Origin of the sequence: Pedobacter hartonius (assembly GCF_900107535.1) — a bacterium.
GTDB classification, from domain to species: domain Bacteria; phylum Bacteroidota; class Bacteroidia; order Sphingobacteriales; family Sphingobacteriaceae; genus Pedobacter; species Pedobacter hartonius.
This window is the reverse complement of record NZ_FNRA01000005.1, coordinates 288,358-391,998: the sequence shown is the minus strand read 5'-3', so window position 1 is coordinate 391,998 and position 103,641 is coordinate 288,358. Positions and strand designations below refer to the sequence as shown.

Below are 103,641 nucleotides of genomic sequence, written 5' to 3'. Positions count from 1 at the left end.
TTACCTATCAGCATATTCTGTACAGTAACGGACAATAGTAAACAAATAGCAGTAACAAACTGTAAAGCTTTTCCTGTATAAGACCAACTGTAAAGCGAAACCCTGACCAGATCTCTTGAACTTATTCTGGTTGGATAGTTCGTGTATTGCTTTATGTTGCCGGGACCTTGCCTCGTCGTTGGAATATCCCTGACAGGGGGTTGGAAGGAAAAAAATGCCAGCAAGCCACAACCAGGAACCTCTGATTCAGCCTACAAAATCCTGTCAGGATAAAGCAGTATATGAACATGCTACAATTACAGTAACTCATTTCATGAATTCAAATGAGACAACCTATTTCCGAGAAAGTCCTTTAAACTGATAACAGTCATACCATTTACGGTATCATAAGTATCACTTTGAGGAGTAATAATGAATTTATATTTGGGATTAAGGTCCTGTACACAACTGACAAACCCTTTAGACACTACAGGAGAATTAGATAACTTGATTTCAATACAAGCAACAGGTGTTACTCCCTGTACAAGTATAAGATCACACTCTGCCCCTGCCTGTGTGCGGTAAAAGAACAGTTCAGTATAATTTGGCTTACACATGTATATCTGTTCAATAACATATCCCTCCCATGATCCCCCTGCTACAGGATGCCCAAATATGTCGTCCAGTGAAGGTATATTTAGTAATCTGTGTAGTATTCCCGTATCTCTGATATAGGTTTTGGGAGATTTCACCAATCTCTTTTTAGCATTGACGAACCAGGGCTGCAGTCTTCTCACCATATACCCACCTTCTAAAAAGTCAAGATATTTTACCACCGTCGTCGCGCTCACTCCCAATGAACGTGCAAATACCTCAAAATTCAAAAGATTTCCATTTGAATGTGCCAACATACTCCAGAAATTACGTAAAATAACCGCTGAAAGGTTTACTCCAAACAAGAGCGCTAAATCACGCTCTACATAACTTCTGATGAAATCGTCAAGCCATTCTTTAGCATCTTCATCACTCGTTGCCAATAGTGCTTCAGGAAACCCGCCCCTAAACCAGTGTCCCTTATAGTGAATATTCTCAGGCAATTCAGTTATACCAATTGGAGTGAGTTCGTTATAAGCAATACGTCCCGCCAGGGTTTCTGACACCCCTTTTACCAGTAAAGGCGAAGCCGAGCCTAAAAGTATAAATCTGCCGGGTGTACGTTTTGCATCAATTAATGGCCTGAGTACCGAAAATAGCATGGGTATCAGTTGAATTTCATCTATGATCACAGTACTATTTTCAAATCCCGTTAAATAAGTATACGAATCCTGAAGTTTGGCCTGGTCTACAGGATTTTCCATGTCCAGATAAACAATTTCTCGATTAGGCATCTGCAATTGTTTGGCCAGAGTTGTCTTACCAACCTGGCGCGGACCCAAAATTGCGATTGCAGGAGACTTATTTAGTTTTCGCTGAATTTCTGATTGAAGATTTCTCTTTAACATAATCAAATATAAGCTATCAACCTAGTAAATCCAAACTTAAAGTTTGGATTTACTAGGTTGATAGCTGTTTAAATTCAATTCAGAAGAGCAGACTTATTTCCAACGTGCTTTAACACCACCGCTTTCGCGGGATGAAAACCCAGGTCTTCCGGCCAGATTCAGGCATAGCAATCCCCCTGAATTAAATCCCTGTTTTTAATATTCGAATTTAACTTATTTTTGCCACTGAGACATACTAACGATACTTACATCAGCAACCACATATTTATGGAAAGAGAACACAATTACAAATTATCTTTAAAATGGAACGGCAATACAGGTAACGGAACATCGGACTACAGGGCTTATGAAAGGGCATATTCAATACACATAACAAACAAACCTGACCTGGACGGTTCCTCCGATCCTACATTCCGCGGAGATAAAACCAAACACAATCCGGAAGATATGCTGATAGCCGCACTGAGTTCATGCCATATGTTATCTTATTTACATGTTTGTGCAACCGGAGGCGTAATTGTGGTTGACTATTCAGATCACGCAACCGGCCTGATGGTTACCACATCAGATGGTGCAGGCCATTTTACAGAAGTTGTTCTGAACCCAATTGTAATTGTGGCCGATGCTTCAATGATTGAAAAAGCAAATGAATACCATAAAAAAGCCAGTGAGCTGTGTTTTATTGCTAATTCAGTTAATTTTCCTGTTAAACACAACCCGGTTACCCTTCCCCCTCCATCGTCTGCCGGTTGATCAGAATAACAGCATCATCAAGCTCCTTTGAAGAAACCGCCAGAAGCGCTATCAACTGACGGACGTCATCCTCCTGAACGGAAGAATCCCTGATCAGGTTAATTAAACCAAGTATATTACTCAGCGGACGCCTTACCTGGTGGGAGTTTATCCAGGCTATTTCCTTCAGCTGTTCATTCTGGCTCAGCAGCTGCTGTTCAAACCTCTTCTGTTTATCGATATCCTGCATCGCTCCAATCATTCTCGCCGGCTCTCCCGCAACATTAAAGATCACATAACCCCTGTCCCTGATATATTTTACAGAACCATCCGCACAGATATACCTGTATTCTGCAGACCACTCTTTTCTTTTATCAGCAAGAAGGCTCTTAAATGCTTCCTGCACATATTTACGGTCATCAGGATGTATCTTTTGCATTGCCCAAAAAGAATTCTGGGTGGATTCACCGCTGTAACCAAAGATTTCAAAATATCCCGGCATCCAGGTCAGTTCATCCGTCAGGATATTATAATCCCAGATCACATCATTGGTTGCCTTGTTGACCGTCTCATATAAATTCAGCAGGTCATTTATTCTTTTTTCGTCATTGATAGATTTATCAATATCGGTGATCATTACCAGGTAAGCTCCCTCCCCTATCAGGGGCACATAGTGAAATGTAATCTGCACATAGAAACAATCACCATTCTTCTTCTGATGCAGCCACCTGCCGGATTCATTTGTCAGCTCCCCAAACTCATCAAGAAAAACCTTTATGCGGTTTCGCTCCTCCCTGGGCCGGATGTCAAATGCATTCATCCGCAGAAATTCGCTTTCGGTAAATCCGTAGAGCTTAACCATAGCTTCATTTACAGCAAGAAACTTTAGGGTACCTTTAGTCATCACATACATTGGAAGCGGACTCCCATTAAAAAGCTGCTGATAATTGAGCTCATTAGTCAGATGAATTTTCTTATAAAAGCCCACGGAAAAGTAGATGATCATTGCCGCAACAACCAGAAATGACAAGTCTTTATACAAGGAAAGCTTTCTGATTCCGGTGTCTGCTGAAGCTATAGCAGACAACTCAATAATGCTTTCAATAATCAGCAGGGCAGTAATCCCAAGCATCAAATAAAAAACAGTTATTTTAAATAAGGATAAGTTTTTCATCTGTTTATATCGCTTTTACAGGTATGAAGTTATCATCACTCGATAACATACACTTTACTGGCTGTGATATCAGGATCAGCATATTCAGTCAATATTTGGTTTATATACTACGATGATAAATTGAAAAAATGCCGTTAATAAATAATTAACAGAGAAGAACCGGAACTGCAAACATACTTAAAAGATACGGCAGTTAGGATAGTTCAATCAAACGAAACTATCGTACGCAGCAGCTCCAGCGAAAGTAAAGAAAGAAAGAAACGCTCCTTACCGAAGTAAAAGCATCATGGGGAACTTCTTTGTCATTCTATATGATGACCTCTAATACTGGCCCGTTGCCAGTAAAACCAATGTACAGGCATTCAGGGTTTCGATACCGTTTTCATTCAGAAACTTCTCCAGTTTATCGTTTTCAGTTCCCGGGTTAAATACCACACGCCTGGGTTTGGTTTTCAGCAGGTAATCGAAATAATCCGATTGTAATGCAGGACCGATATACATGGTAACAGTATCGATATCGTCATGGATCTCTCCGGGCTTTTCGATAGCAACACCCGCAACTTCACCGTTTTTAATACCCACATTCACTATAGAATGCCCTTTCGATTTTAGCATTTGTGCCGCACGATAAGCATATCTTGCAGGGTTCGGGGTCGCGCCGATGATCAGGGTGTGTTTCATCTGGATAGTATTATAGTTATCGAGTAAATAACAGCCGCAATACTTAAATGTTTAATTAAATTTAAGCACGGCATTGGCACAATTTACACCATCAATCGCAGCAGAAACAATTCCTCCGGCATATCCGGCACCTTCCGCGCATGGATACAGACCCGCTACTTCAGGATGCTGAAATGTTTCCCTGTCCCTCGGAATACGGACAGGTGATGAACTTCTGCTTTCTACACCAACCAGTATAGCTTCATTGGTATAATAACCTTTCATTTTCTTTCCAAAAACAGGAAGGGCGCTTTTCAGGCTTGATGCGATGAAATCCGGCAATGTTTCTTTGAGCATCACACTCCTTGTTCCCGGCAGGTATGAATTCCTGGGCAGATCTGCGGAGACCCTGCCTTCAACAAAATCTACCATCCGCTGCCCCGGGGCAACCAGATTACCGCCTCCTAAAGCAAAGGCCGTTTTTTCGATCTCCGACTGAAAGTTCATCATCCGTAACGGATCATCTCCCGGGACATCTTCGAGCGTCACCTGAACTACTGTTCCTGAATTGGCAAACGGATTATTTCTTTTGGAGGGCGACCAGCCGTTGACCACAATCTCATTTTCATAGGTGGCACAGGGAGCAATGATCCCACCCGGGCACATACAAAATGAAAATACGCCCCTGCTTCCCACCTGCTCTACCAGGCTATAATATGCAGGCGGCAAAAACTCGCTTCGTACCGCACAATGGTACTGCGCCGCATCAATAATTTCCTGCGGATGTTCAATGCGTACACCCAGTGCGAAGGGCTTAGCCTCCACAAGGATGCCTTTTTTATTTAACAGGGTATAAATATCACGGGCAGAATGGCCTGTGGCTAAGATCACTGCCTCTGCGTCAAGCTTTTCCTCATCATTGACCACAACACCTTTGATCTTTCCGGATTCAATCAGAAAATCTGTTACCTTCTGGCCGAAATGAACTTCGCCACCGGCATTTAAAATAGTTTCCCTGATCGCAGTGATGATATGCGGAAGCTTGTTCGTCCCGATATGCGGACGTGCATCTACCAGAATATCATCCGTCGCACCATGCTGAACGAAGATCTGCAGCACTTTGTTGATGTCTCCCCGTTTATTGGAACGGGTATATAATTTTCCATCGGAGTAAGTTCCTGCACCACCTTCCCCGTAGCAATAGTTCGACTCAGTGTTTACAATCCCCTCTTTGTTGATCAGCGCCAGATCCCTCCTGCGCTGTTTTACATCTTTGCCACGTTCCAGCACAATAGGTTTCATACCGTTCTCAATGCACTGCAACGCGGCAAACAGACCTGCCGGACCAGCACCTACAATGATCACCCGCTTTTTATCGGCCACATTTTGGTAATTGAGCGTAAAAACATCGGCAACCTGCGGTTCGTCTATGAATACGTTAACCTGCATCCTGAAGATGACCCTGCGGGAGCGTGCATCAATGGACCGTTTTAGAATTTTATATCCCCTGATCTGTGAGAGGACGATCTTTAAAGCAATGGAGAGCTGTTTTATAATTTCCTCTTCACTGCCTGCATCCTCCGGGGCAATAGTGATTTCTATTTCTTTTTGCATATCATTCCGTCAGGTTTTTATCCTGAATAGCGGCAAAGATACAGAAATCTGTACTATTTATTTCTGACACGATAGTTTTCCCTCACAAGACACCCCGACAGTTAACCATAAGAAAACTAAATAGTTAAACCAGCAATCATTCGTGAAAATTACCTGCTTAAAAATATAAAATTACACCAACTGACAGGTATAGCTTCATAAATAAAAATACATTAATCTGTTTATAAAATATTAATTAACAATAGTTTAATAATTTATTTTATCCTAATCACACACCATCATAGTCCCTGACCGGAATTACGAAACAATCTGTTCGCCTGCCCCCTCCGGGCTGCGCATAAAAATGCCTTAAATACACATGAAAAGCAACATACTGCCCTTATTATTGATACACCTGCACCATCCGGCAGCAAAAAAGGGAAACCTCAGACGGTAATCCCGACATATCCCTAACAACGCCATTGTTTATATAAATTAATCAGCAGTTCATATAATATTATAAGTTAAGCAAAAACGTAATGATAGATTCGGTCACCAAAATAAATTAATTAACAACAACGATTGGATTCTGTAATGGAATTTAATCCTAATTATGAACCTATGTCAAATCCTATTAATTTCGTTAAAGGTGAAGGGATCCGTCTGTATACTTCTCAGAATGAAGAATATATCGACGCAGTTTCAGGCACCTTCAATATTTCACTCGGTTACAGCCATCCTGAACTGGTGGAACTGCTTAAAACTCAGGTCGAAGATCTCATACATGTATCTTCGGCATTCACCGCTGAGGCTGCCCAGGACGTGCTCGATGATATCGTAGCCAGCGCCCCGGAATACATTACCCACGGCTGGATGCGCGATATTATCGGCTCTACAGCCAATGAAGGGGCAGTAAAGATCGCCAACAAATACAACGGGAAAAGCGAAGTGATCAGCCTGGCTTTATCACACCACGGACAAACACTGTACACTACAGCCATTTCGGGAAATGCATTCCGCCGGAAATCATTCCCGAATACGGTTTCAGTACAGCATGGCGTGGTACCCGCCCCCTATTGCTACCGCTGCCCTTATTCAGCTAAGGGTGCACCGGAATGCGGCTTTCTTTGTGCTGAGGCGATTTATGACTATGTGCATTACGGCAGTTCTGACAATGTATCCTGCATGATCCTGGAACCGATCCTCGGAAACGGAGGGAACATTATACCACCGGATGGATATTTTGAACGGATCAGAAAGATCTGCGATGAGCTGGAAATCGTACTGATTGCAGATGAGGTGCAAACCGGCATCGGCAGAACAGGTTACATGTTCGCAAGCGAGCACTATGACATCAAACCAGATATCATTACCCTGGCAAAAGGACTGGGCGGCATAGGCATTCCCGCAGCGGCCATACTTTACCGGTCACAGTTTGATGTATTTGAAAAATTTGAACATTCGTATACCTCAGGAGGTAACCTTTTATCCCTGGCAGCTTCAAAAAAGACCGTGGAAATAGTTTCCAGGGAAGGCTTCCTGGAAAACGTCCGCACAAACGGAGACCTGCTGGGCAGCATGCTCCAAAAACTGAAGGAGCACTACGGCCATATCATTGGCGATGTAAGAGGCATAGGCTACATGTGGGGCCTGGAGATCGTTGATAAAAACGGCGATCCCGATCCGGACCTTACCAACCGTATTATCTCCATTGCGCAGGACGACCATCATATGATCCTGAGAGGGTCACGTTACGGATTTGGCAATGTAGTGAAGGTAAGACCCACATTAACAGCCACACCTGAAGACATCCAGGAGATCATTTCAAGACTAGACAAATTATTCAGCCGCTTATAACCATATTCTTTAATTATGAGAGCAATTGTATACCACAACCCATGGAATATCCGGGTTGAAGAAAGGGAAGAACCAACCATTTCTATGCCAGACGAGGTGATCGTGGCCATTCGTGCCACCGGGATCTGCGGTACAGACCTCAGTATAGTTTCGGGAGAATATACAGCGCGTCCGCAGGTAATCATCGGTCATGAATCTGCCGGTGTAGTTGTAGAAACAGGCGGCAGTGCCGGAAAATGGAAAACGGGTGACCGCGTAATTATTGACCCTACCTATTTTTGCGGAGAATGCAGCAACTGCAGAAAAGGCCTGCGCAACCACTGCCTGGAAAAGGCCAGCACCGAGGCCGGCGTATCAATAGATGGCACATTCACCAGGTATTTCAAAACCACCAGCCGCTTTATCTATCCCCTGAATGAAGAAATACCTTTTGAGCAGGGCGCCATGTCTGAACCACTCAGCTGTGTACTGACTGCCGTTAAAAAACTTGCGGTCACACCTTTCATGCGCACCGCTATTCTGGGGGGCGGCCCTATAGGATTACTTTTCTACACCGCCCTCGCACAGCATGGAATAAAAAATGGTGTCATCTATGAAGCTTCAGAAAATCGTATCAAACTGATAGAAAAGCACAATGTTTTAGCTGATAACTGGAACCTGGAACCTGAGTTCATCCCTCAGAAAAACCAGTACGACCTGATCATTGATACCACCGGCAGCCTGCTGGAAAAATCAATGCAGGCAATTGCTGACGGCGGAAAAATATCGATGATGGGACTACGCAATAACCAGCAAACGATCAACCCAAGGGAAATAGCTGACAGGAGCATTTCTATCATCGGCTCTATTGATTCACAGGACACCTTTAAACATGCGGTTGACCTGATCAACAGCGGCTCCCTCGGACTGGAAAAAATCATTACCAACCAATACAGCCTGAACGACTTTGGCATCGCGCTGAAACACCTCGGCTGCGATCTGGAAACACAGCGCAGAAGCAATGATATTTCAAGCCTCAAATCTGTTATCCAAATGTAACCCCAAAAACAAATCAGATGAACCCGGCATGATTAAAATAATGATTACTCTTTGGGCTTAATCATTATTTTAATCATCAAAGGCTCCATCTAACAATTAAAACAATAAACAAATCAGATGAAATATATCATTTTCGACATCGACGGAACTTTAACCGACACAACAGCGATCGACGATCACTGTTACACCCAGGCCATAGAAGAGGTCTTCAACTTCAGGGATTTCAGCACTGAATACGGAGATTATCAGCACACAACCGATTCCGGTATAATAGACCAGCTGTTCAGGGAACGCCTTGGACGTTCCTTTTCCGAAAAAGAACGGGACAGTTTTATTCTTCATTTTTGTAAATTGCTTGAACAGGAGTATAAAAAACAGCCCGGTTGTATCATGGAAATAAATAAAGCAGGCAAGATAGTGGAAGCGTTATGCGGGGAAAAAGATATCAGCGTAGGCTTAGCCACAGGAGGCTGGCGTGAATCAGCACAATTCAAGCTGCGCTGCGCAGGTATTAATATTGAAAGATGCACAGCGGCTTCTTTCGCACAGGATGCCATGGCAAGGCAGGACATCATTGGCCATACCATCAGGAAAATGAATTTGCAGCACGGGCTGGAAATGGATTTATCCAACATTGTTTACATTGGCGACGGCAACTGGGATTACCTCGCCACCAGAGAACTGGGTATTCAATTCATAGGTATTGAAAACAGACGGCTCGAACATCTGACTGATATTATTAAAATCACCGATTATGACGAGCTCCATCAGCACATCGGTCTATATGCAAATAGTATTGGATAACTCAGATCACAAACGGGGCTTCCGTATAGCAACCAGTATCTTCTTTTTTATAGCAGGCCTCACCTATTCCAGCTGGGCCTGCCGTATTCATGAACTGAAGATCCATTTTAGTTTAAATAACGCAGAGCTGGGAAGCATCTTATTTGCACTGCCCATAGGGCTCATGATCAGCCTTCCCGTTTCGGGCTGGATGGTGACCCGCTTTGGCAGCAGAAAAGTACTGATCCTGGCAGGATTAGGCTTCCCGCTCATGCTCTGCGTCATCGGTTTTACTACGCAGATCTGGCAACTGGTGATTGCACTGTTCCTCTTTGGCTTCCTGAATAATGTATTTGAAATAGCAATGAATACACAGGCTGTGGGCATTGAGATCCTGTATAAACGGTCAATCATGGCTTCCTTTCACGGGTTATGGAGCCTTGCGGGGTTTACGGGTATCGCATTGGGCACTCTGGCAATCGCCCTGAATTGCCCCGTACGGTTTCATTTCTCGGTTATCGCAGTGCTGTGCTGGTTACTGGTTACACTGAGCTGGAAATACCTGCTGCCGTCGGACGAGCCTCAGGACGCACAGCCCCTGTTTGCCAGGCCGGACAGGAACATCCTTAAACTGGGCCTGATTGCATTTGCCAGCCTCATCACTGAAGGCACGATGTTCGACTGGAGCGGCGTCTATTTCCAGAAGATCGTTCAGGTACCTGCCGCTTTAACCACGGTAGGATATATCGCTTTTATGGGTACCATGGCTGCCGGACGTTTTGCCGGCGATCACCTGGTTACCCGGTTCGGGATCAAACGCGTACTCCAGTGCAGCGGCATCATCAGCACTTCAGGATTATTGCTCGCAGTGGCCATCCCCCACATCTATACGGCCACGTTCGGCTTTTTGCTGGTAGGCATAGGCGTATCTTCAGTAGTACCTCTTGCACTGGCCCTGGCAGGCAGGTCTAAAACAATGCCGTCCGGGATGGCCATCGCAGCAGTTTCAACTGTGGGCTTCCTCGGTTTCCTGATCGGCCCCCCACTGATCGGCTTTATTGCTGAGGCCACCAACCTTCGCTGGTCTTTCGCCATGATCGCTATTCTCGGTCTTGGTACTACACTATTGGCCTCAAGGATAAAACACTGAAGGGAACCCATAGTTGGTTCGGCCTGCCAAAATTGTAACATTCTGGAATAAAACACGGGGTTTTACATCTATTTCCATACATCTTGTCAGGTTTTTCGCCCGAAACGTAACATAGGTATGGAAATTGTATCTTAATGTGTAAATTAACCCTTGTTAAATCAAAATAGGATAAAAATGAAAAAAGCAATATTAGGAGTTATCGGAGCCTTGTTCTTCACTACCCTGTTCAGCAGTTGTGGCTATAATTCAATGGTTAAGCTTGATGAAGACGTGAAAACAAAATGGAACCAGGTGGAAACACAATACCAGCGCCGTTCTGATCTGATACCTAATTTAGTAAGTACTGTAAAAGGCGCAGCTAAATTTGAGGAAGGTACACTTACCGCTGTTGTCGAAGCACGCGCTAAAGCAAGTCAGATCAAGGTTGACGCCAATGACCTTTCGCCAGAGAAAATTGAAAAATTCCAGGCCGCACAGGGCCAGATAGGCCAGGCCTTAAGCCGCCTGATGGTGCTGACAGAAAATTATCCTGAACTTAAAGCTACGCAACAATTCAGCGACCTTTCTGTACAACTGGAAGGAACGGAAAACAGAATCGCCGTTGCCCGTAAGGATTTTAATGATTCGGTACAGGAATACAACACGAAAGTGAGATCATTCCCCAACAACCTTACCGCCGGCATGTTCGGATTTAAACAACGTGTTGGATTTAAGGCTGACGAAGGTGCCCAAAATGCCCCCAAAGTACAATTTTAATCAACAGGACAACATTTAAGGGTATTGGGTGTTTTTAGTTAAATGCACTCATTACCCTTTATCTGTTTAATACACATCACATATGTCATTTCTGACTGAACAAGAACAAGACCTGGTCACCAGCGCAATCGCCGATGCTGAAAAACTGACTTCAGGCGAAATTAGAATTGCAGTAGAAAAACATTGTAACGGTGAAGCATTTGACAGGGCAACAGCCTATTTCACCAAACTGGGAATGGACAAGACCTCGCTGCACAATGGCGTATTGATCTATCTCGCCTATAATGACCACAAATTTGCGATCATCGGCGACAGGGGGATCAACCGCGTTGTACCTCCCGATTTTTGGGAAACTACGCAGGTGGCCATGAAAGCGCATTTTGCCGGGGATAACATAGTTAACGGCCTCATTGCAGGCATCAGGCTGGCCGGAGAAAAACTCGCTATTCACTTCCCCCATAGAAACGGAGATATCAATGAACTGCCGAACGACATTATTTTTATGGACAAAAAGGAATTTAACTAAGAACAAATGAAGAAATTAATCTTAGCATTATTCCTTGCATTATTGCATACCAGCGGGTTCGCACAGGATTACCCTGCAAAACCTAATACGCTGGTAAATGATTATACAGGTACACTCTCGGAAGTACAAAAACAACAGCTGGAAAGTAAACTGGTCGCATTTGACGATTCGAGCTCTACGCAGATTGCCATAGCGATCATTAAAAGCGCAGGCCAGTATGACATCAATGAATATGCGCTCGGACTCGGCAGGGCATGGGGCGTAGGCGCAGAAAAAAAGAACAATGGCGTAATGATCGTTGTTGCACTGGGCGACCGTAAGATTGCCATGCAAACAGGTTATGGCCTTGAAGGTGCGCTGCCAGACATTATCACCAAAAGAATTATCGACAATGAGATCAAACCTTATTTTAAGGAGGGAGATTATTACAGCGGACTTGATGCCGGCACAACTGCCATTATCAAGTATACCAAAGGAGAATACAAAAATGATAATCCGAAGGCAAAAACATCAAACAATAAGGCCGGCAATGCTATATTTATCATTGTCCTGATCATCATCTTCATCATCATTATCATCAGAAAAGGCGGCGGCGGTAATGGCGGCAGCCAGGTGCTGGGCGGACGCGGTTCAGGCTCAGGCTTTTTAACGGGTATGCTTTTGGGCAACCTGCTTGGCGGCAGAGGCTCCGGCGGAAGCTGGGGCGGCGGTGGCGGCGGAAGCAGCAGTGGCGGAGGCTTTGGTGGCTTCGGCGGTGGAAGTTTTGGTGGCGGAGGCAGTAGCGGCAGCTGGTAGGATATGTACAGACGTGATCTATTAATGGCCGAAATACAAAAGCTTGCACAGGCACTGGCAAAGCTGATGGGGCTCAAACTGGAAGGCAAACTGGAAGAGGCAGACCGTGGAATTGAGGAGATGCTTGAACATGAATTTGGAATTCTTCTGACGGACCTGCTGAATTGCAGCCCTGCGGACTTTGAAGTTTTCCTCCATCAGAAAGATTTTCCTGCGGAAAAACTGGACATGCTTTCACAACTGTTATACCTGAAATTCGATAAAAATCTAACCAGAGAGCATACCTTATTAGCAGAGAAACTTCAGCTCATTTACCAAACCCTGGAAGTTAAACATCATGTTGTAAACATGATCAACCTGGGGCGGCAAAAGAGCATAGCACAATACTTAAACCTTAATTCCTGATGGAGATTTTAAAATGGCAGAAGCTTTCTTCCCGTTACCTGGTGGAGGAAAGATGGGCGACTTTACGTGTAGACACCTGCAAATTACAAAACGGCACGATTAAAGATGATTATTACGTGCTCGAATACCCCGATTGGGCAAATGCAATAGCATTGACAAAAGAGAACAAACTTATCCTGGTACGGCAATACCGTCATGCCGCTGATATCATATCCCTGGAAGTTCCTGGAGGAGTGATTGAAGCGGGTGAAGAACCTGAAATTGGCGTGAGAAGGGAGCTTCTGGAAGAAACGGGATACACCTTCGACAGCTGTGAGCTCATCGCTACGCTTTATCCCAATCCTGCAACGTCTACAAACCGGACGTTTACCTATCTGCTGAAAGGCGGCGTTAAAACGCAGGAACAACATCTGGATGAACATGAGATACTCGATGTAGAAGAATATACGATTGAAGAAGTAAAACAGCTGTTGCTGGATAACAAGATCGAACAGTCATTGCATGCCGCGGCCTTGTTTTATGGATTGCTGAAACTGCAAGCGGTTAAATAAACAGAACTATGATCACGGCTTCCCTCTTTAGTTTGATGTAATGACCGGAGGTTTTGCTATACGCCTGTTTAGATGATCCCTTAGATAATCTTTAAAAAATTTTGATATACTGTATCCGGCCTTGTCGTTCTTTCGCGAAGCGAATTAATGCAGCCGGAATACAGCATACAAAAATTCTTCAGCAGGAGAAGATCCCCAGGACATCGCAATGTTATACTATTAATATGGAATCAGATATAGCAGAACGCGCCATATCAAGCTCAAATTGAGCAACAAAACCTAGCTCATTTTGAGTTTTTTCTGTATATCATGTACGTAACCTTTGAATTTTTTATCCGTATCAATCAGATCTTCTACGGTCTGGCAGGCATAGATTACGGTAGAGTGGTCGCGGCCACCAAAGAAAGCCCCAATGGTCTTCAATGATGACTTGGTATGGCTTTTAGAAAGGTACATGGAAATCTGACGGGCCTGTACGATCTCCCGTTTACGTGTCGGGGATTTCACCATATCGACAGGAACTTCGAAATACTCACATACCAGTTTCTGTATGTATTCCATAGAAATCTCTTTCGTCGTGTTCTTGATAAAGTTCTTTAACATCTGCTTGGCTAAAGAGAGGTCAATATCTTTTTTATTCAGTGTGGACTGCGCCAGCAAGGACACCATCGCCCCTTCCAGCTCCCTTACATTGTTGTCAATGTTATGGGCTACATATTCTACCACTTCCTGCGGAAGCTCAATGCCGTCGGCATACATCTTCTTTCTCAGTATGGCAATACGGGTTTCAAGGTCAGGAATCTGAAGATCAGCAGAAAGCCCCCATTTGAAACGGCTCAGCAAGCGTTCCTCCAATCCAGCCAGATCTTTAGGCGCTTTATCCGAAGTAAGGATCACCTGTTTGCCGGACTGATGTAAATGATTAAAAATATGGAAGAAGATATCCTGTGTTTTTTCTTTACCTGCAAAATTATGCACGTCATCCATGATGATCACATCCATTGCCTGGTAGAAGTTCACAAAGTCGTTGATCGTATTATTCTTCAGTGAGTCTACAAATTGCTGGCAGAATTTTTCGCAGGACACATAGATGACCAGCTTATCCGGCATGGTTCGTTTGATCTCATTGCCGATCGCCTGCGCCAGATGGGTCTTCCCCAGGCCTACACCTCCGTAAACCATTAGCGGATTAAATGAGGTACCACCTGGTTTTGCCGCTACGGCATAACCGGCCGAGCGTGCCAGCCTGTTACAGTCGCCCTCAATATAATTCTCGAATGTATAATTTGAGTTCAGCTGAGGGTCTACATTCAGCTTTTTCAGCCCAGGGATGATAAAAGGATTTTTAATATCCTTGTTTATAGAAACAGGTATCGGCATAGACTGCATTTTAGCTTCTGCCCCGTTACCATTAGAGGGCATATTGGTTGTATATGGTGATCCGCTATTGGAAGATTTATCCACAACAATATTATATTCCAGCCTGCCTTCCTCTCCCAGCTGTTTCTTCACTGTCTTGCGCAACAAACCAACGTAGTGTTCTTCCAGCCATTCATAGAAGAATAAACTAGGTACCTGTATCGTTAAAACTTTGCCATCCAGTTTAAGGGCAGAAATCGGTTCGAACCATGTTTTAAAACTTTGGCTCGGGATATTGTCCTTAATAATCTGCAGACAGTTTTTCCATACTTCGGTACAAGTTTTTTCCATAGGTGTCCTATATATTTGTTGATTTTCGGCAGCAAAAACAGCTTAATGAAAATACTGTTTCGGGAGATCGAAGATTCAAAAAATTATCAACAAAAAAAACTAAAATTTCATTTATTTAGTAAGTACTTAGGCAGCAGAGTTATACCTTGCTTAACCTCAATTTTTTGTGTGGATAACTATTTATTAACATCTTTTCAATACTCTCCGAAAACGCTTCGCAGTACATCTGCGATTTCACCCAGCGTGGCATAAACTTCCACAGCGTGCAAAATAAATGGCATGAGATTATCTGCAGATTCAGCAGCTTTTTTTAAATTATACAGCGCAGAATCCACTTCAAGGCTGTTTCTCTCGCTTTTTAAACATCTTATTTTCTCTATCTGAATCGCCCTGATCGATTCGTCAATCTCTAGTGTATCGGTAACTACTTCCTCTTTCTGTGCAAATCTGTTCACACCAACAATGATCCTGCCAGCTTCTTCAATTTCTAACTGATATTTATAGGCAGCGGCAGCAATTTCATTTTGGATGTACCCGTTTTCAATTGCATTTACCGAACCTCCCATGCTATCAATTTTATCAATGTATAACTGCGCTGCATGCTCAATTTCGTCGGTCAGTGTTTCCACAAAAAAAGACCCCGCGAGGGGATCGGGCGTATCTGCTGCACCACTCTCAAATGCGATCACCTGCTGTGTGCGCAAGGCGATTTTTGCGGCTGCCTCCGTCGGCAGGGAGAGGGCCTCATCATATCCGTTGGTATGCAGGGATTGTGTACCTCCAAGCACGGCTGCCATGGCCTGATTGGTTACCCTGATGATATTGTTCATCGGCTGCTGCGCGGTTAGCGTAGAGCCTCCCGTTTGGGTATGGAAACGCAGCATCTGTGCCTTCTCATCTGTTGCTCCAAGGTCTTTTGTTATTTTTGCCCACATCCTTCTGGCAGCGCGGAATTTGGCTATCTCTTCAAAGAAATTGTTGTGGCAATTGAAAAAGAACGAAAGACGCTTTGCAAAAACATTAATATCAAGTCCTTTTTCCAGTGCGGCGTTTAAATAGGCTTTGCCATTGGCCAGCGTAAAAGCAAGTTCCTGTACCGCCGTAGAACCAGCCTCACGGATATGGTATCCAGAAATGGAGATCGTGTTCCACTTAGGGACTTCCCTGCTGCAAAATTCAAAAATATCAGTGATGATCCGCATCGAAGGCTTCGGAGGATAAATATAGGTTCCCCTGGCAGCATATTCCTTCAGGATATCATTCTGTATGGTTCCGGATATCTGCCGGATATCTGCGCCCTGCTTTTTCGCAAGGGCAATATACATCGCCAGCAAAACAGCAGCTGTGGCATTGATGGTCATCGATGTGGTGATCTTCTCCAGCGCTATCCCTTCAAAGAGTATTTCCATGTCCTTTAAGGAGTCAATAGCCACACCCACCTTACCCACTTCCCCTTCAGCCATTTCATGGTCAGAGTCATATCCGATTTGCGTTGGAAGATCGAAGGCCACCGAGAGTCCCGTTGTGCCCTGCTGCAGCAAGTAATGGTACCGTTTATTGGATTCTTCAGCTGTACTGAAACCCGCGTACTGGCGCATGGTCCACAGACGGCCGCGGTACATGTCTTTCTGGATACCCCTTGTAAAAGGAAATTCCCCGGGTTTTTCCGTTACAGCGGAAGCCTCAGTGTACAATGGCCTGATCTCTATATCAGAACTGGTAAACCTTTTTTTTTCTTCCATATTAAAATAGCTGATGAATATCCTGTTTGATCAGTTTTATGGTGAGTTCATACGGATTCGCGGCAATTCCGGCCATGTGTTCCAAAACTTTTCTGCTCAGATCCTTGCCGCTGGCGTCCTCGGGCAGACCGTTTACCGCATTGTTGACCATCACAATGGTATCATCCTTCAATTTACGCAATACATCCCAGCTTGCAGCATTTATATACAACTGCTGACTTACATTATGCTGGTATTCTGACCTTACTTCATTGAGGATAATTGCCTGCAACCCGGCAGCGGGAATACCCTGCTCATACAGCCTCAAAAACAAGTTTGACGGGTTAAGCCGATCTACAAACACGATCATCCGCTCATAAGCCTGCAGACGAAGCTGAAGCAATCCGGCATCTTCCCCTTTTACGGTTCCTGCAGGCTGAGCCGACATGTATTTCCTGAAATCATTTCTCAGCAGATTCCAGGAAATTACCACTACTCCTACTCCTCCGGCTGTCAGCAAAAGAACTTGCGTAAGGGAATTTATTATAAATTGTGCATTCATTCTATGATTGTTAGTTGCAAACAAAAATGTGTTTTTATTATGAATAATTTTAATTCTTTACGTCAAATTGACCGTGTCCGGATTTTGCGGCATACAGCATCAAACATTTGTTATTATCTTTGTTTAAATTCCGGCTTGGAAATAGAATTAAGACCTAATTAGAAAATCATGAGTACAGTAGATACAGCGTTTGCGCCGGTTTCTTTTACTGAAACGGCTGTAAAAGAACTTTTAAAATTAAAGGACCAGCAGGAAATATCTGACGATTTTGGTTTACGTGTAGGTGTTGAAGGCGGCGGATGTTCAGGAATGAGCTATTTGCTTGGCTTTGACCAGAAGAAGGAGGGGGACCAGGAATTTATAATTGACGGAATTAAGATCTACATGAATAAAGCGCATCAGATGTATTTGCTGGGAATGCAGGTAGACTGGCAGGATGGCCTGAATTCAAGAGGCTTCACATTCAGCAATCCCAATGCAGACAGTACCTGCGGGTGCGGAACAAGCTTTTCCGTTTAAGTTTTTTTACGGATTCAGTGTAACATTTTATGGGTCCCGTTGTCATAACAACGGGACTTTTTAGTTTTGCTCCCAACTCAAATCGATTTCAGGAAATGACCTATACCGAAAATATAAGACTTGCCATGCAGGCGATACAAAGTAACCGGCTGCGCACGATGCTCACGGCATTGATCATCGCCATTGGATTATCGGCACTGGTAGGTATCCTGACCACACTCGATGCGGTAAAAAAAAGTATGACTGAGGCCTTTTCCAATATGGGCGCCAATTCTTTTACCATCCGGAACCGGGGAACCGGGATTCGTATAGGCGGCCCGGGAGAAGGGCCCAAGCCTTTCAAATCTATCCGTTATGAAGATGCCTTTGCTTTAAAGAACAGGCTTGAAGCCCCGGCGACAGTGACGATCAGTGTAACAGCCACACGAGGGGCTACAGCAAAATACAGTAAAGAAAAAACAAATCCCAATATTTCTATACAGGGAATCGACGAAAACGGGCTCAAAGCACAGGGACTGGACCTTGCCTTTGGCAGGAACTTCAGCAGCGCCGAGTCAGAGCTGGGCAATAACCTGTGTATTATCGGGAGCGAGATCGCCACCACGTTATTTAAACATGAGTCAGCCATAGATAAGATCATCACCGCCGGCAACAGCAGGCTGAAAGTGATCGGCGTACTGGCCAGTAAAGGATCAAGCCTGGGTTCCAATACGGACAGGGCCATTTTTATTCCCCTGTACAAAGCAAAGGTCATCAATTCCAGCACCAATCCTTCCTATACGCTTACCATAACAGTGAACAGTAATGACCAGATGGAGACCGTTATCGGGGAAGCTACTGCCGAATTCAGAAAGGTTCGCAAGATCAAGATCACTGACCCCAACAACTTTGAGATCACCAAGAGTGATGCAGTAGCGCAAACCTTATTTGAGAACCTTGCCATGATTGCCGTTGGCGGGATTACGATCGGTGTGATCACGCTTGTCGGGGCTTCCATCGGATTAATGAATATCATGCTGGTCTCGGTAACGGAAAGGACGAGGGAAATCGGTATCAGGAAAGCTATCGGCGCCAATCCGTCTGTGATCCGGAAGCAATTTCTGATCGAAGCAGTAATGATCTGCCTCATGGGGGGTGCAATGGGGATCCTGTTCGGAATACTGCTCGGAAATGCAATTTCACTGGCAATGGGAGGTGCATTCATCATCCCATGGTTGTTTATCATCGGTGGCTTTGCGCTCTGCGTACTTGTTGGCGTGGTTTCAGGCTATTATCCTGCAAGGAAGGCATCAAAGCTCGATCCTGTAGAAGCGCTGCGTTACGAGTAAGCATTTTACGTAGCGGAGGTATTTATATTCTGTTCTCCGTATAATTTATTTATCATTGATAATAGATCATTTCTATAATTGATCTATTATTCTCTATCGCTGAACTATTCTTCGAATGGATTTCTTGTTTTCTAACTGTGATCTCTTGTTTTCTAATTAATTTCTTGTTTTCTAATTGATTTCTTGTTTTCTGAGGGATCTTCTGCTGCTGAAAATTGGTGGTACTATATTCCGGCTGCATTAATTTGCTGCGCAAAAGAACGACCAGGCCGTCATATAGTACCACCAATTTTTTAAAGATTATCCAGGAGATTTTCTAAACAAGCGCTTTAAGCATGATGCCAAACCAACGTATAGTGTCATTCAGCTCAGGAAAGAATCATAAATAAGGGAAGAGCTATTAACCCTCAGACCGGCTTCATGCATAGCCATCCGATCGAGCCGCCATGCCAGGCCATCGTATCAAGCCATCATGCTATTGGATCATCTCAAAAAAAAGGTATCCCTCTTACGATGCCTTCTCTGCTGCGCTTCAGCAGCAGGCAGCATTGAAAGAGGGATACCTTTTTTTTCAGCGAAGCCAGAAAGAACTCTTTTAAACTATAGCAAAGAGCTATGTTTAGAGCAATTCAGGCTATAGCGATGATGATATAGTATGTTAGAAAACCTACCTCGCGCTGTATTGCGTTTCATAGTACTTCTGATAGTTTCCTGAGGTCACATTCGTTAACCACTCTTCATTATCAAGGTACCATTCAACGGTTTTCTCCAGTCCTTCTTCAAACTGCAGGCTCGGCACCCAGTTTAATTTCTCCTGTAATTTTGTAGAATCTATGGCATAACGTAAATCATGTCCTGCACGGTCAGTTACAAAAGTGATCAGGCTGGCAGATTCGCCTTCTTTACGTCCCAGTTTCTTGTCCATGATCTTACACAGCAAATGGATCAGATCAATGTTCTTCCATTCATTGTGCCCACCAATGTTATAGGTCTCCCCTGTTTTAGCTTCATGAAAGATCACATCAATTGCACGTGCGTGGTCTTCAACCCATAACCAGTCGCGGATGTTCTCGCCTTTGCCATATACAGGCACCGGCAGGCTGTTCTTGATGTTATTGATAGCAAGAGGAATCAGCTTTTCAGGAAAATGGTGTGAGCCATAATTATTTGAACAATTAGAGATCACCACATCGATCCCGTATGTGTCATGATATGCCCTTACAAAATGATCTGAGGATGCTTTAGAAGCTGAATAAGGACTATGCGGATCATAACCTGTAGTTTCAGTAAACATACCGGTATCACCTAATGCCCCATAAACCTCATCAGTAGAAACATGATAAAATCTCTTGGTAGCATAATCACCTTTCCAGAATTCCCGTGCTGAATTCAGCAGGTTAACTGTTCCGATCACATTTGTCATCACAAATGCCGTAGGATCGGTGATAGACCTGTCCACATGTGATTCCGCAGCCAGATGGATTACGGCATCAAAATTTTCCTTTTCGAATAAAGCATTGATTTCCGCGGCATCTGTAATATCTGCCTTTACAAATCTATAATTCGGACGCGCTTCAACGTCCGTCAGATTGGCGAGGTTACCTGCATAGGTGAGTTTATCCAGGTTTACTATTTCGTAGTCGGGATATTTATTGACGAATCTCCGCACTACGTGAGATCCAATAAATCCTGCTCCACCAGTTATTAAAATCTTTTTCATTGCTATATATTTGCTTTTCATCGGTGACGAGACCTGCACAGGCGCTTTACTTCTGTAAAGTAAGATCTTATGCAGGTTTCATTGTAATGTTTGTTTTATTCTATTTCTCCAGGCAGTCCGACTTCACGTGCCCCATTACTCAACTGGTGCTGACCCAGTTTCTGCAACAGGATATTGAACTCATCTTTTAAGTCGTACTGTAAATCCTCATGCAGCTTGATATATTTTTTATACAGCGCAAGGGTAGTCCTCAAAAAATACGTTTTTAGCCGCTCATTAAACTTTGCCAGAGGCGAGAAAACGCTTTCATTATATCCCAAAGGTATAATCATTAATAAATGTAAACGAAGCTCCACTTCTGTATTCGGGTCTTTCGTTACCTTATAATGGTGATTTACCCTTCCATTGAGTTTCCTTAGGATAGACAAAGCGTCTTTTGAGGTTGATTTCCTCATTTTCACCAAAGCAGAGACAGCTTCATCAAGCTCCGTGGTCAGTGCTTCCCTCCGCTGTTCCAGGTCGCTTTCATCTTCCAGCAATTTAAAATGAAGGTGCTCAGTGAGCACCTTATCTTTTGCGATCAGACGAAGCAGTAACTTGTCCTTTTCTTTAGGAGGAATTGCCGTTATTGCGGCCTTAAGATCTTTATGATCCTTTAACAACATTTAGAAGGGGTTATCCTTTAGGTATTTTTCCCATTTCCAGGCAGAGCGCATCATCTCGTTTACGTCCAGTTCAGCTTTCCAGCCCAAACCTTCAGCCGACTTGGTTACATCTCCCCAAACCTGTTCAACATCACCGTCCCTTCTTGGCCCTACAGTATAATTTAATTTTTCGCCGGTAGAAGTTTCAAATGCCTGGATGATCTCCAGAACGGATGAACCTTTACCTGTACCCAGATTAAACACTTCGTAGTTGCCCTCAGCCTTTTTAGTTTCCAGGCGTTGAATAGCAGCAACATGCGCTTTGGCAAGATCCACCACATGAATATAATCCCTAACGGCACTTCCGTCCGGCGTATTGTAGTCGCTGCCGAATACAGTGATCGGGCCACGCTTACCTATAGCTGACTGGGTGATGAAAGGAACCAGATTCTGGGGAACGCCAATTGGCAGTTCGCCGATCAGGGCAGACTCATGTGCACCAACGGGATTAAAGTAACGAAGAGAGATCACCCTCAGGTCCGGCGTAACCGCACAGGTATCCGTTAAGATTTCCTCAGCGATCTGCTTGGTATTTCCATAAGGAGATTCTGCTCTTTTTACAGCTGCATCCTCAGTTACGGGCAATTGATCTGGCTGACCATATACCGTGCAGGAAGACGAAAACACCAGCCCTATGTTGCTGTTAAAGGCATTGATCAGGTTGATGAGTGAATAAAAATTATTCCTGTAATACTTTAAGGGAAACCTTACCGATTCTCCCACAGCTTTAAACGCTGCAAAATGGATGACGCCGGTGATATCAGGATGAGCGGCAACAAATTCGGCCACTTTCCGTTCATCACAAAGATCCAGTTCAGTAAAATCAGGCTTTTTACCGGTAATTGTTTCCAGCTGAGTAAGGATCTTTGGGTTTGAGTTGGAGAAGTCGTCCACAAGGACAACTTCATAACCTGCATTGATCAACTCAACAACTGTGTGAGAACCAATAAAACCTGTGCCACCTGTAACTAATATTTTCCCCATTGCTGATTATTTGTTATACGTTGTAAAATCTTTATGTTCCTTATTTACCAGTGCTTCAGCAGGCAGGCTTTTGAAGTACTCATAGGTTATTTTCAGACCTTCAGCGCGGTCAACCTTAGGTTCCCAGTTTAACAGGGCCCTTGCTTTAGTAATATCTGGCTGACGTTGTTTAGGATCATCAACAGGAAGTTCCTTATAAATAACCTTTTGTGTTGTACCAGTTAATTTGATGATCTCCTCGGCGAACTGGCCGATAGTGATCTCATCAGGGTTTCCGATATTTACAGGCTGCGCATAATCGCTCAGCAGCAACCTGTAGATTCCTTCCACAAGATCATCCACATAACAGAAAGAGCGTGTCTGCGAACCATCACCAAAAACGGTAAGGTCTTCACCTCTCAGTGCCTGTCCGATAAACGCAGGTAAAACGCGTCCGTCATTGAGGCGCATCCTTGGTCCGTACGTATTAAAAATACGAACGATACGCGTCTCTAAACCATGGAAAGTATGATAAGCCATTGTGATAGCCTCCTGGAAACGTTTTGCCTCGTCATAAACACCTCTCGGCCCTACCGGGTTCACATTGCCCCAGTATTCTTCCGGCTGAGGATTAACATTCGGATCGCCATATACTTCAGAAGTAGAGGCAATGATCATTCTGGCATTTTTATTTCTAGCCAGGCCCAGCAGGTTATGTGTTCCAAGGGAACCTACTTTCAGGGTCTGAATAGGGATTTTAAGATAATCTATAGGGCTTGCCGGAGAAGCAAAATGAAGGATGTAATCCAGTTTTCCCGGTACATAGACATATTTAGAAACGTCATGGTGCGCAAACTCGAAATTCTCGAGTTCAAAAAGATGCTCAATGTTTTGCAGGTCCCCTGTAATCAGGTTGTCCATCGCAATCACATGATAATCTTCTTTAACAAACCTGTCGCACAAATGTGATCCCAGGAAACCGGCGGCACCGGTTATTAATACTCTTTTACGCTCCATGCTCTACCAATTTACGGCCAATACTGTTATAATAATATCCCAAATCAACCATTTTATCAAGATCATATAAGTTACGTCCGTCGAAAATAACTTTGCTGATCAATTTTTCTTCGATCTTATCGAAATCAGGGTTACGGAATACAGACCACTCAGTAGCGATCAGTAATGCATCTGCACCGGTTAAAGCATCATACTGATTTTCAGCATAAACAACTTTGTCACCAATGATATTTTTTACGTTAGCCATTCCTTCAGGATCGAAAACCGTAACTGTTGCGCCTAATTTGATCAGGTCATCAATGATGTACAAAGCAGGAGCCTCACGGATATCATCTGTTTCAGGCTTAAATGCCAGTCCCCAGATGGCAAAATGTTTGCCTTTAAGGTCGCCTTTGTAATATTTAGACACCTTCTCTACCAATACAGTTTTTTGTTTCTCATTGATGACCATTACAGCTCTCAGGATTGCAAAATCGTATTTGTTCTCTTCGGCCGACTTAGCCAGGGCCTGTACATCCTTCGGAAAGCATGAACCACCATAACCGATACCCGGAAAAAGAAAGCGTTTTCCGATCCTTTCATCAGAACCAATTCCTCTGCGGACAGCATCCACATCAGCACCTACCAGCTCACAAAGATTAGCAACCTCATTCATGAAAGTGATCTTTGTAGCTAAAAATGAATTGGCAGCATATTTAGTCAGTTCCGAAGATTTCTCATCCATGAAAAGAATCGGGTTTCCCTGACGTACATAAGGGCCGTACAATTCACCCATTAATTTTTTAGCACGTTCACTGCGTGTTCCGATCACCACGCGATCAGGTTTCATGAAGTCTTCAACCGCCACACCTTCACGCAGGAATTCAGGGTTTGAAACCACATCAATCTCCACATCAGTGTGTGCAGCGAACACTGCCTGTACTTTATCCGCAGTACCTACAGGCACTGTAGATTTGTTTACGATCACCTTATATTCGGTAACCAGTTTAGAAATGTCTTTGGCAGCACCAAGAATGTAAGACAGATCTGCGGCCCCATCACCACCCGGAGGCGTTGGAAGCGCCATAAAAATAATTTGAGCATCTTTCACAGCTAAAGCAAGATCAGTGGTGAATGTCAATCGTTTCTGCTCAATATTACGCAAGAACAATACATCCAGCCCTGGTTCATAAATGGGTATTTCACCATTCTGCATTTTCAAAACTTTAGCTTCATTAATGTCTACACAAATCACAGTGTTACCTGTTTCTGCAAGACAAGTTCCAGTTACGAGTCCAACATACCCTGTTCCGATTACGGCAATTTTCATATGAATATATTTTTAATAATTAAGTAGCTTACATAAACTTGTATGAAATCATAACGCTATAGCATACCGTATTAGCAGATAATGATTAAATTTTACGAATTAATCAAGTATCTTCGGCTAAGATAATAAATAAACGTACAAAATGCTCTGGCTTTATAATTTTGGTATTTTTTTATATAAAATAGTTCTGCACATCGTTTCAATATTTAATGTTAAAGCGAAATTATTTTTAAAAGGCAGAAACAATATAATACAAACCATAAAAAATAATATAGATATAACAAAAAAGCATATTTGGTTTCACTTTGCTTCTTTAGGAGAATTTGAGCAGGGACGGCCTGTATTGGAACAATTGAGGGAAAAACACCCCGAAAAACGGATTATAATTACTTTCTTTTCGCCTTCAGGATATGAAATCCGAAAAAACTATCCCCTGGCAGACGGCATCTTCTATTTACCGCTCGATACAAAAAAAAATGCGGCTGATTTTATTCATTTAGTCAATCCGGAAATCGCAGTTTTCACCAAATATGAATTCTGGTATCATTATTTTAAAACACTTCATGCACAAAACATTCCACTAATCATTATTTCAGGAATTTTCAGACCGGATCAGGTGTTTTTTAAATGGTATGGGAATTTTTACAGAAAAATACTGGGGTTTGTTACGTATTTTTTTGTTCAGAATGAACAAAGTGTAAACCTCTTAAAAGATTTGAATTTAAAGAACGTAACCCTGAGCGGGGATACAAGATTTGACAGGGTAGCCGAAAACACGATGCGGCCGAAGGTATTGCCGCTGATCCAAAAATTCTGCGGACAGTCTCCTGTTTTTATCGCGGGCAGCACCTGGCTTCCCGATGAACAGCTGCTCAAAGAGCTGATCACGGCGGCTCCCGAATGGAAGTTCATCATTGCTCCCCACGAGATCAATCCGGCGCATTTGCAGGAGATCATGAGGCTTGTGCCCGATGCGGCAAGATATACACAGCTGGAAAAATCTCCGGCAGGTTTTGGCCGGCAGGTTCTGCTCATCGATAACATAGGAATGCTTTCTTCGGTTTACCAGTACGGGCAGATCGCTTATATTGGCGGGGGCTTTGGAACGGGCATCCACAACACACTTGAAGCTGCCGCATTTGGCTTACCGGTAATCTTTGGGCCGAAATATGACAAGTTCCAAGAAGCAAAAGACCTGATTGCATTACAGGCGGCAATCAGTATTAAATCTGCCGCTGAACTTTCTGCAGCTTTTGCGGCACTGCAGAAAGATGAACATGCAGGTGATACTGCAAAAAAATACGTTTTGGACAAAACCGGATCAACGGCACAGATTATTAAATATCTGGAGACGTATACACAGATGAATGCTGGTCTGTAACCATCTTCACAAGCCCTGATATCCATTTCGGGGAATCATTTAAGCTGGGCACCAGCTGTACTTCCTCACCGCCCAGTGCCTTGAATTCCTCACCGTATTCCACAGTAACTTCGTATAGGGTCTCGAGACAGTCGGCCACGAAAGCAGGACAAAACACAAGCAGTCTCTTTTTTCCCCTGGCCGCCAACGCTTTCAGCGTATCAGTCGTATAAGGCTGCACCCAGGGCTCTTTTCCCAGCCTTGACTGGAAACACACGGAATACCTATCTTCAGGTATATTTAACCGCTCTGCAATCAGACGGGCGGTATCATGGCACTGCGCAGAGTAACAGAATTTGTTTACATCCGTTAACGCAGCACAGCAGTTCTCCGTTTTGAGGCAATGGTTTCCGGAGTGATCACATTTTTTCAGCTGCCTCTCGGGGAGGCCGTGAAAGCTGAACAGGATCTGGTCATAAGTTTCAGGCTGGAATTTCCTCGCGTTATCCGCAAAAGTATCGATCATCACCTCGTTGTCGTGAAAGGAATTCACAAAGGATATCGGCGGAATAGTTTGCCATTTGCCAATGATCTCCATCACTTTTTGAATAACAGAACCTGTACTTGCCGAAGCATACTGGGGGAATAAGGGGATGACCTGAATACTTTCTACCAGACCGGCCTTCATATTTGCCAGTGCTGTTTCAATGGAAGGGCTCTGGTAACGCATAGCCAGCTCCACGTGGTAATCCGGTCCAAGCTGTTCCTGAACCAAAGCGGCCTGTATTTTACTGTAATACAATAAGGGCGAGCCGTTCTCATCCCAGATCTCTTTGTATAACTTTGAAGTCTTCGGGCTCCGGAACGGAACAATGATACCTTTAACCAATAATGTTCTGTTGAAAGCATTAATATCGATCACACGCTCATCCATCAGGAACTCATCAAGATATCTTCGTACGTCACTTACCTCCGGACTGTCAGGAGTCCCTAAATTCACTAATAAAACACCCTTTTTTCCCATAAATACAAATAGAAACCAACCTGAATTAAAAATCTCAGACTGATAAAGAAACAAATATACACTCGCTGAATCGGCTACGAAAACGGCCGTTCAATAATTACTTTTTAATGATGAACAAAATTGATTAAAACGACTCCAGCTCTGCTTTTACCTGTTCCATTAGCCACATAGGCGTTGAGGTAGCACCACATATGCCTATTTTGTCATTGGGGTTAAACCAGCTCAGATCGAGTTCATCGCTACTGGAAATGAAATATGAGCTATCATTGTACTTTTTGCATACATCATAAAGCACTTTGCCATTTGATGATTTTTTACCCGATACAAAAATGATTCTGTCATAGTTCAGCACAAATTTTTCAAGATCTTCATACCGGTTTGATACCTGCCTGCAAATCGTATCATTGGCCTTTACTTCATATCCCCTGCTCAGCAGCTGCTCTTTGATATGGTAGAATTTTTCGGTGCTTTTGGTGGTCTGGCTATACAGCGTAAATTTAGCCGGCAGGTCCACATGGTCTAATTCCGCGAGATCCTGAAATACAATGGCATTACCATCAGTTTGTCCCTGAAGGCCAATTACCTCGGCATGGCCATGTTTTCCGAAGATCAGGATCTGCTCCCTGTCGTCATATGAGTTTTTGATCCTGTTCTGCAATTTTAGTACTACCGGACAAGATGCATCTATTAAAATAAGTTGATTTTCAAGGGCCAGCTGATAGGTAGACGGGGCCTCACCATGTGCACGGATCAGCACTTTTTCATTATGAAGCAGAGCAAGCTGTTCATGGTCTATGATTCTTAAGCCCTTGTCAGTTAAACGCCTCACCTCTTCATCATTGTGCACAATATCACCGAGGCAGTATAAATAATCCTCTTCGGCCAGAATATCTTCGGCCATTTCTATCGCATACACCACCCCGAAACAAAAACCTGAAGCTTTATCGATAGTAACGGCCAAATCATATTTCATATCACTTATTTTTTCAATTGCCATTGTCCCATTGCATTTACCAACAAAATTACACAAAAAGAGTTTTATATCATTACATCTTCTCTCTGATGAGCCGAATAAGTTGTGTATAGATCTCAGTGATCAGGGAGCCCATTAAAAACAACATCTGCAGGGGATGGAGCAGAACATTCCACACAGGATTCTGCCCGGATAAAAAGGAGATCATGATCCTGCTGAGAAAAATGAGGCCTACAGGAAGAATGAGGAGGCTGTATTCATAATTTAGCAGCATGACCAGAGGCCCCGCCACCACAAGAACGAGATACAAAAAGGCAGCGAAAATATTATTGCCAAAAGTTTCTAGCAGGTGCTGACCGGTTTTAAGAAACAAACCATTTGTTCTCCGGGTTCCCGGCACAGAAATCAGTTTATACCCGAGCAGGGTTTCTACCTTATAACCTTCCTGTTTTACCGCCCTTACCACTTCCATTGCTTCAGGAGCCTCTCGCCCTACCTTTTGCTGCCAGTTATAGGCCTTATAGATCCCGGCATCAAAAAACATGCATTCGCTGCCACCTGCAGAAAATACAGGGCTCGAAAATAAGCGCACCAGCCTTAAGGGGATCAGGTTGAGCAGTACAAAATCACTGAGGGGAAGCAGTACATAGTTCACAATACCTGAGACAGATTGCGTGGGGATAATATTAAGTAACGCCAGGTTGAACACCTTTGTTCTGTAGATCAGACTGTTGATCAATCCGTTATGCACAAGAACATTTGGTTCCAGGAAAAGAATATAGTCGCCGGTAGTTTCCTCCGCATGAAAAGAACTTTTTTTTCTGAGCTGAAAGCGGGAATCAGCTGCACAAATAGCTTTAACCGCCGCATTTGTTTTATATTGCGCAGGTTGCGAAACAATCACTTCTATATGCTGATAATCCTGTTCCCTTAAAGCATGCAGCATATTGATCAGGGCCTCTGCATCATGTGTACCAGTGATAATTACAGATACCTGATTTGAAAAATGCCTTCCGTACTTCCCCAACTTTGGATTAGATAAAAAATTGAATAAAGTAACCGAAAAGCGAAGTACCAGGAATATAAGGATGATATAGATGAATGCCAGGTTAAGCATAATCAGCTTAAATAAACACCATCCTCCTGCCCTTCAACATCCAGTACCACATCCACATGTTCTTTTAATACGGTAGCCATTTGTAAGCCTACAAAATCCGTCGCCACCGGGAAGATCTTATGACTTCTGTCTACCAGCACTACTGTGCGTATTTTTTTATGGGGAGTGTTGAGGAAAACACCAAAACCATAGGCCAGTGTTTTACCGCTGTTCAATACATCGTCTACCAGGATAATTACCTTGTTCTTCACTTTTCCCGGCTCAGGGTCAGTAACTACAGAAAGGTGGCTTTTATCTTTCTCCAGATCAATTTTAAACATGGTTACTTTCAGATCCGATATTTCAAGCAAGATATTTTTTAAGCGCAGGGCGAGCTTATATCCCCTGTCCCAGATACCTGCAAGCACAATTTCTTTCTCATTTAAATTGTCTTCCAATATCTGGTAAGCCATACGGTTGATCTTTTGCTGGATCTGTTTTTTATCTAAAATAAGTAATCGTGAATCGGCCATTTGTAAATGTTTGTTATCCCGCAAAAAGAAGGATTTTAAGGTTGTAAATCAAATATCAGAAAAATAATTTCAAAACGCTGCAACGTTTGGACTAGTCAGGCGTCTAATTTAGATAATCCTAAATAAAATAATTGATATGAAATCATTATCCTTAATAAAATCGGCATTACTATGCCTGATTACAGTCGCGGTGAGCGGCCTTTCCTTAAAAGCGCAGGAAACCAAAAACGTTTCTGTAAGTAATTTCTCGGAAGTTTCGGTTGCTGCCGGAATAGAACTGCATATCACACAAGGAGCAGCTGAATCTGCAAAAATAGTGGCTAACGACGACGTGATTAACGAAGTGGTTGTAGAAAAAAGCGGAAACCGTGTGAAGGTGGGCTGGAAAGAAAACTGGGGCATGAGTAAAATGTGGAAAAATAAGAGTGCCAAAGTATACATTACGTACAAAAAGCTAAACAGCATATCGGCAAGCAGCGGAAGTTCGCTAAGAACTGAAAACACATTAAAAACTGACCGGCTGAATGCCTCGGTATCTTCAGGAGCCAGTATGGATGCAAAAATATCATGCAGCGACCTGCAACTGCAAACCAGCAGCGGAGCTTCCGCTTCACTGGCAGGATCTGCTACCAATATGCAGATAGAATCCAGCTCAGGAAGTTCTGTAGATGCACTGGGCCTGTCAACCGAGTACGCCAGAGCGAATACCAGTTCCGGTGCCGACATAAAGATCAACGTGATCAAAGGACTGGAGACCCATACCAGCAGCGGAAGCAATATCCGTTATAAGGGTGCGGCAGCTTTAAAGAACAACAGTAATGAGAGGAGTTCAAGCGTATCGAGAATAAACTAGTATAGTGTAATTACCCATAAAATTGCTTTATTTTACGGCTGATATGCCAGCATACTAAACCCTTGTTTTATACATAAACAAGGGTTTATACGTTATCTCATAAGCAGCTCTATTGAAATAAACCATCATATGAAATTACCAGATCTAATTAAACCCGCTTTATCCTTAGTCATGATGTTATGCATTAGCGCTCCGGTGCTGAGAGCGCAAATTCAGCAGTCTAAAGAAGTACCTGTGAGGGATTTTTCGGAAATCCATACTACTACAGGAATTGAACTGATCATCACGCAGGGCGCCGTCGAATCCGCAAAGATAGTTGCGGATGAAACCCTGATCGATGTGGTATTAGTGGAGCAGACAGGAAATAGCCTGAATGTCAAATGGGGATTAGTCAGAAGCAAAAAAAAAAGATGGCTAAACAGAACAGCCAAAGTATTTATCACCTATAAAAACCTGAATGTCATTGAGGCCAGCGATGGAAGCTCAGTAAAAACAGAGAATACGTTAAAAACACCCGGTCTTGACATTTCTGTATCATCAGGTGCCATTGTCACGGCTGCTGTCGAATGTCCGGAATTACATTTAAAAACCAGCAGTGGCGCATCAGCATTGCTAAAAGGAACGGCTGCCCGGATGAAACTGGAAGCCAGCTCTGCCAGCCGGGTAAACGCAATTGAGCTGGCTACAGACTATGCAACGGTAACCGCAAGTTCGGGTGCTGATCTAAAAATAAATGTCAGCAAGGAACTCGAAACTACCTCAAACAGCGGAAGCAATATCCATTACAAAGGCAATCCTTCACTTCAAAACTATTCAGGTGCCAAAAGCGGTACAGTAAAAAAGATGGATTAGTACCAATTTTAAATGCACCGCTACGGATAAACTCTGCAACCTATCGTTTTGCGTGATAAGGATAATAAATAAAATTAGCCCCTTCAGGAACAATTACGAACACGCACATATAGTCTTCTGGTTTTTTATAAGCTTTCAGGAACAATTCCTTGTACTCAGGTTTGATAATTCCCTTTTCCACAAATTCCTCAAACATGGAAGCCTGGATGGTCCAGTTGGTATTTAGCTCCTCCCTGTTCAGGATCATTTCGCCTATAGACACGGTATGCTGATGTGCAACGAATATCGGGTGTTTCGAGATGCCCTCTGCGATGATTTCTACGGCGATCTCATGAATCGATTCCTTATATAGTTCAAGGTCCTTCTCCAGGCTTACCAGCGGGCTAACCTTTTTATCTTTTCCTGCTTCTTCCGGCTGCTGGGGCATTAACTCTTCTATATCCATCTATTACTTATTTTAATGTATAAAACTATTTGATCAGGTTTAATAAAACCACATTTTCCACATGCTGGGTATGCGGAAACATATCAACCGGTCTGATACGGCTTACTTCATATTTCTCTTTTAACAAAGCCAGGTCCCTGGCTTGTGTAGCCGCGTTGCAGCTTACATACACGATCTTTTCAGCTTCCATTTCCAGCAGACGCTGTACCACATCAGCATGCATACCTGCACGCGGGGGGTCCGTGATCACCACGTCAGGTTTACCATGTGTATTAATGAATGCGGTAGTCAGGATGTCTTTCATATCACCGGCATAAAATACAGTATTATCAATACCGTTCAGCTCAGAATTGAATTTTGCATCTTCGATGGCCGTCGGCACATATTCTACCCCAATTACCTTCCTTACACTGCCTGCAATAAAGTTGGCGATGGTACCTGCCCCGGTATAGAGATCATACACCAGTTCATCACCGCTGAACCCTGCAAAGTCTTTCGTGATCTTGTACAATTCATGGGCCTGCAGAGAGTTGGTCTGGTAGAAAGATTTGGCGCCGATTTTAAATTTAAGCCCCTCCATTTCTTCGAAAATATAGTCTCTGCCAGCGTAAGTGATGACGTCCTGGTCAAAAATAGTATCATTCTTTTTCTGATTGATGATATAAAGCAAGGAGGTGATCTCAGGGAAATTTAGCTTCAGGTACTCCATCAGTCCGTCTACCTGTTCCTGTTCCACAAAGGCAAACACTACCACTACCATTACTTCGCCGGTTGAGGAGGTTCTGATAATCAGATTTCTGAGGTTTCCTTCATGGTTACGAAGGTCATAAAAACTCAATCCGGTTCTCAGGGCATAACCACGTACCTGGTTTCTCAATGTATTGGATGGCTCTGCCTGCAGATAGCAGTGCTGAATGTCAAGGATCTTGTCAAAACGCAAGGGCACATGAAACCCGAGGGCATTCATTTCCAGGTCATCCCGATCATCCATGTCATGCTGATTTAGCCAGCGTTTATTAGAAAAAGTGTATTCCAGTTTATTTCTATAGTATTTATTTTCTGCAGAGCCCAGAATAGGTTCCATTGAAGAGATATCTACTTTTGCCAGACGTTGCAATGCAGCTTCCACATTTTTCTGTTTAAAGTGTAACTGTGCATCATACTGCATATGCTGCCATTTACAACCACCACAGGTTCCAAAATGCTGGCAGAACGGATCCGTCCTCAATTCAGAGGCAGTGTGCAACGTTTCAATAACGGCCTCTGCAAAATTCTTTTTCTTTTTTACAATTTTTACATCAACGATATCACCTGGCACGGCTTTATCTACAAACACGACTAACTCGTCTGCTTTCGCTACTCCTTTGCCCTCTTCAGCAATATCAATGATACTCAAGTTGGGAAGGATAGTAACTGTTCCAGCTTTTCTATTTCTACTCATTCTGCTGCAAAGCTAAAGCTTGTATTTAACAGTTCCTATTTTTTAGGCACAGGGATTTTACCGGGATGAGATTTACACCCTTTAATCCTTTATCCAATGTCAGAATTACTTACCAAAAACGCTAAGGATTATCCCCAAAAAGCCTTCTGTAAGGTTAAAGTGCACATCAAATTTTTCGTCTACTAAAATAGAAATTTCTAATACCTCTTTACTCATTTCAAACGACGTTATGGCTAAATATAACTGTTTATATACCAAAAACCAAATCGGTATATAAAGGACAACTACAAATTATCGTTTGGATAATATCTGGGCGTTAAAGGGCGGCTTTCACTAAGAAAGGCAATATCTCCTTTTGGAAACTCACGAAATTTTTGCGGACGTCAGAATCACTGACCGATGTGAATGCGAAGGAAAAAACTATGCTCTTGCTCGCTTTTAGCAGGAACGCAAGCCCCTCTCTTCTGGAAGGATTATTTTTAAAATGATCAAGGCCGAGGTAGGCCGAGAGCAGGAGCGATTCCAGCTGATCTGACAAATGTTTAAGAAATTCCTGGGAGTTTGCATTTTCCCTTACAAAATCCCAGCCAATGAATTCGTTGCATACGGTATAAGTGAGCCTGCAGGTTTTCATGACCAGGGCTTTGAGGTGTTCCTCCTCGTCAACAAACTGAGCTTTATTTTTTAAGATTTCGTGGAGGTTAAGGTCCAGGTAATCCATTAGAATGGCATCCAGTACCTGTTCTTTGCTCTCAAAGTATTTATAGATAGTAGCTTTAGCGATCTTTGCCTTTTTTGCGATCTCATTCACACTTGTCTTGTGATACCCATATTTCCTGAATAACTCCTTAGCAGCTCTAATGATGCTCTCTTTAATCTTTTCTGGTTCCATCAATTAGTTACTTGTATTGTATTACCTGCTACCCTTACACTATATTCCTTTAATGACAATGTAGCCGGTGCCTTGGCCGGACTCCCATCTTCAAGGAGGAATTTAGCTCCTGAACATGGATCACTCACTGTGAAAGCACCCTCATCCAAAACAACTGCACATCTTTTTTCAGGATTTACCGTGCTGCAACGGTCATATGCTACATAGCCGTTTAATATTGTCCTGTACAGCACCAATCCCGAAACGCCATAACCGTTAAGCAGCACTGCCCGCCCTGAGCTGCTCAGATTGATCAGCCTGGGGTCTGTTAAAGGCAGGTTCAAATTTACAGCAACGTTTGGCACCACATTGGTTGTTTTACCGCAGCTACTTAAAATTGACACCAGTAGAATTACCCAGGCTACTCTGATCATGTTCAGATCAATGACGTTTTAAATTGTTTAAGGAAACGAGAGTCATTTTCTGAGAATAAACGTAAGTCCTTTATTACAAATTTAAGATTTGCAATCCTTTCTATTCCCATACCAAAAGCAAAACCGCTATATTTTTTACTGTCAATGCCACAATTTTCCAGTACATTAGGATCTACCATTCCGCAGCCCAGTATTTCTACCCAGCCACTATATTTACAGAACTGGCATCCGGCCCCCTCACAGATCGTACAGGAGATATCCATTTCAGCCGATGGTTCAGTAAACGGAAAATAGGAAGGACGGAAACGCACTTTGGTACCTTCGCCGTAAAGCTCCTGAACAAAATAAAACAGGGTTTGTTTCAGGTCTGCAAATGAGACTTTCTCATCTACATAAAGCCCCTCTACCTGGTGAAAAAAACAATGTGCCCTTGCGGAGATCGCTTCGTTACGGTAAACGCGCCCGGGCATCAATGCCCTGAACGGTGGTTTTCCAGCTTCCATCATTCTTACCTGAACAGAAGAAGTATGTGTCCTTAATGCGATATCGCCCTGTTCACCTCCCTTTTTTATAAAAAAAGTATCCTGCATATCTCTTGCCGGATGTTCTTCAGGGAAATTCAATGCAGAGAAATTGTGCCAGTCGTCTTCAATTTCAGGCCCTTCGGCCACTACAAACCCCAGTTTGCTAAAGATATCAACGATCTCTCTTCTTACCAATGCCAAAGGGTGTCTTGTTCCGACTTCAAAACCTGCGCCCGGAAGTGTTAAGTCCAGCCCGGCATCTTTTCCGGTCAGTTCAGTAGCATCCTGCTCTTTCAGCGTTTGATATTTCGCTTCAGCAAGTTGTTTAAATTCATTTAAAACCTTTCCCAGAGTCCTTTTTTCCTCAGGAGAAACGGCCTTAAATTCATCAAAAATATCTTTTATAATTCCTTTTGTACCAAGGAATTTTATTCTAAATTGTTCTAGTTCATCAGCATTTTCTGTAGAAAATGCATTGATTTCAATCGTATACTGTGTGATCTTATCTTGCAACATAATGCCAAATATACAGCTATTTCATTAATATATTTACACGCCTCCTATACCTTTACACTGCAAGGCCGTCTCCTCTGTGAATAAGGAGACGGCCCGAAGCAGATCTATAAAATAAATCAGGCTCAGATCACTTTCAGCTCTTTACCTATTTTCACGAATGCAGCAATGGCTTTATCAAGATGATGCTGTTCATGTGCGGCAGAAAGCTGTACACGGATGCGCGCTTTCCCCTGAGGAACAACCGGATAATAGAACCCAATTACATAAATGCCTTCATCGAGCATTTTTGCGGCAAATTCCTGTGCAAGTTTAGCATCATATAACATGACAGGTACAATAGGGTGCAGCCCTTCTTTGATATCAAACCCGGCAGCGGTCATCTTCTGGCGGAAGTACATTGTATTTTGTTCCAGCTTATCCCTCAACTCTGTGGTTTCACTTAAAAGATCCAGTACTGCAATAGACGCACCTGCAATAGCCGGTGCCAGTGTATTGGAGAACAGATAAGGCCTTGAACGCTGGCGCAGCATATCAATGATCTCCTTTTTACCGGCAGTAAAACCTCCCGAAGCACCACCTAATGCCTTACCGAGGGTGCCTGTAATAATGTCGATCCGGTCTATTACTCCGCAATGTTCATGTGTGCCCCTGCCCGTTTTGCCCATAAAGCCGGAGCAGTGGGATTCATCAATCATCACCAGGGCATGATATTTATCAGCGAGGTCACAAATTTTGTCCAGTTGTGCAATGGTGCCATCCATGGAGAAAGCACCATCAGTAACAATGATCCTGTGCCTGTTTGCCGATGAAGCTTTTAGCTGTTCTTCAAGATCTCCCATATCATTATGTTTATAGCGGAACCTCTTGGCTTTACATAAACGTACGCCGTCAATAATTGAGGCATGGTTAAGCTCATCCGAAATGATTGCGTCCTGTTCATTAAACAGGGGTTCAAAAACACCGCCGTTTGCATCGAAAGCCGCTGCATAAAGGATTGTATCTTCGGTTCCCAGAAATTCGGATAATTTCTGTTCGAGCTCTTTGTGTACATCTTGTGTTCCACAGATAAACCGGACAGAAGACATTCCGTAACCATATTTATCGATAGCACTTTTGGCTGCCGCAGTTACTCGGGGATCTGAGGAAAGACCCAGGTAATTGTTGGCGCAGAAGTTGACCACTTCCTGACCTGTACTTACTTTGATATCGGCTCCCTGAGGCGTTACAATTACCCGCTCACGTTTATATAGTCCGTCCTTTTCTATTTGTTCCAGTTCCTGTTGCAGCACAGGTTGCAGTGTTTTGTACATAAGGTTTTTAATAATTGATCGGTCAAAGTTATAAAATATCATCTTAAGCAGGTAAAAGTTGGGCGATCTTTCTTTGCGCACAACTTTTGCTCAGGGCAACCAGCCGGGAAACCCGTTTAAACAGCGTCCTGATCAGCGCATCGCCGGCGCAGAAGCCTTCATCAATCAGATCCAGGTTAATCACATGGAACATGATCAGCTCCTCCATCGTGTTGCAGGGAAAGAGCCCATTTAAATCATCCGTTATATTGGTGCTGAATTTCAATAAATCGTTCAGACCTGCCTGTATCTCTGTTCCCCAGTAAGCAGCTATAAAATACCTGATACTAAAAACTGCACTTTCATTCAGAAGAATAAGATTTAACTGCGGGTCATCATATCCATCTTTCAGATTCTTTTCCACCCTGAGCAAACATTGCTGTGAATACTGCAATAAAGTATGAAGTGCCTGTTTCTCGTAATCACTGGTAAAACAAACCGGTGGCAAAGGAGCAGGCAACAGACGAAGTGCATTTTTATTTCCGTGAAGCAGAATGCCATTTCTGAAAATACTGGAAAAGAACCTGCTCTCATTTTTTAGGTTTAAAAGTACATCCTGCATCCTGAATACGATGATATTACCCGCAGTATGGGCAGCGCAGCTGCGTCTTGCAATTTCCAGCACCACACTATCCGGTAAGGTTTCATCGTTATTGATCATTAAGAAAATGTCAAATACCGAGGAGTTACTTTTTCGCACTCCCGAATTTAAAAAAGCGGAACTTTGAAAACTAACGCCGGCCCGGTGCCCGTAACAAATAATAGCCAATGGATTTAAAGCCCTTTTCAGGTCTCTGCTTAAATGATTCAGCTTATTTTGCTGCTCACCATTAAGATTTGAAATTGAGGTTCTCATAACAAGTTGATTTGGTTAAATTAACAACAGTGAATAAAAAATAATTCAAACTACATACATATTCAAATATTTATTTCGTATATTGCAATAAATTATAAAGTAAAGATAATACATCTATGTTATAATAAAGCTATAAATTAATAATTAATTTTCGTAATTAGATAAATGACTGATAATCACAGAGAAAATTTCGGACCTCGATTAAAAGAGATACGGTTGGCGAAGAAAATGACCCTTCAGGAGTTCTACGGAGTGATCGCTAAACATGTAAACAACTTCTCGCCTATAGAAAATGGCGTCAGAAAAATTGGAAAACGACTTTCAGAAGACGTGATCAGACATTACCACATCAATGAAAAATGGCTGGCTACAGGAACCGGGAACATGTTTTCAGATGAGGAACTTCATGAGGTCAATCCCGCCGTCACAGCAGAACCCAATGAAGGAGTTCCGTTTATTAACATCAACCCCTCAGAGATCTCTTCAGGAGAATTTAACCTGTTGCGGGAGAAGCCTGAATATTACGTGAATTTCAGGCCGTTTAATGATTGTGATGCTTACCTTCCGGTATACGGGGACAGCATGTATCCAAAATATGCCAGTGGTGAGATCATCGCCGTAAGGGAAGTGATCAATAAAGAAATTATCCAATGGGGAGAAGCCTATTTAATCATTGCCGATGAATATGCCAATAACATTACCACTGTAAAATTACTTTTTGAACACCATACCAGCAGCAAGATAGTACTACGTGCTTCAAATCCAAATTATAAAGGTGATACGATACTGGACAGGAATGCCATTAAAAGACTATTTATTGTAAAAGGAAAAATAACCAGGAACCAACTTTAGCGTGGCGATGAAACATTGGTTATACAAGAAAGGGATGATCTATCCAGAGTCATCCCTTTTCTAACCAAATATAAACCTGTATGAACGGGTTTTTCTTTTATGATATACTTAATACACCTGCAATTTTCAGCACAAAATTGTATAATGCTAAATTTATCGTCTTAATCTTTTCAATATTGAATATTTCAAACCCAAAGATGATCATTTCAACCATATCCTGCACAATATTAACACTTTTTAACAACTTACCGCGATGCAATATCAAATTTATATCATAAATGCCAAAAAGTTAACTCCAAATCCCATAATTTATTATTGTTAAATAAATAAATTGAAATATCTGAACAAAAAAATGGATATTATTCCTGAAAGCGATACGTTTGAACGATTAAAATAAAATTTTTAGATCCTAACCATCATAAGCAGCAGGTGACTGCATTTAAATTTTTTATCTCAATTCTTCAACCATTGCTTTACCTCATCCGCATAATTGCCACTGATCGGCAGTTCTACTGTGGTTAGTTTTATTTTCCTGTTCTGAACCGACCTGACTTTCTTCACGGAAACTATAAAACTGCGGTGGATTCGCTTAAATTCAGTTGAAGGTAGTTCTCCAGTATTCGTTTCAATGGCATTAATGTAAGTACCGGCGGAAGCCCTTTCAGGTGAATCTTTACATAATCCTCCATACTTTCCAGGTACTCGATATTTTTCAGTACAATTTTCACCATCCTGTATTCAGAATGCACATAAATACTTGCATCATCGTATAGAAGATGTAGATTGTTCTTATAATTATGATAATCTACAGCCTTATGTATGGCCCTGGTAAAACGTTCAAAATCAATTGGCTTTAACAGGTAATCAATCGCCTGAAGTTCGAATCCCTCAAAAGCAAATTGTTTATAGGCAGTAGTAAATATGATCATCAGTTTCTTTTCAAGTGCTCTGGCAAGGTCAATACCAGAAATATCCGGCATATTGATATCCAGGAACAGCAAGTCAACCTCAGTCCTGTTCATATATTCAGCCCCTGAAACGGCATCTTCAAATGTTTGTAAGAGCTCAAAATCAGGAAAACGCGAAATATAGGTGCTGATCAATTCTGCGGCCAGAGGTTCATCGTCTATTGCAAAATATATAAAATGATTAATAACGAAGTACAAGGTCAACAGTAAAAAGTCTTTCAGACTGGTCGATCGCAAGGGTATGTGTGCCCGGATACAGATGTTCCAGTCTTTTCCTGGTATTGGCTATTCCTATTCCTGTTCTTTCAGTATGTCTTTTGCTGTCAAAGATGGTATTTTGGCTATGAAAAATAATGCTGCCTTTTTGTATACGGATACTGATTACAATCAATGCAGGTATATGATTGCTGAGTCCGTATTTAAAAACGTTTTCTATAAAGGTCATCAGCAGCAGAGGACAGATCTGGTAATCGGCAGGCTCCCCTTCTATACTATAATTCAGCGTAACCATTTTTCCAAGACGGAGTTTCTGCAAGTCTATGAAATTACTGATACAAATTAATTCGCTTGAAAGGGGAGCAAAGTCAGCCTCTGCCCGGCCGGTGAAATTCGTCGCCTGGCCCGTAAAACTTATCTCCTTTATTATTCCGGGGTGGTATTCTGCGCATTTCGAAGCCGAAATGATGATCCGGCTGTTCATCAGCCTGTCAAACGGCCTTAAATAAAATACCCCTGCAAAAAGTAGTGCAATACATAAGAAGTATACCGTATATTTTTTGCGGATAAAATAATCAGGAATAAAATAACAGAAGTTGATATAAAAAATTGAGATATAACATAGGCAGAAACACAGGAACGGCAGGGAATACAGAATTCCGTACCAGCAAATTTCTTGGCCGCTGTGCATAAACAACAGCGGCAACATCAAAAATAACAGCCAGCCGGCAATGTGTAAAATGATAGAAAATGCCTTCAGACGTAACATATACAAATTAAACGCTATTCACTGATAAGAGATATTGTTTATCGGTGAATAGTTAATTTATATAGATGAAACTCATCTGACCGTATCATGCTGCAAACGATATTATTTTGTGTTCTTGCTTACTGCAGGTGTTTGGGAAGCCAAAATATGGCCCTTTTTCTTAGCCATTTTGTAAGTACCCAGAACAACCATAGAAGCTGCTACAATTGCGAAAAGGAAATTAAATGATCTCTTATCCATATTATTTGAATTAGTCTTAAATAAACACAAATCTCATGCCTATCTTGAGCATTGCTCTAGATAATTTTATATTCAGAATATAAAATTCCTTATTACAGCAATAAAACGTTAATTATTAATCCTAATTTAAAAGGAATTAATAATAATCACAAATAATTCAATAAGATTTCGAAAATTTATTTTGATGTAAGAGAGGGTTCTTCGGCGTTAATAGCTTTCCATATCATATCCTTCAATTCTGTAATACCTTTTTGCGCAACTGAAGAAATAAAAATTGATGGAATATGGGTTGGAAGATCTTTCTCCATTTCGGAGACCAATTCATCATCAAGCATATCAGATTTGGTAATAGCCAGTAAGTGCGGCTTCTGCATCAATTCAGGATTATATTCAAGCAATTCTGTTTTCAGGATCTCGTATTCAGCTTTGATAGACCGGCCTGTATCGGCAGGAACCATAAATAAAAGCACTGAGTTACGTTCTATATGTCGTAAGAAGCGGTATCCTAACCCTTTTCCTTTTGACGCTCCTTCAATGATACCGGGAATATCAGCCATAACAAACGACTGACTGCCCCGATAAGAAACAATTCCAAGATTTGGTACCAGTGTAGTAAAAGGATAATCAGCAATCTCTGGTTTTGCGGCAGATACTACAGATAACAATGTTGATTTTCCCGCGTTAGGAAAGCCTACCAGACCAACATCTGCCAGCACCTTTAGCTCAAGAACGATCCACTGCTCAATACCGGATTCACCTGGCTGCGCAAAACGGGGAGTTTGTAGAGTGGAAGTCTTAAAATGCCAGTTTCCTAAACCACCCCGCCCGCCCGGAGTTAAGATCTCTGTCTGTCCGTCTTCAGTAATTTCGAAAAGAACTTCGCCGGTTTCAGCATCTTTAGCAATAGTACCGAGAGGCACTTCCAAAAGTTCATCCTTACCAAACTTACCGGAACTGGTAGAGCTTGAACCGGGACCACCGTCAGAAGCAAGAATATGTTTGCGGTATTTCAGGTGCAGGAGTGTCCAGAATTGTGCATTACCCTTTAGGATAACGTGTCCTCCTCTTCCACCATCACCACCATCCGGACCACCGGTAGAAGTCATTTTATCACGGTGCAAATGTGAAGATCCTGCCCCTCCTTTTCCGGAACGGCAGCATATTTTAACGTAATCTACAAAATTTGAACCTTGTGACATAACTCTTTTTTAATATTTATCTACCACTTCACATAATTCAGCAAAGATGTCATCGATCTTGCCAATGCCGTTTACTTTACTCAATTTGTTCTGCGCTTCGTAATAAGGCAAAACATGGATGGTCTTGCTGAAATACTCTTCAATGCGTTTTTGTAATTTGTCTGCCTGGTCATCAACCCTATTGGTTAATTTCTGACGCTCGGCAATTCTTTTTGTGAGTTCTTCCTGATCAACATCCAGCGCAATAACTGCTGCGATCGAACTTCCTTTACTTTCCAGGAATTCATCCAACGCCGCAGCCTGGGCCACAGTTCTTGGAAAACCGTCAAAAATAAATCCTTTAGCTCCGGGATTCTTTTCCACCTCCTCTTCCAGCATTGCAATGGTAATTGCATCAGGAACAAGTTGTCCATCAGCGATCAACGCACTCACTTGTTGTCCAAGCGGGGTCTGGTTGCTGATATGTGCTCTGAAAATGTCACCTGTAGAGATGTGATTTAATTGATAACGCGCTATCAATTTTTCTGATTGGGTGCCTTTACCTGCACCCGGTGGGCCAAAGAGAACAAAATTAAGCATTTGGGTTGTCTTTAAAATTTAAAAAGCCTTCCCGCCACAGGCAGCAAGGCTTTTCTCAGTTGATTGTGCTCCCTGAGGTACAAATCTCGAATCATTTTTAGAGGATCTAATCAAATTAGCCTCAATAAACCGATATTCTGACCTAGAGAATAAATTAATTCCATTTAATAAATCCAATAGTTTTTACCCTTCTAAATCAAATTCTGCGAAACCGCAGAATAAAAAAAGAAAAGGTCTGAAACCTTAAATTATATATAGAGTCGCAGGAAAGCCTATATCCTTTTGACTAAATTTATCCTTATTGATTCTGTGTGGATTGATCGAAAATTTCTAGTCTTTTATCTCTTCAAAAACAAAAGAGATTTTTCAATTCACATATCTGTTGTAAAACTTAACAGACCAAAATCCTTTCAAGGCTGCAAATATAGAATTATTAATCAAGTTCGTTCAATTTTTAGGAAAAAATAGTTTTAGAACCAGTGCTGATAATGTATGGCTGGTTTAAACATGCACTTGTCTTGCGTAACATTTCAATGAACAATGCTAACTATTCTGAACACTACAATAAGCTGCGCCGGACCTACATTTTGCAAGTATAAGCAAGCCAGTGCTCTACTTACCCCTCGTGTTCATAATTTTCACGTTAGTTTTGACGAGGTTCTTAAATAGAACACCTCAAATTTTAGAGATGTTATAAAATTAACATATTGTTTAACAATGACTCATATATAGTTTATTTTAACACTAAAAATGCAAGTATTAAGATATAAGTAAACAATATAGAAAATAAATTATTTATTCAGGTCAGCTAATTAAGACGCTAATGAGGTATCTATGAGTCTTAAAACTAAACTATATATCAGTTTAACACATTGAAAAAAAATTACCGCCATTTCATTACATAAAATAATAATAAATTAACTAAATCCGTTATTATAATAATTATCTGGAGAATTTTCAAGCCAAATCCTGAGCTAATGGTTTACCTGAGGAGGTACTGGCAGTTATGGAACCTGAGACAAATAAAGTGAAAACAGATTGATTTGATTAAAAATAAAGCATGAAAACAATAAATTTGGTAGATCCGGAAATTCTTCCCATGTTGGACGGTTATTCTGAAATTAAATATTCTGATGAAAATATTCAGGATGTTCGTGATAGTGTTAATACTACAATACACGAAATGTCATCAGAAAAGCTCAAAAATGTTGCTATAAGCGAAGAATTTATTGATGCTTCGGACAGTAAAATCAGGCTTGTAATTTACAAACCAGAGAATGCCGTAAATTTAAGAAAAGGCGCATTGCTTCATATACACGGTGGTGGTTATATAATAGGTATGCCCGAAAGTTCTGACGCAAGAAACCAGCTGCTCTGCAATACATTAGGTATAGTGGTGGTGTCTGTTGACTATCGCCTGGCACCAGAAAACCCATTTCCACAGTCAATAGAAGATTGTTATCTGGCTTTGAAGTGGATGATTGAAAATGCAGATGCACTGGAAATTGACAGTAAGAAAATTGGTGTTTACGGAGAAAGTGCCGGTGGAGGATTGGCGGCCGCGCTCGCCATTTTAGCAAGAGACAGAAGAGAAGTACATCTAATTCATCAGTTTCTCATCTATCCCATGATCGACGATCGCACCAGCGTTGATGCGGATCCGAACCCTTATACAGGCGAATTTATCTGGGAACGCCAAAAAAATTATTATGGATGGAAATCTTTGCTGGGTCATGAGCCAGGGATTGACGGCGTTTCTCCTTATGCAGCCGCAGCCAGGGTAAAGGTTATGGAGGAGCTTCCCCCTGCTTCCATATTTGTTGGCGCGCTTGATCTTTTCCTGGATGAAAATATCAGCTATGCGCAACGTTTATTAAGATCTGGCATTCCTACAGAACTGCATGTTTATCCTGGCGCCTTCCATGTATTTGATTTCGTTACCGGTTCGTCAATCAGCAGACAATTTAATATCGATCTGATAAGGGCAATGAAAAAAGCACTGGGAATAAGTGAGAAAGAAAATTAAAACACACTTCCGGTTAGAATTCTTCAGTAACCATATCCTTCATGATCATGGCAGCTGCTACGTTTCCACCAGAGACAGCAACCTTTCTGAAATTTATTTTTGATATAATAATTATTTAACACTTCCCCATAAGATCTGCCTTGTATAAATACTGTTTGAAATGCTGCTGTGGTCTTCTGAAATGAAAGAAATATAAGTTTCAACTGGTTCTTGTTCCGCAAGAACTGGCAGGCTTAAAAACTCATACCCCTGGCTGCGTTTCGCTCCGCTCCTTAAAAACACAGCCTTTGAGCTCCCGGGGAAATAAGCCATCAGCATAACCTGATCGCCAGCCCTTGTTCCATTTTCGAGCCGGGTATGATCCCATGAAAACATCAGTCCTCCATCAACGGCAATGGTTTCGGGTTCTCTTGCTACGGGCATCATCCCTGAAGAGAACAATACTTTGCTGAAATCGATTTGCAGGTCCGGATAAGTTCCGGTGATTGCCTTTCTTGTTACCGATGCGGCCAAATTGTAGGCGCTCATTCCTTCTGATTTTGCCTGGGCAGCAAAACCCATTCTGATGAATTCAGTGACTGGTTTGAGAAAGGCCGTGGTCAGCGACGTTTTTAACCAGGTTTCACGCAAACGGACACTTGGATTCATAAATTTGTGCTCGCCAACGGTACGGAGCCTTTGCTGCCCCTTTTGGTCTATATAACCTATTACATTTCCTAATTTTCCGGAGAAGGGGCCAAAAGGCCCATATTTTTGTATTGCCATCATCCTGGGTTTTAAAGTTTAACCCAAAATAAGCAACAAAAACTTAAAATTAAAGCAAAACCCGCCCGCTGACGGCACATGTCTGCAATTGGCGCAGCGTTCCGGCCGGTATGCCTTTTACGCAACCATCCATTAAACGCCTATTGTTCCTATCTTAACGCTATCGTAAACCTACCCGCTGAGTAGGTCAGGGGTAGGTTTGCAGTAGGATTAATGTAGGTGTGTACCGGGATTACCCAAAACTAAACCCAGGCAGTGCCTTATTTAAAGCTGGAAGCTATGTTAAATATTTTTAAAAATTCATCTTGCCAATAAAAATCACGAAAACCATATTGTATATTCTAGTTATAAGTACAAGCTTAATGTATTCTTTACCGGCTGCAGTTCACCTGTATCAATGATACGTTACGATAAAACGATATAAAAAAAAGCCTGTGTCCATCCGATCACAGGCTTTGAATTACACCTTAAAATGTTCTATCAATAAATTTCCGGTGCTAAATCTGCCTTAAACTTTGTAATCATAGAATCGGCATTTTTTATTTTCTTTTCATCGATCCACATATTATTCTCGCGAATCCCTTTTTGCACTAGATCATAATCATAGCTAGATAGTCCCTGTGCTATAAAATTTTTTCTACTTAAATTAAAGACTTCATGATTTTTTCGACAACAAGATGCTGAGAAACTACCCTTTATAATTTTTTCAGATGCTCCTTTTGTTCGAATGTCCGAAGGCTATCTGGAATTTTCCCCAGATAATTATACTTATTACCCCTGATATCAAGGTAGGTTGTGTCTTTTATTTTTGAGCTTTAAGCATTACTTGTATCGTTTGTACAAGAAACTACAATTAGAAAAACGAATAGAGAATAAGATTTTCATAGGTTTTGTAGTTATGTGAATTGATTATTTGATTTATTTCATATTAAGTGTGCATAGCTTGCCAACTTGCACTACCCCCATTTGTATCAGCGGTTTGAAAAGTGAGTTACTGGCACCATCATTTGCCTGTGCAGGAAAAAAAGAACAGACAAAAAAAGGTGCTAGACCTATTAGATCTAGCACCTTGTCTGGTGCACTTGTAGGGATTCGAACCCCAAACCTTCTCATCCGTAGTGAGATGCTCTATCCAATTGAGCTACAAATGCATTCCGTTCGTTACGGGATTGCAAAAGTAGTATTAGTAATCGGATTTCAAAACTTTTTCTGAAAATAAACTTCCAATCCGTACAAACACCAGTTCAATTATCCTTCAAGAACCTTCTTAATCGCATTAAAGTCAGGAAGATCGCCTGCTGACTCCAAAACTTCAGCATACATAACTTTTCCTTCTTCATCGATCACAAATGCCGCTCTTTTAGAAACTCCTTTCAGGTTATAGGCAAATTCCTTATAAAATGCACCATACGCCGGAGATGCTTCTTTATTAAAATCCGACAGTAAAGGAAACTGATAAAACTGCTCTTCTTTGAATTTTGCCAGGGTAAAAGGAGAATCCACTGAAATTCCTAATACTGCTGCATTCATTCCTTCATAAAAGCCAAAACTATCTCTCATTGTACAAAGCTGAGTGGTACAAGTACCGGTAAAAGCCATTGGAAAAAACTGTATTACTACCTTCTTCCCTTTAAAATCAGCCAGTGTAATTTCTTTCAATTCCGAACTTACCAGTTTAAAATCCGGTGCCTGGTCGCCTATTTGTAATTCCATTTGATATATTATTTTATTAAAGTTCTCTTTCGTGCAGTTGCTTCTCCAATAATTTAAGTCCTTCTTCAAAACTATGCGGCATATACCCAAGTTCACGGACCGCCTTATCTAAGATAAAACCAGTTTTCACTGGACGCCTTGCAGCCTGGTTAAGTGATGCGGAACTGATCTCTCTGATCGGTGTTTTGTCCAGCTTCCAGAAATCAGCAACCTTGGCTACCAGTTCTGAAATACTCATCATTTCATCACCAGAAATATTGTATATGCCGGTTGCATCCCTTTCCGCGATCAGCAGGCAGCCTTCGGCCAGATCTTCGGCCAGTGTAGGCATCCGCCACTGGTCGTTCACCACATTGATGGGTTCTCCTTTTTCCAGCGCTTCCTTTGCCCAGAGCACAATATTGCTTCTGCTTTTTTCAGTTACAATGCCATACACAATAATAGTGCGGACGATAGACCACTTACATTTTGCATTTTTAACGATTTCTTCTGCCCTGAGCTTGGTTTCGCCATAGTAGCTCAGTGGGTTGGGAATACCTTCTTCATCATACGGGCCGGCTGCGCCATCAAAAACAAAATCTGTAGACAAGTGGATCAGCTGTATATGATATTCACTGCAGATCTCAACCAGCGTCCTTACCGCTTCCACGTTCAGCTGACAGGCCAGTTCTTGTTGCTCCTGGCACTTATCCACATTTGTCAGAGCGGCAGTGTGAATGATTGAATCAGGCTTATATTTTTCTATTACCGCTCTCACGTCTGCCGGATCAAGGATATCCATCGAAGCATATTGGTAACCTTTCGTAACCTTATAACGATTCAGTCCCTTTGAGGTAGCGATCAGATTAAATTGCCTGCCAGCCAGCACAGCAGCGGTTATTTTCTGCCCCAGCAGCCCATTGCTGCCAGTAACTAATATCGTTTTCATACCTGCTAAACTATCAATAAAAAAACTGTGGAAAAACTTTTTATTTATATATAAAAAATATATCGGAAAATCTTAGCTTTGCAAACCGAATTGCAGGCTTTAAATGGGTCTTTAACAATTTGATATTTATAATTTTACCAAAAACAATATATGCCTAACATTGGAAAAATAGCGCAGATTATAGGACCGGTAGTAGACGTGAGTTTTGCTGACGATGCTCATTTACCTCAAATCTTCTCTGCATTAGAGATTGAAAAAGAAAACGGACAGAAGATCGTTTTAGAAGTTCAACAACATCTTGGTGAAGACCGTGTACGTACCATTGCGATGGACTCGACTGATGGTCTGGTTCGCGGAATGTCTGTATTAAGCACAGGATCCCCAATCAAAATGCCTGTTGGAGATCAAATCAAAGGTCGTTTATTCAATGTTATAGGTGAAGCAATTGATGGTATCAACGCAGTTGACAAAACTGTTGGAAAATCCATCCACAATGCACCTCCGCGTTTCGACGAACTTTCAACTGAATCAGAAGTACTTTACACAGGTATCAAAGTAATCGATTTATTAGAGCCTTACGTTAAAGGTGGTAAGATCGGTTTATTTGGTGGTGCAGGTGTTGGTAAGACTGTATTGATCATGGAGCTGGTAAACAACATTGCGAAAGCATATGATGGTCTATCGGTATTCGCAGGAGTTGGAGAACGTACACGCGAAGGAAATGACCTTTTACGTGAGTTTATCGAATCTGGTGTAATCAACTATGGCGAGGAATTCCTTCATTCGATGGAAGAAGGCGGATGGGACCTCAGTAAAGTTGATACCGAAAAATTAAAAGAATCTAAAGCAACACTGGTATTCGGTCAGATGAACGAGCCTCCTGGTGCACGTGCACGTGTAGCTTTATCAGGATTAACCGTTGCTGAATATTTCCGTGACGGTGATGGAGAAGGCGCAGGAAAAGATATTCTTTTCTTCGTTGACAACATCTTCCGTTTTACCCAGGCAGGTTCTGAAGTATCGGCACTTTTAGGCCGTATGCCTTCTGCGGTAGGTTACCAGCCAACACTGGCTACGGAAATGGGATTAATGCAGGAACGTATTACCTCAACTAAACGTGGTTCAATTACATCTGTACAGGCTGTTTATGTCCCTGCGGATGATGAGACTGACCCGGCTCCGGCTACTACATTTGCCCACCTTGATGCCACAACATTATTATCACGTAAAATTGCTGAGCTTGGTATTTATCCTGCTGTAGATCCTCTGAACTCTACCTCACGTATCCTTTCTCCCGCTATTTTAGGTGATGAACATTACAATACTGCCCAACGTGTAAAAGAGCTGCTGCAACGTTACAAAGAACTGCAGGATATCATCGCCATCTTAGGTATGGATGAGTTATCTGAAGAAGATAAACTGGTTGTTCACCGCGCACGCCGTGTTCAGCGTTTCTTATCTCAGCCTTTCCACGTAGCTGAACAGTTTACAGGCCTGAAAGGTGTATTGGTGGATATCAAAGAAACGATCAGGGCATTTAACATGATCATGGATGGCGAGGTTGACGAGTATCCTGAGGCTGCATTTAACCTGGTAGGTAGCATTGAAGATGCAGTTGAAAAAGGTAAAAAACTATTAGCTGAAGCAAACGCTTAATCAGGCGTATACACTTAATATATGACATTAGAAATATTAACACCAGATAAAAAAATCTTTGAAGGCGAAGTAACAGCTGTTACAGTACCGGGAACAATGGGATCTTTCCAGATATTAAGAGACCATGCGCCAATTATTTCAACTTTGGAAGATGGTCCGGTAATTATTAAAACTAAAACTGACGAAGAGATCGTTGTGATCAAAGGCGGGGTAGTAGAAGTTTTAAAAAATAAGATTATTGTTTTGGCGGAAGGTGTTGCCTAATATCTAAGTATAAATCAATTAGAAAAAGAGAGCATTCAAAAAATGCTCTCTTTTTTTATGCGTGACAGCATAAATTTACGTACTTTAGAATACTGTAAAACATACATGTAATTTCAACTTCTTACACCGGTTCAGCAATTTTAGGCAGAATTTAGTTAATTACAATGCAAGCATAACATCTATACCGAATACCGAAATCATATTTGGTATAGATGTCTCCACCTATATAAATGTAATTGCACATAAAAACAGAATATTATTCCAAGATAACCACTATAAACTATATAATATTTTTTTTCATTTATTTTCAATCTGCTATTGACAGTTTGTAATGCATAAAGTAAATTGGTTTTATATAAAAACAACAAAAAGACACCGAAATGAACACTTCATTTACAGCAAACCTAAACGTCATTATTAACTTGACTACCCTCCTGATCCTTCAGGACAATAAGGCGCTGTAAATGAATATTTAATAAAATATCTGAAAGCGCCCCCCAAAAGAGGCGCTTTTTTAATGAACTCAAACAAATATACCAGGAACCAAAATGCAATACTACGATTCAAATACAGTGCTTTACCTAAACGGGCAGTTTATCAAATCAGCTGAGACTAAAACAGATTTGTATGGTCAGTCCCTGCACTGTGGTTATGCTGTATTTGAAGGAATAAGAGCGTATAAAACACATAACGGAACGCGGATATTTAAAGCAAAAGAACACTTTGACCGCTTGAAGCGCTCTGCCGAACTGATGCATATCCCCTTTCCGTTTGATACCGAAGAACTGATCAGGCAGACCTACAAATTATTAAAGAAAAATAATCTGAAAGATGCATACATCCGGCCGCTGGTTTACTGCGGACACAATATGTCGCTTAGCCCGGCAACGGAGTCTTCCATCATGATCTGTGCATGGGAATGGGGAATCTACCTCGGTAATGAACAGTTGAAGGTTGGTATATCAAGCTATCAGCGGCCTAATCCCAAATCTACACATGTAGAAGCTAAAGCGAGCGGCCACTGCATCAATTCCATTATGGCAACTACAGAAGCTAAGAAGAACGGTTTTGACGAAGCCATTTTGCTTGATATGCACAACAATATAGCTGAAGCCCCCGAAGCTAATGTTTTTATCGAGAAAAACGGGAAGTTGTACACTCCCCCGCCGGGCAGCATACTACCTGGAATCACCAGGGCAACAGTAATCAGGTTGTGCAAAACCCTGGATATTGAATGTATTGAAAAACACCTTTCGGTTGATGACCTGAAAAATGCAGACAGCGCTTTTTTCTGTGGAACGGCGGCTGAGATCATTGGCATCGCTTCGGTTGATGAAGCGGTATTCCCGGCGATATGGACTGAGACCTTAGGCGCAACGATCCAGAGAACCTATAAAGCATTAGTATTAGAAAAACAAAATTACGAAGTAATCATATAACAAGTAAAAGAAAAAATGTCACAAACACCAGAACTAAACCGCTACAGTAAAGTTTTAACACAAGATCCTACCCAGCCAGGAGCACAAGCCATGTTATATGGAATTGGCCTGACCACTGAGGATATGAAAAAAGCACAGGTAGGGATTGCCAGCATGGGTTATGATGGTAATACCTGCAATATGCACCTGAATGATCTTGCAAAGATCGTCAAAGACGGCGTCTGGAGCAATGATATGGTCGGTTTAACTTTCGGTACAATTGGTGTAAGTGACGGTATGTCTAATGGTACCGATGGCATGCGCTACTCACTGGTATCCAGGGATGTAATTGCAGACTCTATCGAGACTATCTGCGGCGGTCAATATTATGATGGCCTGATCACGATTCCTGGCTGCGATAAAAATATGCCGGGTTCTATTATGGCAATGGGACGCCTGAACAGACCATCAATCATGGTTTACGGAGGGAGTATCCATTCCGGGAAATACAAAGGAAAGTCACTAAATATTGTTTCTGCTTTTGAAGCACTGGGAGAAAAATTAGCAGGTAATTTATCTGAAGAAGACTATCAGGGCGTTATCCGTAATACTTGCCCGGGAGCCGGGGCATGTGGCGGTATGTATACTGCCAATACAATGGCATCGGCCATTGAAGCTATGGGAATGAGTCTTCCCTACAGCTCTTCTCATCCGGCTACAAGTGACGAGAAAAAACAGGAATGTACCGAAGCAGGAAAAGCAATCAGGTTATTACTCGAGAAAAATATCCTTCCTTCAGATATCATGACGGAAAAATCGTTTCACAATGCAATCGTAACCGTAATGGTATTGGGTGGTTCAACCAATGCAGTATTGCACTTGATTGCAATGGCGAAGTCAATAGGATTAAGTCTGACACTGGAAGATTTTCAACGTATCAGTGATCACACTCCTGTTCTGGCCGACTTAAAACCAAGCGGACAATATTTAATGGAAGACGTTCATGAGATAGGTGGTGTTCCCGCGATCTTAAAATATCTTTTGAAAGTAGGATTGGTTCATGGCGACTGTATCACAGTTACCGGTAAAACATTGGCAGAAAATGTGGCTGATGCACGTGACCTTGACTTTGAAGCACAAAAAGTGATCTTCCCTGTTGAACAAGCTTTAAAATCTACAGGCCACCTGCAGATGCTGTATGGTAACCTTGCTGAAAAAGGTGCAGTTGCTAAGATCAGCGGTAAAGAAGGCGAAAAGTTTGAAGGACCTGCCCGTGTGTTTGAAGGTGAGCAAAACCTGATTGCCGGCATCCAAAGCGGAAAAGTACAGCGCGGCGATGTAGTGGTAATTATCCAGGTTGGCCCTAAAGGAGCACCGGGAATGCCGGAAATGCTGAAACCCACATCCGCAATTATCGGAGCAGGTTTAGGTAAATCTGTAGCCTTGATTACTGACGGACGTTTTTCTGGTGGTACCCACGGATTTGTGGTAGGCCATATCACACCGGAAGCATGGGACGGCGGAAATATCGGCCTTGTAAAAGACAATGATATCATCACTATTGATGCCGTTAACAATACCATTCAGCTGAATATTTCTGATGAGGAACTTGCAGCACGCAGAGCAGCGTGGGTTCAATTGCCTCCACCAGTGAAAAGTGGTGTACTCTATAAATATATTAAACAGGTAAGCAATGCCAGTGAAGGGTGTGTAACTGACGCCTACACAGATTAATTAACCAGGACCCCAAATTAAAACTATTAAAATGGAAACAGTACAAGAGGGAGCAACAACATTGGCCGAACCAAAAAAAACAACAATGGTTAGCGGTTCAGTTGCCTTGCTGGAAGGACTAATTGCCGAAGGAACTGAAACGATTTTCGGCTATCCCGGAGGTGCCATCATGCCGATCTATGATGCGATCTACGATTACAAAGAAAAATTAAGCCATATATTAGTCAGGCATGAACAATGCGCTGCACATGCCGCTCAGGGATTTGCACGTGCTTCCGGCAAAGTTGGCGTAGTATTCGCTACCAGCGGCCCCGGTGCCACCAACCTGATTACAGGCCTTGCAGATGCGCAGATTGACAGTACTCCTCTCGTTTGTATTACCGGACAGGTTTTCGCTACCCTTTTAGGTACCGATGCCTTCCAGGAAACGGACGTGATCAATATCAGTGCCCCGGTTACCAAATGGAATTACCAGGTTACCGATGCAAGTGAGATCCCCGCTGCGCTGGCAAAAGCATTTTACATTGCCCGCAGTGGCAGGCCAGGTCCTGTGTTGATTGACATCACCAAAAATGCACAGATACAGCTGTTCGAATATGAAGGATATACACCCTGCAATCATATCCGCAGTTACCGCCCCAAACCTATTGTAAGAAACGAATATATTGAGGAAGCCGCAGCATTGATCAACAGCGCGAAAAAGCCATTCATTTTATTTGGTCAGGGAGTAATTCTGGGCGCTGCAGAACAGGAATTTAAAGCCTTTGTTGAAAAGAGCGGTATTCCTGCGGCATGGACCATCCTTGGTGCTGGCGCCATCCCAACAGATCACCCGCTGAATGTAGGTATGCTGGGAATGCACGGTAACTATGGCCCAAATGTGCAGACCAATTCATGTGATGTAATGATCGCCGTCGGAATGCGTTTTGACGACCGTGTAACGGGTAGACTCGATAAATATGCCAAACAGGCAAAAGTTATACACCTGGATATAGATCCGGCTGAAATTGATAAAAATGTGAAGGCTGACATTCCTGTTTGGGGCGACTGCAAGGAAACCCTTCCATTGTTAACCAGCCTGATCACTGAGAGAACTCATGATTCCTGGTTAGCTGAATTCAAGGCTTTCGAAAAGATAGAAGAGGAACAACTGATCCGGAAAGAGCTGGAACCTCAGTCAGGCGAACTGACTATGGGTGAGGTCATCAACCAGCTGAACATCCTGACCAAAGGAGAAGCCATTATTGTAAGTGATGTTGGTCAGCATCAGATGGTAGCCTGCAGATACGGTAAACTGAACACCAGCCGTTTAAGTGTAACAAGCGGTGGCTTAGGTACGATGGGTTTTGGCTTACCGGCGGCGATAGGTGCTAAATTCGGAGCCCCGGACCGTACCGTGATTGCTGTAATTGGTGATGGCGGATTTCAGATGACCCTGCAGGAACTGGGTACCATCATGCAATTTGGAGTTGATGTAAAGATCCTGATCCTCAACAATCAGTTCCTTGGAATGGTGCGCCAGTGGCAGGAACTGTTCAATGAAAAACGTTACTCGTTCGTGGATATCACCAGTCCTGATTTTGTGAAACTTGCTGAATCTTATTATATCGCCGGGAAGAAGGTTACTGAGCGTGAAAACCTGATCAGTTCCCTGGAGGAAATGCTTAACCAGCCCGGATCATTCCTCTTAGAGGTAATGGTAGCCAAAGAAAACAATGTATTCCCTATGGTTCCCCAGGGCAGTAGTGTAAGTGAAATCAGACTTAAATAATTAATGACCATGAGCGATTCAAAAGATATAGAATTAGCAAATGCTAAACAGGAATTTACCATTACGGTATATACTGAAAACCAGATCGGGATACTTAACCGTATTGCCATCATCTTTTCAAGAAGAAAGATCAACATCGAAAGTCTGAATGTCTCCCCTTCCGAAATTGAACATATCCATCGTTTCAATATTCTGATCACAGAAACGGAAGAGGTTGTACGTAAACTTGCCCGCCAGATAGAAAAGCAGGTAGAGGTACTGAAAGTATATGCAAATACAAACGATGACATTATATGGCAGGAACTTGCGTTATATAAAGTGCCAACGGATGTTGTTGCCGAAAAAGTCTTCGTAGAACGCCTGCTGCGCGAAAATGGTGCCAGGGTGGTAGTGATCCGTAAAGATTATACCGTGTTTGAAACCACAGGGCACCGTTCTGAAACAGATAAGCTGATTGAAGTACTGCAGCCTTATGGACTAATCGAATTCGTGCGCAGTGCAAGAGTTGCCATTATTAAGGACAGTGAAGGATTTAACAGCAAACTGAGAGAGTTTGAAAGACGTGAACCAGGTCAGGAAGTGATAGAAAACGAGTTCCTGGATAAGGAAAAAAATGTATTTACCATGTAATCCATTTAGATACACATCAATAAATAATTAAAAGAACCTTAAAATCAAAAAAACAATAAAACGATGTCAAATTATTTTAACACATTGCCTCTCAGAGAGAAACTAAACCAATTAGGTGTCTGCGATTTCATGGACAGTTCTGAATTTCTGGACGGCGTAAATGCCTTAAAAGGAAAAAAACTGGTAATTGTAGGCTGTGGTGCACAAGGCCTGAACCAGGGTTTAAACTTAAGAGATAGTGGTTTAAATATTGCCTATGCTTTGCGTAAAGAAGCTATTGAAGGCAAAAGAGATTCATGGAAAAATGCCACTGAAAATAACTTCACAGTGGGCACATATGAGGAACTGATCCCTGAGGCTGACCTTGTGATCAATCTTACACCTGACAAGCAGCACACCGCTGTGGTCAATTCAGTAATGCCTTTCATGAAACAAGGTTCTACCCTGCTGTACTCACATGGTTTCAATATTGTGGAAGAAGGATTGCCTGTCCGTAAAGATATCACGGTGATCATGGTAGCTCCGAAAAGTCCGGGAAGTGAAGTGCGGGCAGAATACGTAAGAGGCTTTGGCGTTCCTACTTTAATTGCTGTACACCCTGAGAATGATCCTGAAGGAAAAGGTTTGGTACAGGCAAAAGCTTATTGTGTTGGAACAGGCGGACATCGTGCCGGAGTATTAAAATCATCTTTCGTTGCGGAAGTGAAATCAGATCTGATGGGCGAGCAAACTATACTTTGTGGTTTATTGCAAACAGGTTCTATTCTTTCGTTCGATAAAATGGTTGAAAAGGGAATTGATGCCGGTTATGCATCCAAGCTTGTACAATATGGTGTAGAAGTAATCACTGAAGCTTTAAAACATGGTGGAATCACCGCTATGATGGACAGGTTGAGCAATGTAGCCAAGATTAAAGCGTTTGAGGTTTCAGAAGAATTAAAAACGATCATGCGTCCGTTGTTCCAGAAACACCAGGATGATATTATGAGTGGCGAATTCAGCCGTATCATGATGGAAGACTGGGCTGCAGGTGACAAAAATCTGCTGGCATGGCGTGCAGCTACCGGTGAAACGGCATTTGAAAAAACACCTGCAGGTAATGTACAAATCGGCGAACAGGAATATTTTGATCATGCATTGTTAATGGTTGCTTTTATCAGAGCAGGTGTCGAACTGGCTTTTGAAACTATGGTAGAAGCAGGAATTAAACCTGAATCTGCTTATTATGAGTCACTGCACGAAACTCCGCTGATTGCCAATACCATTGCCCGCAAAAAATTATTTGAAATGAACAGGGTGATCTCTGATACAGCAGAATATGGCTGTTATCTTTTTGATCATGCATGTAAGCCACTATTGGCCGATTTCATGACTAAAGTAGATACTGACCTGATCGGTAAAAACTTTAATGAAGGTAAAGACGGTTCTGTTGATAACAGGACATTGATTTCAGTAAATGAAGTGATCCGTTCTCATGAAGTTGAGACGATCGGCGCTGAGTTGAGAAAAGCAATGACTGCAATGAAATCGATTAAAACGGTATAGTAAACAATAAAAACCTCTCGGGTGAACACCTGAGGGGTTTACAAAACAGTAAACAAGATGTCAAAAACATTAGTAGAAAAAATATGGGACGCTCACGTTGTGAAAAGCGAAGCAGGATTTCCTGATATTCTGTATATTGATACACACCTCATCCACGAGGTTACTTCCCCGCAGGCTTTCGACGGGCTGCGCAAACGGGGATTACCTGTTTTTCGACCGCAACAAACGGTTGCTACTGCTGACCATAATGTACCCACTATTGATCAGCTGCTGCCCATCAAAGAGGAACTTTCCCGTTACCAGGTGGATATGCTGACAAAAAACTGTGCAGAATTCGGTATCGAACTGTATGGCTTAGGGCATCCCTTTCAGGGGATCGTTCATGTCATTGGCCCTGAACTGGGAATTACCCTGCCGGGAAAAACTATGGTTTGCGGCGATAGCCATACCTCTACCCACGGGGCTTTCGGCGCTATTGCCTTTGGTATCGGTACATCGCAGGTGGAGCAGGTTTTCGCAACGCAGTGTTTATTGCAGCAGAAACCTAAGACCATGAAAATTGAGGTTAACGGTACGCTGGGAAAAGGAGTAACTGCTAAAGACATTATTTTATATATCCTCTCTAAAATATCTGCTGCCGGTGGTACAGGTTATTTTATTGAGTATGCAGGTTCGGCAATTGAGGCTTTGAGTATGGAAGCCCGGATGACGATCTGTAACATGAGTATAGAAATGGGTGCCAGAGGCGGATTAATTGCCCCTGATCAGACCACCTTTGATTACATTAAGGGCAGAGAGTTTGCTCCTGCGGGTGCAGAATGGGATAAAGCACTGGCGTACTGGAAAACTTTATACAGTGATGCCGACGCGAAATTCGATAAGGTATTAACTTTCGATGCCGAAGATATTGGCCCTATGATTACCTACGGAACAAACCCGGGTATGGGCATGGGCATTAAGGAACATATTCCTTCCACAAGCTCACAACCTGATAAAGAACAATTGTCTTACCAGAAAGCACTGAACTATATGGGCTTCGATGATGATTCTTCATTGATCGGAAAACCTGTGGATTACGTATTTATTGGTAGCTGCACCAACTCCCGCATTGAAGACCTGCGTGAAGTGGCCGGTTTTGTAAAGGATAAGCAAAAAGCTGAGAGTGTGACAGTATGGATTGTTCCGGGTTCAAAACAAGTGGAACAACAAGCAATAAATGAGGGGCTTGATAAAATATTTGAACAGGCAGGGTTTCAGCTTCGTGAACCGGGATGCAGTGCATGCCTTGGTATGAATGAAGATAAGATCCCCGCAGGTAAGTATTGCGTTTCTACTTCAAACAGGAATTTTGAAGGACGTCAGGGCCCTGATGCAAGAACTTTACTGGTAAGTCCGCTAACCGCTGCCGCTGCTGCGATTACAGGAAAAATTACAGATGTAAGAGAAATGTTGACTGAGTCTTAAGGAAGAACGAAATGAAGAAATTTGAGAAATTAACATCGGCAATTGTGCCTTTAAATATAGAAAATATTGATACCGACCAGATCATTCCGGCAAGGTTCCTGAAGGCTACAACCCGTGAAGGTTTTGGGGAGAACCTGTTCCGTGACTGGCGTTACAATGGTGATCATACTGTTAAACCTGATTTCGTGCTGAATGATCCTGCTTATACCGGCAGGATACTGGTGGCAGGAAAGAACTTTGGCTGTGGCAGTAGCCGCGAACATGCAGCATGGGCTATCCAGGATGCAGGCTTTGATGTAGTGATCAGCAGCTTTTTTGCCGATATCTTTAAAGGAAATGCACTGAACAATGGTTTGCTGCCGATACAGGTAAGTGACGATTTTCTGTCTGCAATTTTTACCGCTGTAAGTAAAGACCATACTGCTAAACTGGCTGTGGATCTGGAAAAACAAACCGTTATTATTGCGGATACCGGTGAAGAGGCAGATTTTGAGATCAATGCCTATAAAAAATCATGCTTAATCAATGGTTATGATGATATCGATTTCATCCTTGCCCAAAAACATTTGATAGAAGAATTCGAACAAGCAAAGTAATGTCAGAGCCTGTCGTACATATCACCAGCCTTACCCTAAAGTACCAGCATACACCGGTACTGCAGGATTTGAACTGGGTCATCAACCGCAATGAGAACTGGTTGTTACGCGGAAGCAGTGGAACTGGAAAAACATCTTTAGCTAAGGCAATTGCAGGACTCGTCAAATTTCAGGGCAGTATTGATATTCATTTCGGCCCGGAAAGCAAATTACCTGCTGTTGCGCATTTTGTAGCAGGATGGTACCAGTTTAAAGACCTCGAAGGCCAGTCTAACTTCTATTACCAGCAGCGCTATAATAAACAAGCAACCGAAACTACGGCTACTGTACAGGCCGAACTTGAAAATTATGGTGAAAAACATCAGCTTCAGTTTAACGAAGTTGAAGAACTTCTGGCCGCATTAGGTTTTTCGGACCTGATCGGCTCCACACTGATCCAGTTATCAAGCGGAGAGCATAAAAAATTACAGTTGGTAAAAGCATTGTGGTTTAAACCACAGCTGTTGATCCTGGACCAGCCCTATAACGGACTGGATAAACTTTCCCGTAAAAATCTGAATAGTTTACTCGAAGAAATCACTGAAGATGGAACGCAGCTGATCATCATCAGCAATGAAGTGGAATTACCTTCCACTATCCATCGTTTTGCTGAGATCAGGGAAGGGCAGCTGATAGAAACCTCAGCTGACGAATATACTGCCGAGGTGTATGAAACGGCCGGAAAAGCAGTTCCTGCATTTTTAAACGAAGCTCCTGTTTCCTCTTCGGAGAGTATCATCAGAATGATTGATGTCAATATCAGCTACGGGGAGAAACAGGTATTGAAAAATATCAACTGGGAAGTTAAAGCAGGAGAAAAATGGCTCCTGCAGGGACATAATGGTTCCGGTAAATCAACTTTACTGAGCCTCATCACCGGCGACCATCCGCAGGCCTATGCCAATAATTTTTACCTGTTTGGCCATAAAAGGGGAAGCGGCGAAAGTATATGGGAAATCAAACAACGTATGGGATTGATCTCTCCTGAGTTACATTGGTATTTTGACCCCACCGCTACGGTACGCCAAAGTGTGATCTCCGGATTTTTTGACAGCTCTGGTTTATTCTGTGACCCCGGATATACCAAAAAAGCCCAGGCGGATGAACTGATCAGCTACTTCGGACTGACCGAATACAGGGATATGCTGATGAACCAGCTTCCTGTTGGTAAACAAAGACTTGTATTACTGGCCCGGACGATCATTAAAAACCCGGAATTGCTGATACTGGACGAACCCTGCCAGGGCTTAGACCAGCAGCAAACACAACATTTTAACAGGCTGGTGGACGAATTGTGTAAGAATGGTACCACACTGATTTACGTTGGCCATTTTGAATCACAACTACCGGATTGTATTGAGAAAAGAATTTTATTAGAAAACGGCGAAGTGAAAACCGTTGAAACGATATTAGAAAGCATTTAACACGATGAAGAAACATATTTTAGTAATTCCCGGTGACGGGATAGGACCGGAAGTGACCACCTGGGGCAAAGCTGTACTGGAACAGATCGCAACAAACTTTAATCACGAATTCACTTTCGATGAAGCCTTAATGGGTCATGCTGCCATTGAAGCTACAGGTAATCCCCTACCCGACGAAACTTTAGAGAAAGCCAGAAAAAGTGATGCGATACTTTTCGGCGCGGTAGGACATGCTTTATATGACAACGATCCTTCTTTAAAAGTACGCCCGGAACAGGGTTTACTAAAGATCCGCAAGGAATTGGGATTGTATGCAAATTTGCGCCCCATCCTATTGTTCGATGAATTGCTGAACGCTTCAAGTATCAAAGCTCATATCCTGAAAGGGACAGATATCTTATTCTTCAGGGAACTTACCGGTGATGTTTACTTCGGTGAGAAAAAGAGATCAGAAGACAGGCATACTGCATCCGACCTGATGATCTACAATAAATACGAAGTAGAAAGAATTGCACATAAAGCTTATGAGGCAGCCCTGCAGCGTGGCAGAAAACTGTGTTCTGTTGATAAGGCAAACGTGCTCGAAAGCTCACGCCTGTGGAGAGAAACCGTTCAGGAGATCGCCAAACTGTATCCTGAAGTGGAAACCCAGCACATGTTTGTTGACAATGCGGCAATGCAGCTGATCAAAGATCCAAAACAGTTTGATGTGGTACTGACAGCCAACCTGTTTGGTGATATCCTGACTGACGAGGCTTCTCAGATTGCAGGCTCAATGGGTATGCTGGCCTCGGCATCTGTTGGTGATGGTACAGGATTCTTTGAACCTATCCACGGCTCAGCTCATGATATTGCAGGTAAGAACCTGGCAAACCCGCTGGCCTCTATCCTCTCGGTAGCATTGATGCTGGAAATCAGTTTCGGATTAAAAGAAGAAGCTGAACTGATTATTTCAACTATCGACCGGGTATTGAAAGAAGGTTTCAGGACGGGTGATATAGCTGATGATACGATCAGCCCGTATAAGGTGCTTGGCACCGAGGAAATGGGTAAGCTCGTTTTAAAATTTATCACACAATAAACTTATATTAATTAACGAACTTAACTAAAACATAATATGTTACACGATCCGAATAGAGTTTACGTTTTTGATACCACGCTTCGTGACGGAGAGCAGGTACCAGGCTGCCAGTTGTCTACACCAGAAAAAATAGAGATTGCAAAAGCACTGGAAGCACTGGGGGTTGATGTAATTGAAGCCGGTTTCCCTATTTCAAGCCCGGGTGATTTCCAAAGTGTAGTGGAACTCTCCAAGGCGGTTAACGATCCCATTATCTGCGCCCTCACCAGGGCCAATAAAGGAGATATTGATGCCGCTGTTGCAGCACTGCAGTATGCAAAACGTCCAAGGATACATACCGGAATAGGATCGTCGGATATGCATATCAAACATAAATTTAACAGCACCCGCGAGGGTATTCTTGAAAGAGCGGTTGAAGCCGTAAAATATGCCAAGCAATTTGTTGAAGATATCGAGTTCTATGCAGAAGATGCGGGCCGTGCAGACAATGCGTTTTTAGCTCAAATGATAGAGGCCGTCATTGCAGCCGGTGCAACAGTAGTTAATATTCCTGACACCAATGGCTACTGCCTTCCTGAACAATATGGCTCCAAGATTCTTTACCTGAAAGAAAATGTAAAAAACATAGACCAGGCAATCATTTCTGTACACTGCCACAATGATTTGGGACTGGCTACAGCAAATACCTTAGCCGGTGTAATTAATGGTGCCAGACAGGTAGAATGTACCATTAACGGCATTGGTGAGCGTGCAGGCAATACCGCATTGGAAGAGATCGTGATGGTACTTAAAACACACCATGCACTTAACTTGACTACCAATATCAATTCAAAACATTTCAGCAGGATCAGCTCGCAGGTAAGCCGCATGATGCGTATGCCTGTACAGCCTAATAAAGCAATCATAGGTCAGAATGCCTTTGCTCATAGCTCCGGCATCCATCAGGACGGGTTTTTGAAACACAGGGAGAACTATGAGATCATCAACCCTGAAGATGTAGGACTTGATGAGGCCGGTATCATCCTAACAGCCCGCAGTGGCCGTCATGCGTTGAAACATCACCTGGAAAGATTGAGTTATGTCATTGACAAGATCAATCTCGACCAGGTATATGAAAAATTCCTGACCATGGCAGACCAGAAAAAAGAAATATCAGACAATGATCTGCTTGCCCTGATGAGTGACGGCGAGGAGGATACTTATAAAAACGGTTATAAACTCAATTCATTACAGGTTGTTTGCGGCGATACGGTAAACCCGACTGCCACCATAAAACTTGAATACGAAGGTGTGGAGCATGAAGCAACAGCTGAAGGTAATGGCCCTGTAAATGCCACCATCAAAGCCATAGGGAATGTAATCGGAAAAGATATTCAGTTAAAAGAACTCACTATACAAGCCATCCATGGTGGCAGTGACGATGTCAGCAAGGTAAATATGAGGGTGTCCTATGAAGATAAATCTTATTTGGGATACGGATTCAGTACTGATATCGTTAAAGCTTCGGCCGATGCCTACCTGGATGCATTGAATAAATTCCTGTAAGATGGCGAACTTAGAAAAAGAGATAGAATTGGATTTTAATGCTGCTGCGGCACGTATTGCAGATACCGTAAAACGTACTCAGCTGGAGTACAACGAAGGCCTTTCATTAAAGTATAATGCAAAGATCTATTTAAAGAGAGAAGATCTTCAGGTAGTGCGTTCCTATAAATTGCGCGGAGCATATAACATGATCAGCACCCTTGATGCCGACCAGCGGAAACAGGGTGTAGTCTGCGCAAGTGCAGGGAACCATGCCCAGGGTGTTGCCTATTCCTGCAAAAAACTGAATATCCGGGGCGTGATCTTTATGCCTGAAATTACACCAAGGCAAAAGATCAAACAAACTGAAATGTTTGGAGGGGATAATATTAAGATCGTTCTGGTGGGCGATACTTTTGACGATTGTATGAAAGAAGCCCTTTCTTATACCGCTATACATCAGATGGTGTTTATTCCGCCTTTTGACAATGCAAAGATCATTGAAGGCCAGGGTACGGTAGGCGTAGAAATTTTCGAAGACCTGCCCGAAACTGACGTGGTGATCATGCCTATCGGCGGCGGTGGATTAGCTTCGGGTGTTGGGAGCTATCTGAAACACATCAAGCCACAAATCAAGCTGATCGGTGTGGAACCTGAAGGTGCCCCTTCCATGAACCAGGCTTTAAAGAACGGCAGCCCGGTGACGCTGGAATATATAGACCGTTTTGTTGATGGTGCAGCTGTGAAAAGAGTGGGAAACCTAACTTTTGAGTACTGCAGTGAGCTGCTGGATCAAATGCTGCTGATTCCTGAAGGCAAGATCTGTACTACGATCTTAAAATTATACAATGAGGATGCTATCGTGGTTGAACCGGCAGGTGCACTGGCTGTTGCCGCCCTTGACCAGCTGAAAGACACTATCGCCGGCAAAACGGTAGTGTGTATCGTTAGCGGTGGAAATAATGATATTGAAAGGATGCAGGAGATCAAAGAAAAATCCCTGCTCTTTGAAGGCCTTAAACACTATTTTATTGTTCGTTTTCCTCAGCGTCCGGGAGCGCTAAAAGCTTTTGTCAACAATGTGCTGGGGCCAAATGATGATATTACAAGATTTGAGTTCATCAAGAAAACAAACCGTGAGAATGGACCTGCACTGGTAGGAATTGAATTGCAGGAGGCATCTGATTATGCATCATTAAAACAGAGAATGAGTGATTTCAAATTCGAGATGATCGAATTGAATAACGATCAGACCTTGTTTGAATACCTGGTATAATATTTTATCATCGACAAAAAAGGGGTTGTATCATGATGATACAGCCCCATTTTTTGTTCCATTCGGATAAACCAGTATAAGTGAAAGCCGATGATTTAAAAGGCTATTTTCCGCTATTTGTTTCGGTAATGATTTTGTGGATAAAAGTTGTTTCATCACTTTTATAGGGAGAACCATCACTATTAAAGATATCATGAAACCATAAATCCGGAGCCGAGTTGTATTTTTTTGTCCAACTGTCCCATGGGTAGATCGTTTGGGATTTTCCGTTGACAAAACCCCAGTTCATCATTCCTACACGATAATGCTGAGCAATTGGCAGAAAAGATTGAAATGTGCTGCCATTAGGCCTGGCCATATATTCGGTACAGATGATGGGCCTGCCGTAACGCTGAAGATATTTTATTCTTTTTTCAAACTCCGCACCGGAATCATAATTGTGAAAGGTGATAATATCGGACTCCCGTATTTGTAGTTGTTCTATCGGTTTTAAGGTTTTTTCAGAAGACCAATCACCAACCCATATTCCTGATGTCAAAGGTTGCTCCGGCTCAACAGAGCGTACCCAGTTGAACGCGCTGCGTAATAGTGGAATGATCAGCTTGACCTTGTCAGGGGTTTCCACTTTCTCATAGGATGGTCCGGTCATATTATCCGGCTCATTCCAGATGTCCCAGCCAAGAATACGGTCATCATGTTTGAAGCGGGAGACAACGGAAACGACATAATTTTGCAGGCGGGGGTGTTGAGTTGAATCTTTCAATGCCAGCTGTCCCGGGCTTTGTACCCATCCTGAGTTGTGGGTAAAAGGTTTGGGAGCAGGTTGTTTACCTGTATGAGGAAAGGGGTCCCAGCATGAATCAAAAAATACCAGCAATGGTTTGATCTGATGTTTTTTTGCAATGGCCAGAAATTTATCTACCCGCATCAGAAAGCCGGTTGAATCTTCCTGGAAGGCCAGATCATGCAGGAATACCCGCATCGTATTCATTTTTAATGAACTTGCAAAACCAAGCTCTTTATCAATAATTTCCGGGTCAAATGTGTCTGCCTGCCACATTTCCAGTTGATTGACGGCATTGCTGGGAATATAGTTGGCGCCAACCAGCCAGCCTTGTTTTTTATACCAGTTATTGGCTTTTGCTTTCGGCCATACCTTCTCATTATCTTTCAGTATCACCGTTTGTGCACTGTTTTTTTGAACACTGATAAACATAAAAAGGACAATAAGGATCAAACATGATGGCTTTCGAAGTTTATACGCGGAGATACCTACTGTGCAGCTGTCTGTTAAGGAATAATTTTCTCGGTTTAATGATTTTTTCATAGATAAGATTTTGATTGTGGATTGATACTTAGAAGTTTCTGATTTACCACCCCGGATTCTGTGTGAGTTTACTGTTCACTGCAGTTTGATTCGCAGGTATGGGTAACAGCAGATATTTGGAGTCGAAAGGAATGACGTTTGTTGCTTCCGTCACACCACCGCCCTGCCAAATATTCGCTGAGTTTTTAGGCAGGCCCGGTGTCAAACTGGGTAGGAATGTACCAAATTGATATTCGTACATCGTGCGGCTATTGTCTTTATAGCGCATCCGCCAAAGATCGAACAGACGGTTAAATTCACCTACAAATTCCAGACCGCGCTCGTCAAAAATCTTCATTCTGAAATCCTCTTTTGAAAGGCCGGAGGTGACATTTGCCGGAACTGTACGCGCAACTCCATTGGCTAATCTCGCCCTTGCTCTTAACGCATTAAAAGCCGCGAGTGCCTCTCCGCTCGGACCGTTCAATTCATTTTCCGCTTCTGCTTTGATCAGGTAAATCTCGGAATATCTCAACAGGTAAAAATCGTTTTCGTGGCCGTAAGAAGATAATCCCGCACCATCCACATATTTTAACAAGTATGCTGATGTTTCCTTTGTATCTGTTGCAACAATTTTTAAAGGATAGGAAACGTGACGTTTAGCACTAGCATCTGTCCAGGTGGAGAGGAAAGTTTTTTCTACCCTATAATCACCCGCATACTCACCCTTTGTATAACGCTCAAAAAACCAGGGCTGTATCCGCATCCAGCCATTTCCGGCATGGGTGGCAGTACCTGTAGAATTTGGGTAACTTGTAGGCAGAAAAGTGCCTGGCAGATACGTGCCCTGCCCGAATAATGAAACGTCAGAACCATCCCGGGTGTGCGGAATAGCAAAGATCACCTCAGCATAATTTGATTTTTCTTTGCCAACGTCCCATAATGCGCCATAGTCATTGATCAGTGTATATTGACCCGATGTAATTATCGCATCTGCGGTTTCTTTGGCTTTTTGATAGTATGCACCTGCCTCTGATGACCGGTGCTGCAGATCAAGGTAATTCGCATAGGTAAGGTAGGCTTTTGCGAGATATCCCTGTGCTGCCCCTTTCGTTGCGCGGTAAAATTCAGTGGCAGGTTGTGCTGTACGTGCAGGCAGCTGAGTTACACCATCCTGGAGATCAGAAAAAATTTGCTTATACACCTCATCCACGGAGTTCCTCGGTTGATAGAAATCTGAACTTGCATTCACAGAAGAAATAGTTAAGGGAACCCCGCCATACAATTGAACCAGATTGAAGTAGCAGAAAGCCCTGAGAAAGTGTGCCTCACTGATACTTTTTGCCTTGAAGGCTGGGTCCAATGATATCTTTTCAACGGCATCAAGTACGCCATTGGCATCTCGGATCGTTAAATACCAGTTTACATAGATGGTATTGACAAACGGCGTGCCTGAGTTGATCGAAGATTTCCGCCCCCAGATACCCTGTTCAAAGGTCACGGTTGAGGATATATCATCCGCATAGGGATGTAGTGCCCATAAAATATCTCTTCCAAATCCTGGAGGCGCTGTGAGGTGAGAATATACCCCGATCATCACATTGTCGATATCAGAAGCTTTTTTTATCGCATTATCGGCTGTTGCTGAATCATATATGGTCTCATCTACCTTGCATGAAGCGAGTGCTGAGATCAATAACATATATAAAATTATAGTCCTTTTCATTTGTTTAAAATTTCAAATTTATACCTGCGGTTAAAGTTCTGTATTGTGGGTAGGTACCGTTGTCTACACCCTGTGTGAGGCCATTTCCATAGTCCGCATTAACCTCCGGATCGAAGCCGGTATAATTGGTAAACGTCAGCAGGTTTGTAGCTGTAAGGAATATCTTTATATCTTTCACCCAGGATATTTTAGCCAATGGAAGACTATAACTCACATTCACATTCTTTAATCTGACGTAACTACCGTCCTCGATCAGGAAATCAGAGAAACGTGAGCTGAAATAGCCCCCACCTGATTTGGCACGGGGATAGTAATTGCTGGTTCCCGGACCTGTCCATCTTCCATCAAAGGCCTCCTGGCTTATATTTGTGGCATTACCGGCCAGCGCATCTAACCGAAAGCGGTTCAGGTTCGCGATTTGGTTACCTATACTGCCCTGTATGAAAAATGAGAAAGTGAACTTTTTATAAGAAAAGCTATTGGTTAATCCAAAAATGTAATCCGGATTGGGGTTTCCTACAATCTGGCGGTCATCGGCATTGATAATATTATCCCCGTTCAAATCTACAAATCTGAAATCACCGGGTTTTGCAGTACCCGCTTCCGGACCGGCAGCTACCTCAGCTGCCGTCTGATAGATACCATTTATACGGTAACCATAAAATGAGCCCACTGGTTGGTTCAGCACTCCAATATGGATAGGCTGATTAAGCAAACTACCGGCACTCAAATAATTCGGGCCAAATATTTTACCATCATCACCTAAAGGGCCCAGGCTAACAAGCTTGTTGCGATTGAAGGAAATATTTCCGCTGACATCCCATTTAAACGCTGATCTGAGAATCTGAGCACTGAGGTCAAGCTCTAAACCTTTGTTTTCAACACTGCCCGCGTTAGACAGATAATTGGTATAGCCGGTATTTGCAGGGATAGGTAAACTGATCAGCAGATCATCAGTACGTTTTTTATAAACGTTAACTTCCAGTTGCAGTTTGTCGTGCATAAAGGAAATATCTGCACCAGCATTGAATTGTTTTGTTTTTTCCCAGCCAAGTACGGGATTCGCAATATTGTTCTGAACATATCCTTTCACAACCTGTCCATTAAGGACGTAAGACATAATGCCGAAGGTTGTCTGAGTGCCGCCGACTGCAATGTTCTGGTTGCCTGACAGCCCATAACTCGCTCTCAACTTAAATGAACTGATGAATTTGACGTTATCTTTGAAAAAATCCTCTTCGCTTACTTTCCAGGCTACTGCGGCTGAAGGAAAGAACGTATACTTATGCCCCTCTGCCAACTTGGTAGATCCATCGGCACGACCGGTCAGGGTCAGCAAATACCTGTTATCGAAAGCGTAATTAAACCTTCCCAGATAGGAAGCCAATGCCCATTGCTGGTGTGCCGTTGTAGTGATCCCGGGCGACTTGGCACTCTGGAAGCTTTCATAAGTTAAGTTGTCATTAGGAAAACCGGAAGCCGAGGTTCCAAGCCCCTTCTGGTCCCACTTTTGCCAGGTATACCCGGCAACAGCATTGATCGAATGCTTATTAATGCTTTTAGCATAATTTAAGGTAAATTCACTTAAGTAGTTGAATCTTGAACTTTCTCCGCGGAACGCATAGCCATTAAGTTGGGAACCAACGTACGTACCTACCGGACTATAGCTCTGGCGCAGGGAACTTGTGTTATACCCCCCAACGTTAGTACGGAATATAAGGTCTTTAGTCAATTTCAGATCAGCCGTTAAATTGCTGGATACCAAATCAAGATTCGTATTGTCCTTTTGCAGATTAAGCACCGTTAAGGGATTATCTGCAATGCTCTGATCTATCTCTCCTACATCATCGACTCCCCTTGTCAGGGGCCTGGATAATAATGCACTGCCGATGACATTACTGGATTGTAAACCTGACTGTGCTGAATTTAATCCCAGCCGCGATGCCGATTTGGTTGCGGTAACATTAAATTTAACAGTAAGTGCCTTATTCACAGTACGATCATAATTGAAACGGATGTTTCCACGGTTGAGGTTTGAGTTGTAAACCGGACCGTTTATTTTCGTGTATTCACCGGAAAGGAAATATTTGTTTTTATCATCTCCACCGGAAACAGATAGCTGGTAGTTGTTGGTGACGCCTGTACGGAAAATCTGGTCCTGCCAGTTATTGTTGATCCCGCCCAACGCTGCAATGGCCGGGGCTTTGTAAATAGAATCTATACCATCATTCAAAGCGCCTTCATTGGAAAATTTGATGAAATCCTGGGTATTGAGGACTGGTAGTTTCTTGCGAATGGTTGCGGCATCCGACCTGAAACTGAAATTAATCTGATCTACTCCTTTTTTGCCGCGTTTTGTAGTAATGATTACTACGCCGTTTGCGCCGCGTGAACCATAAATGGCAGTTGATGATGCGTCTTTAAGGATCTCGATGGATTCGACATCATTGGGATTGAGCGCCGCCAGGGGATTTTGACCCGGCTGATTAGCAACTTCATTGTTTGCGCCCATGGACAAATTGCCGGATCCCAGGTCAATGGGGTAGCCGTCCAGAATGATCAGCGGCTGATTGGAACCCAATGAGTTTCCTCCCCGTACCACAAAGCTTAAGCCCGCACCCGGACTGCCTGAACTGTTTACGATCTGTACACCGGATACCTTCCCCTGAATAGCCTGGTCAATAGATGTTACCGGGTATTGCTCCAGATTATCTGTTTTAAACTTCGCTACAGATCCTGTCAGGTCACTTTTTCTAACTGTGCCATAACCTACAACAACCACATCATTTAATGAAGCGCTGTTACTGATTAGCTGAACGTTAATTACGCGGCGTTTATTGACTGGAACGGATTTTTCGGCCATGCCGACATACGAAAATATCAGGATGCCGTTATCGGGTACGCTGATAGAATACTTGCCATCAATAGCAGTGACTACGCCCATGCTGCTTCCTTTTAATTTGACCGTGGCTCCTGTAAGTGTTTGGCCCAGATCATCAGTAACGGTTCCGCCAACTACCTGTGATTGCGCAAATGATTGCAGCCCGGTCAGGATCAGCAATAGCAGCATAAAAATTGGTGCTGCTCTTCTCATAAAAAGAGAATTGTAATATATATGATTCCATGCGATGTATAGCCGCCTGAAATAAGGTAAAGATTTTCTCATAAATTTATAACTGAAATTGTTAATCAGACTCTGAAACACGGCAATTGACAAAGACTGCCAATCGCGCCAGCCTTTGTCAATTGACCCTGCTGTATTTTAATACTGAATGAATGTATTTGCAACATTACCTGAAAAGATATTTCCGGTAAAGCTTTTATTTGTATTCTGGTAATTGGTGTATCGTTCCAAAATTCCGTAAGCTGTATTATTGGTGAGGTGATTGTTAGATATAACAGCTCCGTCACAGCCACCTATATTATTTTGAAAGGTGATGCCACTTCTGTAATAAGTATTTGAAACGGTGTTTTGATCAACCTTTGATCCATTGGAATCATCAATTCCGATACCTCCCACACCTCTGTTATATTTATTATTTTTGTCAATGGTGTTACCATACACATAACAGTTGTGACTCAGAATATCAATTGTAAGCCCTTCCGCTCCGCTTTCGTAAATATTGTTGTTTTTAATCGTACCACCTGAATGCCCGTTTTGGGATACCCCAACCATGTAATTATAATAGACCGAACATCCTATAACTGAATTGAACGCACAAACCGGGGTTCCGAGGTTATGAATAAGAATTCCAGCTCCCCTGGCTGTTGCATTACCACAATTATGGATCTTGCTGTTGGAGATTGTATTGTGCTGGCCATAAAGGATAATCCCGGCTTCCGGAAGGTCACCACCGTCCAGTTCTATCTGGTCTATCGTATTATAGTTGCCGGTGATCGTGATCGCTGCAACGGGACTGGTGTTCGTTGCTTTCCTGATCACGGCACCTGCTTCTCCTCTGATCACGATACCGTTTTTTCCTGCAGGTAATCTGATGCCGGTAGTTACATAATGACTGCCTGTTCTCAGGATGATCACATCGCCATCTACTGCGCTATTGACAAGCGCCTGGAAGTCTGCACTGTTGCTATTGGCGGCCAGGTAATAGGTGGTTGCCGCATTTACATTAGAAATTGCACTGCCTTTAGCATTAGCAGACAGCATGTCATCAGTTTTGACAGCTGAATCTTTCCGGCAAGCCGAAAGCAGTGTAAATTGGAACAGGAACGCCCCGGCCATCAATAGGCGGGCGACCTTCTTGTAATTTGTTTTCATACGCTATATTGGTTTAAATTTGGTAGCGTAAAATTAACAGACAGACATTAGCATTAGCTCAGTCCGGTAAAGATTGGAACGATTCCGAGAGCAGTTGACACGATTTTTAGAAAAAAATGATAAGACTTGTTGTTTGCCTATGAGCTTTCTGTACTGTTGACATTTTTTTGTTTCATGTACTGCGTTGGGGTAATGCCGTACTGCCTTAGAAAACTTTGTCCGAAATGGGTTTGTGATGAAAAACCAACTTTAGCGGCAATTTCAAAGATTTTTAGTTTACCCTGTTCCAGGAGTTCAGTGGATTTTTTTAACCGCATGAGATTGATCAGTTCATTCGGGAACTGATTGGATAACATTTTGACCCTTCGGTAAAGTGTCGAGCGACTCATATTGAGTAATTCTGCAAGCAGATCCACATCAAGATTTGGATTGCTTAAATTGCTTTGTATGGTCAGATTGATTTTGTAGAGAAACTTCTCATCTTCATCCTTCAGGTCAGATACTGATCTGACAGGGGCAGGGGTTTCGAAGTGAAGCTTTATTTTATTCCGGTTAGATAACAGATTGGCGATCTGTACATGCAGGTGTTCCGGAGAAAAAGGTTTTTCAATATAGGCATCCGCACCAAGTTCCAAACCTGTGATCTTCGCTTTTAATGTGTTTTTAGCCGTGAGCAATATAATAGGGATGTGGCTGTAATTCAGATCAGATTTAATGCGCCTGCACAAACCAAATCCGTCAATTTCAGGCATCATTACATCACTTACGATCAGCTCAATAACATGATGCCTGATAATTTCCAGCGCCTCCCTGCCATTAGCTGCAGTATAGATACTGTAATCTGCCTGCAGGTCATTTTGAAGAAATGTCAGCATATCCTCGTGGTCATCTATCAAAAGTATCTGTGGTTTTTTCATGAGATTCTTGCTTTAACGTTAAATTCAATTTTTTGGTGAATCGGTAGGGTCAGCTGGAAAATATTCATTTGAACCTCATGGGGCAGGAGTATGAGGGTTCCCCGGTGTAATTCTGCCAGCGAGCGCGACAGGGAAAGTCCCAGTCCGGAGCCTACAGCGTTTCGGCTGTTTTGAAGACGATAAAATGCTTCAAAAATTTCTTCGTTTTTGTCTTTTGGAATCGGCAGGCCATCACTTTTTACCTGCACACTGAACGTTTCATTATCTGCACCCGGAGGGTCCAGCTGTATGTCTATTTTACTTTCGGCATATTTAACTGCATTGTCAATCAGGTTACTGATGATTTTCGCAAATATTTCCCGGTCAATATAGGCGATAAAGTTATCTTCAGACAGAAATAACCTGTAATCAAGGCCACGTTCGTTGGCCAGATCGTTGAAACGTATAACAACGCTATTGAGCAGTTCCCTGATATCAGTTCTGACAAAGTTAAGGTCGTAGCCCCTCGCTTCAGTTTTACGGAAATCCAATAATTGGTTAGTCAGTTCCAGGAGATGTTTGGCATTTTTTTCCATAATGGTAAGATTTCCCTGAATGGCGGGCAGGTTTTCAGCAGCTTTGATGACCCGTTCCATAGGAGCGATGATCAGACTGAGCGGAGTACGTATTTCGTGCGCAACATTGGTAAAGAATGCGATCTTGGATTCGTATACCTCTTTTTCCTGCTGCATCTTCAGTACCGAAATCTTTCTCTGATGGCGGTTATTGATCTTTTTGATATAATTCGTTATGGCAAAGTATAGGAGTAAAACTGCCGAGACCAGGTAAAAAGCGAAGGCCCATTTACTCGCCCAGAACGGCGGCGAAATGATGATGGTCAGTGTTTTAGCTTTTTTGCTCCATGCTCCGGTGGAATTTGCAGACATGAAGCTGAATTTGTAAATACCCGGTGATAACCGGGTAAAATATACGCGCCGGTTTCTCTCCAGATTTGTCCAGCGGTTATCCAATCCTTCCATCCGGTACCGGTACTGGGTATTCGGTGCTGAGGTATAACTTAAAGAAGCAAAATCGATGCTGAACGATGATTGCGAATGATTTAATAATAAGGTATCAGTTAATATAATGGACTTTTCAAGTGGCGATCCCAATGCATGTAACTCAACTTCCTGGTTATCAATTTGAAGCCCGGTTATATAATTAGGGGAGGTGTGCTTTTGGGTGTCTAAGAATGGAACAAAACTAATCATGCCTTTCACACTACCCATATAGACACGTCCAGCCGCATCTTCATATAGGGAACGGTAATTGAACTGATCGCTTAGCAATCCGTTTGCTGTGGTAAAGACGCGAAAGTTATTTGTCAGGGGATCTAAACAGACCAGGCCTTTGGAAGTGCTGATCCATAATCTTTGATACTGATCAGGAAAAATACTGTATATGACATCACTTGGGAATCCGGTTTGCGTGTCAAACCTCCTGATATGCTTTTTATCTTTTTCAAATTTAAATAAGCCCCTTTCTGTTCCGAACCAAATAGAATGGCTGGCGTCTTCCAATACCGCGTTGATCCGTTCATCTACCATCATATCTCTATTCTTGTGGATATCCCGGAGCCGTGCCGATTTTTTGCTGACCGTATTGTATATATATACACCATTACGGTAGGTTCCCGCCCAGATATTGTGCTGACTATCCTCATAGAGTTCAATATAAAAAAGGTCGGGTAGTCCCTCGCAGCGATCAAAGTGCTGCTTTGCAAAATTGTAAGTATAAACACCATGACCCGTCGCCAACCAGATTGTGCCATCTTTCGACCGGAAGATCTGGTAAATGAAATTACTTTTTAACCCCGTGGATTTGTCGCCCATGTCAAAATGTTTAAAAACACGACCGGTAGAGATACTAAAAAGATCCAGTCCGTTTTCAAAGGTACCTACCCATATGGTGTCGCCCGTCACCAGTAGCCCATGTATGTTATTGGTGGATATCGCGCCAGGCTTATTTGAAGTCTGGTAACTGGTAAATTTGCCTGCAGGGCTTAATTTGTTTAATCCTCCATCCTCTGTGCCAATCCACATATTTCCAGTGTTGTCCTCCTGAATCTCGCGGACAGCGTTGCCGCTTATCGCATTTTCTCCGGCTTTTGGAAAGTATTTCTTAAAAGTATTGTACTGACTTGCATAGCGGCTGACGCCTCCGAAGTAAGTGCCCACCCAAATGCCCCCTTCTCTATCCCGGCACAATGTATAGGTTGCATTATCTGATAATGAAAAGGGATTGGCATACTGCTTTTTGAGATGCGTATACCGGTTGGAGTGCAGGTTGTAAATGAAAACGCCAGACTCAGAAGCCAACCAGAATTCATCCTTTCCTGAACGGATAATATCCCGTACAAATACCTGTGTCCGGTCCTCGTTGATGACCGGTAGATTCTCATAGGACAAAGTATGCGTATTAAAAAGTTTTACCCCTTTATTTACGGTGCTGACGAGCAGCAGCCCCTTGCCGGCGTCATAGACCCTCTCAATGAATTTGAAGGCTACAGGTTTATCTTTACTGAAAACGGAGGTACTTTTGCTGAATCCTTTTCTTTGTGAATATATTTTGTACAGTTCACCTTTGGCACTTGAAACCCACATCTGACCTCCGGCCAGACATAGTGCGGTCGCATTAAAATATTTATCGGGAGGATATACGGTTAACCGGGCAGTTCGGGGCTCATATTGGTATAACCTCAGGCCGTCAATGAACCACACATTTCCATAGGGATCAATTTTTATGTCCCTGACCTCCTCAATCGGTGCTGCCATTACCCGGCTAAATGTTTCGTTTGCCTGATCAAATATATATAGTCCCCGATCAGTACCAACCCATAGTTTCCCACTATCATCTTCGTGTAAGGCATGGATAAAATTTCCTCCCAAACTCCTTGAATCGCCCTGAACATTTTTGAATATCTTAAACTGATAGCCATTGAAACGGTTTAATCCATCTTTGGTTCCGAACCACATGAAGCCCCTGCTATCCTGCAGGCTACAGATCACAGAGTTGTTTGACAATCCATTTTCGACCTGAAAACTCTTAAAATAGTAAGGCTGGCTATAGAGCTTCCCGCTTAGGAAGACAAAAAAGATCAATAGTAGATGCCTTCTCATTTATGTGTTAAATCAAAATATTCATTGCTAACTTAATTAATGGAGAGATACTGGTTTATAACTTAAGTTAAAATTATCTGAACTATCCATGAGAAAAAAATGAGGCTGACCATTTGTTCCATGACACAGCCTCTTTTTATTGATTTATTTTGAGGCAGCCAGGCTGTTCTTGATCCTGCAGCCCAGTCCTGCGGCCAGTGCATAGGCATATGCAGCCAATGCTTTTGGCTTACTGCTTTCCTGGTTTTTAAAATACCAGACATCTTCCATAAATCCGGGAAAGTTTTTGGCATTGAGCTGATCAAAAGCTACCGAGATCGTTGGGGTAAGTGAATAGGCCGAATGCCATACCCCAAATGGAATGTATAAGGTTTCTCCCGGCCCAACGGTAAAGCTGACAGGAGTTGCATGTTTAAATTTGGGGTGTTTGTCGTAATCCGGTTCAAAGATATTCACCTCTGATCTCCATTGATTTTTTTCAGTAGCATAGAGGAATTCTTCCTGTCCTCTTGGGAACACAGTGAACCGCTTTTCGCCATACAACTGATTGATCCAGGCACTCAGATGGTAATAATCTTTGTGTACATAGGGGAACTTACCTCCCGGCCCGCCGATGAACAACTCGATAATACCGCCCCAGTTTCCGCGTTTAAAAGTCTTATCTTCCAGCCAGTTTGGTTTTGCATAATTCAGACTAAGGGGCTGCAGGAGATCGAGCATTTCAGGGATTTCATGTGAAATATTAAACGTCAGCGGGTATGGGGCAGGTTTTTCAACCGAGCTGTTTTCCACCATGTCCATTACTTCAGTCATTGTATAAGGTTTCCCGGTCAGTTTATCTGTGACGTCGCTTTGTTTATCAGGATAGTTTTCACGAAACCAGTCAGGCGTCAAAAGACCATTCGCCTTCCAGACTTTAGTAGCATCAGTAAATATTAGGGGTATGCCGGGATTATGGTGTTCTTCCATAAATTCCTGGTAACTGATGTTTGATTTTCTTTGTACTTCCATGAGGCATTAATAGAATTGGTTTATAAATATCAATGATATAATCAGTAATACAAATAAAAACGAAAATATTATTCAGGAATAAAATGTTTTAAATTCGGCATTTCATATCTTTAATATATATTACAACACGAAATATGGCTAATGAAATATATCATTGTATATATTTATACTTAATTCATTAGAAAATGGCAGTATAATTGATGCTATATCATAAATAAACCAATATGAAGAAATACCTACTATTATTATTAATTTCCTGCGTAGGCCTTGCTTCCTGCAAAAAGGAAGTACTTGTACAGGATGATACCCTTCCGAATCTGACTGTTTTAAAATATGTTACACCGTCACAATGGATTCCAAGTAACAATGGCTATACACTTTCAGTGGATATACCTGTTGCAGAACTTGATGAAGACACCTTTGAGAATGATGATGTATCTCTGATGATTTCAAGACAAGATGATAATACTTACGAGAAAATCCCTTTTGTTTATGATGGACAGGCTTATAGCTATGAAATCAGGCCGGGATTTGTAACATTGTACATCCAAACATCGGGCGACAACATCCTGACCCCGATTACCCCAACTACAAGAACAAGAGTTAAGATTGTTTTAATTACGTCTTCTCTGTAATCTTATCACATTAAAACTCGAGAAAACGACCGATGTTCGCCTGAACGTGGTCGTTTTTTTTATGCTCTCCCCTGTTCAGCTGTATCGCCCTGATGATCACTCCATTTCTTTCCAGTAAGAGTTCTTCATAAAATCCTTTATAATAGACATCCTGCACCTCATAGCGCTTACTGTTCCAGCCGCTCTTCAGTTCTACCCATTCGGGATAAAAGACAACGGATTCTTTTGCAGAGGAAAGTCCTAATTTTAAGGCATCGGCCGCCCGGAGTACTACAGCATTTCCCAGCAGCTGGGCCGTATAGATATGTTCAGGATGATTATAAACGAAAGAAGGTTCCCCTTCCTGGATCAGACTGCCGTCTTTGATCAGCAGCAATTGATTCCCCAGGAACAGGCCATCCGCAGGATCATGTGATACAATAACCACTGTAACCCCCGTTTCTGCCGCTATCCGCTTAATATCGGCACGCAATTGATTTTTTAGCAGCGCATCTACCTGGCTGAAAGGTTCATCCAGCAACAACAGGCTGGTATCAGTAACTAAAGCCCGTGCAATGGCTACCCGCTGCTGCTCTCCCCCACTCAATTCGGTGATCTTTTTATTTCTCAGGTGTTCAATGTGCAGGTGCTGCATCATTTTTTCGGTCTTTTCCTGTTTAGATCTGACGTCAGTATTTGACAGCACCGAGGCGATATTATCGTAAACTTTTGCGTAAATATTGAGGGAGAAATCCTGGCTGACGATCCTCATCTCCTTATGCCCGGGAATCAGCTGTTCGTTGGGGCCTAAAACCCGTTTACCATTAAATAAAACCTCTCCTTCATCAACCTGCAGTAAACCGAAGATTGATTTTAAGAGTGTAGATTTTCCACTGCCGCTTTCACCAATCACGGCAACGATATCTCCCCGCCTGATGGTAAAGCTGATATTTCTGATACCCGATAATTGCTCAGTTTTATACTGTTTGCTTAAGTTATTTACGCTGATAATATTTTCGTCCACAGCGTAAAGATACATTTCAACAGCAAATATTTAGTGTAATGGCACTGAATAGAAATATTTGACAGAAAAAAACCTCAGAGCGGTTAGCACTGAGGTGGCTTGCATTTGCATCTAACAGATCAGTTGAGACCAAAAGTGAGACCAAAAGAAATATTTTTCAGTCCTTCCTGTGGCACGCTGTCAAACACATCATTAAAGTAATATTTGGTAAACAATCCTATCCAGCCATAGCCGAGACGGACAGTACCGCCTACACGTACCCGCTGAAAATCATAATCATCCCTGAATTTTTGCTTACCGCGTTCATCGCTGATCTGTTTCACCTTACCGTTCAGCAGGAAGCTTACTTCAGGGCCAAAAATAAAGTAGAACCTCTTCCCGTTTTGATTTTCTTTTGTGCGCAGTTCAAAATTAAACGGGAGATGTACATAGCTGCTGGAAAGCCTGTTTTTACTAAAATCGACCGGTTCCTCTACATAAGTAAGGTCAGGAGTATTCTGCTGAATGGTTATATTATTTTTCAGCCTGATCAGCGTCCAGTCGAAACCACCGGCAATATATATCTTAAAATTAGGATTAAAACGGTATCCAAAGTACAGCACGTCAAAAGAGAATGTGCTGGTCTTCGCGTCCTTGTAATCCAGAAACTTATTTTGCGGCGAAAGTGAAAAACTTCCGTTGTCGATCAGTCTTGAAAATCCAATATCTACTCTTGTGAGCGTAAGTCCGCCCATAAAACGGCCTTGGTGTGGTTTTGTAATTTTTACACTGTCATCCTCGTCTCCGAAAGAGAGGCTCGTCTTGTACTTCCAGTTTTTAGCCGTACTGGCTGTAGCGGTGCTAATAGTGGTATCCTCCTGTGCCATCGCTTCCTGAGAAACCACACCAGTTATTCCGCCGATCAGTAAAACGGTGATTAAGAGCTTTTTCATCCTTGATGTATATATTATTTATACGAATTTATTGTTTTATCTTAAACAATTTAAAATCCTGTTTATAGGTTAAGAAGAAGGAACCCTGGAACTGAAGCTGTTCTGTTCTGGATGTTCCCAGGTCAACATGAGGTTCTACGCGTACATCCAGATAAAGATGGGGAAGCAATTCGTGCTGATAAGCATAACGCAGCAACAGGATGCTCCGGTTACTTTCTTTATGGCCTGCATCATACAAAGTAGAAGAAACAGATTCATACAAAGGCATTCCTTTGATGGTCTGAAAGTTATTGCCTTTCCAGTAAGAAGCTACGATGGTACCCCATTTGGTATCCATTCCAGCATTGAACCACAGTCCATAACCGCCCTGATATGCTTGTTCTTTGCTGGAGGAAAAATCCTTGTAGCCAACAACATAGTTATCTGTATATACTTCCTTAATGTTTCCGCCTACTTCTTTATGGAGTTTTAAACCTGTAGCGCCGTTAAACAAAGTCTGCAGTGGAATAGATTTTAAGGTATCGATTTGCCCGCCTTTATGAAAGATGAGAAATTGCGCGGGGATGCTCAGTTTCCATCCATTGTTTTGCCACAATGAACGTTCAGCGGTTAGTCCGCCAACAATTTCTTCTTTTACCGGGGACGGACTGTAGATCTGCTTTTGCCATGCGATCCAGGCATCCAGTTTCCATTTCTCTTTTTCTACGATCAGCTGCGTACCATATTGGATAGGATCAGTGATCTGGCGTTCAAAATCCCAAAGCTGTTCTATATAGCCATGGTGAATTCCCCCTTCAAGGCTACCAAAATTCAGCGTCAGGTCTTTTTTATGATACTTCAGGGTAAACAGCGGTTTGGAATCATGGACCCCGTTATCTCCAAAATCCTTACGGATATATGCACCTGCAATAATCGCCAGGTTGGGATGCGCGTAATAAACCAGCTGGGGCTGCAGTTGTGTACCATATAAGGTATACCCGTCATGAAACTGGTTTGAGTATTCGTAATCCCGTACGTAATTGAAATTGTAGAAATTGAAGTGTACCTCACCTACAGCATTACTGTCGGGGCGAATCCTGTTTTCAATGGCGCTGTTGTTAAATTGTGCCCGACTAAACTGGTACCCTGCAAATATGAAGATTAAAATGAGTAAAGCTTTTTTCATTCGCAAATATTGTTCTTTAATTGTTAGGAGACCTGCATAAATTTATTTTATTACTTTCTGTAAATTAAACTTACGAAGATTTAAGGTGCTTACAGACCGCGTGGTATTACCTTCAGCCTATGGTTTAAGCTCGTTTTTCTTCCTGTAGTTTTTATAAAGTTTTACCGCGATCATGAGCACGATACCCAGGACAAGTAATCCTCCGATACCATATACCCAGTCTATTGCGCTCTTAAGTACAACGGTGAATACAATAGCTACAAGTAATAACGTAGGCAACTCATTCCACAAGCGAAATTGTGTAGAACTCAGTTTAAAAATGCCCCTCCTCATTTGTTTCATGATGCGCTGACAAATGAAATGGTAGATCACCAGTAAAACCACAAATATCAGTTTAATAGGTAGCCAAGGGGCATGAAGTAATCCGGGACGGATAGCCACCATCACTATTCCTGCAAGTAAGGTGAGTACCATTGCGGGAACCGTAATGACATTCCATAACCGTTTCTCCATGATGATATATTGCCGCTGAAGAATATCACGTTCAATCTCCGTACGGTCATTTGCCTCCTGATGATAGACAAACAAACGGACGATATAGAAAAGGCCTGCCATCCAGCAGACCACAAAAATGATATGTAATGCTAAAATATAAAGATAATAAGGCTCCATATCAACACATAAATTTAATGAGCAAATTAATACCGGAACTCCTTGATCAGTTCAATGGCGTATTTCACATTGTCAAAAGGAATATCAGGCATAATACCATGACCCAGATTAAAGATAAATCCGTTTTCGCCGCGCATTCTTTCAATCAGCTGCAGGACTGCTTTTTTAATCGCAGGTTTATCAGCGTACAGGATATGCGGGTCAAGATTTCCCTGAACAGCTATACCTGCAGGCAGGCTTTGTTTAATATTCAGCAGGTCTGCATTCCAGTCCACCGAGATCACGTCCGGCTGTGCAGTAGCCATCATCGGTGCGAAGACTGAACTGCCCTTACAGAAAGAGATCACGGGGATATCTCTCCTGTCGAGGTTAGCGATAATTTCTTTGATATACTGATGTGAAAATTCCGCGTAATCATTCCAGGATAAAGCCATTGCCCAGCTATCGAAGATCTGGATGGCGTTCACCCCTGCAGCAATCTGAAGGTTCAGATAAGCCGCCGTAACTTTCGCGATCTTGGCGAGCAGCTGGTGTGCGATCTCAGGATGATTGTGCATCAGTAATTTCGTCTTTTTAAAATCCTTTGATGATTCTCCCTCTACAAGGTAACTCATTACCGTAAAAGGGGCGCCCGCAAAGCCAATCAGCGGAATACTGCCATTTAAGCGTTGCTGTATCACTTTAATCGCATCTGCAACGTATTCCAGTTTGTCAAGGCAGTCAACGTTCAGGTTTTCCACATCCTTCATGTTACGTACAGGATTTGCAAAACGCGGCCCTATACCTTGTGTAAAACTCAGGTCCCCACCCATTGCTTCTGCAGTAACCAGGATATCACAAAAAAGGATGGCGGCATCAATACCCAACAGGTCAACAGGCAACATCGTTACATCAGCTGCAATTTCAGGTGTTTTACACATTTCCAGGAAAGAATATTTGTTTTTAATTTCCCAGTACTCAGGCATAAAACGACCAGCCTGGCGCATCATCCATACCGGTGGACGTTCTGTTTGTTTTGACCATGCTGCATCTAAAAATAAAGTGTTCATCTGTTTCAATTTGTTGGTAAGTGTTGTGTGTGTTTTTTATGCCAGGCTATTCGCCTCTTTTATTATTTTACTGATAATTTCATTTGTACGTTCCGTACCGGCAAGTTCCTTTGCCTTTTCTGCATAGGCCAATGCCCTTGCGCTGTCCTTCTTGCGCAGTGCAAGATTGGCAAGGTGGATCAAAACAAATGATTTATCATTCTTCGTTCCCAGTGGGAAACGGCTGGAAATCTGAAAGTGATATTCAGCGGCCTGGTAATCTCCGTTTTTAAGCGAGATATTGCCCATCATAAACTCATAGTACCCACGCCTGTTCCTTGCCAGCCTGTCCGGGTTCGGCACCTCCTTTAATAATTTATAGGCCCTTTCGTAATTGCCGTTTTTAAAATATTTGGAGGCCATCAGGATAGAGCTGCTTTTAAAGTGGCTCCAGAGAACAAAGGCAAACATCAGCCCGGCAACAGCTGCCATCTGATGCTCATCATAAAAAAGGCATACTCCCGCTGCGACAGCAAAAATTGCCATCAGGGCATACCTGCCGTTTGCACTAAACATTAGTTATGAATATCCGTGAATTTATAACCTACACCCCTGATAGAGTGAAAATATACCGGATTTTTCTGATCTGGCTCAAAGTATTTACGGAACGTAAGGATAAAGTTATCAATCGTACGTGTAGAAGGATAAACGTCATAATTCCATACAGTTTCCAGGATCTGCTCCCTTGAAACAGCTTCATTCTTTCTCTCGATCAGCAGTTTCAGCAACATCGTTTCCTTTTTGGTCAGGGGAACAATAACGCCATCATCCTGTTTCAGTTCAAAAGAGTTGAAATAGATAGTTTTTTCGCCGATCTTATAAGAATTCAGTTCTTTCAGGTCGTCAGATTTCATGCTGCGTTTCACCAGGATACCAACCCTCAGGATCAGTTCTTCGAGGTTAAACGGCTTAACCAGGTAATCATCTGCACCTTTTTTAAGACCCATTACGCGGTCTTCACTCGTATTCTTGGCAGTCAGAAATAAGATAGGGACTTCTGTATTTTCCAAACGTATAGTTTCACAAACCTGGAAGCCGTCCATTTCGGGAAGCATTACATCCAGGATGATCAGGTTAAAACGTTCTTCCTTAAAAATTTTCAAAGCTGTTTTACCGTCTTTTACCGCATGGACCTTATATCCCTCCAGTTCAAGATTTAATTTTATTGCATCTAATAAATGGTCTTCATCTTCGACCAACAATATTCTTAATTTCTGTTGCATAATGGTCAACTAAATGTGATTTCAAAAATCGTACCCTGAGGTACATTGTCTTTAACACTGATATCTGCATCGTGTCTTTGCAGCACTTCTTTCACAATGAACAGGCCTAATCCCGTTCCCTTCGCCTTTCGCGTATTTTCTTCACCCACACGGTAAAACTTATCAAATATGAGCATTTTTTCCGCATCCGGAATACCGGGGCCTGTATCAGATACCCTTAAAAAGGGATGTCCGTTCTGCATTTCAAGTTCTACACTGACTTCAGCACAGGGGCCTGAATATTTAACTGCATTTTCAACCAGGTTGGTCACCACAGATGAAAGCGTAAAAGGATCTCCGGTGATCTTCACCTTTGGCTGGATCGTTGGATTAATGATCTGCTCACATCCGCAGGAATGGATCTGCAGCCTGTCAGTGATCTTGGAAACCATTTCAGAAAAGTCAAACTCTTCCTGTGGAAAAGAATAAGAACGGTTTTCAATCTTCGTCGCCAGCAGCATATTCTCCACCAGGTCATCCAAACGTTCAATATCTTTCAGCGAGTTACTCAACAATGAGGTCTGGCGCGCTTTATCCAGATCCCGCTTCACGATCGTCTGCAATGACAATTTAATGGCTGCCAGAGGTGACTTTAGCTCATGGGTAACAGATAAAAGGAAGTTTTGTTGTTGTTCACGTAATTTATCTTCTTTTTTGATCGACTGGTGCAGGAAAAATGCCCCCACACAAAGCAGAAATAAAAACACAGATCCCTCCCCCATGACCATAGCCATTCTGGAAGGCTGGAGCTTAACAACGAGTGTTCCCCAGGAGATCAGCTGTACCAGCGAATACAGCAACATGAAATAAAATATGATGATTGATTTCTTCAAAGCCTTGATTAAACTGTTTAAATATAGTATTAATTTACTTATTCCTAAAAACAATATCCAGCGCTTCCAGGATCGCCCTTTTAGCCTTCTCCAGCTCAATTTTGCTATGCGCGGCAGATACAAAACCCACCTCATAACCCGAAGGGCCTAAATAGATCCCCCGGTTCAGTAACTCGCGGTGCATGACCTTAAATTTCTCCATACTTGCCGGGTCAATATCATCAGCACACTGGATCTTATCTCTATCCGTAAAGGCAAACCAGAAGATAGACCCGATGTTAAACACCTTAAACTTATAATTCCTGGCCGTAGCGAAACGCTGGATGCCATCTACAAACTCAGCGGCCTTGTTGTTCAGCTCCTTGTAAAAACCTGAACGGAGCAATTCTGTTAACTGGGCAATACCTGCTGCCATAGCCACTGGATTACCAGATAACGTGCCTGCCTGGTAAACTCCTCCGTCAGGAGAAATATGTCCCATGATCTCGGCTGACGCTCCGTACATACCTACGGGTAAACCACCCCCAAGGATCTTTCCATAAGTAACGATATCAGGTTTAGCACCGTAGTGGCCGGCAGCCCCTTCAAATCCCAGCCTGAAGCCGGTAATTACCTCATCAAAGATCAGCAGGCTGCCATTGTCTTTACAAATCTGCTGCAGGAATTCGATATATTCGGCATCCTGGATCAGTAATCCGTTATTCGCAGGAACACCTTCAATGATCACCGCAGCAATCTGATCCTTAAATTGTCCGAATGCCTGCGTTAAAGCTTCCCGGTCGTTCAAAGGAACAACAATGGTTTCCTCAGCGAATGACTTTGGTACGCCAAGCGAAGAGGTTTCACCAAAGGTAACCAGGCCCGAACCGGCTTTCACCAGTAGTGAATCACTATGGCCATGGTAACAGCCTTCAAATTTCAGAATCTTGTCACGGCTTGTATATCCCCTTGCCAACCGTATAGCAGACATTACCGCTTCGGTACCGGAACTGGTAAAACGGATCTTCTCTACATGTTTATTATTTTTTATAATGAGCTCGGCAAGTTCATTTTCAAGTGCTGTAGGTGCCCCGAAACTCATTCCGTTCTGCATGACTTCAGTTACTTTCTCTCTGACCTTCTGAGGATTATGCCCCAGGATCAGCGGGCCCCAGCTACCACAAAAATCGATAAACTGATTGCCATCGGCATCCCACACGAAACAACCGTCACCTTTTTGAATAAACAAAGGTGTACCATAAACTGATTTAAAAGCTCTTACAGGTGAGTTTACCCCACCAGGAAAATATGTTTTTGCCTTCTCATAAAGCTCTGCCGACTTCTCTCTTGAAATATCCGGCTTGCTTCCGGGATTAACCGGCAGATCTCCCTCATTACCAGCAAACATTTTTTTTAACGACTCTAACATATTATATCCAGTTCTTTTCTACCATATCCCTGATATGATAGGTTGTGATAATACTTGCTCCTGCACGTGCAAAAGCATACATTGTTTCCATTACTACTTTCTGCTCATCAATCCAGCCTCTTTCTGCCGCGGCTTTCACCATTGCATATTCTCCCGATACATTGTAACAGGCGATAGGCAGGTTAGCCTGTTGTTTCAGGTTATGCATAATATCGAGATAAGCCAGTGCCGGTTTCACCATCAGCACATCTGCACCCTGGTTCTCGTCCAGCAAAGCCTCCCTGAGTGCTTCATCAGGATTTCTAAAGTCCATCTGGTAGGCTTTTCTGTCACCTTTGCCCGGCGCACAGTCGGCCGCCTCACGGAAAGGCCCGTAATAAGCCGAAGCAAATTTCGTGGCGTGCGACATAATTGCGGTGTTTACATATGTATGCGCATCGAGCAATTCCCTGATCGCAGCAATACGTCCGTCCATCATATCCGAAGGAGCCAGCATATCTGCCCCTGCCTGTGCATGCACCAGTCCCATTTTAGCAATCAGTTCAACGGTTTCATCGTTCTGCACATAATCATTTTTCATGATACCGCAATGGCCGTGCGTGGTATAAGAGCATACACATACATCGGTAACGACGTACAGATCATCGCCAAATTGTTTTTTCAGCTCACGGACAGCTGACGGCACCAGGGAATGGTCGTGGTACGCACTGCGTGCATCTTCACTTTTTTCATCACCCACACCGAACAGCATGATCTTGTTTACACCCAGTTCCATACCTTTCTCCACATCCCTGATCAGGGTATCCTGCGAAAAATGGTTTACGCCGGGCATGGAATCAATCGCATGCCTGACCCCATTTCCGGGGACTACAAAGTACGGGTACACAAACATGTCTTTTGACAGCTTTGTTTCAGCCATCATTTCTCTGACTATCGGGTTTTTTCTTAATCTACGCGGACGGTGTAACATAATCAACCTCTCTTATTATTTAATATCAATTCCAAATACAGCTTCAGCAAGACCAATTTCATCAGGAGAATATGGAAGCGTGTACTGAACACCCATTTCATCAAATTTCTTTCCTGTAGAATTCCCGATCGCAATTACCTTTTGTCCCGGCTCCAGCAGGTTATCTGCAAAATAAGCCTCCACATTAGAAGGACTGGTAAAGATCAGGATATCAGCATGCGTCTGATCAATATCTTCTTCAACTACGGTTTCATAGATGGGCAGATCCACAACTTTAGTATCTGCGGTTAATGATTTCTGGATTGTCAGCAATGAGTCCTGTGCGCGTGGAAAAAGAACAGCAGCGCCCTTCACCAGCGGTGCAAACTGTTCTGCTACTTCAGTAATATCACCTGTTTCGCCAACGAAATCAGCCAGGTGGCCAAACTTACGCAGGGCATCTTCAGATCCTCTGCCTACAACACCAAATTTTACATGTTTTGGTAATGCAGGTTTCAGGTTAAAGAAATACTCTACTCCGTTACGGCTGCTGAAGAATATCCAGTCGATATGTTTAAGGTAAAACGGATCCAGGACATTTACAATCGGAAAAGTACGGATCAGCGATCTGCCTTCAATTTCAATATTATTTTTTTCAAGGGCCCTTCTGAAATAGCTATGCTCTCCGATCTCGCGGGAAATAAAAACCTTGGAAGGCAATTTCCTGCCTGCATCAAATTTGGCAACGATCTTTTCTGCTATTCCTTCGAGGCTGTCTACTCTCAAAAATATGCGGTCCGGAAAATCATCTCCCGATGCAGCTTTGGAAGTCCAGATTTCAAACTGCCCGTCTTCCTTTCTGCAATAACAGCCTAAAGGCATATGACAGCCGCCTTCAAAAAGATTAAGCACTTTGCGTTCCACAGCGATAGAGGCCGCTACATCAGCATCATTGATCTGCTGCAGCAATTCGAACAGCTCCTGGTCGTTTTCCCGGATCTGAATAGCCAGAACGCCCTGTGCGGGTGCGGGTACCAGTTCGGTAGGGTCGATCACCTCCACATGAAATTCACTGAGATCCAGATTTAAGCGGGCTACTCCGGCTTTTGCGATCATAATCGCATCGTAGTTCTCATCTCTTAGTTTCTGGATACGCGTATTGATATTCCCGCGGAGATCTTCAATATTCAAGTCCCTGCGCATAGCCAGCAACTGCGCTTTACGCCTGTTGGATGAAGTACCCACCTGGGCACCTGTCTTCAGAGAAAGCTTTTGGGTAACATCGACACAGTCCTTTAAGATCAGTAACAGTTCAGAAGGATCTTCACGTTCAGACACAGCGGCAATGGTTAAGCCGGCAGGATGGACAGTAGGCAGATCTTTGTGTGAGTGGACAGCAATATCAATTGTCCCGTCCAGCAGCCCTTCCTCCAGCTCTTTGGTAAAAAAGCCTTTTCCTTCAAGCTTATCCAGCCTCAGGAAAATTTTATCGCCTTGTGTTTTAATGATCTTCAGTTCAGATTCAACGCCGATTTCAGCTAGTTTGTCTTTTGTGAAATTCGCCTGCCATAATGCCAGGTCACTTCCCCTGGTGCCGATAATAAGTTTTTTCGTCAAGGTATATATATTTTTAACGGTGATGAAGCTTGCATAAGCCTGTCAATTGATAAGTTCTTGAGGTTAGCTATTGTAGATATCACGTATTTAGGTTTGCCCAAATTTAACCTAAAAGATTTATAGTGTTAAATAATAAACAAATAATGTATTTACAGTGACTAATCTTAGCTATTGTTCACCAGGATCTCTTTTGCCATCACCATCGGCACGCTGATATATTTCTTTTCCATGTAATCCATTACACGTTCCAGTACCAGTCTTGAATTTTCATCCAGCGAATTGATTTCATCGGCGAAAACAATATCAAGCGCTTTAGTTTTAATCGCTTTTATTTTTTGGGGAACCTCACTCATTGCAATTTCTATTTTGCGCTGGCGGAGATCGAGATCGAATTCTTTGATATTCTGGTCGATGATCTGTTCGGCATTCACCAGTTCGTCATAGCGTTCCTGGATATTCTTGCGGGCAATCTCCTTTAAAGACTCCACTTCAATATAATGAATAGGGAAATTTTTGATGACCGAAGGGGCAACATCATTTGGTATGGCAAGGTCAACGATTACCTTTTTACCTGTATCACCATTGAGCAGCTTACGGTAGATTTCCTCTGTAATGATAGGTTCAGTAGCACCTGTACAGGTAATGATCACATCAAAACCCCGGGTAAAGTTCTCCAGTTCTGACAGCGGATAGGCAATACCGTTGAGGTCTTTTGCAAGACTTTCCGCATTTGCTACTGTTCTGTTGAAGATAGAGAAGTTAGAATATTTATGTTTTTTAAGATACTGCGCTAAGTTTTTGTTGGTTTCTCCTGCGCCGATGATCAGCAACCTTGAGTTGGCAGTGATCGTGAGGTCGCGCAGCTTGCGGTAAGCAAGTGAAACAACAGACACCGGATTTTTAGAAATATTGGTATGGGTATATACCTCTTTGGCTGTTTTTACTACACGGTTCATAATCATCCGCATATAATCCGCGGTGAATCCTGACATGCGGCAGGCTTCATATGCTCTGCGCACCTGGGCAAGGATTTCTTTTTCACCAACTACCAGACTTTCAAGTGAGCAGGAAGTCCGCAGCAAATGGTTAAATGCCTCTACCTGTTCGTATACCGAAACGTTCTCAATGAACTTATCCATATACTCCTCCGGTAACCCCATATTCAGTACCGTGAGAAAACGCAGAATAAATTCGCGGTCTACTACACGGCCTGTTGTAAAAACGAATTCTACACGATTACAGGTACCAATATAAAAGACCTCTTTAACATCCAGTTCCTTTTGAATATTCTTTAGCCTGTCATCCAGTGACTGCTCGCAGATAACAAGTTTGCCTAAGGATTTCAGGTCAATCTGTTTGTGTGTGAAAGCAAGTATCTTTAAATATTCCAAGTTGTGCTGGTATTATTTTTTTAATGCGAACAAAAGTAACAAGACCACCAGTATCGTCTGTCATTATGCTGTAATTAAGACTAATTTAGAAAGATTTTAAATTGAGTAAATATAGAAAAACAAGGAGCGCTGATGTTTGTTAATATACAATGACATTTACAAAGCAGATATGATAAAGAAAGAGCAATTTATTTTGTCGGGCGCCGGAGATCAAACGATCACCGGGGATGTTAGCTATGACGACATTTTCAACAACCAACCCAGCATTATATTTGTGCATGGTTTCAAAGGGTTTAAAGACTGGGGCGCACATCACCTCATTGCAGAACGTTTCGCAGCTGCAGGCTACAGGTATGTAAAATTTAATTTCAGCCACAATGGCGTTACCCAGCAGGCACCCAATGAGGTTACCGACCTTGAAGCTTTCGCATCCAACACCATCAGTATGGAGTTAAAAGATCTGGATACCGCGATCAATTATGCTGTCCATACCTATCCTTTAGCGCCCATTTATTTAATAGGCCACAGTAAAGGAGGGGGACTGGTTATCCTCAGGGGAGCGGGCGATGAGCGCATTAGCAAGATCATTACCTGGTCATCCATAGCGGATTTCAGTTCCCTGTGGAAAAAAGAACAGGAAGAAGAATGGAGAAATACAGGACGTATTTTCGTGGAAAACGCAAGGACGAAAGAAAAAATGCCCCTGAACAGCAGCCTTCTGGAAGATTATACTGACCATAAAAATGAGTTTAACATTCTTTCTGCAGCAGCATCCGTTCAGATCCCATGGCTGATCCTGCACGGCGATGACGATATCAATGTACCCTTCAGCATTGCCCAGCAGCTGGCACAGGCACAGCCAAAAGCCAAACTGCAAAAGATCCATGGCGCAAATCATGTTTACGGCGCATCACACCCTTATACGGAAAAAGAACTTCTGCCTCATTTGCAGGAAGTATTTGAAAGATGCCTGACTTTTCTGAAAGAAGAATGATCTTTATTTTACTTCTGTCCAGTTGCCGTCTTCTTTGATCAGTTCAATGAGGGCATCAAGGGCAAAAGCCGCACTCAGGTTCTTTTTCACCACTTCCTTACTGCGGTACAAGGTGATCTTATCGGGGCCGGCACCTACATAACCGTAGTCGGCATCCGCCATTTCACCCGGTCCGTTTACAATACAACCCATGATAGCGATCTTGATACCTTTCAAATGATCCGTTCTTGAACGGATCAGCTGGGTTGTTTCCTGCAGGTCGAACAATGTTCTGCCACAGCTCGGACAGGAGATGTATTCTGCTTTGGAGATCCTGGTCCTGGTGGCCTGCAGAATGATAAAGCTTACGGCATTCAGGGTTGACAGTGCAACGGTCTGAGGGGCATCTATCCAGACGCCATCTCCAAAACCATCTGTCAGCAGAGCACCGAGGTCCGTTGCCGCATATAAAGTAAGGTCATCGGCACTGATCTCCTTATAAGTGCGCTTGATGATCACCGGAACCTGGATATGATTTGCAAGCAGGGCGATAAAAAACGCACGCTGTTCTGCCATCCCGTGCTCTGCACCGGTTTCAAGCACCAGTACCGCGGTTTCATCCAGCGACTGCAGTAAAGAAGGATCATAAGCACCTGCATTTACACTCAGCAGGTTCAGGAACGGATCTTTTTGTTCCGATTCTGCATAGGCTTCCAGTTTCAGCAAAGGATGACAATTGGCTTTATCCTTCAGCCCCAGCCAGGTGTTATAATTATAGATCTGCCGTAAATTTCCCGGAAAAGAAAAAGACGGGAGGGCATCTCCCAAGTATACGAGGTCGCATGCCTGATCTGCCATATTGTATTTATCTAAAACGGCACTGTACTGGTAGCCCGCTTCCATTAAAATATAAGGGTCCTTTAAATTCTTTGCAGAAACATCCAGCATCACTACCGGATGATGGTGACCGCCGATATGCTGCACCGGCTGTGTAACCCTCCGGTTGTATACATAAGGGCTATAGGAAAGATCTTTTACAGCTATCCTTTCAGTTCCCGCAACAGGAGCGCTTCGTCTTGCATAACGGTCAGCCAGGGCCTTAGCCACCGGAGCTTCAAACTCAGGATCCTCAGTCAGGGAAACGCGGATCGTATCCCCCAGTCCGTCTTCCAGCAGGGTACCAATCCCTACTGCAGATTTAATCCTTCCATCCTCTCCGTCACCCGCCTCGGTTACGCCGAGGTGCAGCGGATAGTTCATGCCCTCTTTCACCATGGTTTCAACCAGCAGGCGATAGGCCTGTACCATGACCTGGGTATTACTGGCTTTCATAGAGATCACCAGGTTGTAATAGTTCATGTCCTCGCACATCCTCATGAATTCCATGGCAGATTCCACCATTCCGCGCGGAGTATCACCATACTGGCTCATGATCCTGTCAGACAGGGAACCATGATTGGTACCAATACGCATCGCAGTACCATATTCCTTACAGATCTTTACCAGTGGCGAGAACTTCTTATAAATACGTTCCAGCTCTGCCTGGTAGGCAAGCTGCGTATATTCTATATTTTCAAAACGTTTTTTATCAGCATAATTGCCCGGGTTTACCCGCACCTTTTCCACAATACGGGCAGCGGCTTCGGCAGCATTGGGCGTAAAATGAATATCAGCCACCAATGGAACTGTATAACCGCGGGAACGCAGTTCTTTTTTGATCTGTGCCAGGTTCTCTGCCTCCTTCATACTCGGCGCAGTGATCCTTACATATTCGCATCCGGATTCCACCATTCTGATGGTCTGCTCCACCGTTGCCAGGGTATCCATCGTGTCGGTAGTGGTCATCGACTGAATTCTGATAGGGTTGAGACCTCCCATCGGCACATCGCCGATATAAACTTCACGCGTTAAAAACCTCGAATACTGGTTTAAGTTGTCGCAATATCCTCCGGCTAAATCCTTTTGTACTGATACGTTTTCCATGCGGTGCAAAGATAAAGATTAAATCAATCGATCTTTAATAACTAAAGTATTTGCCGCAATATCGTGCCAGCTCTGCTGTTTTTTATTGAGAAAAATATAGAGGTACCCAAAAAACAATGGAAGCACCGAAAGGATCTTTGCCATATTTCTGGTCACTGCCATCCCAAAACTGAGCCTTTTACCCCCCATATCGGTTACCTTAATATTCAGCAGCCGCTTTCCGATCGTTCCCTGCCTGGCAGAACACTCGGCAAAAATACCATAGATAAATTTCAGTACAGGGATCAGAGGGAGCAGTAAAACACCCGTCATAATCCGCTGATCCTTATCCCCTATGAACATAAAACCAATCAGCAGCAGCAGGATGTATACCAGCATCAGCACAAAATAGTCGATCACAGCCGCCAGCAAGCGCTGGTCAAATGACGCAAAATACTGGGGTGCCGTCTGCTCATAGCTGAAACCAAAAAGCGCACGGAGTTCAGGGAACTCATGCGCTTCTTTATAATCGTCCATGCCGGGTGTCCTCATAAACGTTCCCGGCAGGATATTCATTTTTTTGATGCTGTCCAAATCATAGGGCCCTTCGGGCTTTCCGTTGACAACAACGGTATAGGCAATAGGTTCTTGATGCTCCAATGGGTATTAATATCTGTTCACCTCAAAATTACTCAATCCCCCGTCCAGATTGATAAAAATCTTTTTGGCAGCTGTTTTATAGTTAGAGGTTTCATAATTGCCATTGTCAATTTTTATAAAGTCCGGAAAGTCTTTCGCAGAAAGCCCGGTTTTGGTTTTGATCCTGCATCCCGACACTTCAGGGATATTGATCTTCACATCCGCCACACCGGTTTTCACTGTTACATCCGTTACCGGCAGCAGCGTACCAACTTTGATATCAATCGATGCCGCTCCACCGTCGAACCTGAAAGTTCTCAGCTTATAATCCGAAAGATCAAGATCAACTTCTCCCGCTCCCATGTTTAAATTCAGGTTCCATTCCGGTTTTTTGTTCAGTTTCAGGTCTACATCATTTCCACCGTCACCGAGCGACCATTTGTTCTGTTTGTTCTTCATCTTAAATGTCAGTGTGGTTACCGAATCTGAACTTTCGCGCTGCAGGATGAAATTGCCATATCTGCGTTCCACCTCAGCCTGGATCAGGCTATCTGATTCACCGGTCAGTTTAAATGAAGTACCACCGCCAGAGATATTCAGCACCGTCTTTTTAGCGCTGTCGCCCGCAAGCAACGGCTGCACAAAAGAAAGTTTATCTGCAGTACCGTCTTTATCATCGTCGATATCAATATCAAAGTCTTTGCTGAACTTATCGCCTATCCAGAACTTATTGGCAGGCGGCTGCTGGCCTTTGTAAAATACCACGCAAAGCATCAGTACCAGTACTCCCAGGCAGATCATATTTCCGATCTGTGATTTATTGCGGTTGAACAGAATATTCACCCCCGAGATGATGAGGAACACCGGCCAGAAACTCCAGACGTTTCTCCAGTAAAATTCAATGACATTAAAGTTCTCCAACAAGAGGACAATTCCTACAAACAGTAGCATTACGCCCCACATTACTCTATTAAGCTTCATAACTTATATTTTTTAAGTTCAGGCAGGTTCAGCCGGCTGATGAATCTCTTTACCATACCGCCGGACCCTTCCCTATTTATATTATTTCTTAAGATCCTCCGCCTTACAACTGATCTTTAGGTTCGTCCTTTGGCAGGTCCTGGTTAAAATCAGCAGCTTTCTTTTCTGTATATTCCGTTTTCTGCGTTGTCTGTCCGAACGTTTCCTCCTGCTGACGTTTCCATTCTTCCCAGCTGTTCTTCCGTTTGGATTTCAGGATAAAGCTCAGCCCGATGGCAACAAATACCAGCGGCCATAATTTACCCAGCCTGAACCAGTAAGGAATGATGTCAAATTCATTCATCAGGAAGTACAAACCAATCACCAGCAGGAATAAACCCCCTACTGTTCTGCCCGTACCATTATTTTTTGGCAGGGTTTTAAAATCCACCGGATCCCGCCAGCCGGGTCCGGTACCTGGGGTGGCTTTTGTTTCAGGCGCCTCTTCTTTCACAAATGGATCCGGGCCACCAAATGGCGGTGTATGAAATCCTGAGGCAGGTGGCTGCTGTTTAAAATAATCATTGAACCTGGAGAATTTTGCTGCAGGGTCGTTATTTACCGGCACCACTATCCACATCACCAGATAAACAAGTACTCCCGTTCCTACTAAAAATATAGTAGACAGGACAAACAGTAACCTGATGATCGTCACGTCCACCTCCATATAAGCTGCTAATCCCGATGAAACGCCGGCAATTACTTTGTCGTGCTCGTTTCTTAATAATCTGTTGTCCATATATCTCTCTCCTATATTGTGCGTTATTTTTAACGTTGTATTCAGGTAAACTTGCCGTCATATATAAATAAGACTAAGCAATGCCGGTTTAGTTACAGTACAAAGCCACCATTTTGCTTAAATTCTTTACTGCCGCCAAACCAGCTTTCAAAGATGTGCCCGGGTTGCTGTTCAGGCACCATTTCACCAGAATACCGGCCGCAATAATACGTATATTTAAGCTCAAAAACGCCCGAAACTACAGCCCCTTTGCCCCCTGTTGCCCCGCCTGTTCCCTTTATTGCAGCAGTTTTAATTGCATTCATCAACCCTAAATAGCAGAATATTTTAAGAAATAAAGAAAGCCACAACAATTTTTATTGTTTCTTTGTAGTATTGTAGTAATTATACCCTAGCTAATTTCTCACCGAATGAACTTCACCAATTTTGGCAAATACCTGTTACTGTTAAAAGCGGTTTTCAGAAAACCTGAAAAGATCTCGATATACATGAAAGCCATTTTTCAGCAGATGAACTTTGTTGGCGTTGGTTCGCTGGGCTTAATCTCGATCATTTCCACCTTTATTGGTGCGGTAATGACTCTGCAGATCGCCTTTCAGCTGGTGAGTGATTTTATTCCCAAAACAATTATCGGTTCGGTAAACCGCGATTCAAGTATCCTTGAACTGAGCCCTACCATTACAGCCATTGTGCTGGCCGGTAAAATTGGCTCTGCCATCTCCTCTGAGATCGGCACCATGCGGGTCAGTGAGCAGATCGATGCACTGGAGATCATGGGGATCAATTCTCCCGGATACCTGATCCTGCCAAAACTGATTGCAGGCATCACCATGGTTCCTGTACTGGTGATTTGCTCGATGTTCCTGAGCATTGGCGGCGGATTTTTAGGCGGCACACTATCAGGAGCAGTTTCCCCGGCTGAATATATCCAGGGGATCACCACTGATTTCAATCCTTATACCATTACTGTTGCGCTGGTTAAAGCATTTGTATTCGGCTTTATCATCACCACTGTTCCTGCCTATGAAGGTTTCTATGTGAAAGGCGGTGCTTTGGAAGTTGCGCAGGCAAGTACAAGAGCTGTTGTAGTCAGCTGTATCAGTATTCTTGCCTGTGACTATATCGTAACCCAGTTATTATTATGATCGAAATTAAAGACATTGAAAAATCCTTCGGCTCCAATATTGTTTTAAAAGGAATATCTGCCAAATTTGAAGCTGGTGTAACCAATCTGATCATCGGCGGTTCCGGCTCAGGAAAAACCACTTTATTAAAGTGTATGGTAGGACTGCAAACTCCGGAAAAAGGGAGTGTACAATATGACGGACGGGAATTTACTGAGATGAATTTTGAACAGCGTATTGAAATCCGTAAGGAGATCGGAATGCTGTTCCAGGGCTCGGCCCTGTTCGATTCAATGACCGTGGAAGAGAATATCATGTTTCCACTGAATATGTTCACAGACCAGTCTTTCAAGGAAAAACAGGAGCGCGCCAATTTTTGCCTGGAAAGGGTAAACCTTGAAGGCAAGAATAAACTCTTTCCTGCCGAACTTTCAGGAGGGATGAAAAAACGGGTAGGTATTGCCCGTGCCATTGCGATGAATCCAAAATATCTTTTTTGCGATGAACCCAACTCAGGACTTGATCCCAAAACATCTATCGTTATCGATGAGCTGATCAAGGAAATCACTGAGGAATACAAGACCACTACGATTGTGGTGACGCATGATATGAACTCAGTGATGGGCATTGGTGATTATATCCTTTTCCTTCACGAAGGCAAGAAGTTCTGGGAAGGTTCCAATAAAGAGATTGCCCATACCGATATAGAAGAACTGAATGATTTCGTTTTTGCCAGTCGCTTTATGAAGGCAGCAAAGAAAAACTTTTAACCCTATTAGTACAATAATACATTTATGATAAGCCTATTAACGCCCACACACTGGAAAGATTACGAGCTGATCGACTGTGGTGATTTTGAAAAACTGGAACGCTTTGGCAACCTCGTTTTGTCCAGACCGGAGCCACAGGCGGTATGGAAAAAAACACTGTCAGACCAGGAGTGGAAGAAAAGAACCCATATCCGGTTCAAGGGGCGTTCTGCTACCTCAGGAGAATGGGTAAAGAGCACGCAGCAACTGCCCGACCGCTGGAATGTTGATTATCAGAATGATGAAGTAAAGATCAGCCTGCGTTTAGGCCTTACCTCATTCAAACACGTAGGCGTATTTCCTGAACAGGCAGTGAATTGGGATTATATCTCTTCTTCCGTTAAGAAATTCAAAACCCCGAGCCCTAAGGTGCTCAACCTTTTTGCCTATACCGGTGCAGCATCCCTGATTGCAAAAGCCGCAGGCGCCGACACCACACACGTAGATTCGATCAAACAGGTAGTAAACTGGGCAAATGAGAACCAGGAACTGTCACAACTGAAAGATGTGAGATGGGTAGTGGAAGATGCCCTGAAGTTTGTACAGCGTGAATTGAAACGCGGTAAAAAGTATAATGGCATCATCCTGGACCCCCCGGCTTTTGGACATGGCCCCAACGGTGAAAAATGGAAACTGGAAGATCATATCCAGGAGATGATGCATGATGTGGTCCAGCTGCTGGATGAAAAAGAACACTTCCTGATCCTGAATACCTATTCGCTGGGATTTTCTTCTGTAATCGTAGAAAACCTGATCAAAACCTCCTTTCCGCAGGTAGAGAACCTGGAAACAGGAGAATTATATCTTCAGGCAACCTCGGGTATCAAATTACCGTTAGGCGTATTCGGCAAGTTCAATAAGTTTATCGTATAAACTAAATATGAGCTGTTCCTGTAAACAGGCACAGCTCATGTTTATATTTTAATTAATGGTTGTTTCTGCGTCATGCAGGCGTTTGTACCTGACAATCTGATTGCCTCTGGATCCTCCACCGGCAAAACTCACACTGTAGATATTTCCCTTGGCGTCTTTCACCAGGTAAAAGCGGTCGATATTGATATCCAGTGATCCACCCGCATCCAAAGTAGTGAGCCTCCTCCATTTTGCACCGATTGCGTCCCGTTTTGCAGACCATGATGCCTGCGGGATGGCCAAGGCATCAGCCTCTGTAAAATTATCATAAATTTTCGTCACATCATTCCCCGGAATGACCTCATAGGCAGTCACCCCTGCCATAAAATTGATCAGTACAAAATCAGGCTGCTGCTGGGCCCTAACTGTTCCGCTTGGATTGGTGATTAAAGTTCCATCAGCATTCATCGCCACATAAGTATTACTACCCCAGCAAATATCCCAGGAGGTTTTTGCAGGTTCGTAACTGGAGGTTCTGCTTGAAAAGGAGACATAACGCCAGTTATAGGAAGCATCTTTGGTTACCGTTAAGGTGGTGTACAAATTGTTGTTATCATTCATATTACCATACGTAACGGTATATCCATTGTTCGTGCGGTTTATTTTAACCTTTATCCATTTGCTGAATCTCAGGTTTGTATTTGCACCGCGTTTAATGATATATACATTATTTGCAGAACTGTTGGCCGATATCTCCTTGATCACTGTACCTGAAAGATAAGCGGCTTTATCTGCCTGTACGGGATCTACAGTAGTGGCATTCCCTGTATCTATCGTCAATACCAGTTTTTTACTGGTCGCCAGGAGAGCAGTATCCGTCTCTGTGATGTTGTTCAGATTTATCTTGTCAGTCTGGGCTGCAGCTGCACCCAGAGAGCTGTTGATGATTACCCGGAAAGTATCATTTGCACAATAAAAACCAAGGTCCCAGGATGACCGCAGTACTCCCGTCTGGACTTCTTTGCTAAAGTCTAAAAACACACTCTTCCAGGCGCTATCTGGCCTTTCCCTACTGTAAAGGCCAGCCAGGGCCACAGTATCTCCGGCTGAGGGCATAATCGGAAAAAATCTTGTCGTATCTTCCTTGCAGCCTGCCCAGGCAAACATGATATAAAAAACGATAATAGCTGCAGCATATTTCCTCATAAGTTGGATTCAATGTTGGTATAACGTGTAAAGATAATACTCCTGTACATGAATCATACACAAATTCAGTTCAGGGATGCAGATAACTTACAAATGATAAATATAATTCAGAATCACTTTAAGAATGTTATACTTGTAGAATGATTTGTCAGCTGAATGTGTAGTTTTGCAGAACCGACATATAACTGTACTGAATCTATACATAAAACTAAATCAGAAGTACTTCATTTAATCATGCATCATAATCAATAAACATCTATATATCTATGAAAATACCTCAGTTAGCAGGAACACTGCTTATTGCATTTACCTCAATCGCCTTATTTGCAAATTGCTCTTCAGATTCCAAAAAAGGCGACAATAAAACAAAAACATCTGTAAATGCATCCGGTGACTCCACCGAAGTGACTTCAGCTGACACTACACGCCATCCGATTGATACTGCAAAATATAACGCTGCTTTAAAAAAAATAGCCAATGGCGACACTACCGGAAAATGGCCCGTTAAAAACCAGCCTTACCCGCTTGCCGGCGCAATACTGCCTTTTAAAAGGATCGTAGTTTATTACGGAAATTTACATTCCAAAAAAATGGGTGCCCTGGGTGAATATCCACCGAAAGAAATGTGGAGCCGCTTAAATGCAGAAGTTAAGAAATGGGAGAAGGTAGATCCTTCTACGCCGGTACAGCCTGGTGTACATTATATTGCAGCTGTTGCCAGTGGTACTCCCGGAAAAGACGGAAAGTATATCAACCGCATGGGCAACAACCAGATTGATTCTGTAATCGCCATTGCTAAAATGCACAACGGGATCGTATTCCTCGATCTTCAGGTTGCTTTAAGTAATATCAAAGACGAACTGCCGAGAATAGAAAAATATCTGATGATGCCACAGGTACATCTGGGTATCGACCCTGAGTTCTCTATGAAAAGTGGTGCAAGACCAGGTACAAAAATCGGCACTTACGATGCTGCAGACATCAATTACTGTTCACAGTACCTGGTTAACCTGGTTAAAAAATACAAACTGCCTCCAAAAGTATTTACGGTTCACCGTTTTACAAAAAAGATGGTAACCAATTACCAGAATATCAAGTTACATCCTGAAGTACAAATTGTAATGCATATGGACGGATGGGGAGAACCTGATCTGAAAATCGGTACTTACCGTTATTTCATCCAGAGAGAACCTGTTCAGTTTACTGGCTTCAAATTATTCTATAAGAACGACATCAAAAAAGCACCACACAGAATGATGACGCCGGAAGAGTTAATGAAACTTAAACCTGCCCCGATCTACATTCAATACCAATAGTATAAAATATATACCTTAAAAAAGGTTGTTCTTATTGCAAATGCCCCCAGAACTCAGTCCCGGGGGCATTTTTTATGATGACCAATTTTGCTTAACTCATAGAAGGAAAAGATATTCCCTTTATTTTTCTGAAAAGTTCTACGGCATAAATATCAGTCATTCCTGAAACAAAATCAAGTACACACTGAATTCTTGTATATACATCGGTCTCTTTGGTGAGGAATTGCTTCGGGATCAGTTCCACCAGTTTTTTATGGTACTTTGAGTCGTTCTGCAGGTAAGCAGGAATAAACTCTTCCAGCAAACCGCCCATCACCTGGTAACCCGCAACCTCTATCTGTACGACAGATGAATAGTTATAGATTTTCTTAACAGAGATCCTTTCAATTTCTTTCATTGTTGACAGGAAAGGTTCATCAATGGCGTCCATCAGGCTCTGGTTAAAATCGCCCTTCAGTATGGTATCCTGCTGCTGGTAAAACACGTTGGAACACTGGCCGATCAGTGTGCTGATAGATTTTGCACGCATGAGCGTGATCTTGGCATCGTCATCCTCCATTCCTGCCAGGCGATCCGGAAGTTTAGCATCGTTACACAGCGGTAACAGCAGCCTTTCTACTTCCTTGTAAGAGAGGATCTTTAAACGGTGTGCATCTTCAAGGTCAATGATATTGTAGCAGATATCATCTGCCGCCTCCACCAGGTAAACCAATGGGTGGCGTTTATAGACAACAGGATCGTCCTGTACTTTAATCAGGTCCATTTCTATCGCTATCTTTTCAAATCCGCTTTGTTCAGATTGAAAAAATCCGTATTTTTTGGTATAGATATTCTTCTTATCCTGAGCGGGGGATGCGCATGGATACTTGGCAATGGAAGCCAGCGTTGCATAGGTCAGTGCAAAACCTCCGGTACCCTTTCCTGCAAAAGGATGGGTCAGAATCCGTAAAGCATTGGCATTGCCCTCAAAGTTGATCAGGTCCTGCCATTGTGCTTTGTTCACCTGGTCCTGGTAGATCTTACCGTCACCTGTAGTAAAATAATGGGAAATAGCCGATTCACCGGAATGCCCGAAGGCCGGGTTTCCGAGATCGTGTGCCAGGCAGGCTGAAGCGATGATATTACCCACTTCCACCAGCAGCGGACAGCGCTCATCAATTTCCGGGTCTGCCGCCTTCATCCTGTTGTAAAATATAGTTCCCAATGAGCGGCCTACACTGGCAACTTCAAGGCTATGGGTTAATCTGTTATGTACAAAAATGCTTCCCGGTAAAGGAAATACCTGCGTTTTGTTCTGTAATCTTCTGAATGGCGAGGAGAAGATGATCCTGTCATAGTCGCGCTGAAACTCTGAACGCGCTTCTTTCTGATTTCCTGCAAATCTCTCTTCATTTCCCCAGCGCTTAGCCGACAGTAAATTTTCCCAGTTCATATATGAATATTATCGTTTACCTGATCGTTTTAAACATACCTGACCGGGTCTTCAAAGATGGCGAAATTACTCATCTTTTGTAGCTGTACAGGTTAAGGATTTTTCTGGCATCAGGAAAAGCAAAAAGATATTTAAAATGATGATCTATTGTTTAAAAGAAACAAATAGTTAATAATTAAACAAATAATTTGATTAAATTAAATAATTAGATAAAATATTCTTGTTTTAAGATTTATTCGCAGTACATTTGCTTCATTATTAATTAACCATTTCAGACATGAAAATTACAAGCGAATCAATAAATTCAGAAAATTGGGAAGAAACGATAGCAAACTCCGGATTTTCTTTTCAGACGTGGAAATCTTAATCAACGAAAGCTATAACCGCGGTTACAAGGCCAAAGATGAAGAGATGAAAGCAGAGCTGAAAAATCTGTTCAGTTCGAACATGCTGCAAACAAATCAAATAGCCTAACAACTGATCGTATATCTGAACGGGTTAGGTATCCAACCCCTTTCTGCTTACCTCAAAATAGAATCAGTATTCAGTTTCAGCCTGATCTTCACCGTCAATCTGGATGATTATATTTCAGACAGATTGCTAAAAGCTTATGACTGGACCAGCGATATGGAAATGAAAGCTAACTGCCGGAATTATACCATTGATCTCAGCTTTATGCATGGGGACGAAAATGTGAATATTGAAAGCCTGAATTCAGATGGTTTCAGATTTAAACAAAAAAATTAAATGAAACTATCATAAGCATACCCGCTTACAAACAGTAATGAATATGCTTATGATAACTTCATAACCTATAAACCGCCGAAGGCAGCTAGAGGAGCATTAAAAAATAATAAACGCTACCGATAAAAACAATATATTCTGATGAAAATGCAAAACAAAAGATTACACGGGCTGCACAATAACGAAGTGTGCGATTTGCTGATACGATCAGGAAAAGAAAATTGCCAGATACAAGACCTAACTTGCAGACTATCGTACCGCTTAAAACGGCAAAAAAATATTTAGAAGATATTAAGACCAGGACTAATAAATAATATTTTTTCCCTGCAACTTGTGTTAATCAATAAAAATTAAATAATTTGGGGGCAATGCAAGATTTCCATTTATATTTTGAATTAGGCTGGCAACATATTTTAGACTGGAAAGGCTATGATCATATCCTCTTTGTTATGGTTCTTTGTGGAACCTATTTGTTATCCGACTGGAGAAAGGTGCTGATCCTGGTTACTGCATTTACCGTAGGCCATAGTATCACCCTGGCTTTAAGCGTTTTCAAATTTATCCACATCAATACCGGCCTGATTGAGTTCCTCATCCCCATAACTATACTCGTCACCG

Annotated in this window: 96 protein-coding genes and 1 tRNA gene (1 of these 97 only partly in view); 38 read left to right on the top strand and 59 right to left on the bottom strand. The window is 42.7% G+C overall.

Going from position 1 to position 103,641, the window contains the following annotated elements:
- Positions 1 to 311: 311 nt before the first annotated feature.
- Positions 312 to 1,481 carry an ATP-binding protein gene (locus BLW16_RS12045; RefSeq protein WP_090556836.1) on the bottom strand — a complete coding sequence of 390 codons (1,170 nt, stop codon included), beginning with the start codon at positions 1,479 to 1,481 and terminating at the stop codon, positions 312 to 314.
- Positions 1,482 to 1,748: 267 nt separating this feature from the next.
- Here BLW16_RS12045 and BLW16_RS12040 point away from each other — a divergent pair, with 267 nt between their 5' ends.
- A complete protein-coding gene (locus BLW16_RS12040; protein ID WP_090556886.1) occupies positions 1,749 to 2,234 on the top strand; it encodes an OsmC family protein in 486 nt (161 codons plus the stop codon).
- Here the strand turns inward: BLW16_RS12040 and BLW16_RS12035 are convergent.
- The 3 genes from BLW16_RS12035 to BLW16_RS12025 form a co-directional block, all read right to left on the bottom strand.
- On the bottom strand, positions 2,203 to 3,387 hold the full coding sequence (locus BLW16_RS12035; protein WP_090556834.1) for a PAS domain-containing protein: 1,185 nt from the start codon (positions 3,385 to 3,387) through the stop codon (positions 2,203 to 2,205). The two genes, BLW16_RS12040 and BLW16_RS12035, sit on opposite strands and share 32 nt — an antisense overlap.
- 321 nt (positions 3,388 to 3,708) lie before the next feature.
- The gene (locus BLW16_RS12030) at positions 3,709 to 4,068 is read right to left on the bottom strand and encodes a CoA-binding protein (RefSeq protein ID WP_090556832.1); all 360 of its coding nucleotides are present in this window, start codon (positions 4,066 to 4,068) and stop codon (positions 3,709 to 3,711) included.
- A 51-nt stretch (positions 4,069 to 4,119) separates the two neighbouring features.
- Entirely contained in the window at positions 4,120 to 5,661 is a 1,542-nt protein-coding gene (locus tag BLW16_RS12025; protein ID WP_090556830.1) for an NAD(P)/FAD-dependent oxidoreductase, read from the bottom strand.
- Between the two features lie 600 nt (positions 5,662 to 6,261).
- Between BLW16_RS12025 and BLW16_RS12020 the strand changes: the two genes are divergently transcribed.
- The 9 genes from BLW16_RS12020 to BLW16_RS11980 all read left to right on the top strand — a co-directional run bounded on the left by BLW16_RS12020 (position 6,262) and on the right by BLW16_RS11980 (position 13,501).
- Entirely contained in the window at positions 6,262 to 7,497 is a 1,236-nt protein-coding gene (locus tag BLW16_RS12020) for an aspartate aminotransferase family protein (protein WP_090556884.1), read from the top strand.
- Positions 7,498 to 7,512: 15 nt separating this feature from the next.
- Positions 7,513 to 8,535, top strand: a complete 1,023-nt coding sequence (locus BLW16_RS12015) for a zinc-dependent alcohol dehydrogenase (RefSeq protein WP_090556827.1) — start codon at positions 7,513 to 7,515, stop codon at positions 8,533 to 8,535.
- 117 nt (positions 8,536 to 8,652) lie between these two features.
- Entirely contained in the window at positions 8,653 to 9,339 is a 687-nt protein-coding gene (locus BLW16_RS12010; protein ID WP_090556825.1) for an HAD family hydrolase, read from the top strand.
- Positions 9,290 to 10,468, top strand: coding sequence for an MFS transporter (locus BLW16_RS12005; protein WP_245735247.1), 1,179 nt, complete (start codon positions 9,290 to 9,292; stop codon positions 10,466 to 10,468). The genes BLW16_RS12010 and BLW16_RS12005 overlap by 50 nt, the downstream gene beginning before the upstream one ends.
- Positions 10,469 to 10,642: 174 nt before the next feature.
- Positions 10,643 to 11,224, top strand: a complete 582-nt coding sequence (locus BLW16_RS12000; protein WP_090556821.1) for a LemA family protein — start codon at positions 10,643 to 10,645, stop codon at positions 11,222 to 11,224.
- An 82-nt stretch (positions 11,225 to 11,306) separates the two neighbouring features.
- Positions 11,307 to 11,750 carry a TPM domain-containing protein gene (locus BLW16_RS11995; protein ID WP_090556819.1) on the top strand — a complete coding sequence of 148 codons (444 nt, stop codon included), beginning with the start codon at positions 11,307 to 11,309 and terminating at the stop codon, positions 11,748 to 11,750.
- Positions 11,751 to 11,756: 6 nt separating this feature from the next.
- A complete protein-coding gene (locus BLW16_RS11990; RefSeq protein WP_090556817.1) occupies positions 11,757 to 12,545 on the top strand; it encodes a TPM domain-containing protein in 789 nt (262 codons plus the stop codon).
- A gap of 24 nt (positions 12,546 to 12,569) precedes the next feature.
- A complete protein-coding gene (locus BLW16_RS11985; RefSeq protein ID WP_090556815.1) occupies positions 12,570 to 12,950 on the top strand; it encodes a hypothetical protein in 381 nt (126 codons plus the stop codon).
- The gene (locus BLW16_RS11980) at positions 12,950 to 13,501 is read left to right on the top strand and encodes an NUDIX hydrolase (protein WP_175470561.1); all 552 of its coding nucleotides are present in this window, start codon (positions 12,950 to 12,952) and stop codon (positions 13,499 to 13,501) included. The genes BLW16_RS11985 and BLW16_RS11980 overlap by 1 nt, the downstream gene beginning before the upstream one ends.
- A gap of 279 nt (positions 13,502 to 13,780) precedes the next feature.
- Here BLW16_RS11980 and dnaA read toward each other — a convergent pair whose 3' ends face one another.
- The 3 genes from dnaA to BLW16_RS11965 all read right to left on the bottom strand — a co-directional run bounded on the left by dnaA (position 13,781) and on the right by BLW16_RS11965 (position 17,494).
- Positions 13,781 to 15,211 (bottom strand): chromosomal replication initiator protein DnaA, encoded by a 1,431-nt coding sequence (dnaA, locus tag BLW16_RS11975; RefSeq protein WP_090556813.1) that lies wholly within the window; start codon positions 15,209 to 15,211, stop codon positions 13,781 to 13,783.
- A gap of 194 nt (positions 15,212 to 15,405) precedes the next feature.
- Positions 15,406 to 16,953, bottom strand: coding sequence for an acyl-CoA mutase large subunit family protein (locus BLW16_RS11970; protein WP_090556811.1), 1,548 nt, complete (start codon positions 16,951 to 16,953; stop codon positions 15,406 to 15,408).
- Position 16,954: 1 nt separating this feature from the next.
- Entirely contained in the window at positions 16,955 to 17,494 is a 540-nt protein-coding gene (locus BLW16_RS11965; RefSeq protein ID WP_090556809.1) for a DUF7935 family protein, read from the bottom strand.
- Between the two features lie 168 nt (positions 17,495 to 17,662).
- On the opposite strand from BLW16_RS11965, the gene BLW16_RS11960 reads away from it, so the two are divergent.
- Both BLW16_RS11960 and BLW16_RS11955 read left to right on the top strand, forming a co-directional pair.
- Positions 17,663 to 18,013: a HesB/IscA family protein gene (locus BLW16_RS11960; RefSeq protein WP_090556808.1), complete on the top strand. Its 351-nt coding sequence runs from the start codon at positions 17,663 to 17,665 to the stop codon at positions 18,011 to 18,013.
- Positions 18,014 to 18,108: 95 nt separating this feature from the next.
- Entirely contained in the window at positions 18,109 to 19,341 is a 1,233-nt protein-coding gene (locus BLW16_RS11955) for an ABC transporter permease (protein ID WP_090556807.1), read from the top strand.
- Positions 19,342 to 20,008: 667 nt separating this feature from the next.
- Here the strand turns inward: BLW16_RS11955 and rfbB are convergent.
- From rfbB to BLW16_RS11925, 5 genes are all read right to left on the bottom strand, one after another.
- The gene (gene rfbB / locus BLW16_RS11945; protein ID WP_090556880.1) at positions 20,009 to 21,061 is read right to left on the bottom strand and encodes a dTDP-glucose 4,6-dehydratase; all 1,053 of its coding nucleotides are present in this window, start codon (positions 21,059 to 21,061) and stop codon (positions 20,009 to 20,011) included.
- A gap of 95 nt (positions 21,062 to 21,156) precedes the next feature.
- Positions 21,157 to 21,726, bottom strand: a complete 570-nt coding sequence (locus BLW16_RS11940; RefSeq protein WP_090556805.1) for a hypothetical protein — start codon at positions 21,724 to 21,726, stop codon at positions 21,157 to 21,159.
- On the bottom strand, positions 21,727 to 22,749 hold the full coding sequence (gene galE / locus BLW16_RS11935) for a UDP-glucose 4-epimerase GalE (protein WP_090556804.1): 1,023 nt from the start codon (positions 22,747 to 22,749) through the stop codon (positions 21,727 to 21,729).
- Between the two features lie 6 nt (positions 22,750 to 22,755).
- Complete coding sequence (locus BLW16_RS11930) at positions 22,756 to 23,745, bottom strand: UDP-glucuronic acid decarboxylase family protein (RefSeq protein WP_090556803.1); 990 nt, start codon at positions 23,743 to 23,745, stop codon at positions 22,756 to 22,758.
- The gene (locus BLW16_RS11925; protein ID WP_090556802.1) at positions 23,735 to 25,054 is read right to left on the bottom strand and encodes a UDP-glucose dehydrogenase family protein; all 1,320 of its coding nucleotides are present in this window, start codon (positions 25,052 to 25,054) and stop codon (positions 23,735 to 23,737) included. Before BLW16_RS11925 ends, BLW16_RS11930 begins: the two co-directional genes overlap by 11 nt.
- Positions 25,055 to 25,196: 142 nt before the next feature.
- Between BLW16_RS11925 and BLW16_RS11920 the strand changes: the two genes are divergently transcribed.
- Complete coding sequence (locus tag BLW16_RS11920; protein WP_090556801.1) at positions 25,197 to 26,435, top strand: 3-deoxy-D-manno-octulosonic acid transferase; 1,239 nt, start codon at positions 25,197 to 25,199, stop codon at positions 26,433 to 26,435.
- On the opposite strand, the gene hemH is transcribed toward BLW16_RS11920, so the two are convergent.
- The 4 genes from hemH to BLW16_RS11900 form a co-directional block, all read right to left on the bottom strand.
- Positions 26,392 to 27,438, bottom strand: coding sequence for a ferrochelatase (gene hemH, locus BLW16_RS11915; RefSeq protein WP_090556800.1), 1,047 nt, complete (start codon positions 27,436 to 27,438; stop codon positions 26,392 to 26,394). The two genes, BLW16_RS11920 and hemH, sit on opposite strands and share 44 nt — an antisense overlap.
- Positions 27,439 to 27,562: 124 nt before the next feature.
- Positions 27,563 to 28,411: a 4-hydroxy-3-methylbut-2-enyl diphosphate reductase gene (locus tag BLW16_RS11910; protein WP_090556878.1), complete on the bottom strand. Its 849-nt coding sequence runs from the start codon at positions 28,409 to 28,411 to the stop codon at positions 27,563 to 27,565.
- Positions 28,412 to 28,484: 73 nt separating this feature from the next.
- Complete coding sequence (locus BLW16_RS11905; protein WP_090556799.1) at positions 28,485 to 29,528, bottom strand: glycosyltransferase family 2 protein; 1,044 nt, start codon at positions 29,526 to 29,528, stop codon at positions 28,485 to 28,487.
- Between the two features lie 2 nt (positions 29,529 to 29,530).
- Entirely contained in the window at positions 29,531 to 30,040 is a 510-nt protein-coding gene (locus BLW16_RS11900; protein ID WP_090556798.1) for a phosphoribosyltransferase family protein, read from the bottom strand.
- Positions 30,041 to 30,176: 136 nt separating this feature from the next.
- Between BLW16_RS11900 and BLW16_RS11895 the strand changes: the two genes are divergently transcribed.
- A complete protein-coding gene (locus BLW16_RS11895; protein ID WP_090556797.1) occupies positions 30,177 to 30,893 on the top strand; it encodes a head GIN domain-containing protein in 717 nt (238 codons plus the stop codon).
- Positions 30,894 to 31,022: 129 nt separating this feature from the next.
- On the top strand, positions 31,023 to 31,745 hold the full coding sequence (locus BLW16_RS11890; protein ID WP_090556796.1) for a head GIN domain-containing protein: 723 nt from the start codon (positions 31,023 to 31,025) through the stop codon (positions 31,743 to 31,745).
- 40 nt (positions 31,746 to 31,785) lie between these two features.
- Here the strand turns inward: BLW16_RS11890 and BLW16_RS11885 are convergent, their stop codons facing one another.
- The 7 genes from BLW16_RS11885 to BLW16_RS11850 form a co-directional block, all read right to left on the bottom strand.
- The gene (locus BLW16_RS11885) at positions 31,786 to 32,190 is read right to left on the bottom strand and encodes a hypothetical protein (protein WP_090556795.1); all 405 of its coding nucleotides are present in this window, start codon (positions 32,188 to 32,190) and stop codon (positions 31,786 to 31,788) included.
- A 25-nt stretch (positions 32,191 to 32,215) separates the two neighbouring features.
- The gene (gene rlmD, locus BLW16_RS11880) at positions 32,216 to 33,631 is read right to left on the bottom strand and encodes a 23S rRNA (uracil(1939)-C(5))-methyltransferase RlmD (protein ID WP_090556794.1); all 1,416 of its coding nucleotides are present in this window, start codon (positions 33,629 to 33,631) and stop codon (positions 32,216 to 32,218) included.
- Between the two features lie 316 nt (positions 33,632 to 33,947).
- Complete coding sequence (locus BLW16_RS11870) at positions 33,948 to 34,523, bottom strand: TetR/AcrR family transcriptional regulator (RefSeq protein WP_090556793.1); 576 nt, start codon at positions 34,521 to 34,523, stop codon at positions 33,948 to 33,950.
- Positions 34,523 to 34,936 (bottom strand): Rieske (2Fe-2S) protein, encoded by a 414-nt coding sequence (locus BLW16_RS11865; protein ID WP_090556792.1) that lies wholly within the window; start codon positions 34,934 to 34,936, stop codon positions 34,523 to 34,525. Before BLW16_RS11865 ends, BLW16_RS11870 begins: the two co-directional genes overlap by 1 nt.
- Before the next feature lie 2 nt (positions 34,937 to 34,938).
- Positions 34,939 to 35,976 carry a phenylalanine--tRNA ligase subunit alpha gene (gene pheS / locus BLW16_RS11860; protein ID WP_090556791.1) on the bottom strand — a complete coding sequence of 346 codons (1,038 nt, stop codon included), beginning with the start codon at positions 35,974 to 35,976 and terminating at the stop codon, positions 34,939 to 34,941.
- Positions 35,977 to 36,098: 122 nt separating this feature from the next.
- The gene (kbl, locus tag BLW16_RS11855) at positions 36,099 to 37,286 is read right to left on the bottom strand and encodes a glycine C-acetyltransferase (RefSeq protein WP_090556873.1); all 1,188 of its coding nucleotides are present in this window, start codon (positions 37,284 to 37,286) and stop codon (positions 36,099 to 36,101) included.
- 43 nt (positions 37,287 to 37,329) lie between these two features.
- Entirely contained in the window at positions 37,330 to 38,181 is an 852-nt protein-coding gene (locus BLW16_RS11850) for a hypothetical protein (RefSeq protein WP_090556790.1), read from the bottom strand.
- A 165-nt stretch (positions 38,182 to 38,346) separates the two neighbouring features.
- On the opposite strand from BLW16_RS11850, the gene BLW16_RS11845 reads away from it, so the two are divergent.
- Positions 38,347 to 39,033, top strand: a complete 687-nt coding sequence (locus tag BLW16_RS11845; RefSeq protein WP_090556789.1) for an XRE family transcriptional regulator — start codon at positions 38,347 to 38,349, stop codon at positions 39,031 to 39,033.
- 453 nt (positions 39,034 to 39,486) lie between these two features.
- On the opposite strand, the gene BLW16_RS24035 is transcribed toward BLW16_RS11845, so the two are convergent.
- The 6 genes from BLW16_RS24035 to BLW16_RS11825 all read right to left on the bottom strand — a co-directional run bounded on the left by BLW16_RS24035 (position 39,487) and on the right by BLW16_RS11825 (position 43,004).
- Entirely contained in the window at positions 39,487 to 39,594 is a 108-nt protein-coding gene (locus tag BLW16_RS24035) for a hypothetical protein (protein ID WP_394332017.1), read from the bottom strand.
- A gap of 5 nt (positions 39,595 to 39,599) precedes the next feature.
- A complete protein-coding gene (locus BLW16_RS11840) occupies positions 39,600 to 40,199 on the bottom strand; it encodes a LytR/AlgR family response regulator transcription factor (RefSeq protein WP_217631559.1) in 600 nt (199 codons plus the stop codon).
- Complete coding sequence (locus BLW16_RS23010) at positions 40,183 to 40,701, bottom strand: LytS family sensor histidine kinase (protein ID WP_139298314.1); 519 nt, start codon at positions 40,699 to 40,701, stop codon at positions 40,183 to 40,185. Before BLW16_RS23010 ends, BLW16_RS11840 begins: the two co-directional genes overlap by 17 nt.
- A gap of 387 nt (positions 40,702 to 41,088) precedes the next feature.
- Positions 41,089 to 41,226 (bottom strand): hypothetical protein, encoded by a 138-nt coding sequence (locus BLW16_RS23260; protein WP_175470560.1) that lies wholly within the window; start codon positions 41,224 to 41,226, stop codon positions 41,089 to 41,091.
- Between the two features lie 176 nt (positions 41,227 to 41,402).
- A complete protein-coding gene (obgE, locus tag BLW16_RS11830; RefSeq protein WP_090556787.1) occupies positions 41,403 to 42,425 on the bottom strand; it encodes a GTPase ObgE in 1,023 nt (340 codons plus the stop codon).
- A 9-nt stretch (positions 42,426 to 42,434) separates the two neighbouring features.
- Complete coding sequence (locus BLW16_RS11825; protein ID WP_090556786.1) at positions 42,435 to 43,004, bottom strand: adenylate kinase; 570 nt, start codon at positions 43,002 to 43,004, stop codon at positions 42,435 to 42,437.
- A 1,060-nt stretch (positions 43,005 to 44,064) separates the two neighbouring features.
- Between BLW16_RS11825 and BLW16_RS11820 the strand changes: the two genes are divergently transcribed.
- The gene (locus tag BLW16_RS11820; RefSeq protein ID WP_090556785.1) at positions 44,065 to 45,030 is read left to right on the top strand and encodes an alpha/beta hydrolase; all 966 of its coding nucleotides are present in this window, start codon (positions 44,065 to 44,067) and stop codon (positions 45,028 to 45,030) included.
- Between the two features lie 111 nt (positions 45,031 to 45,141).
- Here the strand turns inward: BLW16_RS11820 and BLW16_RS11815 are convergent, their stop codons facing one another.
- From BLW16_RS11815 to BLW16_RS11800, 4 genes are all read right to left on the bottom strand, one after another.
- Entirely contained in the window at positions 45,142 to 45,798 is a 657-nt protein-coding gene (locus tag BLW16_RS11815) for a DUF6266 family protein (RefSeq protein WP_090556784.1), read from the bottom strand.
- A gap of 1,071 nt (positions 45,799 to 46,869) precedes the next feature.
- Positions 46,870 to 46,946 (bottom strand) — tRNA-Arg (locus BLW16_RS11810).
- Between the two features lie 97 nt (positions 46,947 to 47,043).
- Positions 47,044 to 47,508, bottom strand: coding sequence for a redoxin domain-containing protein (locus BLW16_RS11805; protein WP_090556783.1), 465 nt, complete (start codon positions 47,506 to 47,508; stop codon positions 47,044 to 47,046).
- A gap of 16 nt (positions 47,509 to 47,524) precedes the next feature.
- Complete coding sequence (locus BLW16_RS11800) at positions 47,525 to 48,436, bottom strand: SDR family oxidoreductase (RefSeq protein ID WP_090556782.1); 912 nt, start codon at positions 48,434 to 48,436, stop codon at positions 47,525 to 47,527.
- A gap of 150 nt (positions 48,437 to 48,586) precedes the next feature.
- On the opposite strand from BLW16_RS11800, the gene atpD reads away from it, so the two are divergent.
- The 13 genes from atpD to ilvA all read left to right on the top strand — a co-directional run bounded on the left by atpD (position 48,587) and on the right by ilvA (position 64,858).
- Complete coding sequence (gene atpD / locus BLW16_RS11795) at positions 48,587 to 50,092, top strand: F0F1 ATP synthase subunit beta (RefSeq protein WP_090556781.1); 1,506 nt, start codon at positions 48,587 to 48,589, stop codon at positions 50,090 to 50,092.
- A gap of 21 nt (positions 50,093 to 50,113) precedes the next feature.
- Positions 50,114 to 50,356, top strand: a complete 243-nt coding sequence (gene atpC / locus BLW16_RS11790) for an ATP synthase F1 subunit epsilon (protein WP_090556780.1) — start codon at positions 50,114 to 50,116, stop codon at positions 50,354 to 50,356.
- Positions 50,357 to 50,904: 548 nt separating this feature from the next.
- Complete coding sequence (locus tag BLW16_RS11785) at positions 50,905 to 51,795, top strand: branched-chain amino acid transaminase (RefSeq protein WP_090556779.1); 891 nt, start codon at positions 50,905 to 50,907, stop codon at positions 51,793 to 51,795.
- 15 nt (positions 51,796 to 51,810) lie between these two features.
- The gene (gene ilvD, locus BLW16_RS11780) at positions 51,811 to 53,508 is read left to right on the top strand and encodes a dihydroxy-acid dehydratase (RefSeq protein ID WP_090556778.1); all 1,698 of its coding nucleotides are present in this window, start codon (positions 51,811 to 51,813) and stop codon (positions 53,506 to 53,508) included.
- Between the two features lie 31 nt (positions 53,509 to 53,539).
- Complete coding sequence (gene ilvB, locus BLW16_RS11775) at positions 53,540 to 55,279, top strand: biosynthetic-type acetolactate synthase large subunit (protein ID WP_090556777.1); 1,740 nt, start codon at positions 53,540 to 53,542, stop codon at positions 55,277 to 55,279.
- A gap of 9 nt (positions 55,280 to 55,288) precedes the next feature.
- Positions 55,289 to 55,909, top strand: a complete 621-nt coding sequence (gene ilvN / locus BLW16_RS11770) for an acetolactate synthase small subunit (protein ID WP_090556776.1) — start codon at positions 55,289 to 55,291, stop codon at positions 55,907 to 55,909.
- A gap of 63 nt (positions 55,910 to 55,972) precedes the next feature.
- Positions 55,973 to 57,454 (top strand): ketol-acid reductoisomerase, encoded by a 1,482-nt coding sequence (gene ilvC, locus BLW16_RS11765; protein ID WP_090556775.1) that lies wholly within the window; start codon positions 55,973 to 55,975, stop codon positions 57,452 to 57,454.
- Between the two features lie 57 nt (positions 57,455 to 57,511).
- Positions 57,512 to 58,918 carry a 3-isopropylmalate dehydratase large subunit gene (gene leuC / locus BLW16_RS11760; protein ID WP_090556774.1) on the top strand — a complete coding sequence of 469 codons (1,407 nt, stop codon included), beginning with the start codon at positions 57,512 to 57,514 and terminating at the stop codon, positions 58,916 to 58,918.
- 11 nt (positions 58,919 to 58,929) lie between these two features.
- On the top strand, positions 58,930 to 59,514 hold the full coding sequence (leuD, locus tag BLW16_RS11755) for a 3-isopropylmalate dehydratase small subunit (protein WP_090556773.1): 585 nt from the start codon (positions 58,930 to 58,932) through the stop codon (positions 59,512 to 59,514).
- On the top strand, positions 59,514 to 60,977 hold the full coding sequence (locus BLW16_RS11750; RefSeq protein ID WP_090556772.1) for an ATP-binding cassette domain-containing protein: 1,464 nt from the start codon (positions 59,514 to 59,516) through the stop codon (positions 60,975 to 60,977). Before leuD ends, BLW16_RS11750 begins: the two co-directional genes overlap by 1 nt.
- Positions 60,978 to 60,981: 4 nt before the next feature.
- Positions 60,982 to 62,058 (top strand): 3-isopropylmalate dehydrogenase, encoded by a 1,077-nt coding sequence (gene leuB / locus BLW16_RS11745; protein ID WP_090556771.1) that lies wholly within the window; start codon positions 60,982 to 60,984, stop codon positions 62,056 to 62,058.
- A 36-nt stretch (positions 62,059 to 62,094) separates the two neighbouring features.
- Positions 62,095 to 63,603: a 2-isopropylmalate synthase gene (locus BLW16_RS11740; protein ID WP_090556770.1), complete on the top strand. Its 1,509-nt coding sequence runs from the start codon at positions 62,095 to 62,097 to the stop codon at positions 63,601 to 63,603.
- Position 63,604: 1 nt separating this feature from the next.
- Positions 63,605 to 64,858: a threonine ammonia-lyase IlvA gene (gene ilvA, locus BLW16_RS11735; RefSeq protein ID WP_090556769.1), complete on the top strand. Its 1,254-nt coding sequence runs from the start codon at positions 63,605 to 63,607 to the stop codon at positions 64,856 to 64,858.
- 103 nt (positions 64,859 to 64,961) lie between these two features.
- Here ilvA and BLW16_RS11730 read toward each other — a convergent pair whose 3' ends face one another.
- The 7 genes from BLW16_RS11730 to BLW16_RS11700 all read right to left on the bottom strand — a co-directional run bounded on the left by BLW16_RS11730 (position 64,962) and on the right by BLW16_RS11700 (position 77,252).
- Positions 64,962 to 66,074 (bottom strand): glycoside hydrolase 5 family protein, encoded by a 1,113-nt coding sequence (locus BLW16_RS11730; protein ID WP_090556768.1) that lies wholly within the window; start codon positions 66,072 to 66,074, stop codon positions 64,962 to 64,964.
- Between the two features lie 154 nt (positions 66,075 to 66,228).
- Positions 66,229 to 67,890, bottom strand: coding sequence for a RagB/SusD family nutrient uptake outer membrane protein (locus tag BLW16_RS11725; protein WP_090556767.1), 1,662 nt, complete (start codon positions 67,888 to 67,890; stop codon positions 66,229 to 66,231).
- A gap of 4 nt (positions 67,891 to 67,894) precedes the next feature.
- Positions 67,895 to 70,984 (bottom strand): SusC/RagA family TonB-linked outer membrane protein, encoded by a 3,090-nt coding sequence (locus tag BLW16_RS11720; protein WP_175470559.1) that lies wholly within the window; start codon positions 70,982 to 70,984, stop codon positions 67,895 to 67,897.
- Between the two features lie 168 nt (positions 70,985 to 71,152).
- Entirely contained in the window at positions 71,153 to 72,166 is a 1,014-nt protein-coding gene (locus tag BLW16_RS11715; protein WP_090556765.1) for a right-handed parallel beta-helix repeat-containing protein, read from the bottom strand.
- Positions 72,167 to 72,303: 137 nt separating this feature from the next.
- Positions 72,304 to 73,083, bottom strand: a complete 780-nt coding sequence (locus tag BLW16_RS11710) for a response regulator transcription factor (protein WP_090556764.1) — start codon at positions 73,081 to 73,083, stop codon at positions 72,304 to 72,306.
- Positions 73,080 to 76,241 (bottom strand): ligand-binding sensor domain-containing protein, encoded by a 3,162-nt coding sequence (locus BLW16_RS11705; protein WP_090556763.1) that lies wholly within the window; start codon positions 76,239 to 76,241, stop codon positions 73,080 to 73,082. Before BLW16_RS11705 ends, BLW16_RS11710 begins: the two co-directional genes overlap by 4 nt.
- A 144-nt stretch (positions 76,242 to 76,385) precedes the next feature.
- Positions 76,386 to 77,252, bottom strand: a complete 867-nt coding sequence (locus BLW16_RS11700; protein ID WP_090556762.1) for a cupin-like domain-containing protein — start codon at positions 77,250 to 77,252, stop codon at positions 76,386 to 76,388.
- 224 nt (positions 77,253 to 77,476) lie between these two features.
- Here BLW16_RS11700 and BLW16_RS11695 point away from each other — a divergent pair, with 224 nt between their 5' ends.
- On the top strand, positions 77,477 to 77,887 hold the full coding sequence (locus BLW16_RS11695; protein ID WP_090556761.1) for a hypothetical protein: 411 nt from the start codon (positions 77,477 to 77,479) through the stop codon (positions 77,885 to 77,887).
- 10 nt (positions 77,888 to 77,897) lie between these two features.
- On the opposite strand, the gene BLW16_RS11690 is transcribed toward BLW16_RS11695, so the two are convergent.
- From BLW16_RS11690 to hemA, 12 genes are all read right to left on the bottom strand, one after another.
- Positions 77,898 to 78,905 carry an ABC transporter ATP-binding protein gene (locus BLW16_RS11690; RefSeq protein ID WP_245735244.1) on the bottom strand — a complete coding sequence of 336 codons (1,008 nt, stop codon included), beginning with the start codon at positions 78,903 to 78,905 and terminating at the stop codon, positions 77,898 to 77,900.
- Positions 78,906 to 79,009: 104 nt separating this feature from the next.
- A complete protein-coding gene (locus BLW16_RS11685) occupies positions 79,010 to 79,822 on the bottom strand; it encodes an outer membrane beta-barrel protein (RefSeq protein WP_090556760.1) in 813 nt (270 codons plus the stop codon).
- Between the two features lie 28 nt (positions 79,823 to 79,850).
- Positions 79,851 to 80,987 (bottom strand): hypothetical protein, encoded by a 1,137-nt coding sequence (locus BLW16_RS11680; protein ID WP_090556759.1) that lies wholly within the window; start codon positions 80,985 to 80,987, stop codon positions 79,851 to 79,853.
- Positions 80,988 to 81,104: 117 nt separating this feature from the next.
- Positions 81,105 to 81,659, bottom strand: coding sequence for a protoporphyrinogen oxidase HemJ (gene hemJ / locus BLW16_RS11675; protein ID WP_090556758.1), 555 nt, complete (start codon positions 81,657 to 81,659; stop codon positions 81,105 to 81,107).
- A gap of 26 nt (positions 81,660 to 81,685) precedes the next feature.
- Positions 81,686 to 82,708, bottom strand: coding sequence for a uroporphyrinogen decarboxylase (gene hemE / locus BLW16_RS11670; RefSeq protein ID WP_090556757.1), 1,023 nt, complete (start codon positions 82,706 to 82,708; stop codon positions 81,686 to 81,688).
- A 36-nt stretch (positions 82,709 to 82,744) separates the two neighbouring features.
- Complete coding sequence (locus tag BLW16_RS11665; protein WP_090556756.1) at positions 82,745 to 83,263, bottom strand: tetratricopeptide repeat protein; 519 nt, start codon at positions 83,261 to 83,263, stop codon at positions 82,745 to 82,747.
- Entirely contained in the window at positions 83,263 to 83,970 is a 708-nt protein-coding gene (locus BLW16_RS11660; RefSeq protein ID WP_041887337.1) for a response regulator transcription factor, read from the bottom strand. The genes BLW16_RS11665 and BLW16_RS11660 overlap by 1 nt, the downstream gene beginning before the upstream one ends.
- A 5-nt stretch (positions 83,971 to 83,975) precedes the next feature.
- Complete coding sequence (locus BLW16_RS11655) at positions 83,976 to 84,842, bottom strand: sensor histidine kinase (RefSeq protein ID WP_090556755.1); 867 nt, start codon at positions 84,840 to 84,842, stop codon at positions 83,976 to 83,978.
- A 34-nt stretch (positions 84,843 to 84,876) separates the two neighbouring features.
- Positions 84,877 to 86,250 carry a glutamate-1-semialdehyde 2,1-aminomutase gene (gene hemL / locus BLW16_RS11650; RefSeq protein ID WP_090556754.1) on the bottom strand — a complete coding sequence of 458 codons (1,374 nt, stop codon included), beginning with the start codon at positions 86,248 to 86,250 and terminating at the stop codon, positions 84,877 to 84,879.
- 1 nt (position 86,251) lies between these two features.
- Positions 86,252 to 87,220 (bottom strand): porphobilinogen synthase, encoded by a 969-nt coding sequence (hemB, locus tag BLW16_RS11645; RefSeq protein WP_175470558.1) that lies wholly within the window; start codon positions 87,218 to 87,220, stop codon positions 86,252 to 86,254.
- A 15-nt stretch (positions 87,221 to 87,235) separates the two neighbouring features.
- Positions 87,236 to 88,816: a hydroxymethylbilane synthase gene (gene hemC / locus BLW16_RS11640; RefSeq protein WP_090556752.1), complete on the bottom strand. Its 1,581-nt coding sequence runs from the start codon at positions 88,814 to 88,816 to the stop codon at positions 87,236 to 87,238.
- A 164-nt stretch (positions 88,817 to 88,980) separates the two neighbouring features.
- Positions 88,981 to 90,207: a glutamyl-tRNA reductase gene (hemA, locus tag BLW16_RS11635; RefSeq protein ID WP_090556751.1), complete on the bottom strand. Its 1,227-nt coding sequence runs from the start codon at positions 90,205 to 90,207 to the stop codon at positions 88,981 to 88,983.
- A 169-nt stretch (positions 90,208 to 90,376) separates the two neighbouring features.
- Here hemA and BLW16_RS11630 point away from each other — a divergent pair, with 169 nt between their 5' ends.
- Positions 90,377 to 91,201, top strand: a complete 825-nt coding sequence (locus BLW16_RS11630; RefSeq protein WP_090556750.1) for an alpha/beta hydrolase family protein — start codon at positions 90,377 to 90,379, stop codon at positions 91,199 to 91,201.
- Positions 91,202 to 91,204: 3 nt separating this feature from the next.
- Here BLW16_RS11630 and ispG read toward each other — a convergent pair whose 3' ends face one another.
- The 5 genes from ispG to BLW16_RS11605 form a co-directional block, all read right to left on the bottom strand.
- Positions 91,205 to 93,163 carry a (E)-4-hydroxy-3-methylbut-2-enyl-diphosphate synthase gene (ispG, locus tag BLW16_RS11625; protein ID WP_090556749.1) on the bottom strand — a complete coding sequence of 653 codons (1,959 nt, stop codon included), beginning with the start codon at positions 93,161 to 93,163 and terminating at the stop codon, positions 91,205 to 91,207.
- 18 nt (positions 93,164 to 93,181) lie between these two features.
- The gene (locus BLW16_RS11620; protein WP_245735240.1) at positions 93,182 to 93,802 is read right to left on the bottom strand and encodes an RDD family protein; all 621 of its coding nucleotides are present in this window, start codon (positions 93,800 to 93,802) and stop codon (positions 93,182 to 93,184) included.
- 6 nt (positions 93,803 to 93,808) lie between these two features.
- Positions 93,809 to 94,762, bottom strand: a complete 954-nt coding sequence (locus BLW16_RS11615) for a LiaF transmembrane domain-containing protein (RefSeq protein ID WP_090556748.1) — start codon at positions 94,760 to 94,762, stop codon at positions 93,809 to 93,811.
- A 103-nt stretch (positions 94,763 to 94,865) separates the two neighbouring features.
- Positions 94,866 to 95,540 carry a PspC domain-containing protein gene (locus BLW16_RS11610; protein ID WP_090556747.1) on the bottom strand — a complete coding sequence of 225 codons (675 nt, stop codon included), beginning with the start codon at positions 95,538 to 95,540 and terminating at the stop codon, positions 94,866 to 94,868.
- 92 nt (positions 95,541 to 95,632) lie between these two features.
- Positions 95,633 to 95,845, bottom strand: a complete 213-nt coding sequence (locus BLW16_RS11605) for a hypothetical protein (protein ID WP_090556746.1) — start codon at positions 95,843 to 95,845, stop codon at positions 95,633 to 95,635.
- Between the two features lie 105 nt (positions 95,846 to 95,950).
- On the opposite strand from BLW16_RS11605, the gene BLW16_RS11600 reads away from it, so the two are divergent.
- The 3 genes from BLW16_RS11600 to BLW16_RS11590 are packed head-to-tail and all read left to right on the top strand — an operon-like array spanning position 95,951 to position 98,346.
- Complete coding sequence (locus BLW16_RS11600) at positions 95,951 to 96,685, top strand: MlaE family ABC transporter permease (protein WP_090556745.1); 735 nt, start codon at positions 95,951 to 95,953, stop codon at positions 96,683 to 96,685.
- The gene (locus BLW16_RS11595; RefSeq protein WP_090556744.1) at positions 96,682 to 97,434 is read left to right on the top strand and encodes an ABC transporter ATP-binding protein; all 753 of its coding nucleotides are present in this window, start codon (positions 96,682 to 96,684) and stop codon (positions 97,432 to 97,434) included. Before BLW16_RS11600 ends, BLW16_RS11595 begins: the two co-directional genes overlap by 4 nt.
- Before the next feature lie 24 nt (positions 97,435 to 97,458).
- Positions 97,459 to 98,346 (top strand): RsmD family RNA methyltransferase, encoded by an 888-nt coding sequence (locus BLW16_RS11590; protein WP_090556743.1) that lies wholly within the window; start codon positions 97,459 to 97,461, stop codon positions 98,344 to 98,346.
- A gap of 48 nt (positions 98,347 to 98,394) precedes the next feature.
- Here the strand turns inward: BLW16_RS11590 and BLW16_RS11585 are convergent, their stop codons facing one another.
- Positions 98,395 to 99,531: an HmuY family protein gene (locus BLW16_RS11585; RefSeq protein ID WP_090556742.1), complete on the bottom strand. Its 1,137-nt coding sequence runs from the start codon at positions 99,529 to 99,531 to the stop codon at positions 98,395 to 98,397.
- Positions 99,532 to 99,797: 266 nt separating this feature from the next.
- On the opposite strand from BLW16_RS11585, the gene BLW16_RS11580 reads away from it, so the two are divergent.
- Entirely contained in the window at positions 99,798 to 100,847 is a 1,050-nt protein-coding gene (locus BLW16_RS11580; protein ID WP_090556741.1) for a hypothetical protein, read from the top strand.
- A 91-nt stretch (positions 100,848 to 100,938) separates the two neighbouring features.
- Here BLW16_RS11580 and BLW16_RS11575 read toward each other — a convergent pair whose 3' ends face one another.
- A complete protein-coding gene (locus BLW16_RS11575; protein ID WP_090556740.1) occupies positions 100,939 to 102,279 on the bottom strand; it encodes a deoxyguanosinetriphosphate triphosphohydrolase in 1,341 nt (446 codons plus the stop codon).
- A 312-nt stretch (positions 102,280 to 102,591) separates the two neighbouring features.
- Between BLW16_RS11575 and BLW16_RS23255 the strand changes: the two genes are divergently transcribed.
- Positions 102,592 to 102,753 carry a hypothetical protein gene (locus BLW16_RS23255; protein ID WP_175470557.1) on the top strand — a complete coding sequence of 54 codons (162 nt, stop codon included), beginning with the start codon at positions 102,592 to 102,594 and terminating at the stop codon, positions 102,751 to 102,753.
- A 638-nt stretch (positions 102,754 to 103,391) separates the two neighbouring features.
- On the top strand, positions 103,392 to 103,641 hold the beginning of the coding sequence (locus BLW16_RS11570; protein WP_090556739.1) for a HupE/UreJ family protein. 338 nt of this gene lie beyond the right edge of the window; 250 of the gene's 588 nt are visible here — the first part of the coding sequence; its start codon is at positions 103,392 to 103,394; the stop codon falls past the right edge of the window.

Excerpts from the sequence above, each read along its gene's own strand:
- BLW16_RS11720 (WP_175470559.1), bottom strand. The coding sequence starts at position 70,984 with ATGAGAAGAGCAGCACCAATTTTTATGCTGCTATTGCTGATCCTGACC.
- BLW16_RS12020 (WP_090556884.1), top strand. The coding sequence starts at position 6,262 with ATGTCAAATCCTATTAATTTCGTTAAAGGTGAAGGGATCCGTCTGTAT.
- BLW16_RS23010 (WP_139298314.1), bottom strand. The coding sequence starts at position 40,701 with ATGAACAGCCGGATCATCATTTCGGCTTCGAAATGCGCAGAATACCAC.
- ilvD (WP_090556778.1), top strand. The coding sequence starts at position 51,811 with ATGTCACAAACACCAGAACTAAACCGCTACAGTAAAGTTTTAACACAA.
- BLW16_RS11870 (WP_090556793.1), bottom strand. The coding sequence starts at position 34,523 with ATGGAACCAGAAAAGATTAAAGAGAGCATCATTAGAGCTGCTAAGGAG.
- ilvB (WP_090556777.1), top strand. The coding sequence starts at position 53,540 with ATGGAAACAGTACAAGAGGGAGCAACAACATTGGCCGAACCAAAAAAA.
- BLW16_RS11845 (WP_090556789.1), top strand. The coding sequence starts at position 38,347 with ATGACTGATAATCACAGAGAAAATTTCGGACCTCGATTAAAAGAGATA.
- BLW16_RS11695 (WP_090556761.1), top strand. The coding sequence starts at position 77,477 with ATGAAGAAATACCTACTATTATTATTAATTTCCTGCGTAGGCCTTGCT.
- ilvA (WP_090556769.1), top strand. The coding sequence starts at position 63,605 with ATGGCGAACTTAGAAAAAGAGATAGAATTGGATTTTAATGCTGCTGCG.
- ilvC (WP_090556775.1), top strand. The coding sequence starts at position 55,973 with ATGTCAAATTATTTTAACACATTGCCTCTCAGAGAGAAACTAAACCAA.
- BLW16_RS11665 (WP_090556756.1), bottom strand. The coding sequence starts at position 83,263 with ATGTTTAGTGCAAACGGCAGGTATGCCCTGATGGCAATTTTTGCTGTC.
- BLW16_RS11940 (WP_090556805.1), bottom strand. The coding sequence starts at position 21,726 with ATGTTGTTAAAGGATCATAAAGATCTTAAGGCCGCAATAACGGCAATT.
- BLW16_RS11900 (WP_090556798.1), bottom strand. The coding sequence starts at position 30,040 with ATGGCCGATTCACGATTACTTATTTTAGATAAAAAACAGATCCAGCAA.
- leuB (WP_090556771.1), top strand. The coding sequence starts at position 60,982 with ATGAAGAAACATATTTTAGTAATTCCCGGTGACGGGATAGGACCGGAA.
- BLW16_RS11925 (WP_090556802.1), bottom strand. The coding sequence starts at position 25,054 with ATGAAAATTGCCGTAATCGGAACAGGGTATGTTGGACTCGTAACTGGA.
- ispG (WP_090556749.1), bottom strand. The coding sequence starts at position 93,163 with ATGGAAAACGTATCAGTACAAAAGGATTTAGCCGGAGGATATTGCGAC.
- kbl (WP_090556873.1), bottom strand. The coding sequence starts at position 37,286 with ATGTACAAAACACTGCAACCTGTGCTGCAACAGGAACTGGAACAAATA.
- BLW16_RS12045 (WP_090556836.1), bottom strand. The coding sequence starts at position 1,481 with ATGTTAAAGAGAAATCTTCAATCAGAAATTCAGCGAAAACTAAATAAG.
- BLW16_RS11960 (WP_090556808.1), top strand. The coding sequence starts at position 17,663 with ATGAGTACAGTAGATACAGCGTTTGCGCCGGTTTCTTTTACTGAAACG.
- BLW16_RS11995 (WP_090556819.1), top strand. The coding sequence starts at position 11,307 with ATGTCATTTCTGACTGAACAAGAACAAGACCTGGTCACCAGCGCAATC.
- BLW16_RS11595 (WP_090556744.1), top strand. The coding sequence starts at position 96,682 with ATGATCGAAATTAAAGACATTGAAAAATCCTTCGGCTCCAATATTGTT.
- BLW16_RS12035 (WP_090556834.1), bottom strand. The coding sequence starts at position 3,387 with ATGAAAAACTTATCCTTATTTAAAATAACTGTTTTTTATTTGATGCTT.
- BLW16_RS12040 (WP_090556886.1), top strand. The coding sequence starts at position 1,749 with ATGGAAAGAGAACACAATTACAAATTATCTTTAAAATGGAACGGCAAT.
- BLW16_RS11785 (WP_090556779.1), top strand. The coding sequence starts at position 50,905 with ATGCAATACTACGATTCAAATACAGTGCTTTACCTAAACGGGCAGTTT.
- obgE (WP_090556787.1), bottom strand. The coding sequence starts at position 42,425 with ATGTCACAAGGTTCAAATTTTGTAGATTACGTTAAAATATGCTGCCGT.
- BLW16_RS11955 (WP_090556807.1), top strand. The coding sequence starts at position 18,109 with ATGACCTATACCGAAAATATAAGACTTGCCATGCAGGCGATACAAAGT.
- BLW16_RS11970 (WP_090556811.1), bottom strand. The coding sequence starts at position 16,953 with ATGGAAGAAAAAAAAAGGTTTACCAGTTCTGATATAGAGATCAGGCCA.
- BLW16_RS11730 (WP_090556768.1), bottom strand. The coding sequence starts at position 66,074 with ATGTTTATCAGTGTTCAAAAAAACAGTGCACAAACGGTGATACTGAAA.
- BLW16_RS11590 (WP_090556743.1), top strand. The coding sequence starts at position 97,459 with ATGATAAGCCTATTAACGCCCACACACTGGAAAGATTACGAGCTGATC.
- BLW16_RS11705 (WP_090556763.1), bottom strand. The coding sequence starts at position 76,241 with ATGAGAAGGCATCTACTATTGATCTTTTTTGTCTTCCTAAGCGGGAAG.
- BLW16_RS11850 (WP_090556790.1), bottom strand. The coding sequence starts at position 38,181 with ATGAGAACCTCAATTTCAAATCTTAATGGTGAGCAGCAAAATAAGCTG.
- BLW16_RS11805 (WP_090556783.1), bottom strand. The coding sequence starts at position 47,508 with ATGGAATTACAAATAGGCGACCAGGCACCGGATTTTAAACTGGTAAGT.
- BLW16_RS11700 (WP_090556762.1), bottom strand. The coding sequence starts at position 77,252 with ATGGAAGTACAAAGAAAATCAAACATCAGTTACCAGGAATTTATGGAA.
- BLW16_RS11990 (WP_090556817.1), top strand. The coding sequence starts at position 11,757 with ATGAAGAAATTAATCTTAGCATTATTCCTTGCATTATTGCATACCAGC.
- BLW16_RS11800 (WP_090556782.1), bottom strand. The coding sequence starts at position 48,436 with ATGAAAACGATATTAGTTACTGGCAGCAATGGGCTGCTGGGGCAGAAA.
- leuD (WP_090556773.1), top strand. The coding sequence starts at position 58,930 with ATGAAGAAATTTGAGAAATTAACATCGGCAATTGTGCCTTTAAATATA.
- hemB (WP_175470558.1), bottom strand. The coding sequence starts at position 87,220 with ATGTTACACCGTCCGCGTAGATTAAGAAAAAACCCGATAGTCAGAGAA.
- BLW16_RS11865 (WP_090556792.1), bottom strand. The coding sequence starts at position 34,936 with ATGATCAGAGTAGCCTGGGTAATTCTACTGGTGTCAATTTTAAGTAGC.
- BLW16_RS11600 (WP_090556745.1), top strand. The coding sequence starts at position 95,951 with ATGAACTTCACCAATTTTGGCAAATACCTGTTACTGTTAAAAGCGGTT.
- BLW16_RS11725 (WP_090556767.1), bottom strand. The coding sequence starts at position 67,890 with ATGAAAAGGACTATAATTTTATATATGTTATTGATCTCAGCACTCGCT.
- BLW16_RS11930 (WP_090556803.1), bottom strand. The coding sequence starts at position 23,745 with ATGGAGCGTAAAAGAGTATTAATAACCGGTGCCGCCGGTTTCCTGGGA.
- BLW16_RS12015 (WP_090556827.1), top strand. The coding sequence starts at position 7,513 with ATGAGAGCAATTGTATACCACAACCCATGGAATATCCGGGTTGAAGAA.
- BLW16_RS12025 (WP_090556830.1), bottom strand. The coding sequence starts at position 5,661 with ATGCAAAAAGAAATAGAAATCACTATTGCCCCGGAGGATGCAGGCAGT.
- BLW16_RS11910 (WP_090556878.1), bottom strand. The coding sequence starts at position 28,411 with ATGAAATATGATTTGGCCGTTACTATCGATAAAGCTTCAGGTTTTTGT.
- BLW16_RS11920 (WP_090556801.1), top strand. The coding sequence starts at position 25,197 with ATGCTCTGGCTTTATAATTTTGGTATTTTTTTATATAAAATAGTTCTG.
- BLW16_RS11630 (WP_090556750.1), top strand. The coding sequence starts at position 90,377 with ATGATAAAGAAAGAGCAATTTATTTTGTCGGGCGCCGGAGATCAAACG.
- BLW16_RS12000 (WP_090556821.1), top strand. The coding sequence starts at position 10,643 with ATGAAAAAAGCAATATTAGGAGTTATCGGAGCCTTGTTCTTCACTACC.
- hemJ (WP_090556758.1), bottom strand. The coding sequence starts at position 81,659 with ATGGAGCCTTATTATCTTTATATTTTAGCATTACATATCATTTTTGTG.
- galE (WP_090556804.1), bottom strand. The coding sequence starts at position 22,749 with ATGGGGAAAATATTAGTTACAGGTGGCACAGGTTTTATTGGTTCTCAC.
- hemL (WP_090556754.1), bottom strand. The coding sequence starts at position 86,250 with ATGTTAGAGTCGTTAAAAAAAATGTTTGCTGGTAATGAGGGAGATCTG.
- BLW16_RS11825 (WP_090556786.1), bottom strand. The coding sequence starts at position 43,004 with ATGCTTAATTTTGTTCTCTTTGGCCCACCGGGTGCAGGTAAAGGCACC.
- BLW16_RS11580 (WP_090556741.1), top strand. The coding sequence starts at position 99,798 with ATGAAAATACCTCAGTTAGCAGGAACACTGCTTATTGCATTTACCTCA.
- BLW16_RS11740 (WP_090556770.1), top strand. The coding sequence starts at position 62,095 with ATGTTACACGATCCGAATAGAGTTTACGTTTTTGATACCACGCTTCGT.
- BLW16_RS11585 (WP_090556742.1), bottom strand. The coding sequence starts at position 99,531 with ATGAGGAAATATGCTGCAGCTATTATCGTTTTTTATATCATGTTTGCC.
- BLW16_RS11575 (WP_090556740.1), bottom strand. The coding sequence starts at position 102,279 with ATGAACTGGGAAAATTTACTGTCGGCTAAGCGCTGGGGAAATGAAGAG.
- BLW16_RS12030 (WP_090556832.1), bottom strand. The coding sequence starts at position 4,068 with ATGAAACACACCCTGATCATCGGCGCGACCCCGAACCCTGCAAGATAT.
- BLW16_RS11750 (WP_090556772.1), top strand. The coding sequence starts at position 59,514 with ATGTCAGAGCCTGTCGTACATATCACCAGCCTTACCCTAAAGTACCAG.
- rlmD (WP_090556794.1), bottom strand. The coding sequence starts at position 33,631 with ATGAGTAGAAATAGAAAAGCTGGAACAGTTACTATCCTTCCCAACTTG.
- BLW16_RS11690 (WP_245735244.1), bottom strand. The coding sequence starts at position 78,905 with ATGTATCTTTACGCTGTGGACGAAAATATTATCAGCGTAAATAACTTA.
- BLW16_RS11820 (WP_090556785.1), top strand. The coding sequence starts at position 44,065 with ATGAAAACAATAAATTTGGTAGATCCGGAAATTCTTCCCATGTTGGAC.
- BLW16_RS11965 (WP_090556809.1), bottom strand. The coding sequence starts at position 17,494 with ATGAATGCACAATTTATAATAAATTCCCTTACGCAAGTTCTTTTGCTG.
- BLW16_RS11685 (WP_090556760.1), bottom strand. The coding sequence starts at position 79,822 with ATGAAAAAGCTCTTAATCACCGTTTTACTGATCGGCGGAATAACTGGT.
- rfbB (WP_090556880.1), bottom strand. The coding sequence starts at position 21,061 with ATGAAAAAGATTTTAATAACTGGTGGAGCAGGATTTATTGGATCTCAC.
- BLW16_RS12010 (WP_090556825.1), top strand. The coding sequence starts at position 8,653 with ATGAAATATATCATTTTCGACATCGACGGAACTTTAACCGACACAACA.
- atpC (WP_090556780.1), top strand. The coding sequence starts at position 50,114 with ATGACATTAGAAATATTAACACCAGATAAAAAAATCTTTGAAGGCGAA.
- atpD (WP_090556781.1), top strand. The coding sequence starts at position 48,587 with ATGCCTAACATTGGAAAAATAGCGCAGATTATAGGACCGGTAGTAGAC.
- BLW16_RS11895 (WP_090556797.1), top strand. The coding sequence starts at position 30,177 with ATGAAATCATTATCCTTAATAAAATCGGCATTACTATGCCTGATTACA.
- BLW16_RS11615 (WP_090556748.1), bottom strand. The coding sequence starts at position 94,762 with ATGAAGCTTAATAGAGTAATGTGGGGCGTAATGCTACTGTTTGTAGGA.
- BLW16_RS11715 (WP_090556765.1), bottom strand. The coding sequence starts at position 72,166 with ATGAAAACAAATTACAAGAAGGTCGCCCGCCTATTGATGGCCGGGGCG.
- BLW16_RS11660 (WP_041887337.1), bottom strand. The coding sequence starts at position 83,970 with ATGCAACAGAAATTAAGAATATTGTTGGTCGAAGATGAAGACCATTTA.
- hemH (WP_090556800.1), bottom strand. The coding sequence starts at position 27,438 with ATGGGAAAAAAGGGTGTTTTATTAGTGAATTTAGGGACTCCTGACAGT.
- BLW16_RS11890 (WP_090556796.1), top strand. The coding sequence starts at position 31,023 with ATGAAATTACCAGATCTAATTAAACCCGCTTTATCCTTAGTCATGATG.
- BLW16_RS12005 (WP_245735247.1), top strand. The coding sequence starts at position 9,290 with ATGACGAGCTCCATCAGCACATCGGTCTATATGCAAATAGTATTGGAT.
- BLW16_RS11985 (WP_090556815.1), top strand. The coding sequence starts at position 12,570 with ATGGCCGAAATACAAAAGCTTGCACAGGCACTGGCAAAGCTGATGGGG.
- BLW16_RS11605 (WP_090556746.1), bottom strand. The coding sequence starts at position 95,845 with ATGAATGCAATTAAAACTGCTGCAATAAAGGGAACAGGCGGGGCAACA.
- BLW16_RS11815 (WP_090556784.1), bottom strand. The coding sequence starts at position 45,798 with ATGATGGCAATACAAAAATATGGGCCTTTTGGCCCCTTCTCCGGAAAA.
- leuC (WP_090556774.1), top strand. The coding sequence starts at position 57,512 with ATGTCAAAAACATTAGTAGAAAAAATATGGGACGCTCACGTTGTGAAA.
- BLW16_RS11680 (WP_090556759.1), bottom strand. The coding sequence starts at position 80,987 with ATGAAAAAAGCTTTACTCATTTTAATCTTCATATTTGCAGGGTACCAG.
- hemE (WP_090556757.1), bottom strand. The coding sequence starts at position 82,708 with ATGAACACTTTATTTTTAGATGCAGCATGGTCAAAACAAACAGAACGT.
- BLW16_RS11610 (WP_090556747.1), bottom strand. The coding sequence starts at position 95,540 with ATGGACAACAGATTATTAAGAAACGAGCACGACAAAGTAATTGCCGGC.
- pheS (WP_090556791.1), bottom strand. The coding sequence starts at position 35,976 with ATGTTGCAAGATAAGATCACACAGTATACGATTGAAATCAATGCATTT.
- BLW16_RS11905 (WP_090556799.1), bottom strand. The coding sequence starts at position 29,528 with ATGCTTAACCTGGCATTCATCTATATCATCCTTATATTCCTGGTACTT.
- BLW16_RS11980 (WP_175470561.1), top strand. The coding sequence starts at position 12,950 with ATGGAGATTTTAAAATGGCAGAAGCTTTCTTCCCGTTACCTGGTGGAG.
- BLW16_RS23260 (WP_175470560.1), bottom strand. The coding sequence starts at position 41,226 with ATGGATAAGAGATCATTTAATTTCCTTTTCGCAATTGTAGCAGCTTCT.
- dnaA (WP_090556813.1), bottom strand. The coding sequence starts at position 15,211 with ATGGAAAAAACTTGTACCGAAGTATGGAAAAACTGTCTGCAGATTATT.
- ilvN (WP_090556776.1), top strand. The coding sequence starts at position 55,289 with ATGAGCGATTCAAAAGATATAGAATTAGCAAATGCTAAACAGGAATTT.
- BLW16_RS11710 (WP_090556764.1), bottom strand. The coding sequence starts at position 73,083 with ATGAAAAAACCACAGATACTTTTGATAGATGACCACGAGGATATGCTG.
- BLW16_RS11885 (WP_090556795.1), bottom strand. The coding sequence starts at position 32,190 with ATGGATATAGAAGAGTTAATGCCCCAGCAGCCGGAAGAAGCAGGAAAA.